This is a genomic window from Citrobacter sp. Cm038 (genome assembly GCF_030333105.1).
GTDB classification, from domain to species: Bacteria; Pseudomonadota; Gammaproteobacteria; order Enterobacterales; family Enterobacteriaceae; genus Citrobacter; species Citrobacter murliniae.
In genome coordinates this window covers 403,701-519,043 of the sequence record NZ_JAOWGO010000025.1, presented here as the reverse complement: position 1 = coordinate 519,043, position 115,343 = coordinate 403,701, and the positions used below count along the sequence as shown (strand labels likewise).

Genomic DNA, 115,343 nt, shown 5'->3' with positions numbered 1-115,343 from the left:
TCCACTGTCCTTCGGTGCTGGGAACCTGTCGCACGCCCGATTTTGATTGGGTGTCCAGCGACACGTAGTGTAAAAAACGCTCAAGTAGTTTATCCATGCAGTCACCCTCACTTTTTGTGACAACATTATCAATAAGCAACAAAAGACAAATATTGCGTCAGGTCACTTTTATCCCCGCAAATGAGAATATTTCGCCATGACATCCTTCTGAATATAAAGCTAAGTCAGTAATTCGCAACAAGGATTGGCGATTACAATGGTTTGCCGTAGAATAACGGCCCTCATTAAGAGACATCAAGGTGGTCAACCACAAACCCCGCAATGGTCAGAAATCCGTTGCGTTTACATGGGACAGAGTAAAAAATTGAATAAACAACCGCGTTCGCTTTCTCCACTGGTGCAATTAGCGGGAATTCGCAAAAGTTTCGATGGTAAAGAGGTGATTTCTAACCTGGATTTGACCATCAACAATGGCGAATTCCTCACGCTGCTTGGCCCCTCTGGCTGCGGTAAAACGACCGTTCTTCGCCTGATTGCGGGTCTGGAAACGGTTGATTCCGGTCATATCATGCTGGACAACCAGGACATCACTCACGTTCCTGCGGAAAACCGCTACGTGAACACCGTATTCCAAAGCTATGCGTTATTCCCCCACATGACCGTTTTCGAAAATGTGGCTTTCGGTTTACGTATGCAGAAGACCCCCGCAGCTGACATTCCTCCTCGCGTCACCGAAGCCTTACGTATGGTGCAACTGGAAGAGTTTGCCCAGCGCAAACCACATCAACTCTCCGGTGGGCAGCAACAGCGTGTGGCGATTGCCCGTGCGGTAGTCAACAAACCTCGTTTGCTGTTGTTGGATGAATCACTCTCTGCGCTGGACTACAAACTGCGCAAGCAGATGCAGAACGAACTGAAAGCACTGCAACGTAAGCTCGGCATTACTTTTGTTTTTGTCACTCACGACCAGGAAGAAGCTCTGACGATGTCAGACCGCATCGTAGTGATGCGTGATGGCCGTATAGAACAGGACGGTACGCCGCGTGAAATCTACGAAGAGCCAAAAAATCTGTTCGTTGCCGGATTCATCGGTGAGATCAATATGTTTAATGCGACCGTTATTGAACGTCTGGACGAACAGCGCGTTCGCGCTAACGTTGAGGGTCGCGAGTGCAACATTTATGTGAATTTCGCGGTTGTTCCAGGACAGAAATTAAACGTCCTGCTGCGTCCGGAAGATTTGCGCGTTGATGAGATCAATGATGATAATCATATCGAAGGACTTATCGGCTACGTGCGCGAGCGCAACTACAAAGGCATGACGCTGGAGTCAGTTGTCGAACTGGAAAATGGCAAGATGGTGATGGTCAGTGAATTCTTCAACGAAGACGACCCTGACTTCGATCACTCTCTCGACCAGAAAATGGCCATTAACTGGGTAGAAAGCTGGGAGGTCGTGCTGGCTGATGAAGAACACAAGTAAATTCCAGAGTGTGGTGATCGTCACCATTGTCGGTTGGCTTGTGTTATTTGTCTTTCTGCCCAACCTGATGATCATTGGCACCAGCTTTTTGACCCGCGACGATGCAAATTTCGTCAAAATGGTCTTTACGCTGGAAAACTACGCTCGTCTACTCGATCCGCTCTATTTTGAGGTACTGGTTCACTCCCTCAATATGGCGCTAATTGCCACACTTGCTTGTCTTGTGCTCGGCTATCCTTTCGCCTGGTTTTTAGTAAAGCTGCCAGAAAAAGTTCGACCACTGCTACTGTTCCTGCTGATTGTTCCATTCTGGACCAACTCGTTAATTCGCATCTATGGACTCAAAATTTTTCTCAGCACCAAAGGCTATCTCAACGAGTTTCTTCTATGGCTCGGTGTGATTGACACGCCAATTCGCATCATGTTTACCCCCAGTGCAGTAATTATCGGTCTGGTTTACATCCTGCTGCCGTTTATGGTGATGCCGCTCTACTCCAGCATCGAGAAGCTGGACAAGCCACTACTGGAAGCGGCACGTGATCTGGGAGCAAGCAAATTTCAGACCTTTACCCGCATCATTATTCCGCTGACCATGCCGGGGATTATCGCTGGTTGTCTGCTGGTTATGCTGCCCGCGATGGGACTGTTTTACGTTTCCGATCTGATGGGCGGTGCGAAAAACCTGTTAATTGGTAACGTGATTAAAGTTCAGTTCCTGAATATCCGCGACTGGCCATTTGGTGCAGCTACCAGCATTACTCTGACCATCGTGATGGGGCTGATGCTATTGATATACTGGCGTGCTTCCCGCCTACTGAACAAGAAGGTGGAACTCGAATGATCGGTCGACTGCTTCGCGGCGGTTTTATGACCGCAATCTACGCGTATCTGTACATTCCAATCATTATTTTGATTGTGAACTCTTTCAACAGCTCGCGCTTTGGCATCAACTGGCAAGGTTTTACCACCAAATGGTATGGCCTGTTGATGAATAATGACAGCCTGTTGCAGGCAGCGCAGCATTCACTGACCATGGCCGTGTTATCTGCAACATTTGCGACCCTGATTGGTTCACTGACGGCAGTTGCACTTTATCGCTATCGTTTTCGCGGCAAACCGTTTGTCAGCGGCATGCTGTTTGTGGTGATGATGTCACCAGATATCGTAATGGCGATTTCACTGCTGGTGCTGTTTATGCTGATCGGGATCCAACTCGGCTTCTGGTCACTGCTGTTCTCGCATATCACCTTCTGCCTGCCTTTTGTGGTAGTGACAGTTTACTCGCGCCTGAAAGGATTTGACGTGCGTATGCTTGAGGCAGCGAAGGATCTGGGGGCCAGTGAAGTGACTATTTTGCGCAAAATTATTCTACCACTGGCCATGCCTGCGGTAGCTGCAGGCTGGTTACTGAGCTTTACCCTGTCGATGGATGATGTCGTTGTCTCATCATTCGTTACCGGACCTGGCTATGAAATTCTGCCACTAAAAATCTACTCAATGGTTAAAGTAGGCGTTTCACCGGAAGTTAACGCGCTGGCTACCATTTTGTTGGTTCTGTCGCTGGTTATGGTTATCGCCAGCCAGCTTATTGCACGTGATAAAACCAAGGGCCGCTAAGGCCGATACTCAGGGGACGTTAAATGAAAAAATGGTCACGCCACCTGCTCGCGGCGGGTGCTCTGGCACTGGGCATGAACACTGCCACAGCTTCCGATAGCAATACACTCTATTTCTATAACTGGACCGAGTACGTTCCACCAGGACTGCTGGAACAGTTTACAAAAGAGACTGGTATTAAGGTTATTTATTCAACCTACGAGTCGAATGAAACCATGTATGCCAAGCTCAAAACCTATAAAGAAGGCGCCTACGACCTGGTGGTACCTTCCACCTATTACGTGGATAAGATGCGCAAAGAGGGCATGATCCAGAAAATTGACAAGTCGAAGTTAACCAACTTCAACAACCTCGATCCGGAAATGCTCAACAAGCCGTTTGACCCGAACAATGACTTCTCAATTCCGTACATCTGGGGGGCAACGGCGATTGGCGTCAATAGTGATGCCATTGATCCGAAAACCGTAACCAGCTGGGCAGACCTGTGGAAACCTGAATACAAAGGCAGTCTGCTGTTAACTGATGATGCCCGTGAAGTATTCCAGATGGCACTACGTAAACTGGGCTATTCCGGCAATACCACCGATCCGAAAGAGATTGAAGCCGCCTATAACGAGTTGAAAAAGCTAATGCCCAACGTAGCCGCATTTAACTCCGATAACCCGGCGAACCCCTATATGGAAGGTGAAGTGAACCTGGGCATGGTGTGGAACGGATCCGCATTTGTCGCGCGTCAGGCTGGCACACCACTGGAAGTCGTGTGGCCGAAAGAGGGAGGTATTTTCTGGATGGACAGCTTGTCTATTCCGGCGAACGCCAAAAATAAAGAAGGTGCGCTGAAACTGATTAATTTCCTGCTGCGCCCGGACGTGGCGAAAGAAGTAGCAGAAACCATTGGTTATCCAACACCTAACCTGGCGGCGCGTAAGCTGCTAAGCCCGGCCGTGGCGAATGATAAAACGCTCTACCCTGACGCGGAAACTATCAGCAAAGGCGAATGGCAAAACGATGTCGGTTCAGCCAGCGCTATTTATGAAGAGTATTATCAGAAGCTGAAGGCAGGACGCTAATACTCTTGCAACCCGGCGAAACATGGCAACGCCGGGTTGCTAGCTGCAATCCCCGAAGTTGATTACGTCTTTCGACTGATTTATTTACCCCCGCCACCAGCTACGCTTACTCTATTCCGACTCTGCTGTGAGGCTCCCAATGGCAACGCTATGGATGCTACTTGAGCTGGTTAACCTCATTGTTTTCACTCTTTTTATTCTCCCTCGCCCTCAACCGGTAGGCGCTCGTCCTTTGCTGCCGATAGCAGCAACCCGACTATTGCGCCTGACCTTCTTACTGCCGATTCTGGCTTTTGGCTACAGTCTGTTTTTTGATCATCAGATTAATCCAGCGGACTGGGGGTACCTGGCGATAGCGATCATCGGTAACGCGCTGGTTATCAAGGGGAAATGGGATCTTGGCGGCAGCCACACCTGGACAGGATATTATTTACCCAACGCTAAACGAGTTACACGCGGCATTTTTGCCTGGATTGCACACCCTATGTACACCGGGATTATTTTAGTGATTATCTCGTGCAGCCTGGTTTACATTACCCGACTGCCCATATGGCTGAGCGTGTTGGCACTGATCTGCTGTTTTTACATTACAGGATTTTTGATTCTGGCGGCCCTGCGCGAGAGCCGCCAGCTTGTACAGGCTTAAAGAACGTTGCCGGTAAGGGCTTTGGCACAAAAGACGCTTACAGCCCTTTCAGTAACTTCTCAACAAACTCAGGTACTACCTGACTTGCCGGACCGTAATACTTCTCTTCAAACTCGCTTCCCACCTGGCTCGGTTCAAGATTTAACTCCACCGTATGAGCCCCATGCAGTCGGGCTTCGTGCACAAAACCCGCAGCTGGATAGACATGGCCCGATGTGCCAATGGCAATGAAAACATCCGCCATTGCCAGCGCCATATAGATTTCATCCATACCCAGAGGCATTTCACCAAACCACACGACATGCGGGCGAAGCTGTGCCGGAAACTGGCAGCAATGACATTTATCTTCCGGAGTGACATCCTCCGTCCAGTCTAAAATCTGCCCGCTTTGCGAACAGCGTACCTTGAGCAGCTCGCCATGCATATGGATAACATTCCGGCTACCCGCACGTTCATGCAGATTATCGATGTTCTGCGTCACCAGCAAAAAACGGTCGCCAAGCTCTTCTTCGAGTTTCGCCAGCGCGATATGCGCAGCATTTGGTTGGATCTCGGGCTGCTGAAGTTGTTGGCGGCGAGCGTTATAAAACGACTGAACAAGCCCTGGATTACGACTAAATCCTTCCGGGGTCGCAACATCCTCAACCCGATGTTCTTCCCAAAGGCCATCCGCAGCGCGGAAGGTACGAATACCTGACTCGGCAGAAATCCCCGCTCCAGTCAGGACTAATACTCTTGGTTTTTCCATCAATTCAGGCACCACTCCGTCTCTGAAAAAGATCCGTTGACGCAGGCGATCGCGCATATGGCGTTTATTTTTACGAAAACGGCTTAACCGATGACCCCGACGCGACAGCATAACAACCTCTTTGTATTAATCGGTAAGATGTAGGAAAGCGGCCCCGCGCATCCCACCCGCATCACCGTGTCGTGCCCGTTCAATACGTGGCACACGGGCAACCGGCAGCAGATGGCGTGGCAGTCGGTCTGCCAGTTGCGTTGTTATCGCGGTAAAATTCGACAAACCACCACCAATCACCACTAAATCAGGATCGACGATAGTCAGGATATTCCCCAGGCAAACCGCCAGCAAATCCAGATAGCGTTCGACGTGCGCGCGCGCATGCTCATCACCCTGCTCCCAGAGCGAGATAATTTCGCGGGCATCCAGCGATTGATGGTAGTAATGCTGATACAGCCACGCAAATCCGCCACCGGATAGATAGCTCTCGATACATCCCAGTTGACCACAACCACAGCGACGCAACGGGAAGTCAAACCCCATCAGCGTCAGCGCATCTACTGGTAAACGGATATGACCGAACTCACCGGTGATATAACTGCGTCCGGTGATGGATTTCCCATTAAGGATCAGGCCTCCACCAACGCCCGTGCCGAGGATTAATCCCATCACTAAGGGATACTGGGTGAACTCATCGTCCCAGGCTTCGGAGAGTGCAAAACAGTTGGCATCATTATCCAGGCGAACATCACGATCCAGCCGAGCACTGAGGTCGGCGCGGAGTGGTTTGCCGCTGGCGGCAGGAACGTTAGCCGCGTACAGCGTACCGTCTTCAGTTTCCGGCATACCGGGGATACCAATACCCACCGAACCTTTGACACCAAATCGCTGATCGGCTTCCGTCACCAGATTACAAACTGCATCCAGGAAAGCCTCATAGCTGTCGCGTGGCGTAGGGACACGAATTTCCCACTGCAAACGACGTTGGTTATCAAACACGCCTAGCGCAATTTTAGTCCCGCCGATGTCAAATCCGTAATACATCACCGCTCCTTATTATTTTTACTGGCCGCTAAGTACTCTCGCAGGATCAATATTACTGGCGCGCCGCGCCGGATACCAACTCGCTAAAAGACTCAGCAATAATGCTGTAACCAGCACGTAAATAACATCCAGCCAGTGTAATTCGGATGGCAGGAAGTCAATAAAATAGATATCACCAGAGAGGAACTGATGACCGATAATTGCTTCAATCCCGTTAATAATCGGCGTCAGCTGCAGCGAGACAACAACCCCGATAACGACGCCTGTCAGGCTACCAAACAGACCCGCCAACAATCCATACCAGACAAAAATGGCGCGAATCAATCCATCTTTAGCGCCCAGCGTTCTTAATACCGCAATATCGCCACTCTTGTCTTTTACCGCCATCACTAACGTCGAAACGATATTAAAACAGGCGACGCCTATCACCAGTACCATTGCCAGATACATAATGGCGCGGATCATCTGTATGTCGCGATACATATAGCCGTAGGTGCCAATCCAACTCTTAATGTAGACATAGTTATTGGTTACTTCACCGGCATCTCTGACCAGTTTATTGGCATTAAATACATCGTTAACCTTGAGGGCGATCCCGGAAACGCTGGATCCCATATCCAGATACTGCTGCGCATCTTCCATTGGGATCATAGCGAAGCTGTGATCGAGCTGACCACTCAGTTGCAGAATGCCTGTGACATGTAATCGCACGCGCTTAGGTTGCTGTAACTTGTGATCGGCACTGGCGTTAGGGATCATAATCGACACCCAGTCACCCTGTTTCACCTTCAACGCATCGGCAATACCTTTGCCAATAATGACCTGTTGCTCACCGGCTTTGAAATTGTCCCAGGCGTGGTTTTGCACAAACGAAGGCAGCGCACTCAGACGCTGTTCCTGTTTGGGGTCAACACCTTTCACTTGTACGGCGCGTAAATTCGCCCCACTCTCCACCAGTCCGGTAAAGTTGATGTAGGGTGCTGCTGCCGCAATACCCGGCACCTTCTGCACGTTGTCCAGTGCTTCCTGCCAGTTGTTCCAAGGCTGATTAACCGCTTCAATCTCACCGTGCGGAACAACCGCCAGAATGCGGTTATTCAGCTCGCGCTCAAAGCCGTTCATGGCGCTCAAACCAACGATCAATACCGCTACACCTAATGCGATACCAATGGTAGAAATAACGGAAATCAGCGAGACCATGCCACCGCGCCGCCGACCACGGCTAAAGCGCAGCCCAATCAATAACGATAAAGGCGAAGCCATTACTCTGCTCCCATCAGGCTCAGTTCAGCCGTCAGACGACCATCGCGCATTTCAAGCTGACGACTCATTCGCTTCGCCAGTTGCAGATCGTGCGTCACCACCAGAAATGCCGTGCCCTGAGAACGATTCAGTTCTCCCAGAAGCTCGAAAATACTGTCCGCGTTGCGCGCATCAAGGTTACCCGTCGGCTCATCCGCGAGGACCAGACGCGGGTTATTCACCAATGCGCGAGCAATAGCCACACGCTGGCGCTCGCCGCCCGAAAGTTCAGAAGGACGGTGGCTGGCACGGTGATCCAGCCCAACCGCTTTCAGCATATCGCGCGCACGCTCGGTAATTTCAGCCGGTTTTTTCTTACCGATTAACAAAGGCATCGCCACGTTTTCCAGCGCGGTAAAATCCGGTAACAGATGGTGGAACTGGTAAATAAAACCGAGCTTCTGATTACGTAACTCCGCTTTTGCCGCAGACGAAAGTTTGCTCATTGGCTGGCCGCTAAAAATCACATCGCCTGACGTCGGCGTATCCAAGCCACCCAGCAGATGCAGCAAGGTACTTTTGCCGGAGCCTGAGCTGCCGACAATCGCCATCATTTCACCCTCGCCGACGCAAAAACTGACATCGTGCAACACATCAGTTTGTACGGAGCCTTCCTGATAGCGTTTGCACAGGTTGTCGCATTGCAACAGGATCTTATTCATAACGTAAAGCCTCAGCGGGTTGAGTGGCGGCAGCGCGCCAGGAAGGATAAAGCGTAGACAGCAGCGCGATGGCCATTGCCACCAGCGCAATGACGATAACCTGTAGTGGTTCAATAGCGACCGGCAACGCTGCGCCATCCAGGAGCGTCCCGATAATTGGCATCAGGTTATTCAACTGGCTGGCAAGCAACGCTCCCAGCACAGCGCCCAGCAGCGCGCCAATAATACCTGCGCTGGCCCCCTGAACCATAAACACCATCATTATTTGTCGCGGCGTTAGCCCCTGGGTTTGTAAAATTGCCACTTCCCCTTGCTTCTCCATCACCATCAGGCCCAGCGAAGTAATAATATTGAACGCCGCGACAGCCACGATCAGGCTCAACAGCAGTCCCATCATGTTTTTTTCCATCCGCACAGCCTGGAACAGCTCGCCTTTGCGCTCACGCCAGTCCTGCCACTTAGTCCCCTGCGGCAGCGTTTGCTGACTCAGTGTATCGACCTTCAATGGTTCGTTCAGCCACAGACGCCAGCCTGTGATATTGCCCGCTGGATAGCGCATCAGACGTGATGCGTCCTGGATATTGGTCAGCATCTGGTAGCCATCGACTTCGCTGTTGGCGGCAAAAGTGCCAATCACATTGAACAAACGCTGACTTGGCAGACGTCCCATTGGCGTGAACTGGCTGGCTGACGGCACCATAACGCGGATTTGATCACCCCGGTTCACGCCCAACTGCCCGGCAAGCTGTTCACCGAGGATGACATTATACTTGCCCGGTGCGAGATCTGTTTGCTTCACATTGACCAGATACGGCGTCAGCGGATCTTTTTGCGCCGGGTCGATGCCCAGCATAACGCCAACAGCAACGCTGCGCGCACTTTGCAGGACGACATCTCCCGTCGTCAGCGGTGCAACACGATTGACGCCATTCAATACCACGGCTTTTTCAGGCAGTTGTTGCGGGTTAACGGAGCCCTGTTCAGAAGAGAGAATGGCCTGAGGCATCAGACCAAGAATGTTATTTTGCAGCTCGCGCTCGAAACCGTTCATTACCGACAATACCGTGACCAGTGCCATTACCCCGAGAGTAATGCCTATGGTTGAGAGCCAGGAAACGAAGCGACCGAAGCGATCAGCTGCACGCCCACGCATATAACGCAGGCCGATGAATAGAGCGACAGGTTGATACATGAAATCCGTCTGGTTGCTGTAGCAAAGCCACGAGTATATAAGCGAAAGCGGAATGGGTAAATGACTGAACCGTAAGTGTTCGTCAGCTTTAATCTGAAAAGCATAAACAAATCAATTCACTATAGTTATCTCTCCTCGCATCGTTCTTTGTCCCTGATCTTAATCTGAAAAAAATAAAAAGCAGACGGTTACGCATTACAGCGTTCCCCGGTATCCGCAGGATGACAGACTATCTCACTCAATATGGATACGCTGTCGCAATGAATCAAAAAGAATTATGGATTAATCAAATCAAAGGGTTATGTATATGTCTGGTGGTTATTTACCACTCAGTTATTACCTTTTACCCTCATCTCACCACTTTTCAGCATCCTCTTGCAGAAATGCTGGCCAAAAGCTGGATTTACCTCAACCTGTATCTGGCACCGTTTCGGATGCCAGTATTTTTCTTTATTTCGGGTTATCTCATTCGTCGTTATATCGACAGCGTCTCCTGGACCACCTGTGTGGATAAGCGGATCTGGAATATTGTCTGGGTACTGGTACTGTGGGGAATAGTGCAATGGCTGGCATTAACGACGCTCAATGGCTGGCTGGCCCCGGAACGCGACCTGGCCCATGCAGCCAATGCCGCTTATGCCGATTCCGCGCGTGACTTTACGCGTGGCATGCTTACTGCCAGCACCAGCCTGTGGTATCTGTACGCACTGGTGGTCTACTTTATCCTGTGTAAAACTTTCAACCGCTGGGCATTTCCGCTGCTGCCGCTGTTGATGTTGCTCAGTATAGCGATAAACTTCTTCCCAACGCCGTGGTGGGGAATGAACAGCGTATTACGCAATCTGCCGTATTACAGCCTCGGTGCCTGGTCTGGCGCAACGCTGATGGCGTGGATTAAAGAAGTTCCCCTGGGCCGCCACGCTCTGATATTTACATTTACCGCCTTACTGTCCGTCATGGCCTGGCTGGCAAATGTTTCGCTGCTACTGTCACTGCTCTCCATTGTGCTTATTATGAAAATGTTTTATCAGTTCGAGCAGCGCTTTGGCATGCGGGCCAACAGTCTATTAAGTGTGATTGGCGCGAACACCATCGCTATCTACACCACGCACCGTATCCTGGTCGAGGCGTTCAGCTTAACGCTAATCCCCAAACTGAATCACGCCGCATGGCCTGCAAAAGTGGAACTGGCTGTGTTACTCATTTATCCGTTTGCCAGTTTGTTATTGTGCACCCTCGCCGGACTTATAGTGCGAAAGTTTTCGCAGAAAGCCGTGGCCGATCTGCTTTTTTCCCCGCCGACTTTGGCGACCGTCACCCGCTAACCTCACCGTTTTTTGCCCCCATTTGGGGGCGATTCAATTTGCTTATGAGAAACGATCACGGATAATAAAGAACATTGCTTATCAGACGTATATCTAAACGAGATCCTGACAACCGTTATGCCTGAACAACATCGTTATACGCTCCCAGCGAAAGCTGGCGATCAGGGCCAGTTAGGTGAACTTACCGGTGCCGCCTGCGCTACGCTGGTGGCAGAAATCGCCGAGCACCACGCTGGTCCGGTGGTGCTCATCGCGCCGGACATGCAAAATGCCCTGCGCCTGCATGATGAAATTCGTCAGTTCACCGACCAGATGGTGATGAACCTTGCAGACTGGGAAACACTCCCATACGACAGTTTTTCCCCTCATCAGGAAATCATCTCCTCACGGCTCTCTACATTGTATCAACTGCCTTCCATGCAGCGCGGTGTACTGATTGTGCCGGTAAACACTCTGATGCAGCGCGTGTGCCCACACAGCTATCTGCACGGCCATGCACTGGTGATGAAAAAAGGCCAACGCCTGTCGCGCGATGCCCTGCGTGAGCAACTGGACAGCGCAGGTTATCGCCACGTTGACCAGGTCATGGAACACGGCGAATATGCCACACGCGGCGCGTTACTGGACCTGTTTCCGATGGGCAGTGAACTGCCTTACCGCCTTGATTTCTTTGATGATGAAATTGACAGTTTGCGTCTGTTTGATACAGATACTCAACGCACACTGGAAGAAGTCGACGCTATTAACTTATTACCCGCACACGAATTCCCTACGGATAAAACGGCCATCGAGCTGTTCCGTAGCCAGTGGCGCGATACTTTTGAAGTTAAACGCGACGCGGAGCATATTTACCAGCAGGTCAGTAAAGGCACGCTGCCTGCCGGGATCGAATACTGGCAGCCGCTGTTTTTCAGCGAACCGCTGCCGCCGCTTTTCAGCTACTTCCCCGCAAATACGCTGCTGGTGAATACTGGCGATTTAGAGACCAGCGCAGAACGCTTTCAGGTCGATACGCTATCGCGCTTCGAAAACCGGGGCGTCGATCCGATGCGCCCTCTTCTGCCGCCGGAATCATTGTGGTTACGCGTGGATGAGCTGTTCTCTGAGCTTAAACGCTGGCCACGCGTTCAGCTCAAAACTGAGAGCTTGCCGAAAAAAGCTGCAAATACCAACCTGGGATTCAAGAAGCTCCCGGACCTGGCGGTACAAGCGCAGCAAAAAGCACCACTGGATGCGTTACGTAAATTTCTCGAATCATTTGATGGCCCGGTGATTTTCTCGGTTGAAAGTGAAGGACGCCGTGAAGCGCTTGGCGACCTTCTCGCCCGCATCAAGATTGCTCCAAAACGTATTTTACGCCTCGATGAAGCGGTCGATGCCGGTCGCTATCTGATGATTGGCTCAGCGGAACACGGGTTCATCGACAGCAACCGGAATCTGGCGCTGATCTGCGAAAGCGATCTTCTCGGTGAGCGAGTGGCGCGTCGCCGTCAGGACTCGCGCCGCACCATCAACCCGGACACATTAATCCGTAACCTCGCTGAACTGCACCCTGGTCAGCCGGTGGTGCATCTTGAACACGGCGTGGGACGCTATGCCGGTATGACCACCCTGGAAGCCGGCGGTATCACTGGTGAGTATCTGATGCTCACCTACGCCAATGACGCCAAACTGTATGTACCGGTGTCGTCGTTACATCTTATTAGCCGCTACGCCGGTGGTGCGGAAGAGAATGCGCCACTGCATAAACTTGGCGGCGATGCCTGGTCGCGTGCCCGTCAGAAAGCCGCCGAGAAAGTTCGCGATGTCGCAGCAGAACTGCTGGATATCTACGCCCAACGCGCCGCAAAAGAAGGTTTTGCCTTTAAGCATGATCGTGAACAGTATCAGTTGTTCTGTGACAGCTTCCCGTTTGAGACCACACCGGATCAGGCCCAGGCCATTAACGCTGTACTCAGCGACATGTGTCAGCCACTGGCAATGGACAGACTGGTCTGTGGCGATGTGGGCTTTGGTAAAACCGAAGTGGCGATGCGTGCTGCATTCCTTGCCGTAGAGAACCACAAACAGGTCGCCGTGCTGGTACCGACCACCCTGCTCGCCCAGCAGCACTTTGACAACTTCCGCGACCGCTTTGCCAACTGGCCAGTACGCATTGAGATGCTATCCCGTTTCCGCAGTGCCAAAGAGCAGGCGCAAATTCTCGAACAGGTCGCTGAGGGGAAAATCGATATCCTGATTGGTACTCACAAACTGCTGCAAAGTGATGTGAAGCTAAAAGATTTGGGCCTGCTTATCGTCGATGAAGAGCACCGGTTCGGCGTACGACATAAAGAGCGCATTAAAGCGATGCGCGCTGACGTAGATATTCTGACGCTGACGGCAACACCCATCCCGCGAACCCTCAATATGGCAATGAGCGGCATGCGCGATCTGTCGATTATCGCTACACCTCCTGCCCGTCGCCTGGCGGTTAAAACCTTTGTTCGTGAGTATGACAATCTGGTGGTACGTGAAGCAATCCTGCGTGAGGTTCTGCGCGGTGGTCAGGTCTATTATTTGTTCAACGATGTCGAGAATATCCAGAAAACTGCCGATCGGCTGGCGGAGCTGGTGCCTGAAGCGCGCATTGCCATTGGACACGGACAAATGCGCGAGCGGGAACTGGAACGCGTGATGAACGATTTCCACCACCAGCGCTTTAACGTGCTGGTGTGCACCACCATTATTGAAACCGGAATCGACATCCCAACCGCCAACACCATTATTATCGAGCGCGCAGACCATTTTGGGCTGGCACAGTTACACCAGTTACGCGGTCGCGTCGGGCGTTCGCACCACCAGGCTTACGCCTGGCTGTTGACACCGCATCCGAAAGCAATGACGACTGATGCCCAAAAACGCCTTGAAGCTATCGCCTCACTGGAAGATCTGGGTGCCGGATTTGCGCTGGCAACTCACGACCTCGAAATTCGCGGTGCGGGTGAACTGCTGGGTGAAGACCAGAGTGGCTCAATGGAAACCATCGGCTTCTCGCTGTACATGGAACTACTGGAAAACGCTGTCGATGCTCTGAAAGAAGGCCGGGAACCGTCGCTGGAAGATCTCACCAGTCAGCAAACTGAAGTGGAATTACGGGTACCGTCGCTGCTACCGGATGACTACATTCCCGATGTTAATACACGACTGTCGTTCTATAAACGCATCGCCAGTGCGAAGAACGAAAATGAGCTGGAAGAGATCAAGGTCGAGCTGATCGACCGTTTCGGTCTGCTGCCCGATCCGGCCAGGACATTGCTGGATGTCGCCCGTTTACGCCAGCAGGCACAGAAACTGGGTATCAGAAAACTCGAGGGAAATGAAAAAGGTGGCACGATTGAGTTTGCAGAGAAAAACCACGTCAACCCGGTCTGGTTGATTGGACTATTGCAAAAACAGCCGCAACATTTCCGTCTGGATGGCCCTACCCGTCTGAAATTCATGCAGGAACTGAGCGAGCGAAAAAAACGCATCGAATGGGTGCGTCAGTTTATGCGCCAGCTTGAAGAGAACGCGGTAGCGTAAACGGCGGGTCGGGTGAGAACAACGCTCACCCGACCCGGTATTTACAAACTCTTTGCACTTCCCTGCACTTCCCGACAGAGCAAACCGCCATAATTCCTGTTTACTTTTACATAACAATAACCACGTAAAAACAATGGATTTATGGTGATGTTAAACAATATATCTATCTCTCGCTGGTTCACATTTGTTACGCTCGCCGCAACCATGGTTTTGGCCCTTCCGGCTCAGGCAAATACCTGGCCGCTACCTCCTCCCGGAAGCAAGGTGGTTGGTAAAAACGCCGTTCACGTTGTCGAAAATAATGGCGGTTCACTGGAAGCTATTGCGAAAAAATACAACGTTGGTTTTTTAGCTCTGCTACAGGCGAATCCTGGCGTTGATCCTTTCGTACCTCGGGCGGGCAGTGTGCTGACTATTCCGTTGCAGACCTTGCTGCCGGATGCACCGCGCGAAGGCATTGTGATTAACCTCGCTGAGCTGCGTCTTTATTACTATCATCCGGGTAAAAATTCGGTGACCGTGTATCCCATTGGCATCGGTCAGTTGGGCGGAGACACACTGACACCAACAATGGTTACCACCATTTCAGATAAACGAGCCAACCCAACCTGGACGCCAACCACTAATATTCGCGCACGTTATAAAGCGCAGGGGATCGACCTACCGGCTGTGGTACCTGCTGGCCCGGACAACCCCATGGGCCACCATGCCATTCGCTTAGCGGCATACGGTGGTGTTTATCTGCTGCATGGCACAAACGCTGATTTTGGTATCGGTATGCGCGTCAGCTCTGGTTGTATTCGCCTGCGCGATGGCGATATTGAGACCTTATTCCGCCAGGTAACTCCTGGAACAAAGGTCAATATCATTAACACGCCAATTAAAGCGTCTGTTGAACCAAACGGTATGCGTCTGGTTGAAGTGCACCAACCGCTGTCGAAAAATATAGATGACGACCCGCAGGTACTGCCGATCGTACTGAATACGTCAATGCAGAACTTTAAAAATGCAGTGCAAACGGACCAGACCGTCATGGAGCATGCGATGGAGCTACGCTCAGGGATGCCGGTCGACGTGACACGCCATCACGACGTTACTCAGCAGACACTGTAAAACACAACCCATGAAAAAACCCCGCTGGACGTTGTTCAGCGGGGTTTTTTATTTAAATCGCAGTGGCATTACGATGGGTTAAAACTTATTTATAAATAACCGCAGTCCCGTGGAGGGTGTTAGGACCGGTAACGGAAGTAATGCGGAACGACTTCGCGCCCATTTCATCAGCTTTCTGTGCCAGTTGATCTTCCAGAGAACCTAAGTTGGTACCTGCATTAGCAGAAATAGTCCCAACTTTCTGTTGGTCTGCAGGCGTTGCCTGAACCTCAACAGCAGCAAAGCTGGCGAATGAAAGTGAGCTCAGAACGGTAGCAAGAAGGAGTGTTTGTACGTTTTTCATAATTGTGACCTTTAGCAGATGAATGTGCGTCGCAAAGATTAACTTAACGATCGATAGTTAAATCATAGATGTGATCCAGGTCACACGTCAACAATTTTTTATAATGATCGTTATACAAATCATAAAGGCCTTATCTTTCATGCTAATAGCCATGAATTATTTTTATCGTGAATCTGCTGGAGAGTGTGGTCGAATATTTTTATAATGGTTATTCAATAAACCCAATCAGGTACGACGGCACCATGACAACTGAAACAACGAGTTGTACAAAGAAAAGCCGTGGCCGACCAAAAGTGTTCGACAGGGAAGCCGCGCTTGATAAGGCCATGACACTCTTCTGGCAGCACGGGTATGAAGCGACATCGCTCTCCGATCTCGTGGAAGCAACCGGTGCTAAAGCGCCCACGCTGTATGCGGAATTTACCAATAAAGAAGGATTATTTCGCGCCGTGCTGGACCGCTACATCAGCCGTTTTGCGGCAAAACATGAAGCTCAGCTTTTTTGCGAAGAAAAAAGTCTTGAGTCTGCACTGGAAGACTATTTCACAGCCATAGCCACCTGTTTCACCAGCAAGGACACACCTGCGGGATGTTTTATGATTAATACCTCCGCAACGCTTGCTGCCTCCTCCCGTGACATTGCACACACGGTTAAAACCCGCCACGCTATGCAGGAACAGACGCTTGCCCGGTTTCTTTGCCAACGCCAGGAACATGGTGAAATTCCTGCCCACTGCGATCCGCAGAAACTGGCCGAATTTCTGAACTGTATTTTACAAGGGATGTCGATCAGTGCCCGTGAAGGCGCAACGTTCGAAAAACTGATGCAGATAACCCATACAACCTTGCGGCTGTGGCCTGAATTACTCAAAGAGTAATGCTTTACCGTGGCAACTTTTCATTTCTAAGATTATCGGGAGTTTATCTCGCTCCCGATTCCCTCTGAATCACCCTACTTTTATCATTGTTTTCATAACCTTAATGCTACATTTTTGTAAAAACAATTGATAATCACAATCAATATCAGCAATATTCGCATTTGTTTTAACATCTATTTCCCAATGTAACTATCGGTTTCTACGCCGCAATAAAAAAAACAGACCGACTCTTTTTTAAAAGGAATGCGAATGAATAAGCGTCTTTGGGTGCTCAATCCAATCTTATTATCTTTAACCCTGCCGGTAATGGCGGCACAGAATGAAGAAGAAAATCTCATCGTCAGCGCCAACCGTAGCCAGCGAACTGTGGCTGAAATGGCGCAAACCACCTGGGTCATTGAAGGCAGCGAGATTGAACAGCAGGTTCAGGGTGGTAAAGAGTTCAAAGATGTGCTGGCTCAGTTAATCCCTGGAATTGACGTCAGCAGTCAGGGACGGACGAACTACGGGATGAACATGCGTGGACGCGCCATCGTTGTGTTGATTGACGGTGTTCGCCTGAACTCCTCCCGTACCGACAGCCGCCAACTGGATTCCATTGACCCCTTTAATATTGCGCATATCGAGGTTATCTCTGGTGCAACGTCGTTGTATGGCGGTGGAAGTACCGGTGGGTTGATCAATATTGTCACCAAAAAAGGCCAGCCAGAACGCGAAGTTGAACTCGAACTGGGAAGCAAAAGCGGCTTCAACAACAGTAACGATCATGACGAACGTGTCGCCGCAGCTGTCAGCGGAGGAACCGATCACGCTTCCGGACGCATGTCCGTCGCTTATCAACGATTTGGCGGCTGGTATGACGGCAACAACGATGCCTTAATGCTGGATAACACTCAAACCGGCCTTCAGCATTCCGATCGTCTCGACATCATGGGCACCGGGACAATAGAGATTGATGACAACCGTCAACTACAACTGGTAACCCAGTACTATAAAAGCCAGGGGGATGATGATTACGGATTATATCTGGGCGAGAATATGTCGGCGGTGACGGGAACGGGGAAAGCCTACACCAGCAGCGGTCTGAGTTCCGACCGTATTCCCGGCACGGAGCGTCATCTTATCAGCCTGCAATATTCCGATGCTGACTTCTTCGGCCAGAATTTGGTCAGTCAGGTTTACTACCGTGATGAATCTCTGACATTCTACCCCTTCCCTACACTGAGCAAAGGCAAAGTCACCAGTTTCTCCGCATCACAGCAGGATACCGATCAATTTGGCGCAAAAATTACCCTTAATAGCCAACTGATGGAGAACTGGGAGCTGACATGGGGTATCGATGCGGACCATGAAACCTTCGACTCCAACCAGAAATTCTTTGATCTTGCCTGGTCCCTGCCCTCTGGCGGCATGGATAACCGCACCGCCTATACCACCGGGCGTTATCCTGGTTACAGCATTACCAACTTCGCGCCTTTCCTGCAAAACAGCTATGACATAAACGACATCTTCACGTTAAGTGCCGGCGTTCGCTATCAATGGACCGAAAACCGGGTTGATGATTTTGTCGGCTATGCGCAGCAACAAGGGATTGCTAATGGACTGGCACGCTCTGCAGATGTGATTCCTGGCGGGAAAACTGATTACGATAATTTCCTGTTTAATGCGGGCATTCTTGCACATCTGACTGACCGTCAGCAGACGTGGTTTAATTTCTCTCAGGGTGTGGAGCTTCCCGATCCGGGAAAATACTACGGGAACGGTACTTACTCACTTGTCGGTGACCATTATCAACTCCAGCGTAGTGTCAATGTGGCAGATTCTCGGCTGGAAGGCATAAAGGTAAACTCTTTCGAACTGGGTTGGCGCTACACCGGTGATAGCCTGCGCACTCAACTGGCGGCCTACTACTCTACCTCGGATAAGTCGATTGTCATTAACCGCAGCGATATGACCATTAACGTACAACCAGACGATCGCCGGATATATGGCCTCGAAGGTGCCGTGGATTATTTCATTGCTGACACTGACTGGAGCCTGGGAAGTAACTTCAATATCATCAAATCGGAAGTCAAACAGAACGGCAAATGGCAGAAGTGGGACGTCACACTGGCCTCGCCATCAAAAGCAACCGCCTGGGTCGGCTGGGCGCCTGAACCGTGGTCGTTACGTATACAGAGTCAGCAGACATTTGACCTGAGCGACGCCAGCGGCAACAAGCTGGACGGGTATAACACCATGGATTTCATAGGCAGCTATCAGCTCCCGCTGGGTAAACTGACCTTCAGCGTTGAAAACCTGCTGAATGAAGAGTACACCACACTTTGGGGACAACGTGCACCGTTACTTTACAGCCCAACCTACGGTAGCCCTTCACTCTATGAATACAAAGGTCGCGGTCGCACCTTTGGTCTGAACTATGCCTTAACCTTCTGATAAAAAAAGCCCCCCAGCCTGAGCGATTGGGGGGCTAATTGATGTGCAGAGTAAAGCTTTTTTACGCTTTGTTATTCAGAACCAACTGGCCATTGTTATCCAGTGGAATTTGCGAACCAGGATCTTTATCCATCCGGATTTTGCCCTGCTGATCGCCAATTTTGTACGTTACGTCGTAACCAAGCATTTTTTCCGACTTGTCATACACCGTTTTACAACGCTGCTGTGTGGTGGTGTATGTATCGTTTTCCTGCATTGAACCCTGGATCTGGTTACCAGCATAACCGCCACCTAAAGCACCAGCGACGGTCGCAATGTCTTTACCTCGTCCACCACCAAACTGATGACCGATAACACCACCCGCAACAGCGCCCAGTACCGAACCGGCAATACGATTCTCATCCTGCACAGGTTTACGATGGGTAACGGTAACGTTACGGCACTCCTGACGCGGCGTTTTTACCGTTTCTTTTATCGGCGTCGCAGAGACGACGTGTGCATATTGTGGGCCACGTTCAAAAACGTTCAGACTGGCTACCGCCGCCACGCCCAGCGCAGCCGCCACGCCAATCCCTATACCCGCCAACATTGATTTATTCACGGGACATCCTCCTTTTTTGCTATTAGCAACAACTTTGCAACAGGATGTAAGGAATGCCAATCAGAATGGGGATGAAAATAGCGAGGGTAAGCGCGAAAGCAGCGTGATTCAGACGGTTCTGAATCACGCAGAACAGGATGTCATATAATGCTGTTCGAATAAAAACCTGCAGCCACTACCATTCCGGTTGGTACATTGGTTAACCCGGTGATCGGTATCTGCCAGAATACAAACTGCATACTTAGCACTTCAGTGGAGAGACTCATCGACTCGCGCGGCTCATCGGTCAGGTTCACTATTGGATCTCAAGGAAGGCCAGGTTGCAATAATATAGTAGGAGGGCAGGAGCTGAAAAACGTCTACCGGGCCACTATGTGGCCCGGTTATTTGATATTTTAATGCAATTTCAGACGCGGACGAATCACACGGTTAATACTGCCAACCAGCATCATCAGACCGGTTTTGAAGTAACCATGCAACGCAATCTGGTGCATACGGTACAGTGAGATATACACAAAGCGCGCAATACGCCCTTCCACCATCATCGAACCGCGCGTCAGGTTCCCCATCAGGCTACCCACGGTAGAGAAGTTGGAGAGGGAAACCAGAGAGCCGTGGTCTTTGTATTGATACGCTTTCAGCGGCTTGCCATTCATCTGCGCCAGAATATTGTTCATCGCGCAGGAAGCCATCTGATGAGCAGCCTGAGCGCGCGGTGGAACAAAGCCACCTTCCGGGCGTGCGCAGGAAGCACAGTCACCAATAGCATAAACATCCGGATCGCGTGTGGTTTGCAGAGTAGGCTCCACCACCAGTTGGTTGATGCGGTTAGTTTCCAGACCACCAATGTCTTTCATAAAGTCTGGTGCTTTGATACCTGCCGCCCACACCATCAGATCGGCTTCAATGTACTCGCCATCTTTAGTATGTAACCCGCCCTCATCAGCGCTGGTCACCATCGTCTGAGTCAATACACGCACGCCCAGCTTGGTCAGTTCATTATGCGCAGCACTGGAAATCCGCGGCGGCAATGCTGGCAGAATTCTTTCGCCGGCCTCCACCAGAGTCACATTCAGCGCTTCGTTGGTCAGTCCCTTGTACCCATAGCTATGCAGTTGTTTTACCGCATTGTGCAACTCGGCGGAGAGTTCTACACCTGTTGCACCACCGCCCACAATGGCGATATTCACTTTGCCATTCGCGCCCAGATTCGCAGAGTATTTCAGGAACAGATTCAACATTTCCTGGTGGAAACGACGCGCCTGATGCGGGTTATCGAGGAAGATGCAATTATCTTTGACACCCGGCGTGTTGAAATCGTTGGACGTACTGCCAAGCGCCATCACCAACGTGTCGTAAGGCACTTTACGCTCAGGAACCAGTAGATCACCCTTCTCATCGCGCAGCTCAGCAATAGTGATGGTCTTCGCTTCACGATCGATATCTACAACCGAGCCAAGCTGAAACTGGAAGCCGTGGTTACGCGCATGTGCCAGATAGCTCAGCGCATCAACGCCTTCATCCAGGGATCCCGTCGCCACTTCGTGCAGTAAGGGTTTCCACAAATGGCTGTGGTTTCTGTCTACCAGCGTGATTTTTGCCTTTTTCTTACGCCCCAGTTTTTTCCCCAGCTGAGTCGCCATTTCCAGTCCGCCAGCACCACCGCCGACAATAACGATTCTTTTTAATGGTGTAGTCAACGTGACCCCCTTAAATTTATTAACCAATTGTTAATTAAAAGTTATTAACATAGCCTTTAATTAACAACAAGTTACGATAATGAAAATCTTCTTCGAGACTGAGAATAACACGAACGGTGCATTGGTCATACCAAAATTGATATGTATCAAGTTTTGATGCTGAAAAGATAGACAACCCTAGCTTTAACAACAAAAAAACCAGCCCGAAGGCTGGCTTTGTTCAACGTAAATCGGCAACTAACCTAACGTCTTGAACGCTTTGATTCGCTGCAAATGAGGCGAGATATTTTTGAATTTATGGGTTTGTTCTTCATCCCATACAATTTCATAGAAGTGGTGCAGCTCCTCAGAGGAACGTTGACTGTTCAGTGCTTCGTCATGGCGTGAAAGGATAACCAGGCACCGATCGCGATTCTTTTCACGGAAATTAGTCACGCATTTTGTAGCGATGTCCGCATACTCTTCGGGCCTGTCGATTTTCCCTTCCATATTCTCATACGGAAACAAGTTGGGATTAAACACGACCTGCCGAATATCACACAGAAAACCAATTCGTTCAGCCCAGTAACCACCTAACCCCACGCCGCAAATCAACGGGCGATCGTCCACATTAAGCTGCAACATTTTGTCCACTTCTTTCAGCAGATGCTGCATATCATGCTTAGGATGCCGTGTACTGTAGCTGATCAGTCTGACATCCGGGTCAATGAACTGCAGCTGTAACACTTTCTCGTGGTTTCCCGGACTGTTAGAGTCAAAACCGTGTAAATAGATAATCATCGCATCCTCACCAAACGTGCGTTAATGACCTGCTTTTTCTTCCTGCCAGCGCTCATGAAGCTGGTTGAGCTGGGCGCTAATCGTTTTCCAGCGTGCCGAATCCATCAGTTCCTGACGCGAAAATGAACCTTTATGATACAAACGTGTAACACGTTCCGCATTGATCGGCGACAGATTATCTAACACACTGACCGCTCCCTTACGATTATTGCAGACCAGGATCATATCGCAACCTGCATCAAGCGATGCCTGCCCACGCTCTGCGTAGCTCCCCATGATAGCTGCGCCTTCCATCGACAGATCGTCGGAGAAGATCACCCCATCAAAACCAAGCTCCTGACGCAGCACCGTTTTTAACCAGTGGGTGGAACCACTCGCCGGACGCGGATCGACTTCACTATAGATCACGTGTGCCGGCATAATGGCATCAAGTTTATTTTCCGTAATTAACGTCTTAAACACCGACATGTCTTTGGCGCGAATTTCCGCTTCCGGTCGCGGATCGGTTGGTGTCTCTTTGTGCGAATCCGCCGTCACCGCCCCATGCCCGGGGAAATGTTTACCGGTGGTTTTCATGCCCGCGGCATGCATGCCATCAATAAAGCGGGTTGCCATTGCCAGCGCCTTTATTGGATCGGCATGGTAAGAACGCTCGCCAATCGCCGCGCTAATATGGCCCACATCCAGGACGGGGGCAAAGCTGATGTCGATGTCCATCGCAATCATTTCGCTGGCCATGAGCCATCCGGCATCCTGAGCCAGCTTGCCTCCCTCTTCCAGTCCGTGCAGTGCAGCAAAAGATTGTGCCGCCGGCAGGCGGGTAAACCCTTCACGAAAACGCTGTACACGCCCCCCTTCCTGATCCACTGCCACCACCAGATGATTACGTGATGCCTCACGGATTTGGCGAACAAGTTCACGCAACTGTTCCGGGTCGTGGTAATTTCGGGTAAAGAGGATCAACCCACCCACCAGCGGATGCGCCAGAATCTCACGCTCTTCAGCGTCCAGCTCATACCCTTCGACATCCAACATTACTGGACCCACACTGCTCTCCTTATCCTTTCATTGTTAGCTGCCGCCAGGTTTCATCGGCCAGCCTGATAAATTGTCGATCGCTGGTTTGCTGCCAGCGATACTCGAACCACCCCGCCTTCAGCACCATCACCCACGGTTGCCACTGTCTGACCTGCCGCCAGAGGGCATCCGGATCAATGTGCGCATGCTGAGCATAGGCGTTCACCAGTTGCCGGTGCTGAGATTCATCAACGGTCCACACCGCAGCCAGCTCCAGCGCAATATCACCGTCTCCGGCATATTCCCAGTCAATCAACCGCAGCCCCGACGCTGTGCGCACTATGTTGTCGCCGTGGACATCCATATGTAACGGCCCGAGACGTATCGGGCGAGGTTCGCGTTGTTTTCTTAACCGCTTTAGCACGCGCAACCAACCAGGCGTCCGGCGCGCCGGATCACAACACTGCCAGTACTGTTCAAGTAATGGCAGCACTCTGATTTGCCAGCCCAGACGGGGTTGTTGGTGAAGATGATACAGTAAGCCTGCAAGTTCGTCGGCTTCCGGTAATCTGGATTCTACCTTACCGTGAAAATAGTCTACTGCCATCCACCCTTGTGTATAAAAACGGGGTTTGGGAGCAAGACTTTCGGGCAGTTTTTTCAGCGCATGATAGTGCCGTAAAAAATGGGACTCGGGCGCGTGAGGATCATGATGGCAGCGCAGCACTAAACGATGGGGATGATTTTCGATGATACAGCTCCCGCCGCTCAAGCCGCTTTGGCTGCCCGCGACGGGATGATACTGCGGGAAATAGCGCGACAAAACCTCGTCGCGCGTCAGTCTGTTATTGTTGCTGAACAGCACCTTTACCTGACCAGATTATCTCGCCAGTTTGTACCAGCATTAATTGCATTTGCAGTGCCGGCGTATTGACGTTGCCGGAAGCGCTGGAATACAGCACATACTGCGCTCCTACATTACGGGCAATACCAATGGCTTTACTGCGCGTACCCAGGCTGTCGTGTGGTGATAAACCTAATTGTTGCTTCGCCAGCGACAATTGTTGTGCCGAGACCAGGGTAAATTTGCCGTTATTCGCCAGCGCATTACGCAATGTTTCGGTTGCGTCACCAGAGTTGAGAGAACCATTGGTGCGATTATTCACGCTGTCGACCAGCAAGACACCTCCAGCTTTGACGCCATCAGCCTGCAGCATTTTCGCCACCATCGGTTGCATTGCGCCATTCCAGTCATAATGACGTTCCCGGGGCGTCGGCTGCGCCGTTTGATCCTCATGTTCAATCGGACCAGGCTGCTGCGGTATGGTTGGCACCGTTGGGACAACCGGTACCGGCTGTTGCGGTTGCTCGGGCTGCTCCGGCACCGGTTTGACTTCATCTACCGGCGCTGGCTCTCGTTGCGCCACACAACCAGAGAGAAATATCGCCAGCGCGGCAATCAATGCGTAGCGATTCATTTTGATCATCAAGATTCACCCCTTACAAATAAAGATAAAGTCTAACCTTGTGCGCCCCCAGAAAATTGGCGCTGCCGTACAGAGTCACCGACGAACGTGCCGGGATAGTGACGCTGCGTGGCGCTTCCAGAGGGTGCATCTCCAGCCCTCTGGCGTCATACCAGTAAAACCGATAATGAACGGTAACGGGTTCTTGTCTTTCGTTATAGAGTCGTGAGGATGCAGAGGGCTGAATATCAGACGTGGTTAACGCAGGCTGTTCTGCTGTTATACCTGCAGCCAGTATCGTTGATTCCATCACCAGCGACTGTTCATCACTCACCGGAATTTCAGGATGTGAACGACAGCCTGCCAGTAACAGCACCCCCAGTGACAGCACTAAGCATCCTCTGGTCATTATTAAAGACCTTTATGCGCAAGCATTGGACCAAGAGTACGCCCACCCAGTAGATGCATATGAATGTGATACACCTCCTGACCCCCGTGGCGGTTGGTATTCATGATCAAACGATATCCATCTTCGGCAATGCCTTCCTGCTCAGCGATCTTCGCCGCGACCGTGATCATTCTCCCCAACGCCTGCTCATGTTCAGCCGTAACATCATTAACGGTTGGGATCAGGACATTTGGAATAATCAGGATATGCGTAGGCGCCTGAGGTGCAATATCGCGAAACGCTGTGACCAGTTCGTCCTGGTACACGATATCTGAGGGGATTTCACGACGAATAATTTTGCTGAATATAGTTTCTTCTGCCACGACGTTTTCCTTTTTCATTAAGAGCCCTTCGTTGTGCCATGCTACGCCGAGCTACTCTGCGAGTATAGAGTATGAGTGAGTTACTCACGCTCTTTCAACTTTAACCCTCGATTTTTTAAGCAAAAAGTTTTCCTTATGCTGCTCTTATAACCATTTCCCGTTGCTATTGCTCAGACATAGTACTGAAACAATATTTCATACTGGCAAAAATTCCACCTGCTCATCGGGTGGATTTTGCACTCATAGCCAAAATACGGGGGACTAAAGCTGACGTTAACGCTTACCCAGGCAGAGAAATGTAAACGCTAAAAAACAAAAAGCCTGCTTAGTTTCCTAAGCAGGCTTCTTAAATATGGCTCCTCTGACTGGACTCGAACCAGTGACATACGGATTAACAGTCCGCCGTTCTACCGACTGAACTACAGAGGAATCGTTGTGGAGGCTTATCTTAGCGGCGAAAAATCTTTTGTCAAACCCCATTTCCTTCATTGAGTATCAATTGGTGCTTCTCTCGACAGTTTGTTGCATTTACAGACATTTTATATGGAAAAAACTTTGCAGCTTTTTTGATTCTCCCTCATCATTTGAAATGAGGTTTCAACTTTCTTCATTAAGGTCCACTTTGAACGTGTCCGCTGCCTTACGTCAGGTCGTTTCCCGTACGCCCTGGTATGCCAAACGCAAGAGTTACAAAGTACTCTTTTGGCGTGAAATCACTCCTTTAGCCATTCCCATTTTTCTGGAAAATACCTGCGTATTATTGATGGGAGTACTGAGTACTTTCCTTGTTAGCTGGTTGGGTAAGGAAGCAATGGCGGGTGTCGGACTCGCCGACAGTTTCAATATGGTTATCATGGCGTTTTTCGCCGCTATCGATCTTGGCACGACGGTGGTCGTTGCTTTTAGCCTTGGGAAACGCGATCGCCGACGGGCCAGAGCTGCCGCCAGACAGTCACTGGTAATCATGACGATTTTTGCCATCGTGCTGGCAGCGGTGATTCATTATTTTGGCGAGCAGATTATTAATGTTGTCGCCGGTGAAGCGACTCCCGAAGTAAAGGCACTGGCGCTGACCTATCTGGAATTAACGGTGCTCAGTTATCCGGCAGCAGCCATTGCATTGATCGGTAGCGGAGCACTGCGTGGGGCCGGGAATACCAAGATACCGCTGTTGATTAACGGCGGCATGAATATACTGAATATCATCATCAGTAGCATCCTGATCTACGGCATTTTTTCCTGGCAAGGGCTGGGATTTGTAGGCGCAGGTCTTGGGTTAACGATTTCCCGCTACATTGGTGCTATCGCCATTATCTGGGTGCTGATGATTGGTTTTAACCCAGCGCTGCGTATTTCACTGAAAAGTTATTTTAAGCCGTTAAATCTCGCCATTATCTGGGAGGTGATGGGGATAGGTATTCCTGCAAGTATCGAATCCGTTTTGTTTAACGGTGGCAAGCTATTAACTCAAATGTTTGTCTCGGGTATGGGTACCAGCGTTATTGCCGGTAACTTCATCGCATTTTCTATTGCGGCTCTGATTAACCTGCCGGGAAACGCATTAGGATCCGCATCCACCATCATTACCGGCAGACGCCTGGGTAATGGGCAGATTGCCCAGGCAGAAATTCAGTTGCGACACGTATTTTGGTTATCCACAATCGGTTTAACTGCCATCGCCTGGCTGACTGCACCGTTTGCCGGTGTCATGGCCTCGTTTTATACCCACGATCAGGACGTAAAAGAGGTCATAGTCATACTGATTTGGCTCAATGCGGCATTTATGCCGATATGGGCAGCATCCTGGGTCCTTCCCGCTGGTTTTAAGGGAGCGCGTGATGCACGTTTTGCTATGTGGGTTTCCATGCTGGGTATGTGGGGCTGCCGTGTTGTAGCAGGTTATACCCTAGGGATCGTATTAGGATGGGGAGTGGTCGGCGTCTGGATGGGGATGTTCTTCGACTGGGCGGTCCGCGCCGCGCTATTTTACTGGCGAATGGTCACCGGTCGATGGCTGTGGAAATATCCACGCCAGGAACGTGAAAAGTGTATAAAACAACCCGTTGCGTCTGAATAAACGGCGAAATGAAGAATATTTCAGCAAACGATCGCGTTTCTACATTCAGGCTTTGACAACGCTGACCGGCATCGCTAATATTCGCCCCGTTCACACGATTCCTCTGTAGTTCAGTCGGTAGAACGGCGGACTGTTAATCCGTATGTCACTGGTTCGAGTCCAGTCAGAGGAGCCATATTTAGAAAAGCCCGCTTAAGGAAACTTAAGCGGGCTTTTTGTTTTTCTGTTTTTCCTTTCGTCTTATTTTTCATCTTGCCCCGTTATAAGGGATAAAATCGTTTTCTCTTCCCGTCTGTCGCGGTAGTCTCATAACAGTCGTTAATATATCGACTGCAATGTGCGTAACCTTATTCCAATACTAATAATTAGAAATCAGTACAGACAGGATAACTATGGATTCCACCCTCATCTCCACGGGTCCCCAGGAGGACACATCTTCGCTTAACCGCGCCCGACGCGCAGCACTCGGTAGCTTCGCTGGTGCCGTGGTCGACTGGTATGATTTTCTGCTTTATGGCATCACTGCCGCACTGGTCTTCAATCGCGAGTTTTTTCCACAGATAAGTCCCGCGATGGGTACGCTCGCCGCGTTCGCCACCTTTGGTGTCGGATTTCTGTTCCGCCCATTGGGTGGAATAATATTCGGGCACTTCGGCGATCGCCTTGGCCGTAAGCGCATGCTGATGCTCACCGTCTGGATGATGGGGATTGCCACTGCGTTGATTGGCATTATCCCCTCTTTTGACACCATCGGCTGGTGGGCCCCCATCTTACTGGTGACACTGCGCGCCGTTCAGGGATTCGCCGTCGGCGGTGAATGGGGCGGCGCGGCATTACTTTCCGTCGAAAGTGCCCCAAAAAATAAAAAAGCGTTCTACAGCAGCGGCGTTCAGGTGGGTTACGGTGTCGGCTTGCTGCTCTCTACAGGGTTAGTCTCGCTGATTAGCTCGCAAACGACTGATGAACAGTTCCTGAGCTGGGGCTGGCGTATTCCGTTCCTGTTCAGCATCGTATTAGTTCTGGGCGCATTGTGGATGCGTAACAGAATGGAAGAGTCCGCAGAGTTCGAGCTGCAAAAACAAGAACCACCGCAGGCAAAAAAACGACTGCCGGTCATCGAAGCGCTAACCCGCCACCCGGGGGCATTTTTAAAAATTATTGCCCTGCGCCTTTGTGAACTGCTGACGATGTATATAGTCACCGCTTTTGCACTCAACTACTCCACCCAAAATCTGGGACTACCACGCGAATTGTTTCTCAATATCGGGCTGCTGGTAGGTGGGCTAAGTTGTCTGACTATCCCCTGCTTTGCCTGGCTTGCCGACCGCTTTGGTCGTCGCCGGGTCTACATTACCGGAGCGCTGGTCGGCACACTCAGCGCCTTCCCGTTCTTTATGGCCCTGGAAGCACAGTCAATCTTCTGGATCGTATTTTTCGCGATTATGCTGGCAAACATCGCCCACGACATGGTGGTCTGTGTCCAGCAACCCATGTTTACCGGCTTGTTTGGCGCAAGCTACCGTTACAGTGGCGCAGGAGTTGGCTATCAGGTCGCCAGCGTGGTTGGCGGCGGCTTTACCCCGTTTATTGCTGCAGCACTGGTCACGTTCTCCGGCGGAGACTGGCACAGTGTAGCCATTTACCTGATGGCGGGTTGTCTGATTTCTGCTGCCACAGCAATAATGATGAGAGATAAGCAGCACGGTTAAGTCTTTTCGCGAAGACCATCTGGTCTTCGCATTTTCTTCCTCAACGTCTGACTTTTGTTTCACATTCCTGTGACATACTATCGGGAGAGCAGCACATCTGTGGAACAAGGAGACAGACATGAACAATAAGGGCTCCAGCCTGACCCCGGCTCAGGCGCTGGATAAACTGGACGCATTGTATGAGCAATCAGTTAAGGCTCTGCGTAGCGCCATTGGCAAGTACATTGATACCGGGACACTTCCTGATGTAATCGCCCGAGATAAAGGTCTTTTTGTTTACCCTTCACTTTCTGTAACCTGGGATGGCAGCGCCACCAATCCACCAAAAACTCGCGCTTACGGACGTTTTACTCATGCTGGTTGCTATACCACGACCATTACCCGCCCGTCGCTCTTTCGCCCTTATCTTGAAGAACAGCTGACGCTGCTGTATCAAGATTATGATGCTCACATCTCCGTCGAGCCATCGCAGCACGAAATCCCCTATCCTTATGTGATTGACGGTTCTGAACTGACACTTGATCGATCGATGAGTGCCGGATTAACGCGTCATTTCCCTACCACCGAGCTGTCACAGATTGGCGATGAAACCGCAGACGGGACTTATCATCCGGCGGAATTCTCCCCACTGTCACATTTCGACGCCCGACGGGTAGATTTTTCGCTGGCACGACTGCGTCACTACACGGGCACGCCGGTTGAACATTTCCAACCCTTTGTACTGTTCACCAATTACACCCGTTATGTTGATGAATTCGTACGCTGGGGATGCAGCCAGATCCTCGATCCTGACAGTCCATATATCGCGCTCTCCTGTGCGGGAGGGATTTGGATCACCGCTGAAACAGAAGCCCCGGAAGAGGCTATCTCCGACCTTGCCTGGAAAAAACACCAGATGCCTGCCTGGCATTTAATCACCGCCGACGGCCAGGGGATCACGCTGGTAAATATTGGCGTAGGCCCGTCTAACGCTAAAACCATTTGTGATCATCTGGCGGTCCTTCGCCCTGATGTTTGGTTGATGATTGGGCACTGTGGTGGTCTGCGCGAAAGCCAGGCAATTGGTGATTATGTTCTTGCCCACGCCTATCTGCGTGACGACCATGTGCTTGATGCCGTACTGCCTCCTGACATTCCTATTCCGAGCATAGCGGAAGTTCAGCGCGCACTGTATGACGCCACCAAAGAGGTCAGCGGTATGCCCGGTGAAGAGGTGAAGCAACGGTTGCGTACCGGCACTGTCGTTACGACCGACGATCGCAACTGGGAATTACGCTACTCCGCTTCTGCGCTGCGCTTTAACCTCAGCCGCGCCGTAGCTATCGATATGGAAAGCGCCACTATCGCTGCTCAGGGCTACAGATTCCGCGTCCCTTACGGCACTCTGCTTTGTGTTTCCGACAAACCGCTGCACGGTGAAATTAAGCTTCCTGGTCAGGCTAACCGATTTTATGAAGGTGCGATTTCTGAGCACCTGCAGATTGGCATCCGGGCTATCGACCGCCTTCGTGCTGAAGGTGACCGACTGCACTCCCGCAAATTACGTACGTTCAACGAACCGCCGTTCCGTTAAGGCCTGAAGGTAACTATGCACAACTCAACTCCCCTTTCCGCTCTGCGCAATCTACTGTTGGCCCTGGGGCTTGACGGTATGATTGTTCCACGCGCTGATGCGCACCAGAGCGAGGATTGCACGCCACACGACAATAAACTGGCCTGGCTCACAGGCTTTAGCGGCTCAGCAGGCCTGGCGTTAGTCCTTCGCGATCGCGCCTTAATGTTTGTCGATGGACGCTATCAGGTTCAGGTACGTAACGAAGTCTCCCTTGATGATTTTGAAATTCATCATCTGCACGATGAGCCGCTGGCGGACTATTTACAGGAACACGTCGCACCAGGCACTCGTATTGGCTTTGAACCCCTGTTGATGGTTAACAGCCAGTTTGAATCCCTGTCGGCCACCCATTGCGAACTGGTGGCTCTGGAAACCGATCCTTTCGACCAGATATGGCTCGATCGTCCTGCGGCACCGTGCGGCATCATCCGGGAAATGCCTGTTGAAATCAGCGGTGAAAGCAGTACACAAAAACGTGCGCGGATCGTAGACCAACTTGCCCGGCATCAGGCTGATACTCTGGCTATTACCCTTCCTGATAATATTGCCTGGCTGCTCAATGTGCGTGGTTCAGATCTTGATATGGTCCCCGTCCCTTTTTCATTTGCCCTGCTGCACCGCACCGGCGAACTGGAGTGGTTTGTTGATACCAACAAAACAAAGCAGTTACCCGAAGCCCTGCTGAGCACGTTGACCCTTGCACCACAAGAGGGTTTTCTCTCTCGCTGCCAGCAACTGGCACAGGGAAAACGTTTTCTGGTTGATAAGGACTATGCCCCGGTTGCTTTGCGTTTTGCGATTGAACAGAACGGAGGTGAAGTTCTTTGGGCCCCGGATCCAATCACATTGATTAAAGCTCATAAGAATGACACTGAACTGGCAGGCTATCGTGAATGCCATGAACAGGATGGTGCTGCGTGGGTTAACTTCCTCGCCTGGCTGGCGCATGAAGTACCACTACGTGAGGCGGCCGGTAATCCGGTAACCGAGCTGGAAGCACAGGCCAAACAGTTGACGTTTCGCCAGCAACAACCCGGGTTTATTGAGCAAAGTTTTGGCACTATTTCTGCTTCAGCCAGTAATGCGGCGATGTGTCATTATCATTCCAGTGAAAAGACAGATACGCCGATTACCTCACAGGCCATGTATCTGAATGACTCCGGTGGTCAGTATCAAAACGGTACCACAGATACGACGCGTACCCTCGCCTTTGGCCCACAGGATCCGCAGCGCCGACTGCACTATACGGCAGTACTGAAAGGCTTTATATCGCTGATCACACTACAATTCCCCAGCGGCACTCAGGGTCATCAACTGGATGCGTTTAGTCGTCGGGCTCTTTGGGAGCTGGGGCTGGATTACGATCATGGCACCGGACATGGCGTGGGCCACCAGCTACTGATTCATGAGCAGCCCCACCGTATTGCCAAAAAAGTAAATCCCTGGCCTCTGGTCGCAGGCAATATTATTACTATCGAGCCGGGATATTATCTGGCAGGTCAATATGGGATCCGCATCGAGAATCAGGTAGAGATTATCGAGAGTCGTCCAGGCTTTTGCCGGTTCGCCTCACTGACGCAGGTCCCTATCGATTTGAACCTGGTTGAGTTACATCTGTTGAGCGAAACAGAAAAGCAGTGGATTGATGACTACCACCAGCAGGTAAGAGAAACACTGTCGCCACGCGTGGACAGTGACGCACGTCCATGGCTATTTGCAGCCACAGCACCGATTCGTGTTCAGGCCAATTAACGTAAAAAAGGCAGCCCTCAGGCTGCCTTAGTTCTCCCCAACGTCTTACTGCTTAGCTGTTACGGATGTATTCATCCATTTCAGTTTTCAGGTTATCGGACTTAGTCCCGAAGATAGCCTGAACACCGGAACCAGCAACCACGACGCCCGCAGCACCCAGTTTCTTCAGGCCAGCCTGATCAACTTTGGCAACGTCAGCAACGCTGACACGCAGACGAGTGATGCACGCATCCAGGTTAGTGATGTTTTCTTTACCACCAAACGCAGCAACCAGAGCCGGAGCCATTTCACCTGTCGCGCCCGCTTTGCTGTCTTCGGTGGCGTCTTCACGACCCGGAGTTTTCAGGTCCAGCGCTTTGATCAGTACACGGAAAATGGTGTAGTAGACGATTGCATAGCCGAGGCCGACAATCGGGAACAGCCACAGTTTGCTGCTGTTACCGGACAGTACGATAAAGTCGATCAGACCGTGGGAGAACGATGTACCGTCACGCATACCCAGCAGGATACAGATTGGGAATGCCAGACCTGCCAGAATCGCGTGGATGATGTACAGGATCGGTGCCACGAACATGAAGGAGAACTCGATCGGCTCGGTAATACCGGTCAGGAACGAGGTCAGCGCCGCGGAGATCATGATACCGCCCACTTTCGCGCGGTTTTCCGGTTTTGCAGAGTGCCAGATTGCAATAGCAGCAGCCGGCAGACCGTACATTTTAAACAGGAAGCCACCGGACAGTTTGCCCGCAGTCGGGTCACCTGCCATATAACGAGGAATATCACCGTGGAACACCTGGCCCGCAGCATTGGTGTACTCACCGATCTGCATCTGGAAAGGAACGTTCCAGATATGGTGCAGACCAAACGGTACCAGGCAGCGTTCAACGAAGCCGTAGATACCGAATGCCACTACCGGGTTCTGATACGCAGCCCACTGGGAGAACGTCTGAATAGCAGTACCGATTGGCGGCCAAATGAAGGACAGAACCACACCCGTGAAGATGGCAGCCAGACCAGAAATGATAGGAACAAAGCGCTTACCGGCAAAGAAGCCCAGATACTCAGGCAGTTTGATACGGTAGAAGCGGTTGAACATATACGCTGCGATCGCACCGGAGATAATCCCCCCGAGAACACCGGTATCAGCCAGGTGTTTAGCGGCGATTTCTTCTGCAGGTAAATGCAGAACCAGCGGCGCAACCACAGCCATGGTCTTAACCATGATGCCATAGGCGACGACTGAAGCCAGGGCGGATACACCGTCATTGTTGGTGAAGCCTAACGCAACACCGATGGCGAAAATCAGCGGCATGTTTGCAAAAACAGATCCGCCTGCTTCTGCCATTACATGCGATACAACGGCTGGCAGCCAGCTGAAGTTAGCGGAACCGACACCCAGCAGGATACCTGCAATAGGGAGTACGGATACCGGCAGCATCAGCGATTTACCGACCTTTTGCAGGTTAGCAAATGCATTCTTAAACATAATTAGGAGTGCTCCTGAGTATTTGTGCTTTTCTACGTTCTCACGCATTGGCGAGGGGGGAGAACCTCGCCGTGGACAGGGCATCTAAGTACCCTTTATTTATTACACAGAGTAAAATAATTCAGTTCGTTTTTGTTTGACGGCTATCACAATTCAGTTGTGGGTGGCCGCAAAATTCGCACATTCCGATAAAATGAGTATCTGAATGTTTCCAACTGGTTACTCACCGCCCATTCTGGGGCGGTGAACTTTACTCGCTTTACTTATTAATTACGAGCTTTAAAAAAACTCAGTTAACAGGCAGATTGCAGGCGAGATGCGTCGATGTGAAACAGGCGGGCAAAGTTATCGGTGGTGATCTGCGCCAGTTCTTCAACGGCAACACCTTTCAAGACAGCCATGTACTCTGCGACATCACGAACCATTGCCGGTTGGTTCTCTTTTCCACGATGCGGCACCGGCGCAAGGTAGGGAGAATCGGTCTCAACTAACAAACGGTCCAGAGGTACATAGCGTGCAGCATCGCGTAGTTGTTCGGCGTTACGGAACGTGACGATGCCAGAGAAGGAAATATAGAATCCGAGATCCAGCAATTTGCCCGCAGTTTCCCTGTCCTCTGTAAAACAGTGTAGTACGCCGCCACAATCCGTCACTTTTTCTTCGCGCAGAATCGACAGCGTATCCGCTCGCGCATCGCGGGTATGAACAATCACCGGTTTCTGTAACTCGCGACCAATCTGGATGTGGTGAATGAATGATTCCTGCTGGCGAACCTTCGTTTCTGGCGTATAAAAATAGTCCAGCCCGGTTTCGCCCATCGCCACCACGCCCTCCTCGGCGGCAAAACGACGCAGCTCTTCAACATCATATGGCTCATCCTGATTTAACGGATGCACGCCACAGGAGAAAACCACATTGTCACGCACACCAACCAGTTCACGCATGCTGCGGTATCCTGGTAACGTGGTCGCAACGGCAAGACAGAACTTCACATCACGCGCGGCCGCTTTCGCCAGCACGTCATCCACGTTCTTATGCAAAGATTGATAATCCAGGCCATCAAGATGGCAGTGTGAGTCGACTAAAAACATAATGTCTCTCTCAAATATGGGGAACAGGCAGCACAGTGCCTGGTTGCAGATAATGCTCTATGCGGAGGATAAGATCGGTTAATACCAGCTCACGGTTTACGCCCGTCACATTTAGCAACTGCTGACGGCAATGACAAACATCACCAAGTATTGCCTGTATCTGTGCGGCAGTGAAGCGTTCAGCGATTGATGATATCAATGCCAGAGCATCGGGATTAGTCAGATGGGAAACACCATATGGACGTTTAAGAGCATCCGTAAGCAGCGTCGCCAGCCAGTGTAAGCGGACAGCAGCCTGCTCATGATTTAGCACGGCCATCAGCATATACCAGTCGCCAGAGTGCAATGTATTGGCCAGTGCCGCACAGAAATCAGTACGGTGCGTCCAGCTTTCTGCCTGTAACAGCGCTAATGCCGCACCAGGCGAGCCTGCGCTCAAGCGTAATGCGCTAAGAAGTGCATCCTGTGAGGCCGTCACCTCACGGGCAAGCCAGGAAATTGCGTACGATTCTGCCGGGGGAGCAAGGTGATGCAAGCGACAACGGCTACGTAATGTAGCCAATAAACGTGCAGGTTCCGTACTGGCGAGGAAAAACCAGGTCTGTGCCGGTGGCTCTTCCAGAGTCTTCAACAGAGCGTTGGCAGCGGCATCGGTCAACTGGGCTGCATCAGGGATCCACACCACCTTCGCACCACTCAAACGAGAATGCTCATACAGTTTCTCACTGACTTCGCGAACCGCATCAACGCCCAGTGTACTTTTGCCTTTTTCCGGGAGCAGCGAATAGTAGTCAGGATGTGTTCCCGCCTGCATCAACTGGCATCCGCGACAGTGTCCACAGCTTTTATGACCTTCAGGTTGCTGGCACATCAGATAGCGGCTGAGGGCGTAAATCAGCGCGTCATCCCCCATGCCTGGTAACGCCTGAATCAGTAACGCATGGTGACCACGACCCGCCTGATAACTGGCTACCAGTTTTTCAAAATCCGGTCGTAACCATGGATACCATTTCATGCGCCCTGCTCCTGCACCCAGTGGGTGATGGTATTACGGATATCACTCATCACAGCCTCAAGGGGTTGCGTCGCATCAATAGTCCGAATACTGGAATCTTTAGCGGCCAGTTCAAGGTAGCGGGCACGCGTGCGATTGAAGAAATCAAACGATTCCTGTTCAATGCGATCCAGTTCGCCACGAGCGCGGGCACGTTTTAAACCTACCTCGGGTGTCACATCCAGATAAATTGTCAGGTCAGGGCGAAAATCCCCCAGTACCGCATCACGCAACGTTGCCAGCATAGTCTGGTCAATTCCGCGTCCGCCGCCCTGATAAGCCTGGGTCGACAGATCATGACGATCGCCAATCACCCAACTGCCTTTTGCCAGCGCAGGTTTAATAACGGTTTCCACCAGTTGTACGCGTGCGGCGTAAAACATCAGGACTTCCGCTTTATCGGTAATAATCTCATCACCGACCGATTTGATGTCCAGCACCAGACTTCTTAATTTCTCTGCGAGCTGGGTGCCGCCTGGCTCGCGGGTAAAAACCATGTCGCGAATACCGAGTTGCTCAAGTGTCTCCACTACCACATCGCGCGCAGTGGTTTTTCCGGCGCCTTCCAGGCCCTCAATGACGATGTAATTACTGCCCATTTTTTTCCTTAAGCACTTTCAGATAATCCTGTACCGACCGGTTGTGGCTGGCAAGATTAGTGTTAAACGTGTGACCACCTTTTCCATCAGCCACAAAATAGAGATACGGCGTTTTTGCCGGATGTGCAGCAGCCTGCAACGAGGCTTCTCCAGGCATGGCAATCGGACCCGGTGGCAGCCCCGTAATGGTATAGGTGTTATAGGCGGTCGGGGTTTCTAAATCCACACGCGACAATTTGCCATTATAACGTGTCCCCATCCCGTAAATCACGGTTGGATCGGTCTGCAGACGCATGCCAATACGTAACCGGTTTATAAATACCGAGGCTACCTGGTCGCGCTCACTGGCAACCGCCGTTTCTTTTTCAATGATAGAGGCCATCGTCACCAGTTGATTTTTATCTTTGTAAGGCAGACCTTCAGCACGACCTTCCCAGACGGTATCCACAGCCTTAACCATTTTTTGATACGCGCGTTTCAACAGCGCGACATCTGTGGTATTGGCGGTATACATCCAGGTATCAGGCCAGAACCAACCTTCCACCCACTCAGGGTTTTCCAGTTTCAACGCCTTAGCAACGGTCTCGTAGTTATCATCGCTGAGCGTATGTTTAATAAATGGCGCATCACGCAGTTGTTTGAGGTAATCGCTCAGGCGCATCCCCTCTACCAGACGTAGCGGGAACTGCGCTTCTTTACCGCTTTCCAGCAGTTTCAGCATATCCCGCACGGTCATGTCAGGTGTAAAGCGATAGGTTCCCGCTTTAAAATGCGAAAGATCCGGCTCAATACGCAACAACCACTGAAACACGCGCGGACGATTGATAACCTTGTCTGCATACAACTGTTCGCCTAACGCCAGTCGACCAGTGCCGGCTTTAAGCGTAAAAATCGTTTCTTCTTTGATCAATAATTTACTATCCGCCAGATGGCGAACTTTCCACATTCCCACTCCCGCGGCAATGCCCAGCACAACCAGTAATAAAACGACAACGAGTAACAATTTTTTCATGACTAATTTGGGTGCTCACAAAGTGGGGCTAAAAAATCGAATAATAAACGTGAAGACAACTGTATGTCGCCACATGCACGCACGGGAATAACAGGCATTAACGCATTGCAAATGATCATCTCATCAGCCTGCATAACCTCCTCCTTCCGGGCATTTACTTCGACAATCTGGAAAGGAGATTGTGCCAGCACTCGCATACAGAATTGTCGCATAATGCCATCTACACCTGCCTGATCCAGGCGGGGAGTGTAAACCACATTATCTTTACGCCAGAATAAATTAGCCGCACAGCATTCCGTAACCCATCCCTCGCTGTCAAGGACCAGAGCCTCATCGGCGTTTGTCTGCTCAAGATGAGACCTAATCAGCACCTGTTCCAGACGGTTTAGGTGCTTCAGTCCGGCAAGCATTGGATTGCGCCCCAGACGGACGGGGCTTAACGCGAGGGTGATTCCTTGCTCTCGCCAGCAATCATAATGTGCAGGCCAGGCAGAAACAGAGAGGATACGGCTGGCACTATGGCAGTTGGCGCCACTGTAGCCTCGACCTCCGCTGCCACGACTGATGATCACCTTCAATACACCACGGGCATGGGCCACTGCTAACATTTCCATTTCCCGTTGCAGTTCGGGCCATTTCTCGAAGGAGATCAGCAATTTTTGGCAGGTGTCTTGTAAACGCTGGAGATGCGCCGCAAGGAGGCTAACTTTACCGTCGATAATTCGCGCCGTGGTGAAACAGCCATCACCAAACTGCGTCGCCCGATCGCTCGCAGCCAGCATATCCTGCTGACAGCCATTAATTAAGAACATGGTGGCTCCTTATTCGTGGTCCGCTAGTTTGGCAGGATGAGTAACCCAGGACAAGGATAGAAAATCGAATAAAAAAAGGTCCGACAAGCGGACCTTTTTTTCATCTGGCAAGGACGCTAACGCATCACCTGCAGGCACTTAGATCTTTTTAAAGATCAAGGAACCGTTGGTACCACCGAAACCAAAGGAGTTACAGAGCGCATATTCCATACCGCTAACCTGACGCGCTTCGTGCGGCACGAAGTCCAGGTCACAACCTTCATCCGGGTTATCCAGGTTGATGGTTGGTGGAACAACCTGATCGCGCAGCGTCAGAATAGAGAAAATTGACTCTACAGCACCCGCCGCACCTAACAGGTGTCCGGTCATGGATTTGGTCGAACTGACCATTACGCTACGTGCAGCATCGCCAAAGACAGATTTTACTGCCTGGGTTTCAGCTTTATCGCCTGCCGGTGTGGATGTGCCATGTGCGTTAACATAGGCAATCTGACCAGGTTCAATAGCCGCATCACGCAATGCGTTAACCATCGCCAGTGCAGCACCTGCACCGTTTTCCGGTGGTGACGTCATATGGTAAGCATCGCTGCTCATCCCAAAGCCGACCACTTCAGCATAAATTTTTGCGCCGCGCGCTTTTGCATGCTCGTACTCTTCGAGTACAACCATGCCCGCACCGTCACCCAGCACAAATCCGTCACGCTCTTTGTCCCACGGACGGCTCGCCGCTTGCGGGTTATCATTACGCGTAGACAGCGCACGTGCTGCGCCAAAACCACCGACACCCAGCGGCGTACTGGCTTTTTCTGCACCACCCGCGACCATCGCGTCTGCGTCGCCGTATGCAATGATACGTGCAGCATGACCGATGTTATGCACGCCTGAAGTACAGGCGGTCGCGATAGAGATGCTTGGTCCTTGCAGACCATACATGATGGTCAGATGACCAGCCACCATGTTAACAATCGTCGACGGAACGAAGAACGGGCTAATCTTACGCGGTCCACCGTTTACCAGTGAGGTATGGTTTTCTTCGATAAGACCGAGACCGCCAATACCGGAGCCAATAGCGGCGCCAATACGGTGAGCGTTCTCTTCCGTAATCTCGAGGCCAGAATCCTGCATGGCCTGAACGCCAGCGACAATTCCATATTGAATGAAGGCATCCATCTTGCGCTGTTCTTTGCGCGAGATAATGTCATCACAGTTAAAATCCTTTACTAAGCCAGCAAATTTCGTTGCATAGGCGCTAGTATCGAAATGGTCGATCAGGCTGATGCCACTCTGACCGGCAAGGAGAGCTTTCCAGGTAGACTCTACGGTATTGCCGACAGGAGACAACATGCCCAGTCCGGTCACAACTACACGACGCTTAGACACGGTTGTCCTCCAGGGAGGGAAAAATGATTCAAGTGGGATAAAAAGATAAAACTCAGGCGGTCGAATGACCGCCTGGAGATGTTCACTTACGCCTGGTGGCCGTTGATGTAATCAATGGCAGCCTGAACGGTAGTGATTTTCTCAGCTTCTTCGTCCGGAATCTCAGTATCAAACTCTTCTTCCAGGGCCATTACCAGCTCAACGGTGTCAAGAGAATCCGCGCCCAGGTCTTCAACGAAGGAAGCATTGTTGGTAACTTCTTCCTGCTTAACGCCCAGCTGTTCGCCGATAATTTTCTTAACGCGTTCTTCGATAGTGCTCATACTCTTAAATTTCCTATCAAAACTCGCTTTCGCGATGGTTTTCGTAGTGTATAAAATGTTGAAAAATTTGCAACTAAATCCCGGCAGTTCTTACCACGATTTTACGTTATTTTGAGGCTAATCCCTAGAATAACGCAAATCTTTTTCATCGTGGTTAAACCATGTACATCCCGCCGTTGACGTGCAAAGTCTCACCAGTGATGTAACTTGCTTCGTCAGAAGCTAAAAATGCAACCGCACTGGCAATTTCCTGAGCGCCACCAAGGCGACCCGCAGGAACCTGTGCCAGAATACCCGCACGCTGATCATCAGACAGCGCACGCGTCATGTCCGTTTCAATAAAGCCCGGAGCAACAACGTTTACAGTAATACCACGGGACGCAACTTCACGCGCCAATGATTTACTGAAGCCGATCAGACCCGCTTTCGCCGCAGCGTAGTTAGCCTGACCCGCATTTCCCATGGTACCAACCACAGAACCGATAGTGATAATACGACCATGACGCTTTTTCATCATAGCGCGCATTACCGCTTTTGACAGACGGAAAACAGATGACAGGTTGGTTTCGATGATATCGTTCCACTCGTCATCTTTCATGCGCATTAACAGGTTATCACGAGTAATCCCGGCATTATTGACCAGAATATCGACTTCACCAAATTCTGCGCGGATATTTCCCAGAACAGATTCGATAGATGCAGGATCGGTCACATTCAACATCAGACCCTTACCGTTTGCACCTAAGTAATCGCTAATGGCCTGCGCACCACTTTCGCTGGTTGCAGTACCGATAACTTTCGCGCCACGGGCAACAAGTGTTTCAGCAATTGCGCGGCCAATGCCACGGCTTGCACCGGTTACCAGCGCGATTTTTCCTTCAAAACTCATGATATTCCTCTTTTATTGCGAAAGTGCCGCAGACAGCGCCGCCGGCTCATTCAGTGCCGAAGCCGTCAGGGTGTCAACAATACGTTTCGTCAGGCCGGTGAGGACTTTACCCGGGCCAACTTCATACAGGTGTTCTACGCCCTGGGATGCCATAAACTCAACAGTTTTGGTCCACTGAACTGGGCTATATAACTGACGAACAAGCGCGTCGCGGATGGCATCTGCTGTTGTTTCGCATTTCACGTCAACGTTGTTAACAACCGGTACAGTCGGTGCGTTGAAAGTGATTTTCTGCAGCTCAACGGCCAGTTTATCAGCCGCAGGCTTCATTAGCGCACAGTGAGATGGCACGCTAACCGGCAACGGCAGTGCACGCTTAGCGCCAGCAGCTTTACAGGCGGCACCTGCACGTTCAACAGCTTCTTTATGCCCGGCAATAACCACCTGACCCGGTGAGTTAAAGTTTACCGGAGAAACGACCTGACCGTCGGCTGACTCTTCACACGCTTTCGCAATGGATGCGTCATCCAGACCGATGATAGCAGACATGCCGCCAGTGCCTTCCGGTACAGCTTCCTGCATGAATTTACCACGCAGTTCAACCAGACGTACGGCATCAGCAAAATTGATGACACCCGCACACACCAGTGCAGAGTATTCACCCAGGCTATGCCCTGCCATCAGTGCAGGCGTTTTACCGCCCTGCTGCTGCCAAACGCGATACAGCGCGACAGAGGCGGTTAACAGTGCCGGCTGTGTCTGCCAGGTTTTATTCAGTTCTTCCGCCGGCCCCTGTTGAGTCAGTGCCCATAAATCATAGCCCAGCGCTGCTGAAGCTTCAGCGAAAGTTTCTTCTACGCATGGGTAAGCTGCTGCCATTTCAGACAACATCCCAACGGTTTGAGAACCCTGTCCCGGGAACACAAATGCAAATTGCGTCATGATTAAATCCTTATACTAGAAACGAACCAGCGCGGAGCCCCAGGTGAATCCACCACCAAAGGCCTCAAGCAATATCAGTTGCCCTGCTTTAATGCGCCCGTCACGGACAGCTTCGTCCAGTGCGCACGGTACGGAAGCAGCGGACGTATTGCCATGTCTGTCCAGCGTTACCACGACATTATCCATCGACATACCCAGCTTTTTCGCTGTTGCGCTGATAATGCGGAGGTTTGCCTGATGTGGTACCAGCCAGTCCAGCGCAGAACGGTCAAGATTATTTGCTTCCAGCGTTTCATCAACGATGTGAGCAAGCTCGGTAACTGCGACTTTAAATACTTCGTTACCCGCCATCGTCAGATGAATCGAGTTTTCCGGGTTCACACGATCGGCATTAGGCAGCGTCAGCAGTTCTCCGTAACGCCCATCAGCATGCAGATGTGTAGAGAGGATGCCTGGCTCTTCTGAGGCGCTCAGTACCACTGCGCCCGCACCATCACCAAAAATGATGATCGTCCCACGATCGGTTGGATCGCAAGTACGCGCCAGCACATCAGAACCGACTACCAGAGCGTGTTTCACCGCGCCTGACTTAACATATTGATCGGCAACGCTCAGCGCGTAGGTAAAGCCAGCGCAAGCCGCAGCGACATCAAACGCCGGGCAGCCTTTAATTCCCAGCATACTTTGAATCTGGCACGCTGCACTTGGAAATGCGTGTGTTGATGACGTGGTAGCTACCACGATCAAACCAATTTGTTCTTTATCGATGCCGGCCATTTCAATAGCGCGGTTTGCGGCGGCAAAGCCCATCGTCGCAACTGTTTCGTTTGGCCCTGCAATATGGCGTTCACGGATACCTGTACGAGTGACGATCCACTCATCAGATGTCTCGACCATTTTTTCCAAATCGGCGTTAGTACGCACTTGTTCAGGCAGATAGCTGCCGGTACCAATAATCTTCGTATACATGTACGCTCAGTCACTTTTTGGTTATATACCGCCACGAGCAAATCACTGGTACGTTGACTTCATTCACGACCACACTGTTATCTGTGCACCCGCGAATTTGTGCTTTCGTCACCGTCCAGCAGTTCGAATCCAGCTGGGTATACCGATTCCAGGCGAGCGGCAATTCGCTGAGGAACTTGTCGCTGCACCGCCTGCACTGCCTGTTCTATCGCGACTTCAAATGCTCGCTGATTGGCCGCACCATGACTTTTAATCACCGTGCCGCGTAATCCTAACAGACAGGCGCCATTATACTGGTCGGGGTTGAGGTGACTGAATCGCCTCGTCAGGCTTTTTTGTAACCAACGTTTTAATAACAGCAGCCACCACGACCGTTTTTTGCCCTCACCCTGAGACTTCAGCAGTGAAAGGAACATTCTTACAACACCTTCCATCGTCTTTAATGTGACATTACCTGTAAAGCCGTCACAAACCAGCACATCAGTTTTGCCGGTCAGCAACTCATTGGCTTCAAGATAGCCGATATAGTTGATAGAAGGGATTGTTTTTAGCACAGCAGAAGCGTCCCGAATGCTATCGAGACCCTTGGTTTCTTCTTCGCCAATGTTGAGCAATGCGACCCGAGGATTGGCAATCCCAACCACCTCTTCTGCCAACACGGAACCCATGACGGCAAATTGCACCAACATATTACTGTCGCAATCCACGTTGGCACCTAAATCCAGTACCACCGTTTTGCCCTTTTGCTGATGAGGTAATACCGTCACCAGCGCAGGACGCTCAATCCCCTCAAGGGGTTTGAGTAATAACTTCGCAAGTCCCATAAGTGCGCCCGTATTACCGGCGCTCACACAGGCTTGTGCTCGACCTTCTTTCACGAGCTCCAGGGCAACACGCATTGAGCTTCCACGACTGGCGCGGATAGCCTGCGAGGGCCGGGCATCACTGGCAATAACTGACTGAGCAGGAATCATCTGCAGACGTGAACGTTGTTCGAAGTCAGCTTTGGCAAGTAATGGCGTGATTGTATCGGGATCCCCGACTAAAAGAAGTGTGAGTTGCGAATTAGAATTCAGTGCCTGCAGTGCTGCAGGCACTGTCACGGTAGGGCCAAAATCTCCCCCCATGACATCTAACGCCAGGGTTAGACGTGTCAAGGTATCGTCGCTGCCCGGTTAGGTGTTTCCCCAGTTACCCGGGGAAAGCCTCACTAAGCTTCATCACGCTTGTACTCTTCATCTTTCTCACAGAAGTGCGAAGTCCGTCGAGCAATAGCGTGATTACTTAGCGATTACCTTACGGCCACGGTAGAAACCGTCGGCAGTGATGTGGTGACGCAGGTGTTGTTCACCAGAAGTTTTGTCTACAGACAGGCTGGTGACTGCGGTCAGAGCGTCATGAGAACGACGCATGCCACGTTTGGAACGGGTTGGTTTATTCTGTTGTACGGCCATGGACCTTACTCCTCAATTACTTACGCTTTAAGCTGGCTAATACGGCAAATGGGTTTGGTTTTTGCGCTTCATCAGGCAATTCGCCAAAGACCATGTCCGCCTCGGACACTTCACAGTGTTCAGAATCATGCACCGGAACTACCGGCAAGGAGAGGATAATCTCATCTTCAACCATTGCAAGCAGATCGATTTCACCGAATTCGTTAACCTCAATCGGCTCATACGCTTCCGGGAGTGCTTCAGCCTGCTCGTCTGAACGGACAGGACTAAAACAATATGTTGTGTGAACATGAAGTGGGAACGGTTTCCCGCAACGCTGACATTCGAGCGTAACCGATACCTTTGCATCGCCGGTTATAACCGCAAGGCGTTGGTTGTCGATCGCGAACGACATGGAGCATTCCACATCACTGTCCACACTGACTACAGAATCGGCGACGCGCTCAACCAGATCAGAAGTATAGATACCTTCATAATCGAGGCGTTTTTGAGCCGTACGAACCGGATCAAGAGTCAGGGGTAATTTTACCTTTTGCATAGGGCGCGCATATTAACTTTGTAACGTCATATAGTCAAAGAAAAAGGCAGCCTGAGGTTGCCTTTTGCCAATAATTCGCACACATTGCGGGTCATCGACTTAAAATCGATCAAGACAAGCCATCGCAGCCAGCTTGAAGGACGAAGTCCATAGTTTAAAATGGCTCTCATCATTACGCTATATGCGGGGGAAAAAATATGCCTCAACTGATTCTTGCGTCTACCTCTCCCTGGCGTCGCGCATTGCTCGAAAAACTGGCTATCCCATTCGAATGTGCAGCACCTGAGGTTGATGAAACACCGTTACCCGGCGAAACACCTCGACATCTGGTATTACGTCTGGCACAGGAGAAAGCGCAATCCCTTGCCCACCGTTTTTCTTCGCACCTGATTATTGGTTCAGATCAGATTTGTGTGCTTGATGGAGAAATAACCGGAAAGCCGTTAACAGAAGAAAAAGCGAGACAACAATTAGCTAAAGCCAGTGGCAATATTGTCACTTTTTATACCGGGCTGGCACTTTATAATTCCGCGAACGGACATTTACAAACCGAAGTCGAACCGTTTGATGTCCACTTTCGTCATTTAAGCGAAACAGAAATAGAAGATTATGTGCGCAAAGAGCGTCCGCTACATTGTGCCGGAAGTTTTAAAAGTGAAGGGCTAGGTATTGCTCTATTCGAGCGTCTGGAAGGTCGCGACCCTAACACGCTGATTGGTCTGCCTCTGATAGCGCTGTGCCAGATGTTGCGCCGGGAAGAAATGAACCCACTGAAGGCCTAGTTGACGGGCCGGATGACGCTAAAGCGTCTTATCAGGCCCACAACGAAACACTCCCCACAGGCCTGATAAGCAAAGCTCTATCAGGCTTTATTACGTAACACCTCAAGGCAGCGTTTCAGCTGTTTATCCATCGGCGCTTCAATTCTCATAACTTCACCAGTGCCCGGATGGGTAAACTTCAATGCTGCAGCGTGCAGAAAGAGTCGGGACAACCCCGTGCCAGCCAATTGTTTATCGAACTCACGGTCGCCATAGCGATCGTCAAACGCAATCGGATGCCCTGCATGCTGTGTATGTACACGAATCTGGTGCGTACGCCCGGTCACAGGGCTACAGCGTACAAGAGTGGCAAACGCATAACGCTCCTCTACTTTAAAGCGCGTTTCCGATGGCTTGCCTTCCTGATTAACTCGCACAATACGCTCACCGCTTTGTAAAATATTCTTTAACAGCGGTGCCTGCACGGCTTTGACATGCGACTGCCACTGACCTCTTACCAGCGCCAGATAGTCTTTCTGCATCCCTTTTTCCCGCAGTTGCTCATGCAGCGAACGCAACGCTGAACGCTTTTTGGCAACCAACAGCACGCCTGAGGTATCACGGTCGAGGCGATGCACCAGCTCGAGGAAACGCGCTTCGGGACGTAGCGCACGTAAGCCTTCAATCACGCCAAAACTTAACCCACTGCCGCCATGCACAGCAGTGCCTGAGGGCTTGTTGAGCACCAGAATATGGTCATCTTCATATAAAATGACATCAGTAAGCGCCGCAACTTTTTGCAGATGCGGTGAAATAGCTTCTTCTTCACGCGCAGCCACGCGCACAGGTGGTATACGCACAATATCCCCGTCTTCGAGCTTATATTCGGGTTTGATGCGTTTTTTGTTCACCCGCACTTCGCCTTTACGCAAAATGCGATAAATCATACTTTTCGGCACACCTTTGAGCTGGGTGCGTAAAAAGTTGTCGATGCGTTGCCCTGCTTCATCGGCAGTAATGGCAACTATTTTTACGGCTGGAGTCTCTGTTTTCATGGGGGCCGATTTTAAATAGCCATCAAGATTCGCGCCACACATTTTTCTATGCTTATATTAACTGCTATACCCTATTACTTAAGTTTGACAGTTCCAATTTGATGGTTATTAAACCAATCACTCTGCGGAAGTGTAAAAACTGTGAGTAACCGGGTGATAAATGGCAAAAGTCATCTTGCTATAACAAGGTTAGCAGTGGAATAATGTGGTCGTCTCCGTGTTGAATCTTGTTAAAACAAGAACTTTTCCGGAATGACCCAATTTTGCCCGACCGATCATCAACGCAGCAATGGCGTAAGACGTATTGATCTTTCAGGCAGTTAGCGGGCTGCGGGTTGCAGTCCTTACCGGTAAAAGGAAGCTTCTCTGGAGAGTTTTCCCAGACTGTTCCCCTGATAATTGCGCTGTGTTTCCGTATGAAATACAGGCAACCGACACTCTGCGCCTCTTTGAGCTGACGATAACCGTGAGGTTGGCGACGCGAATAGACACGAGGCCATCGGTTCACACCCGGAAAGGCATTACTCTGCCCGCAGCTTAGTCGTCAATGTAAGAATAATGAGTAAGTTACGATGAAAAGAATGTTAATTAACGCAACTCAGCAGGAAGAGTTGCGTGTCGCCCTTGTAGATGGGCAGCGTCTGTACGATCTGGATATCGAAAGTCCTGGACACGAGCAGAAAAAAGCAAACATCTATAAAGGCAAAATTACCCGTATTGAACCGAGCCTGGAAGCTGCTTTTGTTGATTACGGCGCTGAACGTCACGGTTTCCTCCCGTTAAAAGAAATTGCCCGCGAATACTTTCCCGCAAACTACAACTCCCATGGTCGTCCAAACATTAAAGATGTGTTGCGCGAAGGCCAGGAAGTAATTGTTCAGATTGATAAAGAAGAACGCGGCAATAAAGGTGCTGCGCTGACCACTTTTATCAGTCTGGCTGGCAGCTATCTGGTTCTGATGCCGAATAACCCGCGCGCGGGTGGTATCTCTCGTCGCATTGAAGGCGATGACCGTACCGAATTAAAAGAAGCGCTGGCAAGCCTGGAACTACCTGATGGTATGGGGCTTATCGTGCGTACCGCAGGCGTCGGCAAATCCGCCGAAGCGCTGCAGTGGGACCTGAGTTTCCGCCTGAAACACTGGGAAGCGATTCAAAAAGCAGCTGAAAGCCGCCCTGCTCCGTTCCTGATCCACCAGGAAAGCAACGTAATTGTTCGCGCATTCCGCGACTATTTACGTCAGGATATTGGTGAAATTCTCATCGATAACCCGAAAGTGATGGAGATGGCACGTCAGCATATCGCTGCGTTAGGTCGTCCGGATTTCAGCAGCAAGATTAAGCTCTACACCGGTGAAATTCCGCTGTTCAGCCATTATCAAATCGAGTCTCAGATTGAATCTGCATTCCAGCGTGAAGTCCGCCTGCCTTCCGGTGGTTCTATCGTTATTGATAGCACCGAAGCACTGACCGCCATCGACATCAACTCCGCACGCGCAACACGCGGTGGAGATATCGAAGAGACCGCATTTAACACCAACCTCGAAGCCGCCGATGAGATTGCTCGTCAGTTACGTCTGCGCGACCTGGGCGGTCTGATCGTCATCGACTTCATCGATATGACTCCGGTTCGTCACCAGCGTGCGGTAGAAAACCGTCTGCGTGAAGCCGTACGTCAGGATAGAGCTCGTATTCAGATCAGCCATATTTCCCGTTTCGGCCTGCTGGAGATGTCTCGCCAGCGTCTGAGTCCGTCACTGGGTGAATCCAGTCATCACGTATGCCCGCGCTGTAGCGGCACTGGCACCGTGCGTGATAACGAATCGCTGTCACTCTCTATTTTGCGTCTGATTGAAGAAGAAGCGCTGAAAGAGAATACTCAGGAAGTTCACGCAATTGTTCCTGTGCCAATTGCGTCTTACCTGCTCAACGAAAAACGCACTGCGGTCAATGCCATTGAAACCCGCCAGAACGGCGTGCGCTGTGTGATCGTGCCAAACGATCAGATGGAAACCCCGCACTATTCCGTACTGCGCGTGCGTAAAGGGGAAGAGACTCCAACCCTGAGTTACCTGCTGCCGAAACTGCACGAAGAAGCGATGGCATTGCCGACAGAAGAAGAATATGTCGAGCGTAAACAGCCTGAACAACCGGCACTTGCGACCTTCGCAATGCCAGATGTTCCGCCTGCGCCTGCTCTGCAGGAGCCAGCCGTTAAAGCGGCTACCGCACCAAAAGCCACGGCAACCGCAACTGAATCTGCACAGCCTGGTTTGTTTAGCCGTTTCCTCGGCGCGCTGAAGTCTATCTTCGGTGGCAATGACGAAGTGAAACCTGTTGAGCAACCAGCTCCGAAAGCTGAAGAGAAATCCGAACGCCAGCAGGATCGTCGCAAACCACGTCAAAACAATCGTCGCGACCGTAACGATCGCCGTGATAATCGCGATAACCGTGGCGATCGTGATAACCGCAATGAGCGCGCTGAAAGCAGCGAGAACCGTGATGAAAATCGCCGTAACCGTCGCCAGGCGCAGCAGCAAAATGCTGAAACACGTGATAACCGCCAGCAGTCTAACGATGCCGCTGACAAAGCGAAATCAGGTGACGAGCAGCAGGCTCCGCGCCGTGAACGCAATCGCCGTCGTAACGACGATAAACGTCAGGCACAGCAGGAAGTTAAAGAACTGAATCTGGCTGAACAACCGGCACAGGACACGGAACAGGAAGAGCGCGTACGCCAGCCTCAGACCCGCCGTAAACAGCGTCAGTTAAACCAGAAAGTCCGTTTCACTGATAGTGCGCCGGTCGAAGCTGAAGTGGTTGCCGCAGCGATAGCTGCTGAAGCCCCAGTTGTTCAGCAGGTTGCGCCAGTTGTACCAGCCCAACGTACCGAACTGGCGAAAGTTGATTTGCCAGCTGTCGTTGCACCGGAGCAGGAAGACAACAGCGAAGCGCGCGATTCCAACGGTATGCCGCGTCGTTCCCGCCGTTCTCCTCGCCATCTGCGTGTAAGCGGACAACGTCGCCGTCGTTATCGTGACGAGCGTTACCCGGTTCAGTCACCGATGCCGTTAACTGTTGCATGTGCTTCTCCGGAATTAGCGTCCGGTAAAGTGTGGATCAGCTACCCTGTCGCGCGTCCTCAGGATATGCATGTTGAAGAGCAGCGCGAGCAGGAAGTTACACCTGTCCAACCGGTTGTCGCTGAACAGCAAGCCATTGCTGCTGTCGTTGAAACCGTAGCTGAACCTGTGGTTGAAGCAGTAGCGGAAGCACCGGTTGTGACTGAAGCCATTGTTGCTGAACCTCAGGCTACCGTTGTTGAAACTACGCATCCTGAAGTTATTGCTGCGCCGGTCGAGGAACAACCGCAGATCATCGCTGAATCCGACGAACCTGTTGCTGAAAAAATTGCTTCAGAAGCCGAACCTGTTACAGAAGTCGCTGAAGTGGCTGAAACGCCAGTTGTCGAAGAGCCTGTTGAAGTCGCGGTCTCCCAGCCAGAAGTGGTTGAAGAGACTGTTGATGAAACACCGGTTGCGCAAGCACCAAAAGATGACGTTGACGTTATTGCCCCCGTCGTGGTGGCTGAAGAAACCGCTACAGCAAGCGCTCCTGCTACTGTGGAAATCCTGGCGGCCCACAGCCATGCAACCGCACCAATGACCCGCGCACCTGCACCGGAATATGTGCCGGAAGCGCCGCGTCAAAGCGACTGGCAGCGCCCTGCTTTCGCCTTTGATGGTAAAGGTGCAGCAGGCGGGCATAGCGCCACACATCAGGCCACAGCGCCAGCAACGCGCCCACAGCCTGTTGAGTAAGACATAATCGTCACAAAAGCCGACCTTCGGGTCGGCTTTTTTATATCTCGTCTACGCGCTTCATTCCCGCCAGTCGTGGCATTACATCCTTCATCAGCGCCAAAAATTTACGCAATCGGGTAGGATAATAGCGCGCCCAGGGGTATACCAAATGAACCGGCAGTGACGCTGCATGCCAGTCTGGTAACAGCTCTACCAGGCGCCCATGAACAATATCCTCTTCTACCATCCAACTTGAAACAATCGCCACTCCCAGCCCTGCAAGGGCTGCATTTCTTGCAACATAAATACTGTCCGTGCTTAACCTGGGAGAAATATTTACCGTAAAGGGTTCATTGTTCTGTTGGTGAAGCAACGACACGCTACGTTGATAAAATGTGCTTAGCGCGATCCAGGGCAGCGATGATAACTGCTCAGGATGCGTAATCTCGTGATACTGCATCAGCAGTTTCGGACTGATCACCATGCTACGGGGAACTTCAGCCAGTAATACCGAGACCGTTGCCGGATCGACCTCGGCCCCGACTCTGATGGCGCAATCTATATTATCGCTGAGAAAATCAACCGTTTTGTCATTGAGCATCCACTCCACCGAGAGCTGCGGGTAGCGTGAAAGAAACTGTAATAGCGGCTCAAGGAGCTGCTGCTGGCCGAACGCATGTGGTGCCCGTACCCGAAGCGTACCTACCGGGTCGTCTTCCTTAACATTGAGACCATCTTCCAGCGCCAGCCAGGCATCAATAATATGCCTGGCGTGATGATATCCACGCTCACCGTCATCAGTTAATTTCATCGCATGAGTGGTGCGTAAAATCAGTTTAACGCCCAGCAATGTTTCAAGAGACTGCAGCCTCCGGCTTATAGTCGCCTGGGTTGTACCCATCTGTTTTGCCGCCGAAGATAGCGATCCCGCTTCAACGATACGTACAAATGTCCGCATCAGCTCAACCCTGTCTATACGTTCTGTTTTAATCATTCCCGCAGTCACCATACGCCAAACGTATAACTGTTTTACCACCACACTCGCTACCGAACCACCCACTGAAAGATAAAAATAGCCGTACATCTTGTGATTGAGGAATCATTCGTGAACACACATACCGCGCTCTCCCGTTGGATCATTTTTGTTATGGCATTGGGCGCTGGGTTCAGCGTTGCTGCTATCTACTATGCCCAGCCTCTATTGCCATTGATGGGCCAGGATCTGGCCTTGAGTATCACCGGGATGGGACTGATTCCGACGCTGACCCAGGCGGGATATGCACTCGGCATTCTATTTTTATTACCACTGGGCGATCGCTATGACCGGCGGACATTAATCCTGCTGAAAAGTCTCTCTCTGGCCGTACTTCTTTTGGCATGCAGCTTTGCCGGACAGCTTCATTCGCTGCTACCAATCAGTCTGCTGATGGGGATGGCAGCCACAATGGCCCAGGATATTGTTCCCGCCGCGGCTATCCTTGCGTCTGAAGGAAAACAGAGTAAAACAGTGGGTACCGTTATGACCGGTCTTCTGTTGGGTATTCTGCTTTCGCGTACCGTCAGTGGCCTGGTGGGCGAGGCATTTGGCTGGAGAGAAATGTATCAACTCTCAGCCGTCAGTATTGCAGTAATTACCGCAATCATGTGGAGAATGCTGCCCCGCTTTACGGTGCATTCCACACTGAACTATCCATCATTAATGCTTTCAATGGCACAGCTCTGGCAACGTTACCCCGCACTGCGCCGTGCTGCGCTGGCACAAGGTTTCCTGTCGATAGCCTTCAGCGCTTTCTGGTCGACACTGGCGGTCATGTTATCCGAACATTACCAAATGGGCAGTGCAGTAGCAGGGGCTTTTGGCGTCGCTGGCGCCGCTGGTGCGCTTGCAGCACCAGTGGCCGGTCACCTCGCAGATAAAGTCGGCGCCGAAAAAGTCACTCAACTTGGTGCTTTGTTAGTTATGTTATCTTTTGCGCTTATGTTCTTTTTACCTGTCTTACCTGTGCCAGGTCAGTGGTTGCTGATTGCCTTTGCTGCGGTAGGCTTTGATCTCGGATTACAGTCAAGTCTGGTGGCCCATCAGAATCTGGTTTATAGCCTGGAACCACAGGCCCGGGGTCGCCTGAATGCTCTGCTGTTTACTATAGTGTTTATCGGTATGGCGCTGGGCTCAGTTCTCGGAAGTCAAGTCTACGCGCTGGCGAACTGGCAAGGCGTGGTGGGGCTAGCGACCCTCAGTAGCACTATTGCGCTGGTGATAAGAATGACTGGTAAAGCGCCGGTTAGTCGGACAGAAACAGCCTAAAAAAATGCCCGCTCCGGGGTGTGAATGGAGCGGGCAGACAAACATATCCAGTTTCATGATATGTTTCAAAAATGGTTGTTACCGATTTATCTGGAACAGCGACATGCCCTGCATATCAGTAAACGCTTTGTAAGAAGCCTGTAATGCCGCCTGCTGCATTACATAGGAAGAGATTGCCGCATTCCAGTCAACATCTACCAGATTACTCATCTGCTGGGTTTGCCCTAATGCACGATCTGCTCCCAGCGAATCCAGTGAACTCAGTTCACTGAGTTGGGTACCTAATTCTGCGCGAACGGACAGGACGTTATTGAGCGAGTTTTTCAGGCCACGGTTGGTTTTATCAATCGCTTCAGCAGCCTTGGCTTTGGCTACATCATCGCCTTCTATCGGCGTGTTCAACGCGGCGATAGCCGTATCCAGCATGACGAATAAATTCGTTTCCGGCTTGCTTCCATCAGGCTCCGGAACAGCGTTACTAGTCACAGAGTTAAATATTTTGTCCCCAGTGTGACCAATTACCATCGTTCGGGAAGCATCGACCTGTTGAGTGATGTTTTCCGTTCCACCAGTATAGGTGCCGTTAGTCTGAGTAAATGGTGCTGCTTCCGTTTTGTATCCACCGAAAATATAGCGACCATTGCCATCTGTGCTGTTTGCCAGGTTCATCAGCTGATCGCGAAGCCCCTGCAAATCTTTGGCGAGTGATGCCCGGTTATCGTCACTTAATGTGCCATTCCCGGCGTTAACAATTTTTTCCTGCGCAGCAGTAATCGCCGTCGTCGCCCGGCTTAACACGTTCTCTTCCAGCGATACTTTCTGCGTCGCGAAAGTACGCGCCAGCGTATACTGGCTGTTCTGCGCTTGTGCCTGAGACAACACGATAGCCTGTGACGCAGCAATTGGATCGTCAGACGGATTAATTACGCGTTTGCCTGTCGACATCTGCTCGCCGAACTTCATCCATTCGGCCTGAGAGTTAGTGATGCCACGCATGTTCTGCTGGTACATCATCTGGGTACTGATACGCATTGAGTCCCTCTCCCTTAGCGAATATTCAGAAGTGCATCAAAGAGTGAGTTCGCAGTTTGCAGGACCTGGGCGTTAGCCAGATAATACTGCTGAAAGCGCTGCAAGTTACCGTACTCTTCGTCGAGGTTAACCCCGGAAATAGACTGCTGCTGATTAGAGAGCTGCGTAACCACATTGTTCTGTGTGGTGCTGCTGGTTTTAAGCGTGGCAGTTTTGTTGCCAACATCGCTCACCAGCGTAGCGTACGCGTCGTTAAAGGTTTTATTCCCAACGGTGGATTTAGTTTGCAGATCCAACAGTTTCTGACCGTTGCGGTTATCGCTTTTTCCCTTGTCCTTATCTGGATCCAGGTCATTTTTGGAGACTTCGGCCATGGCGATTTTCGACTCATCGGTCACCATAACTTTCATATCAACGATGGCATTGCTCACAGGTTTCAGAGTAAAGCTATCGTTCGCTTTCGCGCCAGCACCTACCGTTATCTCCATCCCGTCAAAGGACATTTTCCCGCCGGTAACAGTAGCTTTAAAGCTGGTATTGTCTGCCAGACGGGTGACCTGCCAGTCTGTACCATCAAAAACGATTTTATAATCAGTAGCCTGAACAGCGGAGCTGTCAGTAATTTTTGCCGTTAACGAGCCTGTACCGATATTTTTGGCATTACTGTATGTAGACGGGCTGCCGATGGCAAAGAAATCTTTGCCCGCATCACCGTTGGCATCAAATCCCTCTTTGTGCTGCGTATTAAACGCATCTGCAAAGGCGAGTGCCAGTTGGCCCAGGGTATTACGCGTCTGGTCCAGCTCCTCAGAGCGAAACGTCAACAATCCACCCAGCGAACCGGTATTCAATAGTTTCTCTGGAATTTCAATATTTCCGGCAACGCTGTCAACATACGCCACAGTGGTACGGGAAGGATCGGCGCTGGAAGGTACCGCCGCGAGCTGACGGGCATTGCTACCCTGCACCAGCGAATAACCATTCGCCATGTTCACGTTGTAAGTGCCACCGTCCTGAACGCTGACTTCCACACCCACAATCTTGTTCAACTCGCTCACGAGCTGATCACGCTGATCAAGCAGGTCGTTAGGTGATGCACCTGCGCCAACGCCGGTCAAACGGGAGATTTGATCGTTGAGACTGGCGATTTGCTTCGAATAGTTATTGATCTGGTCAACGCTGGCGTTGATAGCGATATTTACCTGTTTATCCTGATCGCGCAGGTACTGGTCAGTCGTTTTAAACTGATTGACTAAACCATCGGCTTTGCCAATCAGCGCCTGGCGTGCCGCCGGATCTTCTGCGTTACTGACCAGTGTTTGCAGGCTGGTGAAAAAACCCTGCATTGAAGTCGAAATTGAGCTGGTTTTACTGGAAAGCAGATTGTCAATTTTCGACATTTGTTCATAACGTGTCGTCAGACCGCTACTCTGATTCTGCGCTGCACGCAACTGATTAGTGATGAATGAATCATACTCACGCTGCACGCCAGAAACATAAACACCATTGCCAACCCAGCCCCCCGCCCCCAGCGTGCTGTTCAATTGCGCCATAATTGTCGTTTGCCGAGTGTAACCGGCGACGTTATAGCTGTTGATGTTATTACTGGTCGTGTTCAACGCGGCCTGCGCTGCGCTGAGTCCACTCATGGCGTTATTGATCAAGCTGGACATGGAGGTTCCTTGTAATCCTTCAATACTCGTTATTATCGGCAGCGGTTTTGTAGACTTGAGCTATTTAAAAGAGATTGTCGAGATTCGTACTGTAGGTTTTACTCACTTTCTCACTCATTGATTTCAGCTGCTGGATCATACTGGTTAATTTACGCGCATAATTAGGGTCGGTGGCGTAACCTGCGTTCTGCAGCGCCTGTGCCCCCTGCTCTGCGGTTGCGGCAACGGTCACCGCCGCGTAGCGCGGATTACGCGAGATTAACCCGACATAATCCGACAACGCCTCAAGATAAGAGCTATAGACGCGGAATCTGGCTTTCACCTTTTTCGCCTCACCGTTTTCATATTCGGTAGTGGTGATTTCGGTTGTCGGTCCTTTCCAGCTTCCCGAGGCCTTCACACCAAAAATGTTAAAGCTTGGCTCACCGTTCTCACGACGAATTTGTCGCTGTCCCCATCCGGATTCCAGCGCGGCCTGCGCCAGAATCAGATGATGGGGTACACCGCTCTGCTGACTTGCCAGTTTTGCCGGCAGCGAAAGCTGGGCCAGGAAGTCTTTGCTGTCGCCCGACAGCGGCTCATCGTTGCTTTCTGTCGTTCTGGGGATCGCTTTACGGACCAGTTGGGTCAGTGCCTGATTTTGATAGCTGGTCACCGTTTCCAGTGAGAACTTCATTGGCACCTGCGGCGCATCATCAGCAGGCTGCGCCTGACCCTCTGTCATTTGCTTAACCATCATTTCCGCCAGCCCCAGTCCTTTACCTGCAGTCATCTGCTGGGCAATTTGCTGGTCATACATGCTGGTGTACAAACGCGTGGAGTCGCTGCTAAACACACCGTCTTTCGGCAGCGCCTCACGCATACTTTTCAGCATCATCTGCACGAACATCCCTTCCACCTGGCGAGCGACCGGACGGATATTCGCCGCCGGATCCTGGCCCGCTTTCGCTTTCAGTTCGTTCAGCGACTGTGCATCCCAGGCAGCACTGGTGAGCAGTTTGCTATCGCCAATCATCAGATGATTTCCAGTTTGGCACGCAGGCAACCTGCGCTCTGCATTGACTGCAGAATGGACATCAGATCCATTGGCGTTGCGCCGAGGGCATTAAGCGCGCGTACAACGTTGTTCAGATTGGCGCTGGAACGCACACTTTGCAACGAACCACTGCTCTGGCGCAGATCGATCTGGGTTTGCGGCGTCACCACGGTTTGGCCACCGCCAAACGGCGTATCTGGCTGGCTGACGTTAGCCTGGCGATTAACTGTAATCGACAGATTACCCTGCGCAACAGCACAGCTGTCCAGCGTGACTTCGCGGTTCATCACCACGGACCCCGTACGCGAGTTAATAATCACTTTCGCATCCTGCGGCGTAACGTTTACCTCAATATTCTGAATGTCGGCCAGGAAGCGTACCTGTGAACTATTACCGCTGGGCACACGCACCTGAATCGTCCGCGCATCCAGCGCGGTGGCGCTACCAAAACCACGAGAGCGGTTGATGGTGTCGGTAATCTGTTGCGCCATAGTGAAATCTTCATTATTGAGCTGCAGATTAATGGTGTTGCCGCCACCAAACTGGCTGGGCAATTCACGTTCAATGATGGCCCCGTTGGTAATACGCCCACCATTAAGCTGGTTAACCTGTACGCTACTGCCTCCTGCTGAAGCCCCCGCGCCACCAACCAGAATATTCCCCTGCGCCAGCGCATAGACCTGACTATCGACTCCTTTCAAAGGGGTCATCAGCAGCGTGCCACCGCGCAGGCTTTTGGCGTTACCCATTGAAGAGACCACTACATCAATGGTTTGTCCCTGGCGTCCAAATGCCGGGAATGATGCCGTAACCATCACCGCCGCCACGTTTTTCAATTGCATGTTAGTTCCGGTCGGAACGGTGATCCCCAATTGGGAGAGCATGTTATTGAGCGTTTGCGTGGTGAATGGCGTCTGAGTTGTCTGGTCACCCGTACCGTCCAGCCCCACCACCAGCCCATAGCCAATCAGTGAGTTTTCACGTACACCCTGAACGCTGGTCAGATCACGTATACGATCGGCATGAGCAAACGTGGCTGACAGCACCAGTACCATTCCAACAAGAGTTTTAATCACTGGGTACCCCGCTTACATCGGCGACAAATTAAGGAAGAAACGCTGCAACCAGCCCATATTCTGCGCTTCGTTGATATAGCCGTTACCGACATATTCAATACGCGCATCCGCAACCTGAGTTGACGGAACGGAGTTGCTGCCACTGATGGTGCGCGGGTTAACGACCCCGGAGAAACGGATAAATTCAGTGCCCTGATTGATGGCGATCTGTTTTTCACCCACAACGTGTAAATTGCCATTCACCAGAACCTGGTCAACGGTCACCGTCAATGTGCCGCTAAAGGTGTTACTGGCGTTCGCGCCACCTTTACCATTGAAGGTATTGCCGCCAGAAGCTTCCACGTCGGCACGCTCGTTGCCAAACAATCCCTGCAGATAACGTGGCACCGTGTCAAAGCCGAAGTTAGTCTTGCCATCACGGCTGGCGTTAGCGGAAGAGCTTTTGCTCGCGCTGACATTTTCCTGCAATACGATGGTCAGCGTATCGCCAATATTACGTGGACGGCGGTCTTCAAATAGCGGTTGATAGCCATAGTTAATCGGCTGTGCCGACTGGAATATAGAGCCGTTCGCGACCGGCGTCGGGCCAGGGATCGGTTGGGCAGACGTCGCGCCCTGCACGAGCGGAGTGGCCGGGATCCAGGCGCATCCTGTCAGCGAAACCACCAACAGGGCTAAAATCGGGTAAGGGTGAAGCGCGTATTTTCGCATTGCCTTCATCTTCAAAATCAGTGTGCCGGCGAGACACCCGCCCCGCCGGACAACACTTTAGAGTTGCGTCAGTTTCTGCAGCATCTGATCGGTGGTAGATACCGCTTTACTGTTGATTTCATAAGCGCGCTGAACCTGGATCATATTCACCAGCTCTTCCGCCACATTCACGTTAGAGGTTTCAACATAGCCCTGATAAAGTAGCCCCGCGCCGTTAAGCCCCGGTGTACTCTCATTCGGCGCGCCGGAGGATTGCGTTTCGGTGTACAGATTCTCACCAATGCTTTCCAGACCGGTATCGTTCATAAAAGTGGTCAGGTTGAGCTGTCCTACCTGAACAGGTGCAGCTTGCCCCTGCTGCGTAACGCTGACGATGCCGTCTCGCCCAATGGTAATGCTCAGCGAGTTTGCAGGGATGGTGATAGCAGGCTGAACCTGAAAACCACCCGCCGTCACCAGCTGACCATTCTGATCTACCTGGAAAGAACCATCACGGGTATAAGCTGAGGTACCATCCGGCAGCATGACCTGGAAAAATCCCTGACCTTTAATAGCAACGTCTTTGCTGTTGTTGGTCTGTGACAGGTTGCCCTGGCTGTGTAAACGCTCAGTCGCAACCGGACGCACACCGGTACCGATTTGCAGGCCTGAAGGCAGTACGGTCTGTTCCGAAGACTGCGCGCCAGGTTGACGAATCGTCTGGTACAGCAGATCTTCAAACACCGCACGTTGACGTTTAAAACCATTGGTACTGACGTTTGCCAGGTTGTTGGCAATCACATCCATGTTGGTTTGCTGCGCATCCAGGCCGGTTTTGGCGATCCATAATGAACTGATCATAAAATGTCCTGTATTAACTCATCGACAGCAGTTGGTTGGCACGACCCGCGTTATCATCCACGCTACTGATAATCTTCATCTGCATTTCGAAGCGGCGAGCGCTGGCGATCATGTCGCTCATCGCGGCAACCGGTTTGACGTTACTGCCTTCCAGCACACCCGACATTACGCGGATGCTTGGGTCAGCCTGCAACGTCGGTCCACGGGTCGCCTGTGCAGCCGCGCTCAGACGAAACATACCGTCATCACCACGTTGCACTTCACTCCCTGTTGCCTTCACCAGCTTCAAACGCCCCACTGGTGCTACCGTATTCGCCGGATCGCCTGGGTTGAGTGCGGAAATCGTCCCATCAGCAGCGATGGTCACTTCCGACCCTTCCGGAACCGCTATTGGCCCGGCTTCGCCAATCACCGGATGTCCCTGAATCGTCAGTTCACCGGTCGGGCTCACCTGAATTGCGCCATTGCGGGTATACCCTTCGCTACCGTCAGCGGTCTGCACCGCCAGCCAGCCATCCTGTTGCAACGCCACGTCCAGTGGACGAGAGGTGTAGTCCATCTGGCCAGGCGTCATATCGGCCCCCGGCGTTGAAGCCACCACCAGCGTACGCGTTGGCAAAGAGAGTCCTTCAACAGGTACCGCACGCAGCGCGTTAAGCTGCGCGCGGAAACCCGGCGTGGAGGCATTTGCCAGGTTGCTGGCCGTCACCGCCTGCTGATTTAGCGTCTGACTGGCTGCGCCCATGGCGGTATATATTGCGTGATCCATTAAGCCATCCCGTCAGGCGCTTAGCGCAGGTTGACCAGCGTGTTGAGGATCTGATCCTGGGTTTTGATAGTCTGCGCATTCGACTGATAGTTGCGCTGCGCGACGATCATGTTCACCAGTTCTTTACTCAAATCTACGTTTGATGATTCCAGCGCACCGTTAGTCAGTTTGCCGAAGTTACCAGTACCTGCAGTACCGAGCAGTGCCACGCCAGAGGACTGTGTCGCGGCCCAGACGTTATCGCCCTGAGAAGCCAGACCTTCATTGTTGGCAAAGTTAGCCAGCACGATCTGCCCCAGAACCTGTTTCTGTTCGTTGGAGTAGTTACCCACCACGGTACCGTCGTTGTTAATCTGATAGCTCACCAGATCGCCCGGTTTGTAACCATTCTGGTTGGTGGCAACGATGTTGTTGGCGCCCGTGTTTTGCTGCATGGAGTTCAGGAAGCTGAGAGAGAACCCAGCCGGAACCGCGCCATTGATGGCACCGGTAGTGATCTGAATCTGCGGTTGAGCGTTAGCAGGACCTTCAACCAGGTGTTTAGGTCCAGTTGGATCTAGCGGGTCTACTGGTTCTTCAACATAGTTATTCACTGAGGCCAGCGTGCCGTTAGCACTAAAATTCATCACAGCATTTTTAGTGGCGACTGACCCGGCAACGCTGGCATCCTGGGTATAGACATCCCATTTGTTATCCGTAGTTTTGACATAAAAAATATTCATGTCATGGGCATTACCCTGGCTATCGAAAACGGTAACGGTGCCTTTTTTGTTGTACGAATCCGCATCACTCGGGTTGAATGGTGCTTTTGACGGGACCTTGTCAGTTGAGTTCAGGTTGATCTGCATTGACGCAGTGGTCGTGGCTTTTGCCGCCATCAGGGTATTCGGGATGGTGATCGGTGCCGGGTTAGCGCCCTGTTGAACCGTTGGCGGTGTCCCGGTGGCCGGATAACCTGTCAATTGCAGCCCCTGCATGTTGACGATATTGCGGTTTTCATCGAGCTTGAACTGGCCGTTACGGCTGTAAAACACTGAACCGTTGCTGTCGACCATGCGAAAGAAACCGTTTTGGCTGATGGCAACATCCAGACCACGTCCGGTATTAGTCGTAGTGCCATCGGTAAAGTCCTGGGTTATACCCGCAACTTTAACACCCAGACCCACTTTAGAGCCGGCAAACATATCCGCAAATGAGGCCGTACCGGATTTAAAACCATAGGTGGCGGAGTTGGCGATGTTATTACCAATGACATCGAGGTTGGTCGCTGCAGCGTTCAGACCGCTGACCGCTTGAGAAAAGGCCATGACTTACTCCTGATAAGTGTGAAGGCTTAGATTATTTGCCGTACTTCGTCGAGGGTGGTGGTTCCATAGGTGCCCAGGTCCAGCGTATTACCGCCATTACTGCGAATAACCCCCTGCACCAGCGCAAACTGAAGAGGCTGCGCCACGAGTTGCGTACCACCATTGCTGGCGGAAATCGCGACGTTGTAAGAGCCGTTCGGCGCAGCCGTGCCATCTGTCATGGTGCCGTCCCAGCTAAAGGTATGCACACCCGCCTTCAACCCACCGATCTCAATGGTGCGAATGACCTTACCGTCCTTATCGGTAATGGTCGCGGTGACCTTATCTGCTGGCTGCTGCAGTTCAACGCCAAACGGCGTAGTGGTGGTCGTTGCTCCCTCTTCCGTTCCTTTGCCGGTAAGGATAGTGGTCCCCGGGATCATGACACCGTGGCCGATAAGGGTACTGGCCTGCAGCGACTGACTGTTGTCGATTTGTCCGGAGATCGAGCCCAGCGTGGTGTTCAGCTTCTCAATACCGCTCACGGTGCTAATCTGCGCCAGCTGGGTAGTCAGCTCATTGTTTTGCATAGGATTGGTCGGATCCTGGTTTTTCAGCTGTGCCACCAGGAGCGTCAGAAAGCTGCTTTGCAGATCGGCAGCATTGCTGCCTGTCAGCGAACTTTTGCTACTGGCAGCATTAACGCCCGTACTGCTCGGGTCATTCATTTTTACAGCAATTGACATGTGCGCCTCCTTTACTGGCCTAGCGTCAGCGTTTTAAGCATCAAGCTTTTCACTGTGTTGAGCACTTCAACGTTTGCCTGATAGCTACGCGAGGCTGACATGGTGTTGACCATCTCTCCGACCACGTCCACATTCGGCATTTTTACGTAACCATTTGCATCGGCCAGCGGATTGCCAGGTTCATAAACCAGCTTATCTGGCGCCTGACTTTCAATGACGTCAGCGACTTTTACGCCGCCGGTAGCCGCGCCTGGCGCAGCATCGACCTGAAAAACAACCTGCTTCGCGCGATACGGCTGACCATCGGGTCCTGTCACGCTGTCCGCATTCGCCATGTTGCTGGCCGCGACGTTCAGGCGCTGGGATTGCGCCGTCAGCGCGGAGCCTGCGATATCAAAAATATTTAACAGCGCCACGAATTAGTTCCCTCCTTGCAGCACGTTCATCATGCCTTTGATTTGTCCACCCAATGCGGTAAGCCCCATCTGATACTTGAGACTGTTGTCCGCAAACTGTGTGCGCTCCCGATCCATATCAACCGTGTTGCCATCCAGGGACGGTTGGTCTGGGATACGATAGAGCAACTCCGTGGAGGGAGCCGAGGTGGTCTGGGCCGGAATATGTTGTGCAGAGGTCAGCGTCAACGAGACACCGCCGGTTTCTTCCCGTCCTCGCACCATGACTTTTTTTAACTCACTGGCGAAATCCAGGTCACGCGCCTGGTACCCTGGCGTGTCGGCATTGGCAATGTTGGCCGCTAATACTTCCTGGCGTTGGGCGCGCAGATTCAGCGCTTCTTGTTGAAAACGTAAGGCGGCGTCGAGCTTATCGAGCATATCTCCTCCGCAAATGACAAAATTCAGCCGACAGCTTAAATCCCATCACGCGCGCGTTATCGTCGGAATAAACGCAAAATGCGTCGCTATTTGTTGCGTTGATGACTGCGTCACACAGGTAAAATCCAGTCACTACCTGAAAAAGCATGAGGTTTTGATGCAAACGTTTAAACGAGGAATAGCCGTGGCAGCGCTGCTGTTCAGTCCCCTGACGCTGGCGCAAGACCTCAATTCGCAGTTAACGGCATGGTTTTCAGAACGGCTGTCGGGGTTCAGTGATGAAGTGGTTGTCACTGTTCGCACACCACCTAACCTGCGACCTGGCTGTGAGCAGCCGACGTTGAGCGTAGCTGGAAGCGCGAAGTTATGGGGCAATGTGAACGTCCTGGCCAGGTGTCCCAATGAAAAACGCTACCTGCAGGTGAATGTACAAGCCACGGGCAACTACGTAGTCGCCGCCGCTCCCATTGCACGAGGCAGCGCGCTTAACGCATCCAGCGTGACCTTAAAACGCGGTCGGCTGGACCAACTTCCGCCACGAACCGTTCTGGATATTAATCAGGTCCAGGATGCCGTAAGCCTACGCGACCTGGTCTCTGGCCAGCCGCTACAGCTGACGATGTTGCGTCAGGCATGGCGGATAAAAGCCGGCCAGCGCGTTCTGGTTATCGCAAACGGCGAGGGCTTTCGCGTGAATGCAGAAGGTAAAGCGCTGAATAATGCGGCCGTCGCGCAAAACGCGAGAGTGCGGATGCTTTCAGGACAGGTGGTGAGCGGAGTCGTCGATTCTGATGGGAATATTCTTATTAACCTATAATAGGTTAAAGATTTTTTAGCGGATGCCGATAGATAATCAACCAATGATTAAAGCGGGTCGCTATAGCGTAACCCCTCGATGAGGATAAAAAAATGAGCATTGATCGTACCTCACCATTGAAGCCAGTAAGCACTGTCCAACCACGCGAAACCAGCGACACGCCGGTACAAAAAGCGCGGAAGGAAAAAACATCAGCGACCAACAGCACCAGTGTGATGTTAAGCGACGCTCAGGCCAAGCTGATGCAACCCGGTACCAATGACATTAATATGGAGCGTGTTGAAGCATTGAAAATCGCGATCCGTAACGGTGAGCTGAAAATGGACACTGGGAAAATTGCAGACTCGCTGATCCGCGAGGCACAGAGCTACCTACAGAGTAAATAAAGTATGACTCGCTTGTCAGAAATACTTGATCAGATGACGACCGTCCTCAATGACCTGAAAACAGTGATGGATGCTGAACAGCAGCAGCTTTCCGCGGGCCATATCAACGGTAGCCAGCTACAGCGTATTACAGAAGAAAAAAGCTCTTTACTGGCGACCCTGGATTATCTGGAACAGCAGCGACGTCTCGAGCACGACTCGACGCGCAGCGCCAACGATGAGATAGCCGAGCGCTGGCAGACCATCACGAACAAAACACAGCATTTACGCGATCTCAACCAACATAATGGTTGGCTCCTGGAAGGGCAGATCGAGCGTAATCAACAGGCGATCAAGGTGCTGAAACCGCACCAGGAACCGACTCTGTATGGCGCTAATGGCCAAACCTCTGCGACGCATCGCGGCGGGAAAAAAATCTCTATCTGATATTGTGATAAGGGGAGCCACCTGACGGCAACTCCCCCTTTCTGTTACGCCGTCCGGCGTACAAACTCTTTCACTTTAAAGCCCAGAACGGCCAGCGCAGCAAAATAGGCTGTAATACCAACAACGACAACAGCCATCAGACGCAGCAGACGCCACAGCATCGTTCCCTGCGACCACTCCGGCATGATGTACAGCATGCCTACCAGCGCCGCAGACATGACCAGTACAGAAATCACCAGACGCGCCAGGAACCAGCCCCAGCCAGGTTGAGGGGTGAAAATTTTCTGTTTACGCAGTTGCCAGTACAGCAGTGAGGCGTTCAGACATGCCGCCAGACCAATCGAGAGCGACAGTCCGGCATGCTTTAACGGGCCGATAAACGCCAGGTTCATCACCTGAGTCATAATCAGCGTTACAATAGCGATTTTCACCGGAGTTTTAATGTCCTGACGCGAGTAAAACCCGGGCGCAAGCACTTTCACTACGATCAATCCAATGAGACCAACCGAGTACGCCACCAGAGCACGCTGGGTCATCAAAGCATCAAATGCAGTAAATTTACCGTACTGGAACAGTGAAACCGTCAGCGGCTTTGCCAGGATCCCCAACGCCACAGCACTGGGTAGTGCCAACAGAAAGCACAGGCGCAGCCCCCAGTCCATCAGTCGGCAATATTCATCATGATTTCCGCTGGAAAAACTCTTGGACAGCGATGGCAGCAGAATGGTCCCCAGAGCAACGCCCAGGACGCCTGACGGGAACTCCATCAGACGGTCAGCATAGTACATCCATGAAACCGATCCTGAAGCCAGGAATGAGGCGAAAATTGTGTTGATGATCAGGGAAATCTGGCTGACAGATACGCCCAGGATTGCCGGGCCCATCTGCTTTACGACGCGCATCGCACCGGCATCGTGAAAGTTCACGCGCGGCAGCACCAGCATACCAATTTTTTTCAAATGCGGGAGCTGGTAAACCAGTTGTAATACCCCACCTACGGTGACGGCCCAGGCCAGCGCCAGTACCGGCGGGTTAAAATAAGGTGCAGCAAACAGCGCAAAACCGATCATGCTGATGTTCAGAAACGTCGGTGCAAACGCCGGAATGGAGAAACGGTTCCAGGTGTTAAGAATAGCGCCCACCAGCGAGGCCAGCGAAATTAACAGAATATAGGGAAAGGTTATCCGCAGCAGTTGAGTGGTAAGCGCAAACTTGTCGGCCGTATCGGCAAAGCCAGGCGCGGTGACCATAATCACCCACGGCGCTGCGAGCATCCCGACAACCGTGACCACCGCCAACGCCAGCGTCAACAGCCCAGAAACGTAGGCGACGAACACACGGGTGGCTTCTTCACCCTGCTTACTTTTGTACTCTGCAAGAATTGGCACGAACGCCTGAGAAAACGCGCCTTCAGCAAAAATTCGACGCAGCAGGTTAGGAAGTTTGAATGCCACAAAAAAGGCATCTGTCGCCATCCCTGCGCCAAAAATTCTGGCGACAATCGCATCACGCGCAAAACCCAGCACGCGTGAAAACATCGTCATCGAGCTGACGGCCGCCAGCGACTTTAATAAATTCATCTATTTTATATTCCAGACCCTGGAGCAAAACCCCGCATGGCGAAACCGTAGACCAGATAACGCATTTAAGCGGTCATCCGGCAACATCACCGCACCCGATGGAGACGCATAAACGTCTTATCAGGCAAACAGTTCACCCTACAGGTTGCCATCATTCACTGTTAGAAAGAGGAGTTATTTTGAGTGGGCATATAGTACCTGGATTACAATGAATTACTACCGCCAGATGTTACAGGGGGTTATTCAGCCATGGCATCCCGCCACAGCTTTTCGACCACGCGCTGAGCCAGAATCGCCTGTTCACCCGCCGTCTCAGGAACCGTCTGATTTTGCACGCATTCAATAAAGTGACGCGCGCATCCGGCAAAGCCACGTTGTTCCAGGGTTGTTTGCCAGCCTGGAACCGGCTTGTGTACTACGCCCTGTCCACGCTCCTCACGCCATTCCCGCATATCAGTAACGTCTATTAATCCTCCGTTCATCACCACCTGTACACTTTCTCGTTGGCTGCCCGCCCGACGATGCATACTGGTGGTTACTTGCACCTGACCCGCAGAAAAATGGTGTTCGGCATAAAGCATCGCCCCGGATTCGTTGGTCAACAGCGTACCGCTATTTATCAAAGCCTCTCCCCCGGACAGCCACAGCGCGGTGTCCACGACGTGCAGATAATCATCCAACAGCGTAAAACGCAGATCGTGCGGCCCAACACTATCCGTACGATGCTTGTCCATTCTGACAGAGGCAGCATCAACTAACTGCGCTTTTAAATCCCGGTAAAGCGGCGCAAACCGGCGATTGAAACCCACCATCAGCGTCAGTTTTTTCCGCGCCGCGAGTGCCACCAGTTGTTCAGCATCGCGCAAATTTTCCGCCAGGGGTTTATCCACGCAAACATGGATCCCGGCATTAAGCAATTCACTCACCACAGCATAATGTGTTGCGGTACTGGAATGGACAAAAACGGCATCGCAGGTTGCCGCCAGATTCGCCAGTGAATCAACGTATGGCATCCGCCAGGTTTCGCAAATACGCTCTGCTTTTTCCCGCGAAGGTGACCAGGCTCCTTGTAGTGTCCACTCCGGAGCCGCGCCAAGGACGGGTAACCAGGCTTTTTGCGCAATGCCGCCCAGCCCGACAACACCGATACGTAATTTTTTCACATTAGTCTCCCAGATGCGCCAGTAGCGAATCGAGCCGCTGTTTTAGCTCTGCCACTTCAGTTTCCAGCGCCTCGACGCGCGCCTGCAAACCACCAGAAGCAGCCGGAGATTCATCTGCCGTTGCGATCGGCTCATCAACTTCACCGCAAAACAGGTGCATATAACGGCTTTCGCGCTTACCGGGTTCACGTGCCAGACGGACAACATAAGGACCATCTTCACGGGTGGCCAGTGTCTCCAGAGTCGATTCAACTTCTGCCATGTCACTGAATTCATACATACGGGATGCTCGACTACGCAACTCTCCGGGCGTTTGTGCGCCGCGCAATAACAACGTCGTAATTAACGCCACTTCTCCTGCACTGAGCTTCAGGTTGCCAAACTCTGAGTTACAAAAGCGTTGCTCGTATTTGGTTACGCGATTACCAAACCCGCTTACGGTACGCAGAAAATGCCGTTTAACCAGGTTATCCAGTTGGTCCTGCACTTCCGATTCCGACAGGTTCATCACCGGTTCACGATTGGTTTTTTGATTGCAGGCGGTCACAACGCCATTCACGGAGAGCGGATATTGTTCTGGCGTTGTTACCTGCTTTTCCAGCAGACAGCCAATCACGCGGGCTTCGGTGGCGGTTAATTCGTATTTCATCGTCTTCTCCATTAATCAGCCAATACAGCTGAAACTTAGCGACCCGGGGTCCATTCTGATGTTGTCAACGCTGTTAGCACGTGATCGCGCCACTGCCCGTCAATCAGCAGGTAGTCTTTGGCATACCCTTCTTTTTCAAAACCAAGCCGCGCCAGCAAATCGCCGCTACGTTTATTATGTGGCATGTAATTCGCCATAATGCGGTGAATATGCTGTGAGCGCTGCATATAACGAATGGCCGCGGTTAAGGCTTCATACATCAGCCCCTGTCCCTGCCACTTCTGCGCAATGGAATAACCGAGATAGCATGCATGAAAAGATCCACGCACGACGTTAGAGAAGTTCGCGACGCCGATGATCTCTTTCTCTTCTGGATCGAGCAACGCAAAATAATAAGCAGACCCTTGTTTATGAAATTCAGAGATCATACTCAGACGCGCCTGCCAGCCAGAAGGATAACAGTGGCTTTCATCGCGAACAGGTTCCCAGGGTTTTAAGAAATGACGATTTTCTGCGTAATAATCTGCCAGACGCCAGGCATCACGCTCATGCACTAAACGCACGACCAGGCGGTCCGTGGTTAAGCGCACTTTTGGCACGTTACTGCGATAGCCAAACATTCTATACCTACTCCTTCCCGTAACGTCTTCAATACGCTATTTGCGATACTATACCTGTGCAAATACACCCTGTGAAAAGAGCAAAACATCATTTTTTGAATTATTCACACATTTTGATGAAAACTCTCTATCAAGACTGGCTTTTGATAAAAAAATATTGTTTCCCCAGGGGTGGGAAAAGATCAGACGACACCGCAGAATAGGAGGTGCTTATCTTTTAAACTCTAATCAGAGTGACGAGTTTTTCCCTGGAGGGGAAATGTCGCAAGTTTCGCAGGCGAGGAACCTGGGTAAATATTTCCTGCTCATCGATAATATGTTGGTCGTACTGGGTTTCTTCGTCGTATTCCCGTTGATCTCTATTCGTTTCGTCGACCAAATGGGCTGGGCTGCCGTAATGGTTGGTATTGCACTTGGATTACGCCAATTTATTCAGCAAGGGCTGGGTATTTTTGGCGGAGCGATTGCAGACCGTTTTGGTGCAAAACCGATGATTGTCACCGGCATGCTGATGCGCGCCGCCGGATTCGCCACTATGGGTATTGCCCATGAACCCTGGCTGCTGTGGTTTTCCTGTTTTCTCTCCGGATTAGGCGGCACACTGTTCGATCCTCCCCGCTCCGCGCTGGTGGTCAAACTGATCCGCCCGGAAAAACGTGGGCGTTTCTTCTCTATCCTGATGATGCAGGATAGTGCCGGCGCGGTCGTTGGTGCGTTACTCGGAAGCTGGCTGCTACAGTACGACTTCCGACTGGTATGCGCCACGGGCGCGATTTTGTTTGTCCTGTGCGCTGCCTTTAATGCCTGGCTTCTCCCCGCGTGGAAACTGTCGACGGTGAAAATTCCGGTACGCGAAGGGATGAGTCACGTGATGCATGACAAGCGATTTGTCACCTATGTCCTGACATTAGCGGGTTATTACATGCTGGCGGTGCAGGTCATGCTGATGCTACCGATTATGGTTAACGATATTGCGGGTTCACCGTCCGCCGTGAAATGGATGTATGCCATTGAAGCATGCCTCTCCTTAACGCTGCTCTACCCGATTGCTCGCTGGAGTGAAAAGCGTTTTCGCCTGGAACACCGCCTGATGGCCGGTTTGTTGGTGATGTCTCTCAGTATGATGCCCATTGGTCTGGTCGGTAATTTACAGCAGCTTTTCACTCTGATCTGTACGTTCTATATCGGTTCCATTATTGCGGAACCAGCGCGGGAAACGCTCAGCGCATCGCTGGCGAATGCGCGGGCACGGGGGAGTTACATGGGCTTTAGTCGGCTGGGATTAGCTATCGGCGGCGCAATAGGTTACATCGGCGGCGGCTGGTTGTTTGACATGGGCAAAGCGTTGTCGCAACCCGAACTGCCATGGATGATGCTCGGGGTTATCGGCCTTATCACTTTTCTGGCTCTGGGCTGGCAGTTCAGCCACAAACGCACATCACGCGGTATGCTGGAGCCAGGTGCCTGATATTTAGCCAGCCGCATGGACACATTTTCAGTTTTTTCTGCTGGTGTCCGGCGTGCTGGTACTAGATGCTGCTTTGTGTCACGATTACGCCACAAGCATCATGTTGAGGAACCCCATGAAAAAGTTTTTTTTTGCCGCTGCACTAATTGTCGGCGGCCTGTTGGTTGGTTGTAATCAACTCACGCAATACACGGTTAGCGAGCAAGAAATTAATCAGGCGCTGGCGAAACACAATAACTTTTCTAAAGACATTGGCTTGCCCGGTGTTGCTGAAGCCCATATTGTTCTGAGCAATCTCGCCAGTCAGATCGGTCGTGAAGAGCCGAATAAAGTGACCCTGACCGGTGATGCCAATCTGGATATGAACTCCCTGTTTGGCAGTCAGAAAGCGACCATGAAGCTGAAGTTAAAAGCATTGCCGGTCTTCAACAAAGAAAAAGGCGCTATCTATCTGCAAGAGATGGAAGTTGTTGATGCAACCGTCACACCGGAAAAAATGCAATCGGTTCTGCAAACCCTGATGCCTTATTTAAACCAGTCGCTGCGGAATTATTTCAATCAGCAACCGGCTTATATCCTGCGAGAAGATAGCAGTAACGGCGAAGCGCTGGCGAAAAAGCTGGCCAAAGGTATTGAGGTGAAACCGGGAGAAATAATCATTCCGTTTACTGATTAATAAAAATGAGGGTGCATCAGCACCCTTTTTTTCGTGCAAACGAAAACGTTTCCGCTTATCCTTTGTTTCCGGCAAAAATGACTATCCTCAGCCGGAGCATATTGATGACTGCACCATCCCAGGTTTTAAAGATCCGCCGCCCAGACGACTGGCATCTTCACTTTCGCGATGGCGACATGTTAAAAACTGTCGTGCCCTATACCAGTGAAATTTATGGGCGCGCGATTGTCATGCCCAACCTGGCACCGCCTGTCACTACGGTTGACGCCGCTATCGCGTACCGTCAGCGCATTCTTGACGCGGTGCCTGCCGGTCACGATTTCACCCCATTAATGACCTGCTACTTAACGGATACGCTGGATCCCAATGAGCTGGAGCGCGGATTCAAAGAAGGTGTATTCACTGCAGCCAAACTCTATCCGGCGAATGCCACCACCAACTCCACACACGGCGTGACATCTATTGATGCCATCATGCCAGTGCTGGAGCGGATGGAAAAACTCGGCATGCCATTGCTGGTACATGGCGAAGTGACCCATGCGGACATCGATATTTTTGATCGCGAAGCGCGCTTTATTGAAACTGTGATGGAGCCATTGCGTCAGCGCCTGACCACGCTGAAAGTCGTGTTTGAACATATCACCACCAAGGATGCAGCAGAGTACGTACGTGACGGGAATGAATTCCTCGCAGCAACGATAACGCCACAGCATTTAATGTTTAACCGCAACCATATGCTGGTAGGCGGAATTCGCCCGCATCTGTATTGCTTACCGATCCTCAAGCGTAACATCCACCAGCAGGCGCTGCGTGAACTGGTCGCCAGCGGTTTTACCCGCGCATTCCTTGGCACTGACTCGGCACCACATGCACGTCATCGCAAAGAGTCCAGTTGCGGCTGCGCGGGTTGTTTTAACGCACCGACCGCGCTGGGCAGTTATGCCACCGTATTCGAAGAGATGAATGCTCTGGCCCATTTTGAAGCCTTCTGCTCACTTAATGGCCCTCGATTCTACGGGCTGCCGGTTAACGAAACTTTTATTGAACTGGTTAGAATTGAACAGCAGGTACCGGAGAGCATCGCGCTTGAAGATGACACACTGGTCCCCTTCCTCGGCGGAGAAACGGTACGCTGGTCTGTAAAAAGCTAAAAAAAATATAGCCAACTATTGTCAATTACTGAAGTTAACTGTATAAATAACCAGTATATTCAACAGGGGGCTATTATGCGTATTGAAGTCACTATTGCTAAAACTTCACCTTTGCCTGCCGGTGCGATTGACGCCCTGGCAGGTGAACTCTCCCGCCGTATTAACCATCATTTCCCGGATAACGAAGGTAATGTCACCGTTCGTTATGCCACCGCAAACAATCTGTCGGTCATTGGCGCGACCAAAGAGGACAAAGAACGCATCAGCGAGATCCTGCAGGAAACATGGGAAAGCGCAGATGACTGGTTCATCAATGAATAATAAATGATATGCAGTGATGTTTATTTGCCGGGTCGCCCCGGCTTTTTTACACACATTGCCTTTTAATCAATAGCGTAATCCTGCTACCAAAACGGGTAACGTTTATTTACGCAACTGATTATCTTTTAGCCTGAGCATCAAAATAACTGCATAACATGCCAAAAAAATATGAATAAGGTGCCGATTTATTGTTCGGATAACACTTAAAACATAAAATTTATGCGTCTCCCTCTTTAAATTTCCAGTGAATACCCATATTTATTGATATACTGAAGTTGCTTCAGAAAAAACGCATTGAACCTCGAAAACCGTTGTCTAGTAACACGAATTAGGGGGCATGATGGAAAAGAATAATGAAGTCATTCAGACTCATCCGCTTGTAGGATGGGACATCAGCACCGTTGATAGCTATGATGCGCTGATGCTGCGTTTGCACTACCAGACCCCGAATCGTCCGGACCCGAATGGGACTGAAGTTGGTCAAACGCTCTGGTTAACCACTGATGTTGCCAGGCAATTTATTTCGATATTAGAAGCAGGAATCGCCAAAATTGAATCAGGCGATTACCAGGTGAATGAGTATCAGCGTCATTAAATCTGATGCACCCAACCATCAAAAGGCACCTTAACGGTGCCTTTCTTATTTCCTGGTTGAATAATGCTGGTCAGTTATTTACCCTGCAACTATCGCGATTGCAGAGAGAAGCGGATGAAATACGACTTAATCATTATTGGCAGCGGTTCCGTGGGTGCCGCAGCTGGATACTATGCCACTCGCGCCGGTCTGAATGTTCTGATGATCGATGCACATATGCCACCACATCAACAGGGCAGCCACCACGGCGACACACGATTAATTCGTCATGCGTATGGCGAAGGCGAAAAATACGTTCCGCTGGTACTGCGTGCGCAGACATTGTGGGATGAACTCTCCACGCAAAATGAAGAACCCGTGTTTGTCCGTTCAGGTGTTATCAACCTCGGCCCGGCAGATTCAACCTTCTTATCTAACGTGGCGCAAAGCGCAAAACAGTGGCAGCTAAACGTTGAGCAACTGGACGCAGCCGCGATTATGGCGCGCTGGCCCGAAATCCGTGTACCTGAAAACTATATTGGCTTGTTTGAAGCAGAGTCAGGTTTTTTACGCAGTGAGCTAGCCATTAAAACCTGGATCCGTCTGGCTGAGGAAGCAGGCTGTGCACAGCTATTTAAATGTCCTGTCACCGCAATTCATCATCATGATGATGGCGTCACGGTTGAAACAGCGGACGGAGACTACCATGCTAAAAAAGCGCTGATTAGCACCGGAACCTGGGTTCAGGCACTGGTGCCTGAACTGCCAATACAACCGGTGCGCAAAGTGTTTGCATGGTACCAGGCAGACGGGCGCTACAGCATTAAAAACAAATTCCCGGCATTTACCGGTGAGTTGCCGAATGGCGATCAGTATTACGGTTTCCCGGCTGAAAATGACGAGCTGAAGATTGGTAAACATAACGGCGGGCAGATCATCCATTCCGCCGAAGAGCGTAAACCGTTTGCCGCAGTTGCCAGCGATGGTTCCGAAGCTTTCCCATTCCTGCGTACTATTCTGCCCGGTGTTGGATGTTGCCTGCATGGTGCGTCCTGCACTTACGATAACTCTCCGGACGAAGACTTTATTATCGATACGCTGCCAGAGCATGACAATACGCTAATCATTACCGGGTTGAGCGGTCATGGCTTCAAATTTGCCTCCGTGTTGGGGGAGATCGCTGCGGATTTCGCCCAGGACAAACCGTCAGCCTTTGACCTGTCCCCGTTCAAACTTACCCGTTTTAAACAATAATCACTAAAGGGCCTCTCTGTGAGGCCATTTCTATTTAAGGAATACTTTTGATGCGTCGCATCTTTCATTACCTGGTTAATAATATTCGCGAGCATTTTATGCTCTACATTATTTTATGGTCACTGCTGGCCATTATGGACGTTATATATATTATGTTTTTCTGACCAGAGAATACTGACAGTAATTGACAAAAATTTATAATTTCTTAATTTTCATTGCAATAAACTGAATAACAAACAAACCAACAAACACCCTTAAATTAAGCCATAGTCTGCCCACTCACACTAATCCGCTGATGTTTACCTTGTAAATAAATCAAATTTATTGAATTAAAAATAAATATCATCACCATTGTTATTTATTAGTTGCATTAATGTCTTTTTCACGCCATTTTCATTCACTCCTGTAATATCTATCGGTGTGTTTATGCAATTCAATAATAGTCCACAGCGCTATGGCGTCGTATCTGCGACATTACACTGGGTGATTGCTATTGCCGTGTATGGCATGTTTGGTTTGGGTTTATGGATGGTAACACTCAGCTATTACGATGGCTGGTACCACCAGGCCCCGGAACTGCATAAAAGCATCGGTGTACTGCTCATGATGGGGTTGGTCATCCGCATTGCCTGGCGGATTTTCTCCCCTCCGCCCCCGGCGCTGAAAAGCTATTCCCGTTTAACTCGCCTCGCTGCGGCACTGGGTCACCTCGCGTTATATATCCTGCTGTTTTCTATTGTGATCAGCGGTTATCTGATTTCTACCGCTGACGGTAAATCTATCAGTGTTTTTGGCTGGTTTGAAATTCCCGCCACGCTCGCTAACGCGGGAGCACAGGCCGATCTTGCCGGTAGTCTGCATCTTTGGCTGGCCTGGAGCGTAGTGGTTTTATCCCTTCTGCATGGCCTGATGGCCCTGAAGCATCACTTTATCGATAACGACGATACCCTTAATCGCATGTTGGGAAGATCGTCATCTGACTCTGGAGCATAAAATGAAGAAAAGCCTGCTGGGGCTCGCCCTCATCTCTCTGTTATTCACCACCGGTTCTGCTATCGCGGCAGATTACAAAATCGACAAAGAGGGACAACATGCCTTTGTTAATTTCCGTATTCAGCATCTGGGATACAGCTGGCTGTACGGCACGTTTAAAGACTTCGATGGCTCGTTTACCTTCGACGAGAAAAATCCTGCCGCCGATAAAGTAAATGTCACCATTAACACCAACAGCGTTGACACCAATCACGCTGAACGTGATAAACACCTGCGAAGCGCAGATTTCCTCAATGTCGCTAAATTTCCACAGGCGACCTTCACCTCTACCAGCGTGAAGAAAGAGGGTAACGAGCTTGATATCACCGGGAATCTGACCCTTAACGGCGTGACCAAACCGGTAACGCTGGATGCAAAGCTGACAGGGCAAGGTGGCGATCCGTGGGGTGGTACGCGCGCAGGCTTTGAAGCACAAGGAAAAATTAAGCTGAAAGATTTCAACATCACCACCGATCTCGGCCCTGCTTCGCAGGAAGTCGATTTAATCATTTCGGTGGAAGGCGTACAGCAGAAGTAATTGTTCGCGCGTCTTATCCGGCCTGCAAAGTGAGTTTTGCAGGCCGGATAAGACTTTATGTCCCATGCGGCACAATGTTATGACGCTGGATCCGGAATACCCAGTTTCGTATTCAGGCGACCACGAGATTTATTGAAGATTTTATTGCCATTTTCGCGACCAGCACGACGGCGGCGTTGTTCTTCTTCTGGCAATTCACTTTCTTCACAGCACAGTTCGCTGCAGCAGCCTTTATACTTGCCTGCACATGCCGGGCACTGAATAAACAGCAAATGGCAGCCATCATTTTTACAATTAGTATGGCTGTCGCATGCCACACCACATTGATGACAATGCGCGATCACATCTTCAGAGATTCGCTCTCCCATACGTTCATCAAATACAAAATTTTTGCCGATAAAACGCACGGGTAGCCCCTGCTCACGCGCTTTACGCGCATATTCAATAATGCCCCCCTCAATGTGCCATACTTTGCTGAATCCGTTGTGTTTCATCCAGGCACTGGCCTTCTCACAACGAATTCCACCTGTGCAGTACATCACTATTTTTTTATCTTTATGTTCCTGCATCATTTCGACGGCTTTCGGCAGTTGATCGCGGAAAGTGTCTGCAGGAATTTCCAGCGCATTATCGAAGTGGCCAACCTCGTATTCATAGTGGTTGCGCATATCAATAAATACCGCGTCTGGATCGTCGAGCATGGCGTTCACTTCTGCAGCTTTCAGGTAATCACCAACATTGCTGGCGTCAAAGCCAGGATCATCGATACCATCAGCCACAATTCGATCACGGACCTTCATGCGCAGTACCCAGAATGATTTTCCGTCATCATCCAGTGCAATATTCAGACGAAGTCCGGCAAATGCAGGATCAAAAGCGTAAAGTTGATCGCGGAATCTCTCAACATTACTTTGCGGCACGCTGATTTGTGCGTTAATCCCTTCATGCGCAAGATAAACCCGTCCGAAGACATTTAACGCGGTGAACATCTGGTACAGCGCATCACGCGTGTGCTGAGGCTCGACGATGTTGAAGTATTTATAGAACGAGATTGTCGTTCGCGGCTCAGACTCTGCCAGCATCCTGGCTTTGAGCGCGTCATTCGAAATGCGGTTGTGTAACACTGGCATGGTGTACGTATCCTGCAGGAAGTAAAAATTGAAAATCGGCCGGCATCATAAAGCAAACATCGCCAATTTACATCCACACATTTTACGCTACATTTCATACTTCACGATAAAAACACAACAACAAATGATGATTTAATGACCGTTCCTGCGTCACAAATTTTTGATACGCGCGAAAAAATGCGACAATACAGGGAATTGGTCGTTTAAAGACAGGATAGACATGACGAATTTACCCAAGTTCTCGACTGCATTATTGCATCCACGTTATTGGTTAACCTGGGCAGGTATTGGCATCCTTTGGTTGATCGTGCAGTTACCCTATCCGCTCCTCTATAAGTTAGGCTGTGCATTAGGTCACCTGGCATTACGTGTAATGAAGCGTCGGGCAAAGATTGTTTCCCGGAATCTCGAGCTGTGCTTCCCGCAGATGAGTGAACAGGAACGCCAGCAGATGGTGGTAAAAAACTTCGAATCTGTAGGTATGGGCGTGATAGAAACCGGAATGGCCTGGTTTTGGTCCGATCGCCGAATTTCACGCTGGACTGAAGTTATCGGAATGGAACATATCCGTGACGTTCAGGCGCAGAAGCGAGGGATCCTGCTTGTCGGGCTGCACTTTCTGACGCTTGAGCTGGGTGCTCGTCAGTTTGGCTTACAGGAACCCGGGATCGGCGTTTATCGCCCCAATGACAACCCGCTTCTCGACTGGCTACAAACCTGGGGGCGTATGCGCTCCAATAAATCAATGCTCGATCGCAAAGACCTGAAAGGGATGATCAAAGCGCTGAAAAAAGGTGAAGTGGTCTGGTATGCGCCGGATCATGACTACGGTCCGCGATCCAGCGTATTTGTTCCTCTGTTTGCCGTTGAACAAGCCGCAACGACCTCCGGGACCTGGATGCTTTCACGTCTGTCCAATGCATGTCTGGTACCGTTTGTTCCCCGCCGTAAACCCGACGGCAAAGGGTACCAACTGATTATGCTGCCTCCGGAATGTTCCCCACCTCTGGACGACGCAGAGACCACTGCTGCCTGGATGAATACAATTGTTGAGAAGTGCATCATGATGGCACCGGAGCAATATATGTGGCTACACCGTCGCTTTAAAACACGTCCTGAAGGTGCCCCTTCCCTTTACTGAAACGCCTTGCAGCCCGCCGGGCTGCAACACCTCAGATAACCTCTTTAGGTTTAACTGCTATCCGCATTGCAGCGCCTATAAACCAGGCGCATAATTAGCCTGCTTACTTAATATTCAAACAATAGCGCAAACAGCGCGCCACACTGCGGATCGCTATGTCACCCTCTGATGTCCCCATAAACTGGAAACGCAATCTCACTGTTGCCTGGCTGGGTTGTTTCCTGACCGGCGCGGCATTTAGCCTGGTCATGCCCTTCTTACCGCTCTATGTCGAAAATCTGGGCGTGACGGGTCATAGCGCCTTAAATATGTGGTCAGGCCTGGTCTTTAGCATCACTTTTCTCTTTTCTGCTATCGCCTCACCTTTCTGGGGGGGGCTTGCTGACAGAAAGGGCAGAAAAATAATGCTATTGCGTTCAGCGCTGGGCATGGCGATCGTGATGCTGTTAATGGGGCTGGCGCAAAATATCTGGCAGTTCCTTGTCCTGCGCGCCCTGCTCGGACTTCTGGGGGGATTCATTCCCAACGCCAATGCCCTGATCGCCACGCAGGTTCCGCGCAATAAAAGCGGTTGGGCGCTGGGTACACTTTCCACCGGGGGCGTCAGTGGCGCCCTGCTTGGCCCATTGGCGGGCGGGTTACTCGCCGACCATTTTGGGCTGCGTCCAGTTTTCTTCATTACCGCCAGCGTACTGCTGCTTTGTTTTATTCTGACGTTATTTTTTATCCGTGAGAATTTCCGGCCGGTGAGTAAGAAAGAAATGCTGCATATGCGGGAGGTCGTCGCTTCATTAAAGAATCCTAAGCTGGTATTGAGCCTGTTTGTCACGACGTTGATCATTCAGGTAGCGACTGGCTCTATTGCACCTATTCTGACGTTGTATGTACGCGAACTTGCCGGTAACGTCAGCAACATCGCCTTTATCAGCGGGATGATTGCCTCAGTTCCTGGGGTGGCGGCCCTGCTTAGTGCACCCAGGCTCGGCAAGTTAGGCGACAGAATTGGCCCGGAGAAAATCCTGATTGTCGCATTGGTTATTTCAGTGCTGCTACTGATCCCAATGTCATTAGTACAGACGCCGTGGCAGCTTGGCGTTCTGCGCTTTTTACTCGGCGCTGCCGACGGTGCTCTGCTACCTGCCGTACAAACCCTGCTGGTCTATAACTCAACTAACCAGATAGCCGGGCGAATATTCAGCTATAACCAGTCATTTCGGGATATTGGCAACGTGACAGGGCCACTGATGGGGGCCGCCATATCGGCAAACTATGGTTTCCGTGCCGTTTTCTGTGTGACTGCGGGCATCGTATTATTCAACGCTATCTATTCGTGGAACAGTCTGCGCCGCCGCCGAGATGCTCAGGTCCCAGGATGATTTTTACGCATTAATACTTGCTATATCAGAGAATCAACTATTATTTCCCTGAATACCTCATTAAATCAAAGGGAGACTCTGATGACTATGTATGCCACGCTGGAAGAAGCCATTGATGCAGCCCGTGAAGAGTTTCTGGCTGATAACCCCGATCTTGAACCTGACGAAGCCAGTGTTCAGCAACTGAACGTACAAAAATACGTACTACAGGATGGCGACATCATGTGGCAGGCCGAATTTTTCGCTGACGAAGATGACGAAGGTGGCGAATGTCTGCCAATGCTGAGCGGCGAAGCGGCGCAAAGCGTTTTTGATGGCGATTATGATGAGATTGAAATTCGCCAGGAATGGCAGGAAGAAAACACCCTCCACGAATGGGATGAGGGGGAATTCCAGCTTGAACCGCCCCTTGATACAGAAGAAGGTCAGACAGCAGCAGATGAATGGGATGAGCGATAATTACTCATAAGGCCCATGGTGGATATCGAGTGGCAGCAGCAGCGTATCAAACACCAGCGAAAATGGCAGGTCGAGGATGGTGACGTAACGCCATGCCGAGTCCCGGACATCCCACTGGACGCCAGGATAGTATTGATTGCCGTGCCCCTGCCCCGGGATCGTCCGGCTAATAATGCTGCCACATCCACTCAGGAGTAAGACCATTATTCCAACAACCAGTATTCGCACCTGATACCTCATGACCTTTTGTATTCAGTATAAAAAAATACCGGCCCAGGGCCGGTATTTTCACGTCAGAACGTTTATTTTTTCCTGAGCGCCAGCGGGTTCAGGGTGATCCCCTGGTAATAATTGACCCACGAAGAATACCTGTCCGGTGAGTTCCAGACACGATAATGCAAACGTGCCATGGTCACCGGATCGCTCAACAGCACAAGGCGGCGATCGCGATTCAGTTTCTCCGGCGTTTCGTTCAGCGCTTGCTCCACGTGACGGTCTCGTGCAATTTCAAGCACATTACTGGCACGATGGCGTGCGGTGGCCATCGCCGTTGCCAGCGCGTTAAATGACGGGTTAAACACTGCATGCATAAAGCCGTCATCCAGCGAACGATTACGATTCATCACCAGATAATTGTCAGTATCCACCAGCACTTTAGGCGGAGAATACTCTTCCGGGATCAGGAAAAGCTTCCAGCGTTTAGTTCGTAACCCCACCGTTGAACGGCTGGATATCACGGAAACAAACGGCGACAGGATCAGCGAAAAGACAATCGGTGCCAGCCAGAACAGGAAGCGCAGATCCAGCCACGCCATACCCACAGCCCATACCAGACCCAGCAACAATTGAGATCCGTGACGCATAAACGCTTCGCCCCACGGGGTGGAGTCGTCATCGCGCTGCGGTGAGTTCCAGACCACTTCCCAGCCAAGAAATGCGCTCACTACGAAGACCGTGTGGAACAGCATACGCACCGGCGCCAGCAGCACGGAGAACAGAACCTCCAGCAGCAATGACAGTGTTACACGGATAAATCCGCCGTACTCTTTCGTCCCTTTACACCAGATGAGTAAAATACTCAGCAGCTTCGGCAGGAATAACAGCACCATCGTTGAGGCAAACAGCGCGATCGCCAGCTCCGGACGCCACTGCGGCCAGACCGGGAATAGTTGGCGCGGTTGCAGGAAGTATTGTGGTTCCGTCAGCGCATGAACCACCTGCAGTGCAGTTGAGAGCGCGAGGAACATAAACCACAGCGGAGCCGACAGATAGGACATGACGCCGGTCAGGAATACCGCACGGTGAACCGGGTGCATCCCTTTAACCAGGAACAAACGGAAGTTCATCAGGTTACCGTGACACCAGCGTCGGTCACGCTTGAGTTCATCCAGCAGGTTCGGTGGCAGCTCTTCATAAGAACCCGGCAGATCGTAAGCAATCCACACGCCCCACCCTGCACGACGCATCAATGCAGCTTCCACGAAGTCATGGGAGAGGATCGATCCTGCAAACGAGCCTTCACCCGGTAACGGTGCAAGCGCACAGTGCTCGATAAACGGCTTCACGCGAATAATCGCGTTGTGACCCCAGTAGTGCGACTCACCCAACTGCCAGAAGTGAAGTCCGGCGGTAAACAGCGGGCCATACACGCGAGTAGCAAACTGTTGGCAGCGCGCATACAGCGTGTCCATCCCGGATGCTTTTGGTGAAGACTGGATAATCCCGGCGTTTGGATTCGCCTCCATCAGACGCACCAGGCCGGTCAGGCAGTCGCCACTCATCACCGAGTCCGCATCCAGCACCACCATGTAGCTGTACTGATTCCCCCAACGACGACAGAAATCATCAATGTTACCGCTTTTACGCTTCACACGACGCCGACGACGGCGATAGAAAATCTGCCCTTCACCCTGCACTTCAGCAATCAACTCCATCCACGCTTTTTGTTCCGCTACGCAGATATCAGGGTTATAGCTGTCACTCAGAATGTAGACATCGAAATGCTCGGCATTGCCCGTGGCTTTAACCGACTCCCACGTGGCACGCAGACCCGCAAATACACGGTCAACGTCCTCGTTACAGATAGGCATAATCAGCGCAGTACGATGCTCAGGATTAAGAGGTTCATCCCCTACCGTTGAGGCTGAAATACTGTACTTATCACGCCCAATCAATAGTTGCAGGAAGCCCATCAAAGCAGTCCAGAACCCCGCAGATACCCAGCAGAAAAGGACGGCAAACAGAATAAGTATCCCGCTCTGGAGCACATAGGGCAGCAACTGCATAAAGGAAACCCACAGATTCTGCCCCATCATGTCTGCAGGATTAATGAACGCCCAGCCCTGATACGGAAGAATTGTCTTCATATACCAGGTCGCAACGACCGTTTGCGCCAATGTTAAGATCAGCAGAATGTAACGACGGATCGTCCCAACGGTACGCCATTTCTGTTCATTCTCTTGTTCTTCTTTCGTCAGACGTGAAAGATAACGCGGTGTCACATCCCGTCCACGCAGACGATCCCAAAAACGGCCTACCGGGTTAGTACGCCAGGGGTCGGGAAACATCGAAGTGCGTGTTGCCTTTGGCATGGCCTGCAACTGGTCACGCCCTTCATCGTCCTTAATCAACTGCTCTTTGGCCAGAGAGTCCGGCCAGGCTTGCTCAAGGCGAGCTTTAACAGACCCCTGCGGTGAATCATCTTCGCGCGCGTAAGTACGGTGCTCGGCATCCAGCGCCTGATGAACGGCGCGGATGTCAGTTTTCGGCAGTGCTGCTTTCTCGGTATCCGAAAGCGGCATTGCGTCAATATACTCAGTTGTCTTATTCATTGGCAGGTAACTGGTAGCTCCAGGTTTCACTCAACGTCTGATCGGCATTGGCCAACGCAGCACGCATTTCAGTGGGTTTTTTCGCATCTTTCACTTTCACGCGCAGCATCAAACGCCAACCCTTAGTGACCGGGTTATAACGCACTGTGCTTTCAACGATCTCACCGTTGTCACCAATGCTGGTTTGCGCGGTGACAGGGGTGTCCTGCGGCAGTTTTTTCATATCTGCACCGGCGAAATCCACCACAAATGCAATGGTGCCGTCAGGCTGGCGAATAAGATTTGACTGTTTGACATCACCTGTTGAGCGGCGAGTCTGCTGTACCCAGGCACTTTCCGGGGCATGAAGCTTATCTTCATCGCGAGTGAACGTCAGGGTGTACTTGAAGTTCATCTCTTTGCCTGCTTCAGGCAGTTGATCCGGCGTCCAGTAGGCAACGATGTTATCGTTCGTTTCATCGTTGGTTGGAATTTCAACTAACTCAATTTTACCCTTACCCCAGTCGCCTTTTGGCGTGATCCAGGCGCTCGGACGCAAGTCGTAGCGGTCGTCGATATCTTCAAAACGGGAGAACTGACGACCACGCTGCAGCAGGCCGAATCCTTGCGGATTTTCCATCGCAAAGCTACTCACTGCGAGGTGTTTCGGGTTATTCAGCGGACGCCAAATCCACTCGCCATTGCCAGCATGGATAGACAAACCGTTAGAGTCATGCAGTTCCGGACGATAGTTAGTCGTCGGAGACGGCTGGTTCGGCCCGAACAGGAACATACTGGTTAGCGGTGCTACGCCCAGCTTGCCCACTTTATCGCGCAGGTAAACTTTGGACTGAACATCCACAACCGTGTCACGCCCAGGAATAATCACAAAGCGATACGCTCCGGTCGCACGCGGAGAGTCCAGCAAGGCATAAATGGTTAAACGTTTATCAGTTGGTTTTGGACGTTCGATCCAAAACTCACGAAAGCGGGGAAACTCTTCGCCCGAAGGCAGAGCGGTATCAATAGCGAGACCTCGCGCAGACAGGCCATAAACCTGACCTGCACCCAGGACGCGGAAATAGCTGGCACCGAGCATGCTGACGATTTCATCGTTTTTATCTTTGCTGTTGATCGGATACAGCACTTTGAACCCGGCGAAACCGAGATCTTTTACCGTGTCTTTATCATGCTGGACATCGCCAAAATTAAAATAATCCGGGCTGTATTTGATTTTTTTTACCGCTGTGGCGGTAACTTCATTGATTCTGACCGGCGTGTCGAAATACATACCCTGGTGGTAGAATTCGAGCTTAAATGGGGTCTTAAGGTTACTCCAGTAGGCTTTATCGCGATTAAACTGGATCTGCTGATAATCCGCATATTTCATATCGCGGAAAACGGAGGGCAAGTTACTTTTTGGCGCCTCATAGCCTTTATCGGCTAAGGATTGAGCTTGTTTAGCAACATCATCAATGCTGAATGCCCAGCTCGATGATGTATACAGCGTTAACATGACTGCTGCACCCAACCAACGCATTTTCATCATTTGTAGTTTATGTTTCATAATTAGTAAGCACTTCCCCCTTTGTGTGCTTATATTGATCCGATCCATTTTAATGGATAATCGGGTAATCCGACAACTGAATCCCTGTATTGTTCGCGCGCTGGCTCATGGTTTAATCAGGTTCGTATGCCTGTTTTCACTTTGCGTGCTTATCCTGGAGACAGGTTGTAAGACTTCGTGTAGGGTTGGCCTCGAATGTAACCATTATTCGCCTTAGGGATAAGACGAAAAGTCTGAGAATACGTAACTGTCTATGAGCTCTGTATCTCCACCGCGTGAATACTTTCTTGACTCCATCCGCGCCTGGCTGATGTTGTTGGGTATCCCCTTTCATATCTCATTGATCTACTCCACACATACCTGGCATGTGAACAGTGCAGAGCCATCGTGGTGGCTGACCCTTTTTAACGACTTCATCCATGCGTTTCGCATGCAGGTTTTCTTCGTTATTTCGGGTTATTTTTCATACATGCTTTTTTTGCGTTACCCATTAAAACGCTGGTGGAAAGTACGTGTTGAACGTGTGGGGATCCCTATGTTAACCGCGATTCCGTTGCTTACGCTGCCGCAATTTATCATGCTGCAATTTGTGAAGGGAAAAGCAGACAGCTGGCATACTCTCAGCGGGTACGATAAATACAACGCGCTTGCGTGGGAGCTTATTTCACATCTGTGGTTTTTACTGGTCCTTGTCGTTTTAACGACCGTAAGCATGTGGGTATTCAGCCAAATGAAAAAACGGCTGACAAGCGCAGATGACTCGAGCTCAGCACCTGCTTCAATGACTAAGCTAACACTAGTTTTTTTGTTGCTTGGCGTGGGATATGCCGTTATCAGACGGACAATTTTTATCCTCTATCCTTCTATTCTCAGTGACGGCATGTTTAATTTCATCATCATGCAAACGCTGTTTTATGTGCCTTTCTTTATGCTTGGCGCCCTGGCGTTTATCAATCCCAGGTTAAAAGCGCTGTTTACTACGCCATCGCGTGGCTGCACGTTAGCCGCAGGATCCGCGTTCGTCGCCTATCTGCTTAATCAGCGTTACGGAAACGGCGATGCCTGGATGTACGAAACCGAATATGTGATAACCATGGTCATGGGCCTGTGGATGGTTAACGTTGTCTTTTCACTCGGCTACCGCTTGTTGAATTTCCAGTCAGCCCGCGTCACCTATTTCGTAAACGCGTCGTTGTTTATCTACCTGGTACACCATCCGTTAACGCTGTTTTTCGGCGCCTATATCACGCCGCATATCTCATCGAATATTCTGGGCTTTTTGTGTGGGCTGCTATTTGTGGTCGGAATTGCGCTGATACTGTACGAAATCCATTTACGTATTCCGGTTCTGAAATTTCTCTTCTCGGGTAAACCGCCTGTTAAGCAGGATAAAAGCAAAGCCGTTGCCGGTTAGCTGACATTGCGTGGTTCAAAGTAACCACTCAATAGGTAGCAGTGACGCAAGTCTCACCAGAACCCGCTTCCAGAATCCTGTGGCGGGTTCTTTTTTTAGCACCACTTCCGTGTCGTGCTGGCGATCGACCCAGTTAATCCGGCCCCAGCGATCAAGGCGCAATTGCCAGGCGACATCACGCTGGCTTTGCATAAAACGCTTATGAATCAGTGCGGCCAGCACTTCGCTCTCAATGACAAACCCCATTTCGGTATTGAGTAACGTTGAACGTGGATCAAAATTTAGCGAGCCGATAAAGACTTTTCGACCATCAATACTGAAGGTTTTCGCATGCAGGCTTGAGCCTGAGTTACCAGTTAACCCGCGATCGTGTAACACAGTGGCCCGATCGCGGGTTGGTTTAAGTTCGTACAACTCCACACCATAGCGCAACAGTTTCTTTCGCCAGCGCGCATAACCAGCATGGACGACAGCAACATCATTCGCCGCCAGTGAATTCGTTAAAATAGCAATCCTGACCCCTTTCCTGACCAGACGCAGAAGCTGCGCCACGCCAGCCCGGGTCGGCACAAAATAGGCGGAAATAATATCAATGCGCTCAGTAGGCGATCCCATGACATCAAATAAACGCTGGGGCAACAACGAATGACGCGGCGCCTTCCCTTCACCTTTTACCGGGTCATCACTGAGTAGGCGCGTTTTTGCCCAAATCAGCGGCAAGGCCCCCTGGTCCAGACTGGTCATAAACTGGCTGGTTTCCAGCTTATGCAGGTAGCGACGAGTAATATCATCATTGTACCAGGATTCAGGCAATTCAATACGCTGGGTCGGCTCAGGTTCAGACAGCTCCAGTACTTTCTGTAACGTTGAAACAGAACGGCACTGCCAGTAACGCTCAAAATCATCCGCGACCTCTTTAACTACGGGGCCGATGGCCATCACGTCGAGATCGGAAAACAGCGGTTGTTCGCCTGCGCCAAAATAAGCATCACCAATATTGCGCCCCCCGACGAGAGTCACGACGCCGTCAGCGGTATAGCTTTTATTGTGCATGCGGCGATTAAGTCGGGCAAAGTCGGTTAAATAGCCCAGAGCGCGCAGTATCCGAAACGAAAAGGGATTAAACAGGCGAACTTCAATATTAGGATGGTTATCAAGCAGGCGCAGCGTATCATCCAGACCCGGTGTGTTGTTGTCATCCAGCAGCAAACGAACGCGCACACCTCTTTTCGCCGCAGCTAACAGAACCGAAAACAGCAATAGCCCGGACATGTCGTTTTCCCAGATGTAATACTGTACATCCAGTGAGCGTTCCGCCATTTCAGTTAACCGATAGCGAGCCGCGAAAGCATCCAGGCTATCATCCAGCGTAAGAATACCGCATCGTTCAGGATGGCTTGCACAAAGAGGGGTAATGGCACGCTCGAGTCGCGTCATATCAGGCCGTGTGATCATCGCCTTGTTGGGTGAGTAATCTGTTATAAAGCCGGGTGTTTTCATCGTCAAAGCAAACAAAGTAAATTTGCTCAGGTAACGCCCGACGAGTGATAAATTTCAGTACCGTATTCACCGCTATCTCCGCCGCTGCTGCGCGCGGATAACCATACGCTCCCGTGCTGATTGCCGGAAAAGCAATGGACTGATACCCATTGGCCAATGCCAGTTGCAGGGTATTTAAATAGGCCTCTTCAAGGCGTTCGGCTTCGTGATGACCGCCCCCTTGCCAGACAGGTCCCACAGTATGGATCACCGCCTTTGCGGGCAGAGATCCGGCCAGGGTAATCACTGCATGTCCGGTTGGACATTCTCCCTGTTGCTGTATTACTTGTTTGCAGGCTTCCAACAATGCAGGCCCGGCTGCGCGATGAATTGCCCCATCCACGCCTCCACCACCCAGCAGAGAAGAGTTGGCGGCATTGACGATCACATCAACAGCTATAGTCGTAATGTCGCCATGTAACACATGAACACGCGATTGCATAAGATTCCCCTGACAAAACACTCTCTACTAAGTGTACAGCAGGGTTTTCCATGAAATCTTACTTTTTAACGAAACGGCTGCATATCTACGCCAGAACGGTTCATTTATATTCAATGCTAAGAATAGCCAGGCTTTTCTGCGTATTGAGGTAATGCATTTTCACCGAGGCTAGTTGCTTAAAACTCTGAGGAGCCATCGTCACCTGCTGTCCGCTAAAGCGACTATTGTACATTTCGCCGTCACGTATGCATGACAATTCAATCTGCTGTTGATGGGTGTTTACCTCACAAGGCGGTTCAACTATTTCACCACGGAAGTGAATAACCCCGCCAGATGTGATTTGCTGGGCGATTGCGGAGACCGTATAAAGAGAAAAAACACACAAGCTGGTACCTAAAATACTTTTTGCTAATGTATGCATATGGGTTCCTCAATGATTAACCATCCTTGAGGTATCGGTGTGGTCCTTCACCGCTGCGGTTAACGGACAAATAAAAACGTATTAACGTTTCTATATTCATAGAACAGCAGCGCATTACCAGCCACACCCATTATGCAAATACATCAAAAATCATGAGTGACTGGTTGAGTCAGGCCACTGTTGCGAGAGATGCAGAGATTGTCCGTCCGAAACGGTAACAACGATTTTAACCGAATCCTCAGTTGATATATTTAAACTAAGTTTTGTTAAATCGATCGGTTGATTAGCGGGTATAGAAAGGGTTGTTTTCTGCTGAGTTTGACTTTGTCCACTTTTCCCTTCCCGTAAAGCGAGAACTTGTACCTGGCACACACACGGCTGCGATAGCGTTACCTGAGGAACGATGGTGTACATTTCGCCTTGCTGGGTTGTATTGAACGTAATTTGATTTGAGAGCGCGGCAATAAGTAATAGCGTATGCATAATATTCTCCCGAAAAAAAACAGGGCTTTCGCCCTGTTTATTCTCAGTCAGAAGACTGAATTAATGTTGGTTTGCGGTGGCGTTGTTGCCGTAACCAACCTGGCGAACCAGAACATTGGAGTCAGACGCTGTCTGATTAACCACTGCACCGTTGCGGCCACCGTATTGGGTCACGCTGATATCAGCATGCTTAGCATTCCACTGATTGATGTCAGCGCTGTTACTGAAGCCTGTTTGTTTCAGACTAATGGTACTGTCATCAGCACCTTGTCCAACGGTTGCCCCGTTACCACGACCATGCTGGGTGATGGTCACATCGGACTTACGTGCATCACTTTGCAGCGCATTCGCAATGTTGCCAGAACCATACTGGTAAATACTCATTGATGAGTCCGGACCATTGTTATTACCACCGTTATGATGACCACTACCGCCCCATTGCGGAACAACACCAGCCAGAGCACTACCAGAAACAACGATTGCTGCGAATGCTGCCACTTTTAAAAATTTCATGGTAAACCCCCATCGGATTGATTTAAACGTCGTTAATGGATTAGCGTTGAGTCACGCGAATGGCCATTTGCGACTGTCTCTGCACCACAACTGCTGTTTTTTGTGTACCGTACTGGGTAATATTTGCTTTATTACCAGAACCTTTCTGGATAATAACAGCCGTATTACCGTAAGAACCTTGTTTTATACTCGCATCATTAGAACTACCCGCCTGATCAATATAAGAAAGATTATATGATCCTGTCTGGTCTATTTTAGCCCGGTTACCTGAACCGTCTTGAGAAATGACCGACAATAACTTTGAGCCCCCCTGTCGAGTATTTGCACTGTTCGCAGTGCCAACTTGACCAATAATGGCTGCCTGATTAAATGAAGACTTGCTTAATTCATTTACCGCAAAGTTATATTCTGAATTAGCCAGATCATAACTTGTTGCGGATGCAATCCCAGGCACACCCAGCATTGTAAACATCATAAATAACAACTTGTTTTTCATGTTGTCACCCTGGACCTGGTCGTACATGAAGTTAAATTATTTACCACTCAATTTTGTTGTTAACATGACTTTGTTTTGTTAACGCCACGTTACGATGAAGAGTATGTCCGTTGAAACATTTTAAATAACTCACCCGCGAGTGGTATTTTTATATTTAGATTCACACCAAAGTACTAATTAAGAGCCAACAACGCTGTTATATGTATCGATTTTATTTTTGGACAATCGCTGGTTATGCATTTCTATGCAATGGTAGAAAAAAGCTGCATTCAACGATTTCAGGGCCTCGCAGCGCGGCCTCGCGATAGCTGCAGGTACAAGTCGTGACAAACATCATTTTTTTCTATCTAAAATTGTTCAACGTAAAGCGAGGCAAAATAATCGAAATTCATTAGAATGATAAAACTTACTAAATATAAATTAAAACCATATAAATCAATCAATTAATATAATTTGTATGATTTTTTAAATCTGTGCAATAACAGTGAAATGTACAACTTTACTATCAAATCTAAACTCAATAAAAACCACAAAATCACATTTTAATATATAATTTTACATTCTGTAACAAGTTTAACACTTGCTTTAAGATTTGTAATAGCTAGATTGAAATCAGTTGAAGTCCATTTGTTTTAATATTTTCACCCCTGTGGGTCGATATTTTATTTCTACACAGCAGTGCAACATCTGTCAGTACTTCTGGTGCCTCTATTTTAGTAGAGACAGCTGTCGGGTGTGCGACTAAAAAGTGGAGTTTCATCATGTTTAATGAAGTCCATAGTATTCATGGTCATACATTATTGTTGATCACTAAACCCTCTCTGCAGGCAACTGCATTATTACAGCATTTAAAACAATCGTTGGCGTTATCTGGAAAACTACATAATATTCAACGTTCTCTGGATGATATATCCGCTAGCTGCATTGTTTTACTGGATATGATGGAGGCAGATAAAAAACTGATCCATTACTGGCAAGATAATTTAAGCCGTAAAAACAACAATATAAAGACGTTATTGTTGAATACACCCGATGATTATCCTTACCGGGATATCGAAAACTGGCCGCATATCAATGGTGTGTTTTACGCAGCAGAAGATGAACAGCGTGTCGTTAGCGGGTTGCAAGGTGTCTTGCGAGGCGAATGCTACTTTTCGCAGAAATTGGCCAGTTACTTAATCACTCATTCTGGAAACTACCGTTATAACAGCACGGAGTCGGCACTACTCACTCATCGTGAAAAAGAGATCCTTAATAAACTGCGTATCGGCGCCTCAAATATTGAGATCGCACGCTCACTGTTTATCAGTGAGAATACGGTAAAAACGCATCTTTATAATCTTTTCAAAAAGATAGCTGTCAAAAATCGTACGCAGGCGGTCTCATGGGCCAATGATAACCTCAGGCGATAAAGCCATGAAACGCTATTTGACCTGGATTGTGGCAGCAAATTTATTCCTGGCTGCCGGGAATCTACACGCAGCTGTAGAAGTGGAGGTACCCGGACTGTTAACTGACCACACTGTCTCCTCAATTGGGCATGATTTTTATCGTGCATTTAGTGACAAGTGGGAAAGCGAGTACACAGGAAATTTAACCATCAATGAAAGGCCCAGTGCACGTTGGGGAAGTTGGATCACAATAACGGTTAATCAGGACGTTATCTTCCAGACTTTTTTATTCCCAACGAAAAGAGACTTCGAAAAAACAGTGGTCTTCGCATTGGCACAAACTGAGGAAGCATTAAGTCGCCGGCAAATAGATCAGACCCTATTAAGCACGAGCGATTTAGCGCGCGATGAATTCTAAAACATGATTTTGTCCGGAGGCTTTCATGCGTGTCAAACATGCAGTCGTTTTGCTCATGCTGATTTCACCATTAAGTTGGGCCGGAAACATGACTTTCCAGTTCCGCAACCCGAACTTTGGTGGCAACCCTAACAACGGTGCTTTTTTATTGAATAGCGCCCAGGCACAAAACTCTTATAAAGATCCGAGTGGTGATGATTTTGGGTTTGAAACCCCTTCAGCACTGGATAACTTTACCCAGGCTATCCAGTCACAAATACTCGGCGGCTTGCTGACCAATATTAATACTGGTCAGCCGGGGAGGATGGTAACCAATGATTTTATCATCGATATCGCCAACCGGGATGGACAACTGCAATTGAATGTCACGGACAGAAAAACGGGGAAAACTTCGACTATCGAAGTGTCGGGTTTGCAAACACAGTCAACCGATTTCTAAGACTTAGCCACGAAAGGAAAAAATCATGCAGCGCTTACTTATTTTGGTTGCCATGTTTTTACTCAGCGGTTGCTTAACATCCCCACCCCAGGAAGCCGCTAAACCAACATTAATGCCTCGGGCCCAAAGCTATAAAGATTTAACGCATCTGCCAATGCCGACAGGTAAGATCTTTGTCTCAGTTTACAATATTCAGGATGAGACGGGTCAGTTTAAACCTTACCCGGCAAGTAACTTCTCAACCGCCGTCCCGCAAAGCGCCACGGCAATGTTGGTTACTGCACTGAAAGATTCGCGCTGGTTTATTCCGCTGGAACGCCAGGGATTGCAGAACTTACTGAATGAACGGAAAATCATACGTGCGGCACAAGAGAATGGCACTGTTGCCATTAATAACCGCATTCCACTCCAGTCGCTGACCGCTGCGAATATTATGGTAGAAGGGTCAATTATCGGTTATGAAAGTAACGTTAAATCGGGTGGTGTAGGTGCGCGCTATTTCGGTATTGGTGCAGATACTCAGTATCAACTCGATCAGATAGCGGTAAACCTGCGTGTAGTTAACGTCAGTACTGGTGAGATCCTTTCTTCGGTCAATACCAGCAAAACTATTCTGTCTTATGAAGTTCAGGCTGGGGTATTCCGCTTTATTGACTACCAGCGTCTTCTGGAAGGAGAAATTGGTTATACCTCTAACGAACCGGTTATGCTTTGTCTGATGTCAGCCATTGAAACTGGTGTAATCTTCCTGATTAATGACGGGATTGATCGCGGGTTGTGGGATTTGCAGGATAAGAAACAAGTTGATAACGATATCCTGGTTAAATACCGCCATATGTCCGTGCCGCCGGAATCCTGATTATCGATATAACACAGGAAGCGTGAGGGAAACCTCACGCTTCTATTATTTACTGGTCAGCGATTGTGATATCCGATTTTCACGACGTGACGCCAGCCACAGACCACTGTTTTTCATTGCATAACCGAATACAAGTCCTAACGCCAGAGAAGGCAAAACCAGTTGCCAGTTCCCCTGCCCTGCAAATGTTGCACATGCGCCGATAAAAGTACCTGGCACAAATGAAAGCAACCATTGTTTTGCCTGAATGCACATCAAAAACGCGACAATGCCGGTAATGACATAGCCGATGATGTCCATATGCGGAGCAAGCGCACTACCATTAATAATCACCAACGCCCACACCACACCACTTAGTAGCGTGCACGCTGAAATCCCCAGCCCTTTCAGCCCGCCCTGCGGACAGGCGAAATAGGCCGTGCAACCGAGGAAGCCAGCCCAACTGAGTAAACCAAGAGAAACGGCCACCCATCCCCAGATCCCGGAGAGAATGCCCGTCGTGATTGCAATAGAGATAAGTATATTCATGCCGCGCATCTTAGCAGAAAAACGGCATATTAATGAGATCGTGCACACAATTTATGCAAGATGATAAATCAAGTTGCATAACATAGTGATCTAAATCACATTTATTCTTCTGTATCTTCCTGCAACTCATCCCACATTGCGCCAATTGCATCGCGCGTCAGAGGTGCCATGGTACGCCAGAATGGCGAGCTCGCGTGTGCTTCAACCTTACCAAGGAAAGTGCCGCACCACGGAAGCAGATACTCAACAAACAGTGTTTCCAGCGCTTCACTTTCATCTTCAGCAGACTGGTCTTCCAGCCAGGAAGCAGCCAGCAACAGTGTGCCAATATGATCGGCTGGCGTATCGGCCAGCGGCATACCCCGCGCAGATAGGAATGTGCGCACCTCAGATTCAGTTGCACCTTCTACCCAGGCGCTGCGATAAGGTGGTACCGCACACTCTTCACCAACAAACAACGCGTTATAATCTGCGGCCACTTGTGACATGTCGCAGCTTTTCTGTAGACGAGCCAGCAGCTCGTCTTGCTCCAGCGGCCAGTTTGCTGACAGTTTACCTTCACCGATCATGGTATACAGGGGAACCAGTAAAGGGTCCTGCGGTTGGCGGTAAAACAGCGAGCCCAGGACACGACACAGGATAGAAAACTCGTTCATCGATATATTCCAGTTAGTAACATTAAAGATCAGCAAATTCCGCGATTGGCTCCATGCCTCGCGATTCCAGAAACGCCAGTAAGCGTTTTGGCGATACGTTCAAGATTCGGTCTTCGGGGAAGTTTACGTCATCCAGAATCTTGCGACATTCGCCGAACTCCCCAAGGGTGAAAGCGGTGTGAGAATCCGAACCTAATGCAACCCAACCCCCGGCATCACGCACAGCCGCAGCAACCAAGCGACAATTGGCTTCACTGCCTTTACGCGAATGCAGAAATGAGGAGTTATTGATTTCCAGCGCAACATGGTACTTCGCTGCTGCCTGCGCAACTGCGGTAAAATCAATCGGGTATTTCGGGTTTCCGGGATGGCTGATCATGTGAACATGTCCGCTCGCCATCGCGGCAATCATGGCCTGAGTATTGGTGTCTTTATCATGCGGGGCAAAAACCGGCTCATGAAAACCAGCAATAATCAGATCCAGGGAGTCGAACATCGGACCGGAGCAGTCGATCTCCCCCTCAATATTCTTAATGTTCGCTTCAATACCGCGGAGAATTCCCACCCCGTCCACCATACGCGGCCAGATACGCATATTAATAAAGTGCCAGTGGTGTGGAGCATCTGCCATATCCGGCCCATGATCGGTGATTGCAAACAACTTAACGCCTTTGCGTTTGGCTTCAGCGATGTAGTCACTCAAGGTGCTGTAGGCGTGGGTACTGGCGACGGTATGCATATGCAGGTCAACGGGATACATAACTCTCTCCTGTAGTCATTTTTGGTCAAGGATAGCAGGAATCGACGCCATTAATACCCTAAATAATTCGAGTTGTAGGCAGGCGGCAAGGGTGTGACAAATTCGTCAGGAACGAATTTGGCCAGCCGGAGACTGGCCTACGGTAAGGGACAGAGATGTCCCTCTTAACCCCAATAAACATACTGTGGTCAGTAATTCGGGCGAGCAACCGTAGCTAACGCACATCCAGCCTGGAGTATGACGGGTATTTAAATCGAAACCCGGCGCTGGCCGGGTTGTTATCAGTACCCCCGAACGCGATCGACCTGACCTGTTACGGCTTCACCGTTCTCCAAATTCAAAATCGTGCGGGAAATATAATCCACCGCTTCTGCCGGACGTGTTACCGCAGCAATATGCGGCGTCATCGCCACACGTGGATGTTTCCACAATGGGCTATTCTCCGGTAGTGGTTCGCGGCTATAGACATCAAGCATGGCGCCCTTGAGTTTTCCGCTATTCAGCGACGCCAGAAGATCGTCTTCATTAAGATGAACTCCGCGCGCCAGGTTCAGTACATACGCGCCATCCTGCAATTGATCCAGCACCCCGGCGTTAATAATTCCCACCGTTTCAGCCGTATTAGGCAGTAGGTTAATCAGTACCCGCGTTTGACTTAAAAATGCGCCTAACTCTTCAGTGCCGGCGAAGCTTTCCACGCCAGGCCAGGCTTTACGGGTACGACTCCAGCAACGCAGTGGGAACCCCCATGATTGCAGACTCTCAGCGACTTTCGCCCCTAGCACCCCTGCTCCCATAATCCCGATCGAAAACTCCTCACGGGTATATTCCTGCAACGGCTGCCATTTTGCCTGAGTTTTGAGAGCCTGATAATCATCAAAGCGGCGAAACCAGTGCAACACCTGGCTAACGGCGTATTCCTGCATTTGCAGCCCCATGCCGGTATCTTCCAGACGGAACAACGGGATCGACTCGTCCAGCATTTCCGGATGGGCTTTCAACTTGCTTAGAATGGAATCCACACCCGCACCCAACGCAAATACGGCTTTTAACTTTCTTCCGGCCAACATTTCAACCGGTGGATGCCAGACAAGCGCATAGTCTGCATGCGCATGATCACCCAATTTCCACTCACGGACATTAGCGCCAGGGATAGCCTTAGCCAGCGCGTTCAGCCACCAGGCTGTATCAAATGTCGGGTGATAGAAAATTATTTCCATATTGCCTCCTGAATATTGTTGTGCGGAACTTTCTCGCACTTATTATCATCATTTCTTAAGGAAACATCAGAATAACAAATTTTAGTGTGCTGGCAAAAAAAGCAATTCCCGCTCACTTAAGCTTCATGTTGATTGAAGTTTGTGTAAATGAACGTTTTTTTCAAAAAGAAGATTGACGTCGGGGAGGCATTTCCCCTACATTAGCGCCCGTTCCGGTAACGCAGGAACAACAATATGGTGAGGTGTCCGAGTGGCTGAAGGAGCACGCCTGGAAAGTGTGTATACGGCAACGTATCCGGGGTTCGAATCCCCGCCTCACCGCCATATTTGAAGAAGAGCTCGTACGCAAGTACGGGCTTTTTTTTCGCCTGTGACCCATCCTGAATAGCGTGGTATCGCTGCACCTTTGCAGCGATACCAACACACTCATCACCGGTTATCGAGTTGCACAAGCGCCAGCCCCAGTTGACTCAGAGCAGCGTAGAACCCAAAAGCGTCATATTTACAACAATTGGCTGAAAACTCTGGCAGCAATCGTAGTAACACTGATACGGTTTTTCTGCGTAATGCATTGATGCGCAGATGGTTAAGGTTCTCCTCCCCCAACGAAAAATGCAAATGACTCAGTAACTCGAGAAAAATAGCCAGATGATCGCCGGGTTCGTTAAAAGTCTCACTCGTCTGCATTCCCGCTTCAAACAACAGGTGTTTGATCTCGCTGTCACCCGACTCGCACTGCTCATAAATTGAGGCATATGGCAAAGCGGCCTGAGTATCCGACATAAGAAACAGGCCACAAAAGTCTGCGGCAAGTTCCAGTTGCCCCTCTTCACGTAGCTTAAGCGCGGCGATTTTTTCTTCCAGAATCGTCACCGGTTGATTCAACGACGGTTCGCGTTTTAACAGCGAATACCAGTCCTGCATGTCCGAGGCGTGAAGTTGCAGCAAACTTTCACTATCCAGTTCACGGGAGAACAGTCGCGCCAGCCACGCGTAAACGCAGGCAATTTGTTCCTCCGTCAGATGTTTTTGGCTATCCATTTATTTTACCTGCTGCGCTGGGACATACTCACATTGCGCCACCATTTCCAGTGGGCCATTGAATGCAGTCACGCGATCCACTTGACCATTGTATTTCTCGATCTCCACCAGCGTGGTATGCGCACTGGTTGCCTGAGCCAACTGAGAAGTACCGATATCCAGCGTTAAGACGTTAGGGTTACCGTATTTACACAGCGCATTGATCTCTCCACCTTTCTCGGGATCGTACCAGGCGCCTTCATGGATACGGACCACGCCAGGCTTATAAAAATCAGAAACAACCGCACCGGCTAATACTTGTCCACGACCATTGAAGACCCTGACAATATCACCGTTTTGGATACCACGAGCTTGTGCATCCTGTGGGCTGATAAAAACAGGTTCTTTACCGCTTACAGCATAGTGCTGCCGCAACGTTTCCGATTCGCAGAGCTGCGAATGCAGGCGAAAATCCGGATGTACTGACTGTAAATGTAATGGCCAGCGCTGTGAGCCCGGCCCGCCATGTGAACGCTCGATTTTTTCGAACCACATCGGATAGCCCTGACAGTCGTCATAGTGCATTTCGGCAATCGTTTTAGAGTAAATTTCAATCAAACCACTCGGCGTTCCCAGCGGTTCAAGATCGGGATCTTCACGAAATGCCTGGTGACGTACAAACATTTGCGGATGCTCGAACTCGATATACTCCTGTTGATTCCAGAACACATCAAATGCTGGTAAGTGGACACCGCGTCCTTTCCCCTGCTGGCTGCCTTCCTGCCAGATGCGCTTCAACCAGCCCATTTCATCCAGACCTTCGGTGAAAGCTTCCTCGCGGTTAAAACGACGGCAGAGATCGCGGAAAATATCAAAATCATTACGCGCTTCAAATTGCGGTGCTACCAGTTGTTTCATAGCAATAATTCCGCGATTGGAATGGTTGCCATATTGGTCAAGATCGTTACGTTCAAACTGGGTTGTCGCAGGCAAGACGATATCAGCAAAACGACATGTAGAAGTCCACTGGTTATCAATCGCAATGACTGTTTCCAGCTTGCGCCAGCCTTCCATGATCCGGTTGATCTGCTGATGGCGGTGGAACGGGTTGGTTCCCGCAAATACGCACATTTTTAGCGGCGGTAGTTTTACTGTTTTGCCGTTCCAGTTAATGGTTTTCCCTGGCTCCAGAATTGCGTCGATGAAACGCGCGATAGGGATAGTGCTGCTATATCCTTTGTAATCAGTGCTGTCATGCACTGGAGGCACCGTCGTCGAGCCGGAAAAACCGCTTAAAATAATACCTTTGCGACTGGGCGTTCCCGCACCATTATAGTGCCAGCCAAACCCAAAGCCTCCCCCTGGCAAACCAATTTGCCCCAGCATTGAAGCCAGTACCACCACCATCCACGCCCATTGCTCGCCATGCTGCATACGCTGTACGCACCACCCTGCAATAATCTGCGTTCTTCCTGAGGCCATTTGTCGTGCCAGAGCACGGATTGTTTCGGCATCAATACCACACAATTTCTCTGCCCACCGGGCATCTTTTGGCTGACCATCGCTCTCCCCCAGTAAATAAGGGAGAAACTGTTCAAAACCGACGCAATAGTTACTAATGAAATTTTTATCGTACAGATTTTCGGTATATAGCGTATGCGCCAACGCCAGCTGTAGCGGAACATCAGCCTGTGGATTGACGGCAATATGCTTAACCTTGTCGCGACCCAGGTAGTCATGCGTTGACGTCACTACCGGATCCACACTAATTACCGAGATCTCATCCCGTGCGACTTTCTCTTTCAGTTGCTCGTAATAACCATAAACATCATGATCCGGACACCACCAGTTGGCCTGCTGGTTTTTGATCAGATCGGCCCCCCACAACACGATGGTTTTGCTATTTTGCAGAACCAGCGGCCATGAAGTTTGCTGCTCGTAGACTTCCATGGATCCGACCACGCGCGGCAAAATCACCTGCGCCGCCCCGGTGGAGTAGTCTCCGCCGGTGCTGACGCTATTGCCATGCAGCGCAATGGCTCGGGCCAACATACCGGAGGCGTTATGGAACATACCCGTCGATTGCCAGCCGCTCGCCGTCAGCAGTGCACTGGGGCCGTAGGTTTTCTGGATACGCTCCAGTTCCTGATAAAAAAAGTCCAGCGCTTCGTCCCATGAGACACGAACAAAACGGTTATCTCCACGTTGCGTAGTATCGCTTTGGTGGCGTTTACGCATCCAGTCCACGCGTACCATTGGATAACGAATGCGCGATGCACCATGAACATGGTCCGGCAGACCTGCAATCATTTTCGATGGATATCTGTCACGTTCAAAAGGTTTAACCGCAATAAATCGTCCATCTACGACCGTGGCGCGGATTGCCCCCCAGTGGGAGCCAGTAAGGATCCCCTCTTTTACCACAGCGCCTTGTTCACCCATGGCGGCCGCAGTTGCACTACGGGGAGTCAGTAACGAAGGCCCTAACATACCAGCAACGGTCATTCCCCCCAGTTGCAGAAGAAAGCGCCGACGTGATACCTGCAATGTGTCTTTACTTTTCATTGTTCTCTCCCTTATCACTATGGGGCTTATCCGTGGTGTCTGACGCGTTCAACTGGAGGTATTTCAACAAGGTACGTTCTTCTCGTTTATCCAGACTGGTAAAGCCAATCATGCCATTGAGCGTGCCAATCCAGCCGTTCGCATCAAAGTGCGATTTTTCCGGCGCGCCGTGGCACTGGTTACAGGTACCGTTATATAGCGAGTCGGCATAAGCCCAGATCGGCTTGATGTCATTCACCATGTCGCTCTTTTGCATCCACGCAGTGGCCTGCAACTTACTCCACTCAGTGTTAGTCGCCGCGACGGTGGTTTTTTCCAGCGTTTTCACATGTTGCTGAACATCGCCACGGATGGATGCCACAAAAATTCGCTTACCTGGAAGTTGAGTCAGAACGCGTTGACGTCCCTGGCTTTCCGTCCAGCCGGTAATTTGTACCTGCAGCCATTCACCGTCACGTTTCAACACCGTCACTTCTGAAGCTGGCAGTAACGAGCCTGCAGGTTCTTTATCACCTTTAGACGCATAAATAGGTTTGATATCAAGAGAGTACAGAGTATCGCCGTCGCTGTTAGCATTGGCGCGTAATTCATCAAATTGCTTGCGGAAACCGCTGCTCATATCAGGTAACTGGTGGGCAATACCTTTATGACAGTCAATACAAGATTGGTTGTCTTTGGCGGCAATTTTCATCTGACGTGCGGCTTCAGGATGTTGCTTAGCATGATCCATCGCATCATAGTTATGGCAGGAGCGGCAGGTTGAGGAGTTATTTTCCTTCATCCTTGCCCACTCCCTTTCCGCCAGCTCAGCACGCTTGGCTTCGAATTTTTCAGGTGTGTCAATCGAGTGAGCGATAAACGTCTGGTAAATATCGTTGCTGGCTTCAAGTTTCCGTTTCACCATCCCGGGAATATCCGATGGGATATGACAGTCGTGACATTCAGCGCGAACCCCGGAGGCATTCTGGAAATGCGGCGACTGCTTATATTCCTGATAGACCGGCTGCATACTGTGGCAACTGACACAAAACTCTGTCGAACTGGTTAACTTGATTCCAACATGTGGGAGTACAATCAGTGCGATACCGATCAGTATCCCAACAATCACCAGCGCCAGTATTGACCAGCGCGCACTTGGCCTGAGTAACGCTCTCCATAGTCTCCGCATAATAGCCCCTGTAAATATATGGTTTAGTTACGGGAGATCTTATTCAGCAAATGTGAACAGCGACACTGGTCAGGATGAACGACTTACTGCAAAATATGAACGAATATGAACAGAGAGACAGAACAAAGGATGTCACATCACATTGTCATTGTTGAAGATGAGCCAGTGACCCAGGCACGACTGCAGGCTTATTTTGAGCAGGAAGGTTATCAAGTCTCGGCTGTTGCTAGCGGCGCTGGTCTGCGCGACATTATGGACCAACAGTCTGTTGATCTTGTCCTGCTGGATATTAATCTTCCGGATGAAAATGGTTTGATGCTGACCCGATCGCTACGAGAGCGCTCAACGGTTGGGATCATTCTCGTAACGGGACGATGCGATCAAATTGACCGAATTGTCGGACTGGAGATGGGTGCCGATGATTATGTGACCAAACCGCTGGAATTGCGCGAACTCGTCGTGCGGGTGAAAAACCTGCTCTGGCGCATCGATCTTGCCCGCCAGGCACAACCTGCTGCGAAAGATAATTGCTACCAATTTGCGGGATACTGTCTGAATGTTTCTCGCCACACGCTGGAAAAAGAAGAGGAAACGATTAAGCTCACCCGCGCTGAGTACGAAATGCTGGTGGCATTTGTGACTAATCCGGGTGAAATCCTCAGCCGCGAAAGGCTACTCCGCATGCTTACGGCACGCAGAGTGGAAGACCCCGATCTGCGTACCGTCGATGTGTTGATCCGTCGTTTGCGCCATAAACTGAGTCCCGACCTGTTCGTTACCCAGCATGGCGAAGGCTATTTTTTAGCCTCCGACGTATGCTGATACAAATATACTGGCCGGAATCCCCCCGGAGATAGCGAGCTACGGCTATGTTTGCTGTCCGCATTTTCTGGGGTCAGTACTAAAATCGGCGGGCTGACGTTATCGGGAACGTTACGTCCCTGCAATACATTGATCGCTTGTTCGACCGCCAGTTGACCTTGCCAAACCATTTGGTCACTGGCAGCCATCAGTACCCGTCCACGCTTGAGACCGCGATAAACCTGATGTGACAGGTAAAATGAGACCACCGTGAGAGGGGTCGCCAGATTGCGTCTTTCCCCCATTGCCGCTTCCGCTGCAATGGCCGTCCCGGCAACCACATCAATATCCGGATGGCGTTCCAGCATCTCCTGCAACAGATTGCGCTGTACTTCTATATCATTGTCCCCAAGGGCGACATCCACAATTTGCACCTGGCTTCCGGCGATCGCATCGCGGAACCCGGCAACCATTTCCCTACTGCCTCCGGCATCATCAGGTCCTGGCATTAAGAGCAATTTCAGTGGTTTTCCCCCACTCCACTTCACCAGGTAACGACCCGGTTGATAGCCCATTTGAAACCAGGGGACCCCGACTCGCGTTCGGGTTGTCGCGTCATGGATGGCGTTCACCACCTCAATAACCGGCAACGTACCGACCTGTTTTTTGAGATCAGGAAACGATGTGGTGCTGCTGCCAAGTAAAATGGCATCTGCGCCCCACTCTTTACACTGGGCAATTTGCGTTTTCTGCGTCGAAAGCTGCCGATACCCTCCAGCTTCCTGCACTTTCAGGCTGACGCCGTAACGCCGTGCCGCTTGTTGCATGCCGTAGTTAACCGAGAGCCAATAGGAATCTTTGAGACTAGGGTAGAGCGCACAAAGTTTCCAGACCTGATGCGCTGTGACCGTTTCCTGCTGCTGAGGGGAAAAGTGTTGCTCGTCGTGCCAACGGATCAGAGACTCTCCTGCTCCGGCCGCCAGACCTTGTACAGAAAAGAAAGTCATCACCCAAAAAACGCATGCTCGCATGATAGCCTCATTATCAATAAGGCTTTATCCTAGTTGCTTTCCGCTTTTGGACTCAACCTTTTTAATCTGTGGCGACACTCCGTGAATTTATCTCTGACCAGAAGACTGTGGATGGGCTTCGCGCTGATGGCGGCACTGACCCTCATGAGTACACTTGTAGGTTGGTACAGTCTGCGTTTTGTCAGCCAGGTTGAGCAAGCCAATACACAAGAACTAATCCCGACAATGAACATGGCGCGTCAATTGAGCGAAGCCAGTGCCTGGGAGCTTTTTTCCGCGCAGAACCTGACCATCGCCGACAGTGAAAATATGTGGCTGGCACAGGGCCGAATGTTAACAGCACAAAGTCTCAAAATTACCGCATTGCTTAAAACGCTACGTCAGCAAGGTTTTGACACCACGGCGATAGAGCTGCAGGAGCAGGAAATCGCACAGTCGTTAAGTCAGCAGGGAGAGTTGGTTGGACAACGGCTGAGACTCCGCGATCAGCAGCAACAACTCAGTCAACGTATTGTCACCGCCGCAGGCGATATCGCTGAAATGGCTCACGGTCAGGCGAATAATGCGGCGACTTCCGCAGGTGCGACACAAGCGGGAATATATGATTTGATTGAAAATAATCAGCGTCGGGAGGCTGAACAGGCACTGGATCGTCTCATTGATACCGATCTGGAATACGTTAATCAGATGAACGAGGTGCGTCTGAGCGCACTACGCGTGCAACAAATGATTATGAATCTGAGTGCCGATCAGGCGCAATATAACGCCGCAGCGATGGATAACCGATTGAATGCCGCAGTCAGAATTCTGCATCGTCGACAAATACGCATTGAAGATCCAGTGGTGCGCGAACAGGTTGCGGAGTCAGTGAATACGGTAGGACGTTATGTCGAGCTGCTGGCGCTATACCAGCAGGATAATGACATCAGCACCCGGCTACAGATCCTGTCGCAGAATAACATTTATCAGTTTACCCGTTTCAGCAGTGAAGTCAGCCAGTTAGTCAACACTATCGAAGAACGTAACCGTGCAGGGTTAACTTCACTGAAACAAGCCAGCGAGCGCGGACAAACCTGGCTGCTGTTGCTCGGCGCTGTTTCGCTGATATCGCTGATCCTAATCCTCTGGCGCGTGGTTTACCGTTCAGTGACGCGCCCTCTGGCCCAGCAAACACAGGCATTGCAGCAACTGCTTGAAGGTAACATTGACTCCCCCTTTCCAGAAACCGCAGGCGTACGGGAACTGGATACTATTGGACGTTTAATGGATGCGTTTCGTGCCAGCGTCCACGCCCTCAATAATCATCGGCAACAGTTGGCTACGCAGGTAAAATCGCGTACCGCCGAGCTTCACGCGCTGGTCATTGAACACCGTCAGGCGCGGGCTGAAGCTGAAAAAGCAAATCAGGCAAAATCAGCATTTCTTGCGGCAATGAGCCATGAAATACGCACCCCACTTTACGGGATCCTCGGCACTGCGCAGTTGCTTTCAGAAAACCAGGCGCTGGCTCAACATCAGGAAAACCTGCGTGCAATCACCGATTCCGGCGAATCGCTACTGACTATTCTCAACGATATTCTGGATTACTCAGCAATTGAGGCCGGTGGAAAGAATGTCTCTGTTAGTGATGAGCCCTTTGAGCCCAGACCTTTGCTGGAAAGTACACTCCAGTTGATGAACAGTCGCATCAACGGGCGGCCGGTTACGCTTGTTGCGGACTTTTCCAGCGCTCTCCCCCTCGCATTACAGGGCGATCCTCGCCGTATTCGTCAGATAATCACTAATTTATTAAGCAATGCACTGCGATTTACCGATCGTGGTCTTATTACGCTACGCAGCTTCACTGAAGGTGAACAGTGGTGTATCGAGGTTGAGGATACGGGCAGTGGTATCGAAGCCTCTCGCCTGGCTGACATTTTTAAGCCCTTTGTTCAGGTAAGCGGCAAACGTGGCGGGACAGGACTGGGGTTAACGATCAGTAGCAGCCTTGCACTGGCTATGGGTGGTGAACTGACCGTGACCAGCACACCTGGTGTTGGGAGTTGCTTTCAGTTGCGACTTCCTTTACGTCCCGCTTCGCGCCCTACCCCTAAATGTCCCCATCGCCCGGTCAATTTACAGGGGATACGTTTACTGTTGATTGAGGACAATCCCCTCACCCAGCGTATTACCGTGGAGATGTTAACCACCAGCGGAGCCCTGGTGATGGTAGCAAGTTGTGCCGCCGACGCACTACATGTCCTGCAAGGTAATGAGCACTATGATGCCGTGCTGGTTGATTTTGATCTCCCGGATACCGACGGTATTACGCTCGCCCAACAACTGACACAGATTTATCCAACCCTGCCTCTGATTGGGTTCAGCGCTCACGTGATTGATGAGACCCTAAGCCGTCGTACCAGTACGTTGTTTCGCGGTATTATTCAAAAACCGGTGCCGCGAGACGCCCTGGGTCAACTCATCACACACTATATTTCAGGTTCAGAATCCCCTTACGTCGCTGAACCACTTAGCGAGTGTCTTCTGGATACGCATCAATTATCAGAAGATGCTCGCATCATGGGACATAGCAAAATTGGTGAATGGCTGCGTTTATTTACCCAACATACACTGCCTTTACTCGACGAAATTGATACCGCTCGCTCGCAAAAAGACGTTGAGAAGATCAGACGTCTTGCACATCAGTTAAAAAGTAGCTGCGCCAGCATGGGGATGGTTACCGCCCGCCGCGCATGCGAGGCTGTTGAACAACATCCGGAAGATAACTGCGCCCTCAGAGAAGAGATATTAAAAGGCCTGCGTGCAGTTGCATCCTGGCTGGAGAACGAAATGAAATAATCAAAATGGGCCAGGGGAAACGGCTTCCATCTGTACACAACCGTTAACAGAATATCTTTCAGCCGGGCCAACAAATCTATTCTGTCCTTAGTCAACCACATGCTAACGTAATCTCCCCTCCAGGATTATGGATAATAAAATGAGCGTTATTGGTGTTGTCGTTTTAACTTATATAAAACCGTTAAATGAAGTCGATAATTTACTTCCCGCGCATGTGGAATGGCTGAAAAAAGGGTACGCGAAGGGTTTATTCCTCGCCTCAGGACGCAAAATCCCGCGCTCAGGAGGCGTAATACTGGCAAAATGCGATGATGAAGAAGCGTTAAAAAGTTATCTCAGCCAGGATCCCTTTCAACAATCAGGGGTTGTAAAAGTCGAGCTGATCCCTTTTGAAGCAACAATGATGGCTGCTGAGCTAAAAGATATTCTGTAAGCGTAATAAAAACAAAGCCCGGTTTCCCGGGCCTTGAAGACGAAGAACATATCAGTTGTAAGCATTAAGCGTCCGCTGACAGAGCGCCGAACGAACGCAATCATCTTTATTGAAACGAACGATCCCAATCATCTCATCTTCTTCGAAGCGGGCCAGCGCATCGCTTAACCCGGATCGAACATGCGCCGGTAAGTCACACTGGGTAACATCCCCGTTCACAATTACCGTCACATTCTCTCCAAGGCGAGTTAAAAACATTTTCATTTGCGCAGCAGTCACATTCTGAGCCTCGTCGAGAATAACAACTGCATTTTCAAAGGTACGTCCGCGCATATAAGCGAACGGCGCGATTTCCACCTTACCAATCTCAGGTCGCAGGCAATATTGCATGAAGGAGGCTCCCAGTCGTTTTACCAGCACGTCGTACACGGGTCGAAAATAGGGAGCAAACTTCTCGGAAACATCTCCAGGTAAGAAGCCGAGATCTTCATCAGCTTGCAGAACTGGACGGGTTACAATGATCCGGTCCACATCTTTGTGGATCAGGGCCTCTGCTGCTTTTGCCGCGCTGATCCAGGTTTTACCACACCCGGCTTCACCCGTGGCGAAGATCAGCTGTTTACTCTCGATAGCATTCAGGTACTGCGCCTGAGCTTCATTTCGCGCCATGATAGGTGTGGCGTCGCGACTGTCACGCGCCATACCGATCGCTTCTACGCCGCCCATCTGCACAAGCGAGGTGACCGATTCATCTTCACGTTGCTTATGGCTACGCGAATCCCGTCTCAGCACACGTTTTGCTTCACGACGAGCTTTGATCACTGCTTTTTGTCTTCCCATGGATAGCACCTTGAGTTGTAGGTATACATCACACGCACCGCTTGCGGCACGATTATGCGCACGAACATCTGAGGTTTGGCTTCCTTGTAAGCCATTGCTTGCCTTCGAATAAGACACCACGCACGGCTACGCGCACCGTACAGGGCGTCGGTAACAAGGATAAGATATGGAAGGGAGAGGAATTTAGCGGTGACGAGATGGCTGGCGGAAGAGAAACGTCCGCATAACATGGTATTGCTGCTGTGAAAAGCGAGTCCATTACAGGACATTACCATTCGCGATCTCCATAGTGAATGACCATCACCGCCGGGAACTACCGCTGTTACCTATAATTACAACAGAATTTATTGTCAGCGCAACAATATTTTTACTTATTGTTAACTAAATTACATCCTGCCGCTGAGAACAGTCTCTTACAGAGAGATGACAAAATTATTTCAACGCTGCAGACATCACGAAAAATAATTGGTCCATTCATCAAGTTGTCAGGAAATACCCCGCGGGAGTGCGGGGCTCAGGTTTCAGGCCTCAAGAAGAGATTGCCCAAGATAACGATCAGGGTCTTTGACACCAGGCAAGGCAAAGAAATATCCGCCACCAATCGGCTTCACATACTCTTCCAGCGCTTCACCATTCAGGCGTTTCTGCACGGTCAAAAAACCTTTTTCCAGATCGTGCTGATAGCAAACAAACAGTAAACCCATATCCAGTTGACCAGAATTGGTGACGCCAAGCGAATAGCTGTAACCACGACGCATCATCAGGCTGGACTCCGACTCCCGAGTTCGCGGGTTTGCCAGACGGATATGGCTGTCGAGCGCAATCACCTCACCTTCAGGATCGCTGGCGTAGTCAGGTACATCGTGCTCGTGCTGCATACCTAATGGTGCACCAGTCTGTTTGTCTCGCCCGAAAATAGTCTGTTGCTCTTTAAGCGGTGTACGATCCCAGAACTCAACGCGAAACTGAATAAGCCTTACCGCCTGATAACTCCCGCCTTCCGCCCATTTCGGCTCGTCTTGATCGGACGTCACCCACACCACATTTTGCATCAGCTTTTTATCTGTGCCATCCGGGTTAGCGGTCCCGTCTTTAAAACCAAGCAGATTGACTGGTGTCTCTTTGCCTTTACTGCGTGCAGCATGATCAGAGATAAACCCTTCGCGCTTCCAGCGAACGCTGAGGAGATCCGGTGTGTGCTTAATGATATCGCGCAGCGCATGTATGACGGTGTCTTGCGTGTTGGCGCAAATCTGTAACAACAAATCGCCATGACACAACGCTGCATCCAGCGAATCATTCGGAAAGCGCGTCATTTTTTGCAGTTTTTTCGGCATGCTGGTGCTAAGAACATAGCGCTCGTCGAACAGCGAATGCCCCACCGACAGCGTCATCGTCAGGTTATCCGGCGCAATGTAGGCACCGAGAATGCCGGAATCCATTGGCGGTAAACGCGGGTTTGGCGTCTCGGGCGCGGGCCCGCCAGTCGTCAGGAACGCAAAACGACGGGTCAGTAACCGGAACAGACGCTCAAGGTCAGCTTTATCGCTGGCGAGAACATCAAACGCCACCAGCATCATGGATGCCTGCTGTGGCGTCAGGATCCCAGCCTGATGCGGGCCATAAAATGGCTGTGCTTCACCGCGAGCATCCGGCGATAGCGTTCCCGGCGCACTCTGCGGTTTTTGCGCATGCGCAACCGGGCAGCCGCCAGCCAGTGCCAGTGCGCCACCCAGCGCGCCCATCCCTTTCAGTAAACGTCGGCGCGACGGCTCGCTCACGCCGTTTTCATTATCATGCTGCATGATGCTTAATCCAGACCCAGTACACCGCGTAATTGAGACAAATCTTCCGCCAGCGTAGTAATTGGCCCTTTCAGCGCATTGCGGTCAGCATTGGTCAGTTTGTCATAGGTTTCAAAACCGTCTTTGGTACGATATTTCGCCAGGATAGCATCGACTTTTTTGAAGTTTGCATCCACTTTTGCCAGCAGTTCAGCATTGGATTTTTGCAACTGAGGACGCAGGAGATCGACAATTTTCTGTGCGCCATCAACGTTGGCCTGGAAGTCCCACAGGTCGGTGTGACTATAGCGATCTTCTTCACCACTAATTTTGCTGGCAGCAACTTCTTCAATCAGCCCGGCAGCTCCACCAACCACTTTTGATGGTGGGAACGCCAGCTCGCTAATGCGCGTTTGCAGGTCAATAACGTCGCTGTTCAACTGCTCAGCATACTTATCCATGCCTTTGGTGGTATTGTCGCCAAACAGCGCTTTTTCCAGGCGATGGAAGCCGGTAAATTTCGGATCGGCGGCTTTTTGCTCGTAATCATCTTCACGCGCATCAATGCTGCCATCAAGGTCGGAGAACAGTTCCGCAATTGGCTCAATGCGCTCGTAGTGCTGACGTGTCGGTGCATACAGGGATTTGGCTTTCTCCAGATCGCCAGCTTTAATGGCATCAGTGAATGCTTTGGTACCCGCAACCAGCTGTGCGGTTTCTGCCGTCACATAGGCTTTATATTCGGTAATCGCGCCGCTCAGGCTCAGCAAGGCATCACTTTGCGCTGCATCCGCCGTAGCATTCCCCTTCACAATCAGCTTCCCTTTCGGGTTTGTCAGCAGACCGCAGGTCATATCATATTCACCTGGTTGCAGGTTGGCGGTCATTTTCTGGCTAAAGCCTGGCGCAATATTTTCACGCTCTTCCACCACCATGACACCTTTGAGGATCTCCCACTCCAGCGCTTTCTGGCTGTGGTTCTGGATGATGAACTGTGTTTTCCCGGCATTAACAGTGATCGTCATCGGTTCACACTGTTTGTCATTTACCGTGACTTTGACCTGTGGAATATCTGCAGCCTGTGCGGCAAATGCGGAAGTAAACAGCGCGGCAATACCCAGCTGCAGCGCACTACGGCGAAAATTAATCGTCATGACCCATCCCTACAAATAAGTATGTTGTAACTAAATGATATTCTGCATCGCGTTTTTTTAAGGTGCGGTACGAGATGCCGTAGTGCCTGAACGCGGCGGCAGTGCAAACAAAATCAGTGCGGGAATCAGGTAGATAAACCAGACTGCAACCTCACTGACGCTTGGCGCTTCCTGATACCCAAAGATCCCTTCCATTAACGTGCCGAACAGAGAGTGCGTTGAAAGAACGTTACTTATGTCAAACGCTACATCCTGGAAATGATTCCATAATCCGGCCTCGTGGAACGCACGAATGGCCCCTGCAGCAAGCCCTGCAGCCACCAGCAGAATAAACAGGCTGGTCCATTTGAAGAATGCACCGAGATTCAGTCGGATCCCACCCAGATAAATCAGGTATCCCAACACAACAGCCGTTGCCAGTCCCAGCATCGCACCTACCGGCGGCCAAATACCGACATCCTGCTGAAAAGCCGCCAGCAAGAAAAAGACCGATTCCAGCCCTTCACGGGCAACAGCAAAAAAGACCATCATCACCAGCGCCCAGCCGTGATGGTTGCTGCGCTGTAATGCGTTATCGACAGCCTGCTCCAGTTGAACTTTGACGTTACGTGAGACTTTACGCATCCAGAAGACCATCCAGGTAAGGATCACAACGGCAATGACCGCCACAATACCTTCAAATAACTCCTGTTCTTTTTGCGGAAATTCACCCGTGGTTTCATTGATGAAAATCCCCAACGCCAGACATAACGCCGCCGCCAGCAATACACCAATCCACATCACGCCAATCCAGCGGCCTCGCTGAGTTCGTTTCAGGTAACTGGCTATCAGGCTGACAATCAGCGCGGCCTCTAACCCTTCGCGCAACATAATTAGAAATGGAACGAACATGCGAAGTACCCTTAAACGTTATTCTCAGTCAACTGATGCAAAGAAAAGTAAATTACAGTGATAGTGATTATCATTACAGCAACAAAAAACTCAAGCAGAATGTTTTGAGAATGATGACTGAATGTAAACAGTTAGGAGAGTAACGGTTACTGCCTCTTTGCAAGGACAGCAAATAAAACAGCCCGCACGCAGTTAACACCACAGGGTTAAGCAAAATGAGCGGTTGAACGATCCGACGGGTAGACGACAATGCCTCATCAATTTCCTGATGGTGCTTTTTTATGCTTTCTTCCTGGCTCGACAATAACCAGATCCAGGCCGAGCCCGCTTCACTTTCCTGCTTCCAGCGGTCACTACATCTCGAATGGATTTTCCAGATGATTGAATCTTATAGTTTATGACGAAGGTTGTTCTAATAATTAAACACTCACCTTATTTGAGCGACTTTGTATGGTTACTGTTACCGGTAATGTTGAGTTATTAAATAAATATATTAAATCATCACACAAGTATTGTGTTTTTAATGTCCGATGTTGATTTTTGATTTGATCTTTTATTAATGGGAAATGTTTTTTGAATAATTCAACCATAGACATACCAAGTCCATGCTCAAGAGATTTAATCAATACGCCATCTATGTCATTTTTATTTTTTAATATTCTACATGTTATTTTGTCTTTATTGTGTTGTTGAAGTAGAAGAATCATTTCTAATTTATCTTTTGCCGGCGCAATATTATCATTTATATAATGATAAAAAACATATAAACATTGCCCTCCACCTTGATTAATCATCTGGGATAATTGATCAGGATCAAATGACCGTATTTGTATTCTACTTTTTGATAGAGTGTTTGGTAATCCTTTAGTCAGGGTCCATGGAGACTTAACATACAGGTCCATAATTATATTGCTGCTAAGTTGTTGTCGGAACTCAGTGTTGTTAAGCTCTCTACCTATTAAGTACTTCATGTTTGGAGAGCTCCATGATGAGTTGTCGATAATGGCATTAACTAAACCTGGTGCTATTTTTTCAACCATGTTTGCAATATAGCCACCATATGAAGATCCAATTAATATTATTTTGCTATTTTCCATTTCAAAATTTAATATAGCATCGTTAATTGCATTTATTATATCAAGCGCAGGTAGCAATCCGAAATTTTGATATTCATTATTTTTTGGCTCAATCATCGCAAAAATTTGAGATGCAGTGTTATTTTTTTTTGCGCTTTCATTTATTAGTGATATTTTTTTATTGATAGATTCAGATTCATCAATAAAAAAATGTCGTGCAAGACTGTTTATGTGAGCTATATCAAATGCGGAAAATGATATTTTTCCACCGACATTTGGTCTTGAATGATAGCAAAAATACTCTACAGTCATTGTTGTTATGTCATATGTTTCAGCTATTTTTTCGCATAATCCATGAGAGTAATTACCTAGATCCCCTCCGAACCCTGGTATATAAACAAGGATTAAGTTGTCTTTTTTAGGGTTACATATATGGTAAGAGCAAGTTCTGGTTCCTGTTTGTGAAGATAATTCTATATCAGCATTTGAAATGAATGTTTTATTTATGTTTTGCACCATCGCTTGTAAAATCTCCTTTGTTTGATTCCAACAACATAAGCGACTTTTTTTTTATAAACTTAAGAAAGGGGATGTGGGAGTGTTGCTTTTAATGGGGTCCGCTTGGAAAACGGTAGTTTCCCGCGTTAGGAGAATTGAGCTTAACGGGTGGTTTCATTCCAGTGAGCGGAAGCCCCTGGCTGTAAGAAATGATCAGGCTGTCCGCTAGTTTTTTGCTTACTTACACTTCTACTGCGTGGCGTACGTCATACGTCAACACCCAGTATCCCGTTCACTCAAAGCACCTTAAGTGAACGGTGTTACGCACGCAGCGAGCTTTAGAGATGTTGGGCAGGTTATTCTACCTGTAAACGTGACGGCGGCGCTGAGTGATAGTGGGCATCCGCCTCGGCAAAACGTTTCTGCATTGCCGCAGATGGCGCTTTACCCAACAGGCTGAAGACGACGATCCCAATGCTGCCGAAAATGAAGCCAGGGATGATTTCATACAGACCCAACCACGCGAACTGCTTCCAGACGATAACCGTCACCGCACCGATGATCATCCCTGCCAACGCGCCGTTACGGGTCATACGCGACCACATGACGGAGAACAACACGACCGGGCCAAACGCCGCACCAAAACCAGCCCAGGCGTAGCTCACCAGACCAAGTACGCGGTTTTCCGGGTTTGCCGCCAGCGCAATAGAGATTAGCGCGACAACCAGCACCATGATGCGCCCAATCCACACCAGTTCTTTCTGGCTGGCATTTTTACGCAGGAACGCTTTGTACAAATCTTCAGTAATCGCGCTGGAACACACCAACAGCTGGCAGCTCAGCGTCGACATCACTGCCGCAAGGATGGCAGACAGCAGAATACCGGCAATCCATGGGTTAAACAGGATTTGCGCCAGTTCAATAAACACACGCTCGGCGTTCTGATTGACCGCCCCCGCCACAGACGGGTTGTTATTGAAGTAAGCGATACCAAAGAAACCAACTGCGACCGCGCCCGCCAGACACAAGATCATCCAGGTCATACTGATGCGGCGTGCGTGAACAATACTATGGTGGGAATCGGCTGCCATAAAGCGCGCCAGAATGTGCGGCTGGCCGAAGTAGCCCAGACCCCAGCCCATCAGGGAAATGATGGCAACAAAGTTCAGTCCTTTGAGCATATCCACGTTCTCAATGCTCTTTTGTTTGATCACTTCCAACGAGTCTTCAAATCCGCCCACGCCAATAATGACCATCACCGGCGTCAGGATCAGAGCAAAGATCATCAGGCTGGCCTGCACGGTATCGGTCCAGCTTACCGCGAGGAAACCACCAATAAAGGTATAAATGATTGTCGCTGCCGCACCGGCCCACAGAGCAGTTTCATAGCTCATGCCAAAGGTGCTCTCGAACAGACGCGCCCCTGCCACAATACCTGAAGCACAATAGATGGTGAAAAACAGCAGAATAACCAGCGCGGAGATAATACGCAGAATACGGCTTTTATCTTCGAAACGACCGGTAAAGTAATCCGGTAGCGTCAGGGCGTTGTTATTGTATTCAGTGTGAACACGTAGGCGACCCGCCACCAGCTTCCAGTTGATCCACGCGCCTAATGTCAGGCCGATAGCAATCCAGCTTTCTGAAATACCCGACAGGAAAATCGCGCCTGGCAGCCCCATCAGCAGCCAGCCGCTCATATCAGATGCCCCGGCGGATAACGCGGTTACAAATGGCCCCAGACTGCGCCCACCGAGAATATAGTCATCAAAGTTTTTGGTCGAACGCCATGCAATAAACCCTATCAATATCATGCCAAAAATATAGACACAGAATGTCACTAACATCGGTGTGCTAATAGCCATCAAAACTCTCCAAAATTATGTATCGGCAATGTCGTGACTTGCCGTTTTATTACCCTGCCGGAACGTGGCGAAGATATCTATGTTTACCAGGGCGACCGTATCCTGCCGGAAGCGATGGTCATTCACAATCGATTTAACACATCATTTACATCAAATTTGATCCAGATTGGATAGCATTTTTCTGGAGGTTGCACTCCCTCACATTTTTTTCGGTTGCACCTTTAAAAAGTGTTAACTACCGCAGAGAAAAAGATTTCGTTATTTTTACAACGCTCATCATAAGAACAATATTTATTAACATTTCATTCATTTTCAAGCTTGCAAACCAGGTCACATTTAACACGGTTGCACAAAGTTGCAACATGGTAGATATTTCTCGGTAACTATCAGACCCGTATTTCAGTACAACAGGAGTAAACGGCATGGGAACCACCACGATGGGGGTTAAGCTGGACGACGCCACACGCGAGCGTATTAAAACAGCAGCATCACGAATCGATCGCACACCGCACTGGCTGATTAAGCAAGCCATCTTTAATTATCTCGAAAGACTGGAAAATGACGATGCCCTTCCTGAGCTACCTGCCCTGCTGGCTGGTGCAGCGAACGAGAGCGATGAAACCACCGCGCATCAGAATGAAACACACCAGCCTTTCCTGGAGTTTGCCGAACAGATCCTGCCTCAGTCTGTCTCACGCGCGGCCATCACCGCCGCGTATCGCCGCGCTGAAACTGACGCAGTACCGATGCTGATGGAGCAGGCTCGTCTGCCGCAGCCGATCGCGGAACAGGCTCATAAGCTGGCGTATCAACTCGCTGACAAACTGCGTAACCAGAAAACCGCCAGCGGCCGTGCCGGCATGGTACAGGGATTATTGCAGGAGTTCTCTCTCTCTTCACAGGAGGGCGTTGCGTTGATGTGCCTGGCGGAAGCGCTGCTGCGTATTCCTGACAAAGCCACTCGTGATGCGTTAATTCGCGACAAAATCAGCAACGGCAACTGGCAGTCGCACATTGGCCGCAGCCCGTCCCTGTTCGTGAACGCCGCAACCTGGGGTCTGCTGTTTACCGGGCGCCTGGTCTCCACGCATAACGAAGCCAGCCTCTCACGCTCGCTAAACCGCATCATCGGCAAGAGCGGCGAACCGTTGGTGCGTAAAGGCGTCGATATGGCGATGCGCTTAATGGGCGAGCAGTTTGTCACCGGAGAAACCATCGCAGAAGCGCTGGCGAATGCGCGCAAGCTGGAAGATAAAGGCTTCCGCTACTCCTATGACAT

112 protein-coding genes and 3 tRNA genes (2 of these 115 cut by a window edge) are annotated in these 115,343 nt (G+C 50.5%); 43 read left to right on the top strand and 72 right to left on the bottom strand.

Translation table 11 applies throughout. From position 1 onward, the window contains the following. Nucleotides 1-97, bottom strand: the start of a protein-coding gene (gene pepT, locus OGY01_RS21920; RefSeq protein ID WP_045441840.1) for a peptidase T. 1,130 nt of this gene lie to the left of the window's left edge; the window shows 97 of its 1,227 coding nt (coding positions 1-97); the start codon lies at nucleotides 95-97; its stop codon lies beyond the left edge, outside the window. Nucleotides 98-346: 249 nt separating this feature from the next. Between pepT and potA the strand changes: the two genes are divergently transcribed. The 5 genes from potA to OGY01_RS21895 all read left to right on the top strand — a co-directional run bounded on the left by potA (nucleotide 347) and on the right by OGY01_RS21895 (nucleotide 4,816). Then, complete coding sequence (gene potA, locus OGY01_RS21915; RefSeq protein ID WP_045441837.1) at nucleotides 347-1,483, top strand: spermidine/putrescine ABC transporter ATP-binding protein PotA; 1,137 nt, start codon at nucleotides 347-349, stop codon at nucleotides 1,481-1,483. Further along, nucleotides 1,467-2,324, top strand: a complete 858-nt coding sequence (gene potB / locus OGY01_RS21910) for a spermidine/putrescine ABC transporter permease PotB (RefSeq protein WP_045441829.1) — start codon at nucleotides 1,467-1,469, stop codon at nucleotides 2,322-2,324. The genes potA and potB overlap by 17 nt, the downstream gene beginning before the upstream one ends. Further along, a complete protein-coding gene (gene potC / locus OGY01_RS21905) occupies nucleotides 2,321-3,100 on the top strand; it encodes a spermidine/putrescine ABC transporter permease PotC (RefSeq protein ID WP_003030794.1) in 780 nt (259 codons plus the stop codon). Before potB ends, potC begins: the two co-directional genes overlap by 4 nt. Nucleotides 3,101-3,123: 23 nt before the next feature. Further along, nucleotides 3,124-4,170, top strand: a complete 1,047-nt coding sequence (gene potD / locus OGY01_RS21900) for a spermidine/putrescine ABC transporter substrate-binding protein PotD (RefSeq protein WP_045441827.1) — start codon at nucleotides 3,124-3,126, stop codon at nucleotides 4,168-4,170. A gap of 139 nt (nucleotides 4,171-4,309) precedes the next feature. Further along, a complete protein-coding gene (locus OGY01_RS21895; RefSeq protein WP_045441825.1) occupies nucleotides 4,310-4,816 on the top strand; it encodes a methyltransferase in 507 nt (168 codons plus the stop codon). A 37-nt stretch (nucleotides 4,817-4,853) separates the two neighbouring features. Here the strand turns inward: OGY01_RS21895 and cobB are convergent, their stop codons facing one another. The 5 genes from cobB to lolC are packed head-to-tail and all read right to left on the bottom strand — an operon-like array spanning nucleotide 4,854 to nucleotide 9,758. Next, the gene (gene cobB, locus OGY01_RS21890) at nucleotides 4,854-5,675 is read right to left on the bottom strand and encodes a Sir2 family NAD+-dependent deacetylase (protein ID WP_045441822.1); all 822 of its coding nucleotides are present in this window, start codon (nucleotides 5,673-5,675) and stop codon (nucleotides 4,854-4,856) included. A 15-nt stretch (nucleotides 5,676-5,690) separates the two neighbouring features. Next, nucleotides 5,691-6,602: an N-acetylglucosamine kinase gene (gene nagK / locus OGY01_RS21885; protein WP_045441811.1), complete on the bottom strand. Its 912-nt coding sequence runs from the start codon at nucleotides 6,600-6,602 to the stop codon at nucleotides 5,691-5,693. Between the two features lie 18 nt (nucleotides 6,603-6,620). Then, a complete protein-coding gene (gene lolE / locus OGY01_RS21880; protein WP_045441808.1) occupies nucleotides 6,621-7,865 on the bottom strand; it encodes a lipoprotein-releasing ABC transporter permease subunit LolE in 1,245 nt (414 codons plus the stop codon). Next, entirely contained in the window at nucleotides 7,865-8,566 is a 702-nt protein-coding gene (gene lolD, locus OGY01_RS21875; protein ID WP_045441805.1) for a lipoprotein-releasing ABC transporter ATP-binding protein LolD, read from the bottom strand. Before lolD ends, lolE begins: the two co-directional genes overlap by 1 nt. Next, a complete protein-coding gene (gene lolC, locus OGY01_RS21870; protein WP_200042088.1) occupies nucleotides 8,559-9,758 on the bottom strand; it encodes a lipoprotein-releasing ABC transporter permease subunit LolC in 1,200 nt (399 codons plus the stop codon). Before lolC ends, lolD begins: the two co-directional genes overlap by 8 nt. A 260-nt stretch (nucleotides 9,759-10,018) precedes the next feature. Between lolC and OGY01_RS21865 the strand changes: the two genes are divergently transcribed. The 3 genes from OGY01_RS21865 to ldtC all read left to right on the top strand — a co-directional run bounded on the left by OGY01_RS21865 (nucleotide 10,019) and on the right by ldtC (nucleotide 15,760). Continuing rightward, nucleotides 10,019-11,083, top strand: a complete 1,065-nt coding sequence (locus OGY01_RS21865) for an acyltransferase family protein (RefSeq protein ID WP_045441800.1) — start codon at nucleotides 10,019-10,021, stop codon at nucleotides 11,081-11,083. 117 nt (nucleotides 11,084-11,200) lie between these two features. Then, on the top strand, nucleotides 11,201-14,647 hold the full coding sequence (mfd, locus tag OGY01_RS21860) for a transcription-repair coupling factor (protein ID WP_286493697.1): 3,447 nt from the start codon (nucleotides 11,201-11,203) through the stop codon (nucleotides 14,645-14,647). Between the two features lie 147 nt (nucleotides 14,648-14,794). Beyond that, entirely contained in the window at nucleotides 14,795-15,760 is a 966-nt protein-coding gene (gene ldtC / locus OGY01_RS21855) for a L,D-transpeptidase LdtC (protein ID WP_286493696.1), read from the top strand. 85 nt (nucleotides 15,761-15,845) lie between these two features. Here ldtC and bhsA read toward each other — a convergent pair whose 3' ends face one another. Further along, entirely contained in the window at nucleotides 15,846-16,103 is a 258-nt protein-coding gene (gene bhsA, locus OGY01_RS21850) for a multiple stress resistance protein BhsA (protein ID WP_045449568.1), read from the bottom strand. Between the two features lie 242 nt (nucleotides 16,104-16,345). Here bhsA and comR point away from each other — a divergent pair, with 242 nt between their 5' ends. Together comR and OGY01_RS21840 are read left to right on the top strand one after the other, a co-directional pair. Beyond that, nucleotides 16,346-16,981 carry a TetR family copper-responsive transcriptional repressor ComR gene (comR, locus tag OGY01_RS21845; RefSeq protein ID WP_045441792.1) on the top strand — a complete coding sequence of 212 codons (636 nt, stop codon included), beginning with the start codon at nucleotides 16,346-16,348 and terminating at the stop codon, nucleotides 16,979-16,981. A gap of 249 nt (nucleotides 16,982-17,230) precedes the next feature. Beyond that, nucleotides 17,231-19,417: a TonB-dependent siderophore receptor gene (locus OGY01_RS21840; protein ID WP_286493694.1), complete on the top strand. Its 2,187-nt coding sequence runs from the start codon at nucleotides 17,231-17,233 to the stop codon at nucleotides 19,415-19,417. Between the two features lie 61 nt (nucleotides 19,418-19,478). Here OGY01_RS21840 and OGY01_RS21835 read toward each other — a convergent pair whose 3' ends face one another. The 10 genes from OGY01_RS21835 to OGY01_RS21790 all read right to left on the bottom strand — a co-directional run bounded on the left by OGY01_RS21835 (nucleotide 19,479) and on the right by OGY01_RS21790 (nucleotide 26,181). Beyond that, entirely contained in the window at nucleotides 19,479-20,018 is a 540-nt protein-coding gene (locus OGY01_RS21835) for a glycine zipper 2TM domain-containing protein (RefSeq protein ID WP_045441787.1), read from the bottom strand. Between the two features lie 140 nt (nucleotides 20,019-20,158). Next, on the bottom strand, nucleotides 20,159-20,314 hold the full coding sequence (locus OGY01_RS21830) for a hypothetical protein (RefSeq protein WP_190284556.1): 156 nt from the start codon (nucleotides 20,312-20,314) through the stop codon (nucleotides 20,159-20,161). 99 nt (nucleotides 20,315-20,413) lie between these two features. Further along, nucleotides 20,414-21,718, bottom strand: coding sequence for an NADH-quinone dehydrogenase (ndh, locus tag OGY01_RS21825; RefSeq protein ID WP_045441784.1), 1,305 nt, complete (start codon nucleotides 21,716-21,718; stop codon nucleotides 20,414-20,416). A 237-nt stretch (nucleotides 21,719-21,955) separates the two neighbouring features. Then, nucleotides 21,956-22,498: an alpha/beta hydrolase YcfP gene (gene ycfP / locus OGY01_RS21820; protein ID WP_003030817.1), complete on the bottom strand. Its 543-nt coding sequence runs from the start codon at nucleotides 22,496-22,498 to the stop codon at nucleotides 21,956-21,958. A 21-nt stretch (nucleotides 22,499-22,519) separates the two neighbouring features. Continuing rightward, the gene (gene nagZ, locus OGY01_RS21815; RefSeq protein ID WP_286493692.1) at nucleotides 22,520-23,545 is read right to left on the bottom strand and encodes a beta-N-acetylhexosaminidase; all 1,026 of its coding nucleotides are present in this window, start codon (nucleotides 23,543-23,545) and stop codon (nucleotides 22,520-22,522) included. A 10-nt stretch (nucleotides 23,546-23,555) separates the two neighbouring features. Further along, on the bottom strand, nucleotides 23,556-24,380 hold the full coding sequence (gene thiK, locus OGY01_RS21810; RefSeq protein ID WP_048221647.1) for a thiamine kinase: 825 nt from the start codon (nucleotides 24,378-24,380) through the stop codon (nucleotides 23,556-23,558). Beyond that, nucleotides 24,361-25,002, bottom strand: coding sequence for a penicillin-binding protein activator LpoB (gene lpoB, locus OGY01_RS21805; protein WP_045441778.1), 642 nt, complete (start codon nucleotides 25,000-25,002; stop codon nucleotides 24,361-24,363). The genes thiK and lpoB overlap by 20 nt, the downstream gene beginning before the upstream one ends. Nucleotides 25,003-25,015: 13 nt before the next feature. Beyond that, on the bottom strand, nucleotides 25,016-25,390 hold the full coding sequence (locus OGY01_RS21800; RefSeq protein WP_045441772.1) for a YcfL family putative periplasmic lipoprotein: 375 nt from the start codon (nucleotides 25,388-25,390) through the stop codon (nucleotides 25,016-25,018). Between the two features lie 2 nt (nucleotides 25,391-25,392). Continuing rightward, the gene (hinT, locus tag OGY01_RS21795; protein ID WP_045449566.1) at nucleotides 25,393-25,752 is read right to left on the bottom strand and encodes a purine nucleoside phosphoramidase; all 360 of its coding nucleotides are present in this window, start codon (nucleotides 25,750-25,752) and stop codon (nucleotides 25,393-25,395) included. Between the two features lie 353 nt (nucleotides 25,753-26,105). Continuing rightward, nucleotides 26,106-26,181: transfer RNA gene (locus OGY01_RS21790), tRNA-Asn, on the bottom strand. 160 nt (nucleotides 26,182-26,341) lie between these two features. Between OGY01_RS21790 and OGY01_RS21785 the strand changes: the two genes are divergently transcribed. From OGY01_RS21785 to OGY01_RS21765, 5 genes are all read left to right on the top strand, one after another. Beyond that, nucleotides 26,342-27,829 carry an EmmdR/YeeO family multidrug/toxin efflux MATE transporter gene (locus OGY01_RS21785; RefSeq protein WP_286493689.1) on the top strand — a complete coding sequence of 496 codons (1,488 nt, stop codon included), beginning with the start codon at nucleotides 26,342-26,344 and terminating at the stop codon, nucleotides 27,827-27,829. A 99-nt stretch (nucleotides 27,830-27,928) separates the two neighbouring features. Then, a tRNA-Asn gene (locus OGY01_RS21780) sits at nucleotides 27,929-28,004 on the top strand. A 217-nt stretch (nucleotides 28,005-28,221) separates the two neighbouring features. Beyond that, nucleotides 28,222-29,538 (top strand): shikimate transporter, encoded by a 1,317-nt coding sequence (shiA, locus tag OGY01_RS21775; RefSeq protein ID WP_045441739.1) that lies wholly within the window; start codon nucleotides 28,222-28,224, stop codon nucleotides 29,536-29,538. 118 nt (nucleotides 29,539-29,656) lie between these two features. Continuing rightward, on the top strand, nucleotides 29,657-31,111 hold the full coding sequence (locus OGY01_RS21770) for an AMP nucleosidase (protein WP_045441737.1): 1,455 nt from the start codon (nucleotides 29,657-29,659) through the stop codon (nucleotides 31,109-31,111). 15 nt (nucleotides 31,112-31,126) lie between these two features. Continuing rightward, nucleotides 31,127-32,905 (top strand): aminopeptidase P family protein, encoded by a 1,779-nt coding sequence (locus OGY01_RS21765; RefSeq protein WP_286493688.1) that lies wholly within the window; start codon nucleotides 31,127-31,129, stop codon nucleotides 32,903-32,905. Nucleotides 32,906-32,957: 52 nt separating this feature from the next. On the opposite strand, the gene ptsG is transcribed toward OGY01_RS21765, so the two are convergent. The 14 genes from ptsG to yceD all read right to left on the bottom strand — a co-directional run bounded on the left by ptsG (nucleotide 32,958) and on the right by yceD (nucleotide 45,454). After that, entirely contained in the window at nucleotides 32,958-34,391 is a 1,434-nt protein-coding gene (gene ptsG, locus OGY01_RS21760) for a PTS glucose transporter subunit IIBC (protein ID WP_045441733.1), read from the bottom strand. Between the two features lie 293 nt (nucleotides 34,392-34,684). Beyond that, complete coding sequence (locus OGY01_RS21755) at nucleotides 34,685-35,482, bottom strand: metal-dependent hydrolase (RefSeq protein WP_225760765.1); 798 nt, start codon at nucleotides 35,480-35,482, stop codon at nucleotides 34,685-34,687. A gap of 10 nt (nucleotides 35,483-35,492) precedes the next feature. Beyond that, a complete protein-coding gene (holB, locus tag OGY01_RS21750) occupies nucleotides 35,493-36,497 on the bottom strand; it encodes a DNA polymerase III subunit delta' (RefSeq protein WP_045441728.1) in 1,005 nt (334 codons plus the stop codon). After that, nucleotides 36,494-37,135 (bottom strand): dTMP kinase, encoded by a 642-nt coding sequence (tmk, locus tag OGY01_RS21745; RefSeq protein WP_045441726.1) that lies wholly within the window; start codon nucleotides 37,133-37,135, stop codon nucleotides 36,494-36,496. Before tmk ends, holB begins: the two co-directional genes overlap by 4 nt. Further along, a complete protein-coding gene (gene yceG / locus OGY01_RS21740; RefSeq protein WP_048221652.1) occupies nucleotides 37,125-38,147 on the bottom strand; it encodes a cell division protein YceG in 1,023 nt (340 codons plus the stop codon). Before yceG ends, tmk begins: the two co-directional genes overlap by 11 nt. A 2-nt stretch (nucleotides 38,148-38,149) precedes the next feature. Then, complete coding sequence (gene pabC, locus OGY01_RS21735; RefSeq protein ID WP_048221653.1) at nucleotides 38,150-38,959, bottom strand: aminodeoxychorismate lyase; 810 nt, start codon at nucleotides 38,957-38,959, stop codon at nucleotides 38,150-38,152. A gap of 138 nt (nucleotides 38,960-39,097) precedes the next feature. After that, the gene (gene fabF, locus OGY01_RS21730) at nucleotides 39,098-40,339 is read right to left on the bottom strand and encodes a beta-ketoacyl-ACP synthase II (protein ID WP_286493687.1); all 1,242 of its coding nucleotides are present in this window, start codon (nucleotides 40,337-40,339) and stop codon (nucleotides 39,098-39,100) included. Between the two features lie 86 nt (nucleotides 40,340-40,425). Then, nucleotides 40,426-40,662: an acyl carrier protein gene (gene acpP / locus OGY01_RS21725; RefSeq protein ID WP_000103754.1), complete on the bottom strand. Its 237-nt coding sequence runs from the start codon at nucleotides 40,660-40,662 to the stop codon at nucleotides 40,426-40,428. A gap of 154 nt (nucleotides 40,663-40,816) precedes the next feature. After that, nucleotides 40,817-41,551, bottom strand: a complete 735-nt coding sequence (gene fabG, locus OGY01_RS21720) for a 3-oxoacyl-ACP reductase FabG (RefSeq protein ID WP_005129017.1) — start codon at nucleotides 41,549-41,551, stop codon at nucleotides 40,817-40,819. Nucleotides 41,552-41,563: 12 nt separating this feature from the next. Next, entirely contained in the window at nucleotides 41,564-42,493 is a 930-nt protein-coding gene (fabD, locus tag OGY01_RS21715; protein ID WP_045441712.1) for an ACP S-malonyltransferase, read from the bottom strand. 15 nt (nucleotides 42,494-42,508) lie between these two features. Beyond that, complete coding sequence (fabH, locus tag OGY01_RS21710) at nucleotides 42,509-43,462, bottom strand: beta-ketoacyl-ACP synthase III (RefSeq protein ID WP_045441710.1); 954 nt, start codon at nucleotides 43,460-43,462, stop codon at nucleotides 42,509-42,511. Between the two features lie 77 nt (nucleotides 43,463-43,539). Further along, nucleotides 43,540-44,619, bottom strand: a complete 1,080-nt coding sequence (plsX, locus tag OGY01_RS21705) for a phosphate acyltransferase PlsX (protein ID WP_071828916.1) — start codon at nucleotides 44,617-44,619, stop codon at nucleotides 43,540-43,542. Between the two features lie 123 nt (nucleotides 44,620-44,742). Next, nucleotides 44,743-44,916 (bottom strand): 50S ribosomal protein L32, encoded by a 174-nt coding sequence (gene rpmF / locus OGY01_RS21700; RefSeq protein WP_003036242.1) that lies wholly within the window; start codon nucleotides 44,914-44,916, stop codon nucleotides 44,743-44,745. A gap of 16 nt (nucleotides 44,917-44,932) precedes the next feature. Then, complete coding sequence (gene yceD, locus OGY01_RS21695; protein ID WP_003036239.1) at nucleotides 44,933-45,454, bottom strand: 23S rRNA accumulation protein YceD; 522 nt, start codon at nucleotides 45,452-45,454, stop codon at nucleotides 44,933-44,935. 197 nt (nucleotides 45,455-45,651) lie between these two features. On the opposite strand from yceD, the gene OGY01_RS21690 reads away from it, so the two are divergent. After that, nucleotides 45,652-46,236: a Maf family protein gene (locus tag OGY01_RS21690; RefSeq protein ID WP_200011879.1), complete on the top strand. Its 585-nt coding sequence runs from the start codon at nucleotides 45,652-45,654 to the stop codon at nucleotides 46,234-46,236. Nucleotides 46,237-46,316: 80 nt separating this feature from the next. On the opposite strand, the gene rluC is transcribed toward OGY01_RS21690, so the two are convergent. Then, nucleotides 46,317-47,270: a 23S rRNA pseudouridine(955/2504/2580) synthase RluC gene (gene rluC / locus OGY01_RS21685; RefSeq protein ID WP_286493686.1), complete on the bottom strand. Its 954-nt coding sequence runs from the start codon at nucleotides 47,268-47,270 to the stop codon at nucleotides 46,317-46,319. Nucleotides 47,271-47,842: 572 nt separating this feature from the next. Here rluC and rne point away from each other — a divergent pair. After that, nucleotides 47,843-51,091, top strand: coding sequence for a ribonuclease E (gene rne, locus OGY01_RS21680; protein ID WP_286493682.1), 3,249 nt, complete (start codon nucleotides 47,843-47,845; stop codon nucleotides 51,089-51,091). Nucleotides 51,092-51,131: 40 nt separating this feature from the next. On the opposite strand, the gene OGY01_RS21675 is transcribed toward rne, so the two are convergent. After that, nucleotides 51,132-52,157 carry a LysR family transcriptional regulator gene (locus tag OGY01_RS21675; RefSeq protein WP_200011885.1) on the bottom strand — a complete coding sequence of 342 codons (1,026 nt, stop codon included), beginning with the start codon at nucleotides 52,155-52,157 and terminating at the stop codon, nucleotides 51,132-51,134. Between the two features lie 21 nt (nucleotides 52,158-52,178). On the opposite strand from OGY01_RS21675, the gene OGY01_RS21670 reads away from it, so the two are divergent. Continuing rightward, nucleotides 52,179-53,378, top strand: a complete 1,200-nt coding sequence (locus tag OGY01_RS21670; RefSeq protein ID WP_286493680.1) for an MFS transporter — start codon at nucleotides 52,179-52,181, stop codon at nucleotides 53,376-53,378. 78 nt (nucleotides 53,379-53,456) lie between these two features. On the opposite strand, the gene flgL is transcribed toward OGY01_RS21670, so the two are convergent. From flgL to flgB, 11 genes are all read right to left on the bottom strand, one after another. Continuing rightward, a complete protein-coding gene (flgL, locus tag OGY01_RS21665; protein WP_045441687.1) occupies nucleotides 53,457-54,410 on the bottom strand; it encodes a flagellar hook-associated protein FlgL in 954 nt (317 codons plus the stop codon). Between the two features lie 14 nt (nucleotides 54,411-54,424). Then, the gene (flgK, locus tag OGY01_RS21660; protein WP_284096456.1) at nucleotides 54,425-56,083 is read right to left on the bottom strand and encodes a flagellar hook-associated protein FlgK; all 1,659 of its coding nucleotides are present in this window, start codon (nucleotides 56,081-56,083) and stop codon (nucleotides 54,425-54,427) included. 64 nt (nucleotides 56,084-56,147) lie between these two features. Continuing rightward, nucleotides 56,148-57,098 carry a flagellar assembly peptidoglycan hydrolase FlgJ gene (gene flgJ / locus OGY01_RS21655; RefSeq protein ID WP_045441680.1) on the bottom strand — a complete coding sequence of 317 codons (951 nt, stop codon included), beginning with the start codon at nucleotides 57,096-57,098 and terminating at the stop codon, nucleotides 56,148-56,150. Then, nucleotides 57,098-58,174, bottom strand: a complete 1,077-nt coding sequence (locus OGY01_RS21650) for a flagellar basal body P-ring protein FlgI (RefSeq protein ID WP_233617170.1) — start codon at nucleotides 58,172-58,174, stop codon at nucleotides 57,098-57,100. The genes flgJ and OGY01_RS21650 overlap by 1 nt, the downstream gene beginning before the upstream one ends. A gap of 33 nt (nucleotides 58,175-58,207) precedes the next feature. Beyond that, nucleotides 58,208-58,906 (bottom strand): flagellar basal body L-ring protein FlgH, encoded by a 699-nt coding sequence (gene flgH, locus OGY01_RS21645; RefSeq protein WP_032939885.1) that lies wholly within the window; start codon nucleotides 58,904-58,906, stop codon nucleotides 58,208-58,210. Nucleotides 58,907-58,963: 57 nt separating this feature from the next. After that, nucleotides 58,964-59,746 carry a flagellar basal-body rod protein FlgG gene (flgG, locus tag OGY01_RS21640; RefSeq protein ID WP_045441663.1) on the bottom strand — a complete coding sequence of 261 codons (783 nt, stop codon included), beginning with the start codon at nucleotides 59,744-59,746 and terminating at the stop codon, nucleotides 58,964-58,966. A gap of 13 nt (nucleotides 59,747-59,759) precedes the next feature. Continuing rightward, on the bottom strand, nucleotides 59,760-60,515 hold the full coding sequence (locus OGY01_RS21635) for a flagellar basal body rod protein FlgF (protein ID WP_048211227.1): 756 nt from the start codon (nucleotides 60,513-60,515) through the stop codon (nucleotides 59,760-59,762). A gap of 20 nt (nucleotides 60,516-60,535) precedes the next feature. Beyond that, a complete protein-coding gene (flgE, locus tag OGY01_RS21630; protein WP_045441659.1) occupies nucleotides 60,536-61,822 on the bottom strand; it encodes a flagellar hook protein FlgE in 1,287 nt (428 codons plus the stop codon). Nucleotides 61,823-61,848: 26 nt separating this feature from the next. Then, nucleotides 61,849-62,547: a flagellar hook assembly protein FlgD gene (gene flgD / locus OGY01_RS21625; protein ID WP_045441657.1), complete on the bottom strand. Its 699-nt coding sequence runs from the start codon at nucleotides 62,545-62,547 to the stop codon at nucleotides 61,849-61,851. An 11-nt stretch (nucleotides 62,548-62,558) separates the two neighbouring features. Then, nucleotides 62,559-62,963 (bottom strand): flagellar basal body rod protein FlgC, encoded by a 405-nt coding sequence (gene flgC, locus OGY01_RS21620; RefSeq protein WP_045441655.1) that lies wholly within the window; start codon nucleotides 62,961-62,963, stop codon nucleotides 62,559-62,561. A gap of 3 nt (nucleotides 62,964-62,966) precedes the next feature. After that, a complete protein-coding gene (gene flgB, locus OGY01_RS21615; RefSeq protein WP_048221659.1) occupies nucleotides 62,967-63,383 on the bottom strand; it encodes a flagellar basal body rod protein FlgB in 417 nt (138 codons plus the stop codon). A gap of 157 nt (nucleotides 63,384-63,540) precedes the next feature. Between flgB and flgA the strand changes: the two genes are divergently transcribed. From flgA to flgN, 3 genes are all read left to right on the top strand, one after another. After that, nucleotides 63,541-64,200, top strand: coding sequence for a flagellar basal body P-ring formation chaperone FlgA (gene flgA / locus OGY01_RS21610; protein WP_045449563.1), 660 nt, complete (start codon nucleotides 63,541-63,543; stop codon nucleotides 64,198-64,200). Nucleotides 64,201-64,292: 92 nt separating this feature from the next. Beyond that, entirely contained in the window at nucleotides 64,293-64,586 is a 294-nt protein-coding gene (flgM, locus tag OGY01_RS21605) for a flagellar biosynthesis anti-sigma factor FlgM (RefSeq protein ID WP_045441651.1), read from the top strand. A 3-nt stretch (nucleotides 64,587-64,589) separates the two neighbouring features. After that, nucleotides 64,590-65,012 carry a flagella biosynthesis chaperone FlgN gene (flgN, locus tag OGY01_RS21600; protein WP_045441649.1) on the top strand — a complete coding sequence of 141 codons (423 nt, stop codon included), beginning with the start codon at nucleotides 64,590-64,592 and terminating at the stop codon, nucleotides 65,010-65,012. Between the two features lie 44 nt (nucleotides 65,013-65,056). Here the strand turns inward: flgN and murJ are convergent, their stop codons facing one another. The 4 genes from murJ to rimJ form a co-directional block, all read right to left on the bottom strand. Continuing rightward, entirely contained in the window at nucleotides 65,057-66,592 is a 1,536-nt protein-coding gene (murJ, locus tag OGY01_RS21595) for a murein biosynthesis integral membrane protein MurJ (RefSeq protein WP_286493677.1), read from the bottom strand. A 239-nt stretch (nucleotides 66,593-66,831) separates the two neighbouring features. Next, a complete protein-coding gene (locus OGY01_RS21590) occupies nucleotides 66,832-67,755 on the bottom strand; it encodes a Gfo/Idh/MocA family protein (RefSeq protein ID WP_286493675.1) in 924 nt (307 codons plus the stop codon). A gap of 1 nt (nucleotide 67,756) precedes the next feature. Then, nucleotides 67,757-68,404: a YceH family protein gene (locus OGY01_RS21585; protein ID WP_200011897.1), complete on the bottom strand. Its 648-nt coding sequence runs from the start codon at nucleotides 68,402-68,404 to the stop codon at nucleotides 67,757-67,759. A gap of 35 nt (nucleotides 68,405-68,439) precedes the next feature. Beyond that, nucleotides 68,440-69,024 carry a ribosomal protein S5-alanine N-acetyltransferase gene (rimJ, locus tag OGY01_RS21580; RefSeq protein WP_045441640.1) on the bottom strand — a complete coding sequence of 195 codons (585 nt, stop codon included), beginning with the start codon at nucleotides 69,022-69,024 and terminating at the stop codon, nucleotides 68,440-68,442. A 259-nt stretch (nucleotides 69,025-69,283) separates the two neighbouring features. Between rimJ and mdtH the strand changes: the two genes are divergently transcribed. The 9 genes from mdtH to OGY01_RS21535 all read left to right on the top strand — a co-directional run bounded on the left by mdtH (nucleotide 69,284) and on the right by OGY01_RS21535 (nucleotide 76,038). After that, a complete protein-coding gene (mdtH, locus tag OGY01_RS21575; protein ID WP_045441637.1) occupies nucleotides 69,284-70,492 on the top strand; it encodes a multidrug efflux MFS transporter MdtH in 1,209 nt (402 codons plus the stop codon). Nucleotides 70,493-70,607: 115 nt separating this feature from the next. Further along, entirely contained in the window at nucleotides 70,608-71,168 is a 561-nt protein-coding gene (locus OGY01_RS21570; RefSeq protein WP_045441634.1) for a lipoprotein, read from the top strand. Nucleotides 71,169-71,272: 104 nt separating this feature from the next. Continuing rightward, nucleotides 71,273-72,319, top strand: a complete 1,047-nt coding sequence (gene pyrC, locus OGY01_RS21565; protein ID WP_200011899.1) for a dihydroorotase — start codon at nucleotides 71,273-71,275, stop codon at nucleotides 72,317-72,319. A 75-nt stretch (nucleotides 72,320-72,394) separates the two neighbouring features. Continuing rightward, on the top strand, nucleotides 72,395-72,640 hold the full coding sequence (gene dinI, locus OGY01_RS21560) for a DNA damage-inducible protein I (protein WP_045441628.1): 246 nt from the start codon (nucleotides 72,395-72,397) through the stop codon (nucleotides 72,638-72,640). 340 nt (nucleotides 72,641-72,980) lie between these two features. Next, nucleotides 72,981-73,235 (top strand): biofilm formation regulator BssS, encoded by a 255-nt coding sequence (gene bssS, locus OGY01_RS21555; protein WP_286493802.1) that lies wholly within the window; start codon nucleotides 72,981-72,983, stop codon nucleotides 73,233-73,235. A gap of 114 nt (nucleotides 73,236-73,349) precedes the next feature. Further along, a complete protein-coding gene (gene solA / locus OGY01_RS21550; protein ID WP_045441622.1) occupies nucleotides 73,350-74,468 on the top strand; it encodes an N-methyl-L-tryptophan oxidase in 1,119 nt (372 codons plus the stop codon). A gap of 50 nt (nucleotides 74,469-74,518) precedes the next feature. After that, the gene (locus OGY01_RS21545) at nucleotides 74,519-74,632 is read left to right on the top strand and encodes a YceO family protein (protein ID WP_003846814.1); all 114 of its coding nucleotides are present in this window, start codon (nucleotides 74,519-74,521) and stop codon (nucleotides 74,630-74,632) included. Nucleotides 74,633-74,894: 262 nt separating this feature from the next. Continuing rightward, nucleotides 74,895-75,461 (top strand): cytochrome b, encoded by a 567-nt coding sequence (locus tag OGY01_RS21540; RefSeq protein WP_286493674.1) that lies wholly within the window; start codon nucleotides 74,895-74,897, stop codon nucleotides 75,459-75,461. A gap of 1 nt (nucleotide 75,462) precedes the next feature. Continuing rightward, nucleotides 75,463-76,038 carry a YceI family protein gene (locus tag OGY01_RS21535; RefSeq protein ID WP_286493672.1) on the top strand — a complete coding sequence of 192 codons (576 nt, stop codon included), beginning with the start codon at nucleotides 75,463-75,465 and terminating at the stop codon, nucleotides 76,036-76,038. 77 nt (nucleotides 76,039-76,115) lie between these two features. Here the strand turns inward: OGY01_RS21535 and trhO are convergent, their stop codons facing one another. Beyond that, nucleotides 76,116-77,168, bottom strand: a complete 1,053-nt coding sequence (trhO, locus tag OGY01_RS21530; RefSeq protein ID WP_045441604.1) for an oxygen-dependent tRNA uridine(34) hydroxylase TrhO — start codon at nucleotides 77,166-77,168, stop codon at nucleotides 76,116-76,118. Nucleotides 77,169-77,388: 220 nt separating this feature from the next. Between trhO and OGY01_RS21525 the strand changes: the two genes are divergently transcribed. The 3 genes from OGY01_RS21525 to OGY01_RS21515 all read left to right on the top strand — a co-directional run bounded on the left by OGY01_RS21525 (nucleotide 77,389) and on the right by OGY01_RS21515 (nucleotide 80,144). After that, a complete protein-coding gene (locus OGY01_RS21525) occupies nucleotides 77,389-78,309 on the top strand; it encodes a Kdo(2)-lipid IV(A) acyltransferase (protein ID WP_045441601.1) in 921 nt (306 codons plus the stop codon). A gap of 155 nt (nucleotides 78,310-78,464) precedes the next feature. Beyond that, the gene (gene mdtG, locus OGY01_RS21520) at nucleotides 78,465-79,685 is read left to right on the top strand and encodes a multidrug efflux MFS transporter MdtG (protein ID WP_045441598.1); all 1,221 of its coding nucleotides are present in this window, start codon (nucleotides 78,465-78,467) and stop codon (nucleotides 79,683-79,685) included. A gap of 81 nt (nucleotides 79,686-79,766) precedes the next feature. Further along, on the top strand, nucleotides 79,767-80,144 hold the full coding sequence (locus OGY01_RS21515) for a MysB family protein (protein ID WP_048221668.1): 378 nt from the start codon (nucleotides 79,767-79,769) through the stop codon (nucleotides 80,142-80,144). Here OGY01_RS21515 and OGY01_RS21510 read toward each other — a convergent pair whose 3' ends face one another. From OGY01_RS21510 to mdoG, 3 genes are all read right to left on the bottom strand, one after another. After that, nucleotides 80,145-80,372 (bottom strand): YceK/YidQ family lipoprotein, encoded by a 228-nt coding sequence (locus OGY01_RS21510; RefSeq protein ID WP_045449561.1) that lies wholly within the window; start codon nucleotides 80,370-80,372, stop codon nucleotides 80,145-80,147. 74 nt (nucleotides 80,373-80,446) lie between these two features. Further along, nucleotides 80,447-82,975, bottom strand: coding sequence for a glucans biosynthesis glucosyltransferase MdoH (mdoH, locus tag OGY01_RS21505; protein ID WP_045441593.1), 2,529 nt, complete (start codon nucleotides 82,973-82,975; stop codon nucleotides 80,447-80,449). Continuing rightward, complete coding sequence (gene mdoG, locus OGY01_RS21500) at nucleotides 82,968-84,503, bottom strand: glucans biosynthesis protein MdoG (RefSeq protein ID WP_136345533.1); 1,536 nt, start codon at nucleotides 84,501-84,503, stop codon at nucleotides 82,968-82,970. The genes mdoH and mdoG overlap by 8 nt, the downstream gene beginning before the upstream one ends. A 271-nt stretch (nucleotides 84,504-84,774) precedes the next feature. On the opposite strand from mdoG, the gene mdoC reads away from it, so the two are divergent. Further along, nucleotides 84,775-85,935, top strand: coding sequence for a glucans biosynthesis protein MdoC (gene mdoC / locus OGY01_RS21495; RefSeq protein WP_200011903.1), 1,161 nt, complete (start codon nucleotides 84,775-84,777; stop codon nucleotides 85,933-85,935). 15 nt (nucleotides 85,936-85,950) lie between these two features. On the opposite strand, the gene OGY01_RS21490 is transcribed toward mdoC, so the two are convergent. The 6 genes from OGY01_RS21490 to csgB all read right to left on the bottom strand — a co-directional run bounded on the left by OGY01_RS21490 (nucleotide 85,951) and on the right by csgB (nucleotide 89,829). After that, nucleotides 85,951-87,441: a phospholipase D family protein gene (locus OGY01_RS21490; RefSeq protein WP_136345534.1), complete on the bottom strand. Its 1,491-nt coding sequence runs from the start codon at nucleotides 87,439-87,441 to the stop codon at nucleotides 85,951-85,953. Continuing rightward, nucleotides 87,374-87,916, bottom strand: coding sequence for an O-acetyl-ADP-ribose deacetylase (gene ymdB, locus OGY01_RS21485; RefSeq protein ID WP_045441582.1), 543 nt, complete (start codon nucleotides 87,914-87,916; stop codon nucleotides 87,374-87,376). The genes OGY01_RS21490 and ymdB overlap by 68 nt, the downstream gene beginning before the upstream one ends. Before the next feature lie 100 nt (nucleotides 87,917-88,016). Next, nucleotides 88,017-88,337 carry a YmdA family protein gene (locus tag OGY01_RS21480; protein ID WP_045441579.1) on the bottom strand — a complete coding sequence of 107 codons (321 nt, stop codon included), beginning with the start codon at nucleotides 88,335-88,337 and terminating at the stop codon, nucleotides 88,017-88,019. A 150-nt stretch (nucleotides 88,338-88,487) separates the two neighbouring features. Then, nucleotides 88,488-88,820 carry a curli assembly chaperone CsgC gene (gene csgC, locus OGY01_RS21475; protein WP_075261783.1) on the bottom strand — a complete coding sequence of 111 codons (333 nt, stop codon included), beginning with the start codon at nucleotides 88,818-88,820 and terminating at the stop codon, nucleotides 88,488-88,490. A gap of 60 nt (nucleotides 88,821-88,880) precedes the next feature. After that, nucleotides 88,881-89,333: a curli major subunit CsgA gene (gene csgA, locus OGY01_RS21470; protein WP_045441577.1), complete on the bottom strand. Its 453-nt coding sequence runs from the start codon at nucleotides 89,331-89,333 to the stop codon at nucleotides 88,881-88,883. Nucleotides 89,334-89,373: 40 nt separating this feature from the next. Further along, nucleotides 89,374-89,829 (bottom strand): curli minor subunit CsgB, encoded by a 456-nt coding sequence (gene csgB / locus OGY01_RS21465; RefSeq protein WP_045441574.1) that lies wholly within the window; start codon nucleotides 89,827-89,829, stop codon nucleotides 89,374-89,376. Between the two features lie 761 nt (nucleotides 89,830-90,590). Between csgB and csgD the strand changes: the two genes are divergently transcribed. From csgD to csgG, 4 genes are read left to right on the top strand one after another with little or no spacing between them, the layout of a single operon-like run. After that, nucleotides 90,591-91,241: a biofilm master transcriptional regulator CsgD gene (gene csgD / locus OGY01_RS21460; RefSeq protein WP_045441572.1), complete on the top strand. Its 651-nt coding sequence runs from the start codon at nucleotides 90,591-90,593 to the stop codon at nucleotides 91,239-91,241. A gap of 4 nt (nucleotides 91,242-91,245) precedes the next feature. After that, complete coding sequence (csgE, locus tag OGY01_RS21455) at nucleotides 91,246-91,638, top strand: curli production assembly/transport protein CsgE (RefSeq protein ID WP_045441570.1); 393 nt, start codon at nucleotides 91,246-91,248, stop codon at nucleotides 91,636-91,638. 25 nt (nucleotides 91,639-91,663) lie between these two features. Further along, nucleotides 91,664-92,077, top strand: coding sequence for a curli production assembly/transport protein CsgF (gene csgF, locus OGY01_RS21450; protein WP_048221671.1), 414 nt, complete (start codon nucleotides 91,664-91,666; stop codon nucleotides 92,075-92,077). A 25-nt stretch (nucleotides 92,078-92,102) separates the two neighbouring features. Beyond that, a complete protein-coding gene (csgG, locus tag OGY01_RS21445; RefSeq protein WP_045441566.1) occupies nucleotides 92,103-92,936 on the top strand; it encodes a curli production assembly/transport protein CsgG in 834 nt (277 codons plus the stop codon). Between the two features lie 45 nt (nucleotides 92,937-92,981). Here the strand turns inward: csgG and OGY01_RS21440 are convergent, their stop codons facing one another. The 4 genes from OGY01_RS21440 to ghrA form a co-directional block, all read right to left on the bottom strand. Continuing rightward, nucleotides 92,982-93,464: a DUF1097 domain-containing protein gene (locus tag OGY01_RS21440; protein WP_045441564.1), complete on the bottom strand. Its 483-nt coding sequence runs from the start codon at nucleotides 93,462-93,464 to the stop codon at nucleotides 92,982-92,984. A 101-nt stretch (nucleotides 93,465-93,565) separates the two neighbouring features. Beyond that, nucleotides 93,566-94,120 (bottom strand): TorD/DmsD family molecular chaperone, encoded by a 555-nt coding sequence (locus OGY01_RS21435; RefSeq protein ID WP_045441562.1) that lies wholly within the window; start codon nucleotides 94,118-94,120, stop codon nucleotides 93,566-93,568. A 22-nt stretch (nucleotides 94,121-94,142) separates the two neighbouring features. Then, nucleotides 94,143-94,880, bottom strand: a complete 738-nt coding sequence (locus tag OGY01_RS21430) for a phosphatase (RefSeq protein ID WP_045441550.1) — start codon at nucleotides 94,878-94,880, stop codon at nucleotides 94,143-94,145. Between the two features lie 281 nt (nucleotides 94,881-95,161). Beyond that, the gene (gene ghrA, locus OGY01_RS21425) at nucleotides 95,162-96,100 is read right to left on the bottom strand and encodes a glyoxylate/hydroxypyruvate reductase GhrA (RefSeq protein WP_286493670.1); all 939 of its coding nucleotides are present in this window, start codon (nucleotides 96,098-96,100) and stop codon (nucleotides 95,162-95,164) included. A 236-nt stretch (nucleotides 96,101-96,336) separates the two neighbouring features. Between ghrA and OGY01_RS21420 the strand changes: the two genes are divergently transcribed. After that, nucleotides 96,337-96,424: transfer RNA gene (locus tag OGY01_RS21420), tRNA-Ser, on the top strand. A gap of 105 nt (nucleotides 96,425-96,529) precedes the next feature. On the opposite strand, the gene torD is transcribed toward OGY01_RS21420, so the two are convergent. From torD to torC, 3 genes are read right to left on the bottom strand one after another with little or no spacing between them, the layout of a single operon-like run. Further along, nucleotides 96,530-97,141, bottom strand: coding sequence for a molecular chaperone TorD (torD, locus tag OGY01_RS21415; protein WP_286493669.1), 612 nt, complete (start codon nucleotides 97,139-97,141; stop codon nucleotides 96,530-96,532). Further along, nucleotides 97,142-99,685 carry a trimethylamine-N-oxide reductase TorA gene (gene torA, locus OGY01_RS21410; protein WP_286493666.1) on the bottom strand — a complete coding sequence of 848 codons (2,544 nt, stop codon included), beginning with the start codon at nucleotides 99,683-99,685 and terminating at the stop codon, nucleotides 97,142-97,144. Then, complete coding sequence (torC, locus tag OGY01_RS21405; RefSeq protein WP_286493663.1) at nucleotides 99,675-100,853, bottom strand: pentaheme c-type cytochrome TorC; 1,179 nt, start codon at nucleotides 100,851-100,853, stop codon at nucleotides 99,675-99,677. The genes torA and torC overlap by 11 nt, the downstream gene beginning before the upstream one ends. 129 nt (nucleotides 100,854-100,982) lie before the next feature. Here torC and torR point away from each other — a divergent pair, with 129 nt between their 5' ends. Then, entirely contained in the window at nucleotides 100,983-101,675 is a 693-nt protein-coding gene (torR, locus tag OGY01_RS21400) for a two-component system response regulator TorR (protein ID WP_045441535.1), read from the top strand. Here the strand turns inward: torR and torT are convergent. Then, the gene (gene torT, locus OGY01_RS21395; protein WP_370637139.1) at nucleotides 101,648-102,661 is read right to left on the bottom strand and encodes a TMAO reductase system periplasmic protein TorT; all 1,014 of its coding nucleotides are present in this window, start codon (nucleotides 102,659-102,661) and stop codon (nucleotides 101,648-101,650) included. The two genes, torR and torT, sit on opposite strands and share 28 nt — an antisense overlap. A 105-nt stretch (nucleotides 102,662-102,766) precedes the next feature. Here torT and torS point away from each other — a divergent pair, with 105 nt between their 5' ends. After that, nucleotides 102,767-105,523: a TMAO reductase system sensor histidine kinase/response regulator TorS gene (torS, locus tag OGY01_RS21390; RefSeq protein ID WP_286493660.1), complete on the top strand. Its 2,757-nt coding sequence runs from the start codon at nucleotides 102,767-102,769 to the stop codon at nucleotides 105,521-105,523. 139 nt (nucleotides 105,524-105,662) lie between these two features. Further along, the gene (locus OGY01_RS21385) at nucleotides 105,663-105,956 is read left to right on the top strand and encodes a YciI family protein (RefSeq protein ID WP_045449557.1); all 294 of its coding nucleotides are present in this window, start codon (nucleotides 105,663-105,665) and stop codon (nucleotides 105,954-105,956) included. A 51-nt stretch (nucleotides 105,957-106,007) separates the two neighbouring features. On the opposite strand, the gene phoH is transcribed toward OGY01_RS21385, so the two are convergent. The 6 genes from phoH to putP all read right to left on the bottom strand — a co-directional run bounded on the left by phoH (nucleotide 106,008) and on the right by putP (nucleotide 114,064). Beyond that, complete coding sequence (gene phoH, locus OGY01_RS21380; RefSeq protein ID WP_045441531.1) at nucleotides 106,008-106,796, bottom strand: phosphate starvation-inducible protein PhoH; 789 nt, start codon at nucleotides 106,794-106,796, stop codon at nucleotides 106,008-106,010. A 521-nt stretch (nucleotides 106,797-107,317) separates the two neighbouring features. Beyond that, the gene (gene efeB, locus OGY01_RS21375) at nucleotides 107,318-108,601 is read right to left on the bottom strand and encodes an iron uptake transporter deferrochelatase/peroxidase subunit (RefSeq protein WP_286493658.1); all 1,284 of its coding nucleotides are present in this window, start codon (nucleotides 108,599-108,601) and stop codon (nucleotides 107,318-107,320) included. 5 nt (nucleotides 108,602-108,606) lie between these two features. Next, nucleotides 108,607-109,734, bottom strand: coding sequence for an iron uptake system protein EfeO (gene efeO / locus OGY01_RS21370; RefSeq protein ID WP_045441524.1), 1,128 nt, complete (start codon nucleotides 109,732-109,734; stop codon nucleotides 108,607-108,609). Nucleotides 109,735-109,791: 57 nt separating this feature from the next. Beyond that, entirely contained in the window at nucleotides 109,792-110,625 is an 834-nt protein-coding gene (gene efeU / locus OGY01_RS21365; protein ID WP_045441522.1) for an iron uptake transporter permease EfeU, read from the bottom strand. A 419-nt stretch (nucleotides 110,626-111,044) separates the two neighbouring features. Continuing rightward, nucleotides 111,045-112,220, bottom strand: a complete 1,176-nt coding sequence (locus OGY01_RS21360) for a DUF2920 family protein (RefSeq protein WP_286493656.1) — start codon at nucleotides 112,218-112,220, stop codon at nucleotides 111,045-111,047. Nucleotides 112,221-112,555: 335 nt separating this feature from the next. Continuing rightward, entirely contained in the window at nucleotides 112,556-114,064 is a 1,509-nt protein-coding gene (gene putP / locus OGY01_RS21355; RefSeq protein WP_286493655.1) for a sodium/proline symporter PutP, read from the bottom strand. A 422-nt stretch (nucleotides 114,065-114,486) separates the two neighbouring features. Here putP and putA point away from each other — a divergent pair, with 422 nt between their 5' ends. Further along, nucleotides 114,487-115,343, top strand: the start of a protein-coding gene (gene putA, locus OGY01_RS21350; protein ID WP_286493652.1) for a trifunctional transcriptional regulator/proline dehydrogenase/L-glutamate gamma-semialdehyde dehydrogenase. Its footprint extends 3,106 nt past the window's final position; 857 of the gene's 3,963 nt are visible here — the first part of the coding sequence; the start codon lies at nucleotides 114,487-114,489; its stop codon lies beyond the right edge, outside the window.

Coding starts and splice junctions, on each gene's coding strand:
- potA (WP_045441837.1), top strand. CDS start 347: ATGGGACAGAGTAAAAAATTGAATAAACAACCGCGTTCGCTTTCTCCA.
- potB (WP_045441829.1), top strand. CDS start 1,467: ATGAAGAACACAAGTAAATTCCAGAGTGTGGTGATCGTCACCATTGTC.
- potC (WP_003030794.1), top strand. CDS start 2,321: ATGATCGGTCGACTGCTTCGCGGCGGTTTTATGACCGCAATCTACGCG.
- potD (WP_045441827.1), top strand. CDS start 3,124: ATGAAAAAATGGTCACGCCACCTGCTCGCGGCGGGTGCTCTGGCACTG.
- OGY01_RS21895 (WP_045441825.1), top strand. CDS start 4,310: ATGGCAACGCTATGGATGCTACTTGAGCTGGTTAACCTCATTGTTTTC.
- cobB (WP_045441822.1), bottom strand. CDS start 5,675: ATGCTGTCGCGTCGGGGTCATCGGTTAAGCCGTTTTCGTAAAAATAAA.
- nagK (WP_045441811.1), bottom strand. CDS start 6,602: ATGTATTACGGATTTGACATCGGCGGGACTAAAATTGCGCTAGGCGTG.
- lolE (WP_045441808.1), bottom strand. CDS start 7,865: ATGGCTTCGCCTTTATCGTTATTGATTGGGCTGCGCTTTAGCCGTGGT.
- lolD (WP_045441805.1), bottom strand. CDS start 8,566: ATGAATAAGATCCTGTTGCAATGCGACAACCTGTGCAAACGCTATCAG.
- lolC (WP_200042088.1), bottom strand. CDS start 9,758: ATGTATCAACCTGTCGCTCTATTCATCGGCCTGCGTTATATGCGTGGG.
- OGY01_RS21865 (WP_045441800.1), top strand. CDS start 10,019: ATGAATCAAAAAGAATTATGGATTAATCAAATCAAAGGGTTATGTATA.
- mfd (WP_286493697.1), top strand. CDS start 11,201: ATGCCTGAACAACATCGTTATACGCTCCCAGCGAAAGCTGGCGATCAG.
- ldtC (WP_286493696.1), top strand. CDS start 14,795: ATGTTAAACAATATATCTATCTCTCGCTGGTTCACATTTGTTACGCTC.
- bhsA (WP_045449568.1), bottom strand. CDS start 16,103: ATGAAAAACGTACAAACACTCCTTCTTGCTACCGTTCTGAGCTCACTT.
- comR (WP_045441792.1), top strand. CDS start 16,346: ATGACAACTGAAACAACGAGTTGTACAAAGAAAAGCCGTGGCCGACCA.
- OGY01_RS21840 (WP_286493694.1), top strand. CDS start 17,231: ATGAATAAGCGTCTTTGGGTGCTCAATCCAATCTTATTATCTTTAACC.
- ycfP (WP_003030817.1), bottom strand. CDS start 22,498: ATGATTATCTATTTACACGGTTTTGACTCTAACAGTCCGGGAAACCAC.
- lpoB (WP_045441778.1), bottom strand. CDS start 25,002: ATGATCAAAATGAATCGCTACGCATTGATTGCCGCGCTGGCGATATTT.
- OGY01_RS21800 (WP_045441772.1), bottom strand. CDS start 25,390: ATGACCAGAGGATGCTTAGTGCTGTCACTGGGGGTGCTGTTACTGGCA.
- OGY01_RS21785 (WP_286493689.1), top strand. CDS start 26,342: ATGAGGTTTCAACTTTCTTCATTAAGGTCCACTTTGAACGTGTCCGCT.
- shiA (WP_045441739.1), top strand. CDS start 28,222: ATGGATTCCACCCTCATCTCCACGGGTCCCCAGGAGGACACATCTTCG.
- OGY01_RS21770 (WP_045441737.1), top strand. CDS start 29,657: ATGAACAATAAGGGCTCCAGCCTGACCCCGGCTCAGGCGCTGGATAAA.
- OGY01_RS21765 (WP_286493688.1), top strand. CDS start 31,127: ATGCACAACTCAACTCCCCTTTCCGCTCTGCGCAATCTACTGTTGGCC.
- ptsG (WP_045441733.1), bottom strand. CDS start 34,391: ATGTTTAAGAATGCATTTGCTAACCTGCAAAAGGTCGGTAAATCGCTG.
- OGY01_RS21755 (WP_225760765.1), bottom strand. CDS start 35,482: ATGTTTTTAGTCGACTCACACTGCCATCTTGATGGCCTGGATTATCAA.
- holB (WP_045441728.1), bottom strand. CDS start 36,497: ATGAAATGGTATCCATGGTTACGACCGGATTTTGAAAAACTGGTAGCC.
- tmk (WP_045441726.1), bottom strand. CDS start 37,135: ATGGGCAGTAATTACATCGTCATTGAGGGCCTGGAAGGCGCCGGAAAA.
- yceG (WP_048221652.1), bottom strand. CDS start 38,147: ATGAAAAAATTGTTACTCGTTGTCGTTTTATTACTGGTTGTGCTGGGC.
- pabC (WP_048221653.1), bottom strand. CDS start 38,959: ATGTTCTTAATTAATGGCTGTCAGCAGGATATGCTGGCTGCGAGCGAT.
- acpP (WP_000103754.1), bottom strand. CDS start 40,662: ATGAGCACTATCGAAGAACGCGTTAAGAAAATTATCGGCGAACAGCTG.
- fabG (WP_005129017.1), bottom strand. CDS start 41,551: ATGAGTTTTGAAGGAAAAATCGCGCTGGTAACCGGTGCAAGCCGTGGC.
- fabD (WP_045441712.1), bottom strand. CDS start 42,493: ATGACGCAATTTGCATTTGTGTTCCCGGGACAGGGTTCTCAAACCGTT.
- fabH (WP_045441710.1), bottom strand. CDS start 43,462: ATGTATACGAAGATTATTGGTACCGGCAGCTATCTGCCTGAACAAGTG.
- rpmF (WP_003036242.1), bottom strand. CDS start 44,916: ATGGCCGTACAACAGAATAAACCAACCCGTTCCAAACGTGGCATGCGT.
- yceD (WP_003036239.1), bottom strand. CDS start 45,454: ATGCAAAAGGTAAAATTACCCCTGACTCTTGATCCGGTTCGTACGGCT.
- OGY01_RS21690 (WP_200011879.1), top strand. CDS start 45,652: ATGCCTCAACTGATTCTTGCGTCTACCTCTCCCTGGCGTCGCGCATTG.
- rluC (WP_286493686.1), bottom strand. CDS start 47,270: ATGAAAACAGAGACTCCAGCCGTAAAAATAGTTGCCATTACTGCCGAT.
- rne (WP_286493682.1), top strand. CDS start 47,843: ATGAAAAGAATGTTAATTAACGCAACTCAGCAGGAAGAGTTGCGTGTC.
- OGY01_RS21675 (WP_200011885.1), bottom strand. CDS start 52,157: ATGTACGGCTATTTTTATCTTTCAGTGGGTGGTTCGGTAGCGAGTGTG.
- flgL (WP_045441687.1), bottom strand. CDS start 54,410: ATGCGTATCAGTACCCAGATGATGTACCAGCAGAACATGCGTGGCATC.
- flgK (WP_284096456.1), bottom strand. CDS start 56,083: ATGTCCAGCTTGATCAATAACGCCATGAGTGGACTCAGCGCAGCGCAG.
- flgJ (WP_045441680.1), bottom strand. CDS start 57,098: ATGATTGGCGATAGCAAACTGCTCACCAGTGCTGCCTGGGATGCACAG.
- OGY01_RS21650 (WP_233617170.1), bottom strand. CDS start 58,174: ATGGTACTGGTGCTGTCAGCCACGTTTGCTCATGCCGATCGTATACGT.
- flgH (WP_032939885.1), bottom strand. CDS start 58,906: ATGCGAAAATACGCGCTTCACCCTTACCCGATTTTAGCCCTGTTGGTG.
- flgG (WP_045441663.1), bottom strand. CDS start 59,746: ATGATCAGTTCATTATGGATCGCCAAAACCGGCCTGGATGCGCAGCAA.
- OGY01_RS21635 (WP_048211227.1), bottom strand. CDS start 60,515: ATGGATCACGCAATATATACCGCCATGGGCGCAGCCAGTCAGACGCTA.
- flgE (WP_045441659.1), bottom strand. CDS start 61,822: ATGGCCTTTTCTCAAGCGGTCAGCGGTCTGAACGCTGCAGCGACCAAC.
- flgD (WP_045441657.1), bottom strand. CDS start 62,547: ATGTCAATTGCTGTAAAAATGAATGACCCGAGCAGTACGGGCGTTAAT.
- flgB (WP_048221659.1), bottom strand. CDS start 63,383: ATGCTCGATAAGCTCGACGCCGCCTTACGTTTTCAACAAGAAGCGCTG.
- flgA (WP_045449563.1), top strand. CDS start 63,541: ATGCAAACGTTTAAACGAGGAATAGCCGTGGCAGCGCTGCTGTTCAGT.
- flgM (WP_045441651.1), top strand. CDS start 64,293: ATGAGCATTGATCGTACCTCACCATTGAAGCCAGTAAGCACTGTCCAA.
- flgN (WP_045441649.1), top strand. CDS start 64,590: ATGACTCGCTTGTCAGAAATACTTGATCAGATGACGACCGTCCTCAAT.
- murJ (WP_286493677.1), bottom strand. CDS start 66,592: ATGAATTTATTAAAGTCGCTGGCGGCCGTCAGCTCGATGACGATGTTT.
- OGY01_RS21585 (WP_200011897.1), bottom strand. CDS start 68,404: ATGAAATACGAATTAACCGCCACCGAAGCCCGCGTGATTGGCTGTCTG.
- rimJ (WP_045441640.1), bottom strand. CDS start 69,024: ATGTTTGGCTATCGCAGTAACGTGCCAAAAGTGCGCTTAACCACGGAC.
- mdtH (WP_045441637.1), top strand. CDS start 69,284: ATGTCGCAAGTTTCGCAGGCGAGGAACCTGGGTAAATATTTCCTGCTC.
- OGY01_RS21570 (WP_045441634.1), top strand. CDS start 70,608: ATGAAAAAGTTTTTTTTTGCCGCTGCACTAATTGTCGGCGGCCTGTTG.
- pyrC (WP_200011899.1), top strand. CDS start 71,273: ATGACTGCACCATCCCAGGTTTTAAAGATCCGCCGCCCAGACGACTGG.
- dinI (WP_045441628.1), top strand. CDS start 72,395: ATGCGTATTGAAGTCACTATTGCTAAAACTTCACCTTTGCCTGCCGGT.
- bssS (WP_286493802.1), top strand. CDS start 72,981: ATGGAAAAGAATAATGAAGTCATTCAGACTCATCCGCTTGTAGGATGG.
- solA (WP_045441622.1), top strand. CDS start 73,350: ATGAAATACGACTTAATCATTATTGGCAGCGGTTCCGTGGGTGCCGCA.
- OGY01_RS21545 (WP_003846814.1), top strand. CDS start 74,519: ATGCGTCGCATCTTTCATTACCTGGTTAATAATATTCGCGAGCATTTT.
- OGY01_RS21540 (WP_286493674.1), top strand. CDS start 74,895: ATGCAATTCAATAATAGTCCACAGCGCTATGGCGTCGTATCTGCGACA.
- OGY01_RS21535 (WP_286493672.1), top strand. CDS start 75,463: ATGAAGAAAAGCCTGCTGGGGCTCGCCCTCATCTCTCTGTTATTCACC.
- trhO (WP_045441604.1), bottom strand. CDS start 77,168: ATGCCAGTGTTACACAACCGCATTTCGAATGACGCGCTCAAAGCCAGG.
- OGY01_RS21525 (WP_045441601.1), top strand. CDS start 77,389: ATGACGAATTTACCCAAGTTCTCGACTGCATTATTGCATCCACGTTAT.
- mdtG (WP_045441598.1), top strand. CDS start 78,465: ATGTCACCCTCTGATGTCCCCATAAACTGGAAACGCAATCTCACTGTT.
- OGY01_RS21515 (WP_048221668.1), top strand. CDS start 79,767: ATGACTATGTATGCCACGCTGGAAGAAGCCATTGATGCAGCCCGTGAA.
- mdoH (WP_045441593.1), bottom strand. CDS start 82,975: ATGAATAAGACAACTGAGTATATTGACGCAATGCCGCTTTCGGATACC.
- mdoG (WP_136345533.1), bottom strand. CDS start 84,503: ATGATGAAAATGCGTTGGTTGGGTGCAGCAGTCATGTTAACGCTGTAT.
- mdoC (WP_200011903.1), top strand. CDS start 84,775: ATGAGCTCTGTATCTCCACCGCGTGAATACTTTCTTGACTCCATCCGC.
- ymdB (WP_045441582.1), bottom strand. CDS start 87,916: ATGCAATCGCGTGTTCATGTGTTACATGGCGACATTACGACTATAGCT.
- OGY01_RS21480 (WP_045441579.1), bottom strand. CDS start 88,337: ATGCATACATTAGCAAAAAGTATTTTAGGTACCAGCTTGTGTGTTTTT.
- csgC (WP_075261783.1), bottom strand. CDS start 88,820: ATGCATACGCTATTACTTATTGCCGCGCTCTCAAATCAAATTACGTTC.
- csgA (WP_045441577.1), bottom strand. CDS start 89,333: ATGAAATTTTTAAAAGTGGCAGCATTCGCAGCAATCGTTGTTTCTGGT.
- csgB (WP_045441574.1), bottom strand. CDS start 89,829: ATGAAAAACAAGTTGTTATTTATGATGTTTACAATGCTGGGTGTGCCT.
- csgD (WP_045441572.1), top strand. CDS start 90,591: ATGTTTAATGAAGTCCATAGTATTCATGGTCATACATTATTGTTGATC.
- csgE (WP_045441570.1), top strand. CDS start 91,246: ATGAAACGCTATTTGACCTGGATTGTGGCAGCAAATTTATTCCTGGCT.
- csgF (WP_048221671.1), top strand. CDS start 91,664: ATGCGTGTCAAACATGCAGTCGTTTTGCTCATGCTGATTTCACCATTA.
- csgG (WP_045441566.1), top strand. CDS start 92,103: ATGCAGCGCTTACTTATTTTGGTTGCCATGTTTTTACTCAGCGGTTGC.
- OGY01_RS21440 (WP_045441564.1), bottom strand. CDS start 93,464: ATGAATATACTTATCTCTATTGCAATCACGACGGGCATTCTCTCCGGG.
- OGY01_RS21435 (WP_045441562.1), bottom strand. CDS start 94,120: ATGAACGAGTTTTCTATCCTGTGTCGTGTCCTGGGCTCGCTGTTTTAC.
- OGY01_RS21430 (WP_045441550.1), bottom strand. CDS start 94,880: ATGTATCCCGTTGACCTGCATATGCATACCGTCGCCAGTACCCACGCC.
- ghrA (WP_286493670.1), bottom strand. CDS start 96,100: ATGGAAATAATTTTCTATCACCCGACATTTGATACAGCCTGGTGGCTG.
- torD (WP_286493669.1), bottom strand. CDS start 97,141: ATGGATAGCCAAAAACATCTGACGGAGGAACAAATTGCCTGCGTTTAC.
- torA (WP_286493666.1), bottom strand. CDS start 99,685: ATGAAAAGTAAAGACACATTGCAGGTATCACGTCGGCGCTTTCTTCTG.
- torC (WP_286493663.1), bottom strand. CDS start 100,853: ATGCGGAGACTATGGAGAGCGTTACTCAGGCCAAGTGCGCGCTGGTCA.
- torR (WP_045441535.1), top strand. CDS start 100,983: ATGTCACATCACATTGTCATTGTTGAAGATGAGCCAGTGACCCAGGCA.
- torT (WP_370637139.1), bottom strand. CDS start 102,661: ATGACTTTCTTTTCTGTACAAGGTCTGGCGGCCGGAGCAGGAGAGTCT.
- OGY01_RS21385 (WP_045449557.1), top strand. CDS start 105,663: ATGAGCGTTATTGGTGTTGTCGTTTTAACTTATATAAAACCGTTAAAT.
- phoH (WP_045441531.1), bottom strand. CDS start 106,796: ATGGGAAGACAAAAAGCAGTGATCAAAGCTCGTCGTGAAGCAAAACGT.
- efeB (WP_286493658.1), bottom strand. CDS start 108,601: ATGCAGCATGATAATGAAAACGGCGTGAGCGAGCCGTCGCGCCGACGT.
- efeO (WP_045441524.1), bottom strand. CDS start 109,734: ATGACGATTAATTTTCGCCGTAGTGCGCTGCAGCTGGGTATTGCCGCG.
- efeU (WP_045441522.1), bottom strand. CDS start 110,625: ATGTTCGTTCCATTTCTAATTATGTTGCGCGAAGGGTTAGAGGCCGCG.
- OGY01_RS21360 (WP_286493656.1), bottom strand. CDS start 112,220: ATGGTGCAAAACATAAATAAAACATTCATTTCAAATGCTGATATAGAA.
- putP (WP_286493655.1), bottom strand. CDS start 114,064: ATGGCTATTAGCACACCGATGTTAGTGACATTCTGTGTCTATATTTTT.